Source organism: Actinophytocola sp. NPDC049390 (genome assembly GCF_044466355.1).
GTDB lineage: Bacteria > Actinomycetota > Actinomycetes > Mycobacteriales > Pseudonocardiaceae > Actinophytocola.
Genome location: NZ_JBITMQ010000018.1, coordinates 46444 through 160680 on the forward strand (window position 1 = coordinate 46444; position 114237 = coordinate 160680).

Annotated in this window: 108 protein-coding genes and 1 riboswitch (1 of these 109 only partly in view); of the genes, 35 read left to right on the forward strand and 73 right to left on the reverse strand. The window is 70.9% G+C overall.

Features of this window, described 5'->3' with window-relative positions:
* Nucleotides 1–440 precede the first annotated feature (440 nt).
* Entirely contained in the window at nt 441–1757 is a 1317-nt protein-coding gene (locus tag ACIBVP_RS38355) for an IS4 family transposase (protein ID WP_396111401.1), read from the forward strand.
* Nucleotides 1758–1780: 23 nt separating this feature from the next.
* Here the strand turns inward: ACIBVP_RS38355 and ACIBVP_RS38360 are convergent, their stop codons facing one another.
* On the reverse strand, nt 1781–3184 hold the full coding sequence (locus ACIBVP_RS38360) for an NAD(P)H-quinone dehydrogenase (RefSeq protein ID WP_396111553.1): 1404 nt from the start codon (nt 3182–3184) through the stop codon (nt 1781–1783).
* Between the two features lie 106 nt (nt 3185–3290).
* On the opposite strand from ACIBVP_RS38360, the gene ACIBVP_RS38365 reads away from it, so the two are divergent.
* The 5 genes from ACIBVP_RS38365 to ACIBVP_RS38385 all read left to right on the forward strand — a co-directional run bounded on the left by ACIBVP_RS38365 (nt 3291) and on the right by ACIBVP_RS38385 (nt 8089).
* Complete coding sequence (locus ACIBVP_RS38365; RefSeq protein WP_396111402.1) at nt 3291–3743, forward strand: gamma-glutamylcyclotransferase; 453 nt, start codon at nt 3291–3293, stop codon at nt 3741–3743.
* A 95-nt stretch (nt 3744–3838) separates the two neighbouring features.
* Nucleotides 3839–4924, forward strand: a complete 1086-nt coding sequence (locus ACIBVP_RS38370) for an efflux RND transporter periplasmic adaptor subunit (RefSeq protein WP_396111403.1) — start codon at nt 3839–3841, stop codon at nt 4922–4924.
* The gene (locus ACIBVP_RS38375; protein WP_396111404.1) at nt 4921–5592 is read left to right on the forward strand and encodes an ABC transporter ATP-binding protein; all 672 of its coding nucleotides are present in this window, start codon (nt 4921–4923) and stop codon (nt 5590–5592) included. The genes ACIBVP_RS38370 and ACIBVP_RS38375 overlap by 4 nt, the downstream gene beginning before the upstream one ends.
* A complete protein-coding gene (locus ACIBVP_RS38380; protein WP_396111405.1) occupies nt 5589–6791 on the forward strand; it encodes an ABC transporter permease in 1203 nt (400 codons plus the stop codon). Before ACIBVP_RS38375 ends, ACIBVP_RS38380 begins: the two co-directional genes overlap by 4 nt.
* Nucleotides 6791–8089, forward strand: coding sequence for an efflux RND transporter periplasmic adaptor subunit (locus ACIBVP_RS38385; RefSeq protein WP_396111406.1), 1299 nt, complete (start codon nt 6791–6793; stop codon nt 8087–8089). The genes ACIBVP_RS38380 and ACIBVP_RS38385 overlap by 1 nt, the downstream gene beginning before the upstream one ends.
* 53 nt (nt 8090–8142) lie before the next feature.
* On the opposite strand, the gene glpK is transcribed toward ACIBVP_RS38385, so the two are convergent.
* Nucleotides 8143–9657, reverse strand: a complete 1515-nt coding sequence (gene glpK / locus ACIBVP_RS38390; protein WP_396111408.1) for a glycerol kinase GlpK — start codon at nt 9655–9657, stop codon at nt 8143–8145.
* A 17-nt stretch (nt 9658–9674) separates the two neighbouring features.
* Complete coding sequence (locus ACIBVP_RS38395; protein WP_396111554.1) at nt 9675–10421, reverse strand: MIP/aquaporin family protein; 747 nt, start codon at nt 10419–10421, stop codon at nt 9675–9677.
* A 182-nt stretch (nt 10422–10603) separates the two neighbouring features.
* On the opposite strand from ACIBVP_RS38395, the gene glpD reads away from it, so the two are divergent.
* Entirely contained in the window at nt 10604–12328 is a 1725-nt protein-coding gene (gene glpD / locus ACIBVP_RS38400) for a glycerol-3-phosphate dehydrogenase (protein ID WP_396111409.1), read from the forward strand.
* 55 nt (nt 12329–12383) lie between these two features.
* Here glpD and ACIBVP_RS38405 read toward each other — a convergent pair whose 3' ends face one another.
* The gene (locus tag ACIBVP_RS38405; RefSeq protein WP_396111556.1) at nt 12384–13562 is read right to left on the reverse strand and encodes a hypothetical protein; all 1179 of its coding nucleotides are present in this window, start codon (nt 13560–13562) and stop codon (nt 12384–12386) included.
* A gap of 262 nt (nt 13563–13824) precedes the next feature.
* Here ACIBVP_RS38405 and ACIBVP_RS38410 point away from each other — a divergent pair, with 262 nt between their 5' ends.
* Nucleotides 13825–14925, forward strand: coding sequence for an adenosine deaminase (locus ACIBVP_RS38410; protein ID WP_396111410.1), 1101 nt, complete (start codon nt 13825–13827; stop codon nt 14923–14925).
* 47 nt (nt 14926–14972) lie between these two features.
* Here ACIBVP_RS38410 and ACIBVP_RS38415 read toward each other — a convergent pair whose 3' ends face one another.
* The 6 genes from ACIBVP_RS38415 to ACIBVP_RS38440 all read right to left on the reverse strand — a co-directional run bounded on the left by ACIBVP_RS38415 (nt 14973) and on the right by ACIBVP_RS38440 (nt 19674).
* Entirely contained in the window at nt 14973–16277 is a 1305-nt protein-coding gene (locus ACIBVP_RS38415) for a primosomal protein (RefSeq protein WP_396111411.1), read from the reverse strand.
* A gap of 78 nt (nt 16278–16355) precedes the next feature.
* Nucleotides 16356–16838 (reverse strand): YbaB/EbfC family nucleoid-associated protein, encoded by a 483-nt coding sequence (locus ACIBVP_RS38420; RefSeq protein WP_396111413.1) that lies wholly within the window; start codon nt 16836–16838, stop codon nt 16356–16358.
* Complete coding sequence (locus tag ACIBVP_RS38425; protein WP_396111414.1) at nt 16835–17236, reverse strand: YbaB/EbfC family nucleoid-associated protein; 402 nt, start codon at nt 17234–17236, stop codon at nt 16835–16837. Before ACIBVP_RS38425 ends, ACIBVP_RS38420 begins: the two co-directional genes overlap by 4 nt.
* A gap of 316 nt (nt 17237–17552) precedes the next feature.
* Nucleotides 17553–18236, reverse strand: a complete 684-nt coding sequence (locus ACIBVP_RS38430; protein WP_396111415.1) for a hypothetical protein — start codon at nt 18234–18236, stop codon at nt 17553–17555.
* Nucleotides 18233–19318, reverse strand: a complete 1086-nt coding sequence (locus ACIBVP_RS38435) for a C40 family peptidase (RefSeq protein ID WP_396111416.1) — start codon at nt 19316–19318, stop codon at nt 18233–18235. The genes ACIBVP_RS38430 and ACIBVP_RS38435 overlap by 4 nt, the downstream gene beginning before the upstream one ends.
* Nucleotides 19315–19674, reverse strand: a complete 360-nt coding sequence (locus ACIBVP_RS38440) for a hypothetical protein (protein WP_396111417.1) — start codon at nt 19672–19674, stop codon at nt 19315–19317. Before ACIBVP_RS38440 ends, ACIBVP_RS38435 begins: the two co-directional genes overlap by 4 nt.
* A 218-nt stretch (nt 19675–19892) precedes the next feature.
* Here ACIBVP_RS38440 and ACIBVP_RS38445 point away from each other — a divergent pair, with 218 nt between their 5' ends.
* The gene (locus ACIBVP_RS38445; RefSeq protein WP_396111418.1) at nt 19893–21389 is read left to right on the forward strand and encodes a vanadium-dependent haloperoxidase; all 1497 of its coding nucleotides are present in this window, start codon (nt 19893–19895) and stop codon (nt 21387–21389) included.
* Here the strand turns inward: ACIBVP_RS38445 and ACIBVP_RS38450 are convergent.
* The 4 genes from ACIBVP_RS38450 to ACIBVP_RS38465 all read right to left on the reverse strand — a co-directional run bounded on the left by ACIBVP_RS38450 (nt 21386) and on the right by ACIBVP_RS38465 (nt 25679).
* Nucleotides 21386–22252 carry an aldehyde dehydrogenase family protein gene (locus tag ACIBVP_RS38450; protein WP_396111419.1) on the reverse strand — a complete coding sequence of 289 codons (867 nt, stop codon included), beginning with the start codon at nt 22250–22252 and terminating at the stop codon, nt 21386–21388. The two genes, ACIBVP_RS38445 and ACIBVP_RS38450, sit on opposite strands and share 4 nt — an antisense overlap.
* On the reverse strand, nt 22245–23672 hold the full coding sequence (locus ACIBVP_RS38455; RefSeq protein WP_396111420.1) for an aldehyde dehydrogenase family protein: 1428 nt from the start codon (nt 23670–23672) through the stop codon (nt 22245–22247). The genes ACIBVP_RS38450 and ACIBVP_RS38455 overlap by 8 nt, the downstream gene beginning before the upstream one ends.
* A 1-nt stretch (nt 23673) precedes the next feature.
* The gene (deoC, locus tag ACIBVP_RS38460) at nt 23674–24642 is read right to left on the reverse strand and encodes a deoxyribose-phosphate aldolase (RefSeq protein WP_396111421.1); all 969 of its coding nucleotides are present in this window, start codon (nt 24640–24642) and stop codon (nt 23674–23676) included.
* Between the two features lie 386 nt (nt 24643–25028).
* Nucleotides 25029–25679, reverse strand: coding sequence for a DUF1707 domain-containing protein (locus ACIBVP_RS38465; RefSeq protein WP_396111422.1), 651 nt, complete (start codon nt 25677–25679; stop codon nt 25029–25031).
* 23 nt (nt 25680–25702) lie between these two features.
* On the opposite strand from ACIBVP_RS38465, the gene ACIBVP_RS38470 reads away from it, so the two are divergent.
* From ACIBVP_RS38470 to ACIBVP_RS38495, 6 genes are read left to right on the forward strand one after another with little or no spacing between them, the layout of a single operon-like run.
* Complete coding sequence (locus ACIBVP_RS38470; RefSeq protein ID WP_396111423.1) at nt 25703–26503, forward strand: methyltransferase domain-containing protein; 801 nt, start codon at nt 25703–25705, stop codon at nt 26501–26503.
* Nucleotides 26500–27036, forward strand: a complete 537-nt coding sequence (locus ACIBVP_RS38475; protein WP_396111424.1) for a hypothetical protein — start codon at nt 26500–26502, stop codon at nt 27034–27036. Before ACIBVP_RS38470 ends, ACIBVP_RS38475 begins: the two co-directional genes overlap by 4 nt.
* Nucleotides 27037–27055: 19 nt before the next feature.
* On the forward strand, nt 27056–27679 hold the full coding sequence (gene upp, locus ACIBVP_RS38480) for a uracil phosphoribosyltransferase (RefSeq protein WP_396111425.1): 624 nt from the start codon (nt 27056–27058) through the stop codon (nt 27677–27679).
* 34 nt (nt 27680–27713) lie between these two features.
* Complete coding sequence (locus ACIBVP_RS38485) at nt 27714–27920, forward strand: ribbon-helix-helix protein, CopG family (RefSeq protein ID WP_396111426.1); 207 nt, start codon at nt 27714–27716, stop codon at nt 27918–27920.
* Between the two features lie 31 nt (nt 27921–27951).
* Complete coding sequence (locus tag ACIBVP_RS38490; protein ID WP_396111428.1) at nt 27952–28341, forward strand: type II toxin-antitoxin system death-on-curing family toxin; 390 nt, start codon at nt 27952–27954, stop codon at nt 28339–28341.
* A gap of 40 nt (nt 28342–28381) precedes the next feature.
* Nucleotides 28382–28774 carry a MerR family transcriptional regulator gene (locus ACIBVP_RS38495; RefSeq protein WP_396111429.1) on the forward strand — a complete coding sequence of 131 codons (393 nt, stop codon included), beginning with the start codon at nt 28382–28384 and terminating at the stop codon, nt 28772–28774.
* Between the two features lie 4 nt (nt 28775–28778).
* Here the strand turns inward: ACIBVP_RS38495 and ACIBVP_RS38500 are convergent, their stop codons facing one another.
* Genes ACIBVP_RS38500 through ACIBVP_RS38515 form a run of 4 tightly spaced genes read right to left on the reverse strand, consistent with a single transcriptional unit; the run spans nt 28779 to nt 33512 of the window.
* On the reverse strand, nt 28779–29228 hold the full coding sequence (locus tag ACIBVP_RS38500; protein ID WP_396111430.1) for a flavodoxin family protein: 450 nt from the start codon (nt 29226–29228) through the stop codon (nt 28779–28781).
* Between the two features lie 9 nt (nt 29229–29237).
* On the reverse strand, nt 29238–30857 hold the full coding sequence (locus ACIBVP_RS38505; protein WP_396111431.1) for a phospho-sugar mutase: 1620 nt from the start codon (nt 30855–30857) through the stop codon (nt 29238–29240).
* Complete coding sequence (locus ACIBVP_RS38510; RefSeq protein WP_396111432.1) at nt 30854–31648, reverse strand: purine-nucleoside phosphorylase; 795 nt, start codon at nt 31646–31648, stop codon at nt 30854–30856. Before ACIBVP_RS38510 ends, ACIBVP_RS38505 begins: the two co-directional genes overlap by 4 nt.
* A gap of 19 nt (nt 31649–31667) precedes the next feature.
* The gene (locus ACIBVP_RS38515; protein ID WP_396111557.1) at nt 31668–33512 is read right to left on the reverse strand and encodes a serine/threonine-protein kinase; all 1845 of its coding nucleotides are present in this window, start codon (nt 33510–33512) and stop codon (nt 31668–31670) included.
* An 87-nt stretch (nt 33513–33599) separates the two neighbouring features.
* On the opposite strand from ACIBVP_RS38515, the gene ACIBVP_RS38520 reads away from it, so the two are divergent.
* The 6 genes from ACIBVP_RS38520 (at nt 33600) to ACIBVP_RS38545 (ending at nt 41009) form a co-directional block, all read left to right on the forward strand.
* Nucleotides 33600–35084 (forward strand): methylmalonyl-CoA mutase subunit beta, encoded by a 1485-nt coding sequence (locus ACIBVP_RS38520; protein WP_396111433.1) that lies wholly within the window; start codon nt 33600–33602, stop codon nt 35082–35084.
* A complete protein-coding gene (gene scpA, locus ACIBVP_RS38525) occupies nt 35081–37252 on the forward strand; it encodes a methylmalonyl-CoA mutase (protein WP_396111434.1) in 2172 nt (723 codons plus the stop codon). The genes ACIBVP_RS38520 and scpA overlap by 4 nt, the downstream gene beginning before the upstream one ends.
* Nucleotides 37236–38219 carry a methylmalonyl Co-A mutase-associated GTPase MeaB gene (gene meaB, locus ACIBVP_RS38530; protein WP_396111435.1) on the forward strand — a complete coding sequence of 328 codons (984 nt, stop codon included), beginning with the start codon at nt 37236–37238 and terminating at the stop codon, nt 38217–38219. The genes scpA and meaB overlap by 17 nt, the downstream gene beginning before the upstream one ends.
* A 65-nt stretch (nt 38220–38284) precedes the next feature.
* Nucleotides 38285–39169: a DUF6183 family protein gene (locus ACIBVP_RS38535; RefSeq protein ID WP_396111436.1), complete on the forward strand. Its 885-nt coding sequence runs from the start codon at nt 38285–38287 to the stop codon at nt 39167–39169.
* 64 nt (nt 39170–39233) lie between these two features.
* On the forward strand, nt 39234–39545 hold the full coding sequence (locus ACIBVP_RS38540) for a hypothetical protein (protein ID WP_396111437.1): 312 nt from the start codon (nt 39234–39236) through the stop codon (nt 39543–39545).
* A 171-nt stretch (nt 39546–39716) separates the two neighbouring features.
* Nucleotides 39717–41009: a M20 family metallopeptidase gene (locus ACIBVP_RS38545; protein ID WP_396111438.1), complete on the forward strand. Its 1293-nt coding sequence runs from the start codon at nt 39717–39719 to the stop codon at nt 41007–41009.
* A gap of 60 nt (nt 41010–41069) precedes the next feature.
* Here ACIBVP_RS38545 and ACIBVP_RS38550 read toward each other — a convergent pair whose 3' ends face one another.
* From ACIBVP_RS38550 to ACIBVP_RS38595, 10 genes are all read right to left on the reverse strand, one after another.
* Entirely contained in the window at nt 41070–42338 is a 1269-nt protein-coding gene (locus ACIBVP_RS38550; RefSeq protein WP_396111439.1) for a thymidine phosphorylase, read from the reverse strand.
* A gap of 4 nt (nt 42339–42342) precedes the next feature.
* The gene (locus ACIBVP_RS38555; RefSeq protein ID WP_396111441.1) at nt 42343–42732 is read right to left on the reverse strand and encodes a cytidine deaminase; all 390 of its coding nucleotides are present in this window, start codon (nt 42730–42732) and stop codon (nt 42343–42345) included.
* 1 nt (nt 42733) lies between these two features.
* Nucleotides 42734–44014: an ABC transporter permease gene (locus tag ACIBVP_RS38560; RefSeq protein ID WP_396111442.1), complete on the reverse strand. Its 1281-nt coding sequence runs from the start codon at nt 44012–44014 to the stop codon at nt 42734–42736.
* Nucleotides 44011–45102 carry an ABC transporter permease gene (locus tag ACIBVP_RS38565; RefSeq protein WP_396111558.1) on the reverse strand — a complete coding sequence of 364 codons (1092 nt, stop codon included), beginning with the start codon at nt 45100–45102 and terminating at the stop codon, nt 44011–44013. The genes ACIBVP_RS38560 and ACIBVP_RS38565 overlap by 4 nt, the downstream gene beginning before the upstream one ends.
* Entirely contained in the window at nt 45102–46691 is a 1590-nt protein-coding gene (locus ACIBVP_RS38570; protein WP_396111443.1) for an ABC transporter ATP-binding protein, read from the reverse strand. The genes ACIBVP_RS38565 and ACIBVP_RS38570 overlap by 1 nt, the downstream gene beginning before the upstream one ends.
* Nucleotides 46692–46774: 83 nt before the next feature.
* Nucleotides 46775–47923 carry a BMP family protein gene (locus ACIBVP_RS38575; protein ID WP_396111444.1) on the reverse strand — a complete coding sequence of 383 codons (1149 nt, stop codon included), beginning with the start codon at nt 47921–47923 and terminating at the stop codon, nt 46775–46777.
* 177 nt (nt 47924–48100) lie between these two features.
* Nucleotides 48101–48472 (reverse strand): hypothetical protein, encoded by a 372-nt coding sequence (locus tag ACIBVP_RS38580; RefSeq protein ID WP_396111445.1) that lies wholly within the window; start codon nt 48470–48472, stop codon nt 48101–48103.
* Entirely contained in the window at nt 48469–49464 is a 996-nt protein-coding gene (locus ACIBVP_RS38585; RefSeq protein ID WP_396111446.1) for a hypothetical protein, read from the reverse strand. Before ACIBVP_RS38585 ends, ACIBVP_RS38580 begins: the two co-directional genes overlap by 4 nt.
* On the reverse strand, nt 49461–50777 hold the full coding sequence (locus ACIBVP_RS38590; protein WP_396111447.1) for a hypothetical protein: 1317 nt from the start codon (nt 50775–50777) through the stop codon (nt 49461–49463). The genes ACIBVP_RS38585 and ACIBVP_RS38590 overlap by 4 nt, the downstream gene beginning before the upstream one ends.
* Nucleotides 50778–50941: 164 nt before the next feature.
* The gene (locus ACIBVP_RS38595; RefSeq protein ID WP_396111448.1) at nt 50942–52117 is read right to left on the reverse strand and encodes a saccharopine dehydrogenase family protein; all 1176 of its coding nucleotides are present in this window, start codon (nt 52115–52117) and stop codon (nt 50942–50944) included.
* 106 nt (nt 52118–52223) lie between these two features.
* Here ACIBVP_RS38595 and ACIBVP_RS38600 point away from each other — a divergent pair, with 106 nt between their 5' ends.
* Nucleotides 52224–52700 (forward strand): hypothetical protein, encoded by a 477-nt coding sequence (locus tag ACIBVP_RS38600; RefSeq protein ID WP_396111449.1) that lies wholly within the window; start codon nt 52224–52226, stop codon nt 52698–52700.
* Nucleotides 52701–52705: 5 nt separating this feature from the next.
* On the opposite strand, the gene ACIBVP_RS38605 is transcribed toward ACIBVP_RS38600, so the two are convergent.
* From ACIBVP_RS38605 to ACIBVP_RS38690, 18 genes are all read right to left on the reverse strand, one after another.
* Nucleotides 52706–53056 carry a hypothetical protein gene (locus ACIBVP_RS38605; protein ID WP_396111450.1) on the reverse strand — a complete coding sequence of 117 codons (351 nt, stop codon included), beginning with the start codon at nt 53054–53056 and terminating at the stop codon, nt 52706–52708.
* An 80-nt stretch (nt 53057–53136) separates the two neighbouring features.
* The gene (gene xylB, locus ACIBVP_RS38610) at nt 53137–54537 is read right to left on the reverse strand and encodes a xylulokinase (protein ID WP_396111451.1); all 1401 of its coding nucleotides are present in this window, start codon (nt 54535–54537) and stop codon (nt 53137–53139) included.
* 67 nt (nt 54538–54604) lie between these two features.
* Nucleotides 54605–55441: a sugar phosphate isomerase/epimerase family protein gene (locus ACIBVP_RS38615; RefSeq protein ID WP_396111452.1), complete on the reverse strand. Its 837-nt coding sequence runs from the start codon at nt 55439–55441 to the stop codon at nt 54605–54607.
* A 142-nt stretch (nt 55442–55583) separates the two neighbouring features.
* Nucleotides 55584–56588, reverse strand: a complete 1005-nt coding sequence (locus ACIBVP_RS38620; protein WP_396111453.1) for a sugar phosphate isomerase/epimerase family protein — start codon at nt 56586–56588, stop codon at nt 55584–55586.
* Entirely contained in the window at nt 56585–57973 is a 1389-nt protein-coding gene (locus ACIBVP_RS38625) for an alkaline phosphatase family protein (protein ID WP_396111454.1), read from the reverse strand. The genes ACIBVP_RS38620 and ACIBVP_RS38625 overlap by 4 nt, the downstream gene beginning before the upstream one ends.
* Nucleotides 57970–59106, reverse strand: coding sequence for a metabolite traffic protein EboE (gene eboE, locus ACIBVP_RS38630; RefSeq protein WP_396111455.1), 1137 nt, complete (start codon nt 59104–59106; stop codon nt 57970–57972). Before eboE ends, ACIBVP_RS38625 begins: the two co-directional genes overlap by 4 nt.
* A complete protein-coding gene (locus ACIBVP_RS38635) occupies nt 59103–59969 on the reverse strand; it encodes a TatD family hydrolase (RefSeq protein WP_396111456.1) in 867 nt (288 codons plus the stop codon). The genes eboE and ACIBVP_RS38635 overlap by 4 nt, the downstream gene beginning before the upstream one ends.
* Nucleotides 59966–61435 (reverse strand): EboA domain-containing protein, encoded by a 1470-nt coding sequence (locus tag ACIBVP_RS38640; protein WP_396111458.1) that lies wholly within the window; start codon nt 61433–61435, stop codon nt 59966–59968. The genes ACIBVP_RS38635 and ACIBVP_RS38640 overlap by 4 nt, the downstream gene beginning before the upstream one ends.
* Complete coding sequence (locus tag ACIBVP_RS38645; RefSeq protein ID WP_396111459.1) at nt 61432–62283, reverse strand: SCO3242 family prenyltransferase; 852 nt, start codon at nt 62281–62283, stop codon at nt 61432–61434. Before ACIBVP_RS38645 ends, ACIBVP_RS38640 begins: the two co-directional genes overlap by 4 nt.
* Nucleotides 62280–63584 carry an inositol-3-phosphate synthase gene (locus ACIBVP_RS38650; RefSeq protein ID WP_396111460.1) on the reverse strand — a complete coding sequence of 435 codons (1305 nt, stop codon included), beginning with the start codon at nt 63582–63584 and terminating at the stop codon, nt 62280–62282. The genes ACIBVP_RS38645 and ACIBVP_RS38650 overlap by 4 nt, the downstream gene beginning before the upstream one ends.
* Before the next feature lie 74 nt (nt 63585–63658).
* Nucleotides 63659–68182, reverse strand: coding sequence for a ThuA domain-containing protein (locus ACIBVP_RS38655; protein WP_396111461.1), 4524 nt, complete (start codon nt 68180–68182; stop codon nt 63659–63661).
* Between the two features lie 197 nt (nt 68183–68379).
* Nucleotides 68380–69537: a xylose isomerase gene (xylA, locus tag ACIBVP_RS38660; RefSeq protein ID WP_396111462.1), complete on the reverse strand. Its 1158-nt coding sequence runs from the start codon at nt 69535–69537 to the stop codon at nt 68380–68382.
* 2 nt (nt 69538–69539) lie between these two features.
* Nucleotides 69540–70691, reverse strand: a complete 1152-nt coding sequence (locus ACIBVP_RS38665; protein WP_396111463.1) for a Gfo/Idh/MocA family protein — start codon at nt 70689–70691, stop codon at nt 69540–69542.
* A 60-nt stretch (nt 70692–70751) separates the two neighbouring features.
* Nucleotides 70752–71804, reverse strand: coding sequence for a substrate-binding domain-containing protein (locus ACIBVP_RS38670; protein ID WP_396111464.1), 1053 nt, complete (start codon nt 71802–71804; stop codon nt 70752–70754).
* Between the two features lie 54 nt (nt 71805–71858).
* Nucleotides 71859–72890 carry an ABC transporter permease gene (locus tag ACIBVP_RS38675; protein WP_396111465.1) on the reverse strand — a complete coding sequence of 344 codons (1032 nt, stop codon included), beginning with the start codon at nt 72888–72890 and terminating at the stop codon, nt 71859–71861.
* A complete protein-coding gene (locus ACIBVP_RS38680; RefSeq protein WP_396111559.1) occupies nt 72887–74377 on the reverse strand; it encodes a sugar ABC transporter ATP-binding protein in 1491 nt (496 codons plus the stop codon). Before ACIBVP_RS38680 ends, ACIBVP_RS38675 begins: the two co-directional genes overlap by 4 nt.
* A gap of 53 nt (nt 74378–74430) precedes the next feature.
* Complete coding sequence (locus tag ACIBVP_RS38685; RefSeq protein WP_396111466.1) at nt 74431–75663, reverse strand: ROK family protein; 1233 nt, start codon at nt 75661–75663, stop codon at nt 74431–74433.
* A gap of 601 nt (nt 75664–76264) precedes the next feature.
* Nucleotides 76265–78832, reverse strand: coding sequence for a LuxR C-terminal-related transcriptional regulator (locus ACIBVP_RS38690; RefSeq protein ID WP_396111467.1), 2568 nt, complete (start codon nt 78830–78832; stop codon nt 76265–76267).
* Between the two features lie 84 nt (nt 78833–78916).
* Here ACIBVP_RS38690 and ACIBVP_RS38695 point away from each other — a divergent pair, with 84 nt between their 5' ends.
* A complete protein-coding gene (locus ACIBVP_RS38695) occupies nt 78917–79519 on the forward strand; it encodes a dihydrofolate reductase family protein (RefSeq protein ID WP_396111468.1) in 603 nt (200 codons plus the stop codon).
* On the opposite strand, the gene ACIBVP_RS38700 is transcribed toward ACIBVP_RS38695, so the two are convergent.
* A complete protein-coding gene (locus ACIBVP_RS38700) occupies nt 79516–80631 on the reverse strand; it encodes an ROK family protein (protein ID WP_396111560.1) in 1116 nt (371 codons plus the stop codon). The genes ACIBVP_RS38695 and ACIBVP_RS38700 overlap by 4 nt on opposite strands.
* Nucleotides 80632–80845: 214 nt before the next feature.
* Between ACIBVP_RS38700 and ACIBVP_RS38705 the strand changes: the two genes are divergently transcribed.
* Together ACIBVP_RS38705 and ACIBVP_RS38710 are read left to right on the forward strand one after the other, a co-directional pair.
* Nucleotides 80846–81028 (forward strand): YegP family protein, encoded by a 183-nt coding sequence (locus ACIBVP_RS38705; protein ID WP_396111469.1) that lies wholly within the window; start codon nt 80846–80848, stop codon nt 81026–81028.
* A gap of 115 nt (nt 81029–81143) precedes the next feature.
* A complete protein-coding gene (locus ACIBVP_RS38710) occupies nt 81144–82457 on the forward strand; it encodes a D-alanyl-D-alanine carboxypeptidase family protein (RefSeq protein WP_396111470.1) in 1314 nt (437 codons plus the stop codon).
* A gap of 4 nt (nt 82458–82461) precedes the next feature.
* Here ACIBVP_RS38710 and yhjD read toward each other — a convergent pair whose 3' ends face one another.
* The gene (gene yhjD, locus ACIBVP_RS38715; protein WP_396111471.1) at nt 82462–83484 is read right to left on the reverse strand and encodes an inner membrane protein YhjD; all 1023 of its coding nucleotides are present in this window, start codon (nt 83482–83484) and stop codon (nt 82462–82464) included.
* Nucleotides 83485–83525: 41 nt separating this feature from the next.
* Nucleotides 83526–84545: a tryptophan--tRNA ligase gene (gene trpS, locus ACIBVP_RS38720; protein ID WP_396111472.1), complete on the reverse strand. Its 1020-nt coding sequence runs from the start codon at nt 84543–84545 to the stop codon at nt 83526–83528.
* Nucleotides 84546–84709: 164 nt separating this feature from the next.
* Nucleotides 84710–84778: riboswitch (guanidine-III (ykkC-III) riboswitch) on the forward strand.
* Between the two features lie 7 nt (nt 84779–84785).
* Between trpS and ACIBVP_RS38725 the strand changes: the two genes are divergently transcribed.
* Nucleotides 84786–85100: a DMT family transporter gene (locus ACIBVP_RS38725; protein WP_396111473.1), complete on the forward strand. Its 315-nt coding sequence runs from the start codon at nt 84786–84788 to the stop codon at nt 85098–85100.
* A gap of 11 nt (nt 85101–85111) precedes the next feature.
* On the opposite strand, the gene ACIBVP_RS38730 is transcribed toward ACIBVP_RS38725, so the two are convergent.
* Nucleotides 85112–85408, reverse strand: coding sequence for a hypothetical protein (locus tag ACIBVP_RS38730; protein ID WP_396111474.1), 297 nt, complete (start codon nt 85406–85408; stop codon nt 85112–85114).
* 138 nt (nt 85409–85546) lie between these two features.
* On the reverse strand, nt 85547–86200 hold the full coding sequence (locus ACIBVP_RS38735; RefSeq protein ID WP_396111475.1) for an HD family hydrolase: 654 nt from the start codon (nt 86198–86200) through the stop codon (nt 85547–85549).
* A 56-nt stretch (nt 86201–86256) separates the two neighbouring features.
* Between ACIBVP_RS38735 and ACIBVP_RS38740 the strand changes: the two genes are divergently transcribed.
* Nucleotides 86257–86988, forward strand: coding sequence for an MBL fold metallo-hydrolase (locus tag ACIBVP_RS38740; RefSeq protein WP_396111476.1), 732 nt, complete (start codon nt 86257–86259; stop codon nt 86986–86988).
* Here ACIBVP_RS38740 and ACIBVP_RS38745 read toward each other — a convergent pair.
* From ACIBVP_RS38745 to ACIBVP_RS38755, 3 genes are all read right to left on the reverse strand, one after another.
* A complete protein-coding gene (locus ACIBVP_RS38745) occupies nt 86985–87320 on the reverse strand; it encodes an SH3 domain-containing protein (RefSeq protein WP_396111477.1) in 336 nt (111 codons plus the stop codon). The genes ACIBVP_RS38740 and ACIBVP_RS38745 overlap by 4 nt on opposite strands.
* Before the next feature lie 181 nt (nt 87321–87501).
* Nucleotides 87502–88722 (reverse strand): NADP-dependent isocitrate dehydrogenase, encoded by a 1221-nt coding sequence (locus ACIBVP_RS38750; RefSeq protein ID WP_396111478.1) that lies wholly within the window; start codon nt 88720–88722, stop codon nt 87502–87504.
* A gap of 111 nt (nt 88723–88833) precedes the next feature.
* On the reverse strand, nt 88834–89388 hold the full coding sequence (locus ACIBVP_RS38755; RefSeq protein ID WP_396111479.1) for a GNAT family N-acetyltransferase: 555 nt from the start codon (nt 89386–89388) through the stop codon (nt 88834–88836).
* Between the two features lie 98 nt (nt 89389–89486).
* Between ACIBVP_RS38755 and ACIBVP_RS38760 the strand changes: the two genes are divergently transcribed.
* Nucleotides 89487–90062: an HhH-GPD-type base excision DNA repair protein gene (locus ACIBVP_RS38760; RefSeq protein ID WP_396111480.1), complete on the forward strand. Its 576-nt coding sequence runs from the start codon at nt 89487–89489 to the stop codon at nt 90060–90062.
* Between the two features lie 73 nt (nt 90063–90135).
* Here ACIBVP_RS38760 and ACIBVP_RS38765 read toward each other — a convergent pair whose 3' ends face one another.
* Together ACIBVP_RS38765 and ACIBVP_RS38770 are read right to left on the reverse strand one after the other, a co-directional pair.
* Nucleotides 90136–90849, reverse strand: a complete 714-nt coding sequence (locus ACIBVP_RS38765) for a DUF6882 domain-containing protein (RefSeq protein WP_396111481.1) — start codon at nt 90847–90849, stop codon at nt 90136–90138.
* 67 nt (nt 90850–90916) lie between these two features.
* A complete protein-coding gene (locus ACIBVP_RS38770; RefSeq protein ID WP_396111482.1) occupies nt 90917–91774 on the reverse strand; it encodes an SAM-dependent methyltransferase in 858 nt (285 codons plus the stop codon).
* A 294-nt stretch (nt 91775–92068) separates the two neighbouring features.
* Here ACIBVP_RS38770 and ACIBVP_RS38775 point away from each other — a divergent pair, with 294 nt between their 5' ends.
* Complete coding sequence (locus ACIBVP_RS38775) at nt 92069–93742, forward strand: PstS family phosphate ABC transporter substrate-binding protein (RefSeq protein WP_396111483.1); 1674 nt, start codon at nt 92069–92071, stop codon at nt 93740–93742.
* On the opposite strand, the gene ACIBVP_RS38780 is transcribed toward ACIBVP_RS38775, so the two are convergent.
* The gene (locus ACIBVP_RS38780) at nt 93739–93948 is read right to left on the reverse strand and encodes a hypothetical protein (RefSeq protein WP_396111484.1); all 210 of its coding nucleotides are present in this window, start codon (nt 93946–93948) and stop codon (nt 93739–93741) included. The genes ACIBVP_RS38775 and ACIBVP_RS38780 overlap by 4 nt on opposite strands.
* A 44-nt stretch (nt 93949–93992) precedes the next feature.
* Nucleotides 93993–94649 carry a spermidine synthase gene (locus ACIBVP_RS38785; protein ID WP_396111485.1) on the reverse strand — a complete coding sequence of 219 codons (657 nt, stop codon included), beginning with the start codon at nt 94647–94649 and terminating at the stop codon, nt 93993–93995.
* A gap of 48 nt (nt 94650–94697) precedes the next feature.
* Here ACIBVP_RS38785 and ACIBVP_RS38790 point away from each other — a divergent pair, with 48 nt between their 5' ends.
* The gene (locus ACIBVP_RS38790; RefSeq protein ID WP_396111486.1) at nt 94698–94886 is read left to right on the forward strand and encodes a DUF1918 domain-containing protein; all 189 of its coding nucleotides are present in this window, start codon (nt 94698–94700) and stop codon (nt 94884–94886) included.
* 62 nt (nt 94887–94948) lie between these two features.
* Here the strand turns inward: ACIBVP_RS38790 and ACIBVP_RS38795 are convergent, their stop codons facing one another.
* Both ACIBVP_RS38795 and ACIBVP_RS38800 read right to left on the reverse strand, forming a co-directional pair.
* Nucleotides 94949–95350 (reverse strand): SsgA family sporulation/cell division regulator, encoded by a 402-nt coding sequence (locus ACIBVP_RS38795; RefSeq protein WP_396111487.1) that lies wholly within the window; start codon nt 95348–95350, stop codon nt 94949–94951.
* 150 nt (nt 95351–95500) lie between these two features.
* Nucleotides 95501–96484, reverse strand: a complete 984-nt coding sequence (locus ACIBVP_RS38800; RefSeq protein WP_396111489.1) for a malate dehydrogenase — start codon at nt 96482–96484, stop codon at nt 95501–95503.
* A gap of 180 nt (nt 96485–96664) precedes the next feature.
* On the opposite strand from ACIBVP_RS38800, the gene ACIBVP_RS38805 reads away from it, so the two are divergent.
* Both ACIBVP_RS38805 and ACIBVP_RS38810 read left to right on the forward strand, forming a co-directional pair.
* Nucleotides 96665–97177: a hypothetical protein gene (locus tag ACIBVP_RS38805; protein ID WP_396111490.1), complete on the forward strand. Its 513-nt coding sequence runs from the start codon at nt 96665–96667 to the stop codon at nt 97175–97177.
* Between the two features lie 43 nt (nt 97178–97220).
* The gene (locus tag ACIBVP_RS38810) at nt 97221–97631 is read left to right on the forward strand and encodes a RidA family protein (protein WP_396111491.1); all 411 of its coding nucleotides are present in this window, start codon (nt 97221–97223) and stop codon (nt 97629–97631) included.
* Here ACIBVP_RS38810 and ACIBVP_RS38815 read toward each other — a convergent pair.
* From ACIBVP_RS38815 to ACIBVP_RS38825, 3 genes are read right to left on the reverse strand one after another with little or no spacing between them, the layout of a single operon-like run.
* Nucleotides 97620–97916 (reverse strand): DUF3017 domain-containing protein, encoded by a 297-nt coding sequence (locus ACIBVP_RS38815; RefSeq protein ID WP_396111492.1) that lies wholly within the window; start codon nt 97914–97916, stop codon nt 97620–97622. The genes ACIBVP_RS38810 and ACIBVP_RS38815 overlap by 12 nt on opposite strands.
* Nucleotides 97913–98764: a bifunctional methylenetetrahydrofolate dehydrogenase/methenyltetrahydrofolate cyclohydrolase gene (locus tag ACIBVP_RS38820; RefSeq protein ID WP_396111493.1), complete on the reverse strand. Its 852-nt coding sequence runs from the start codon at nt 98762–98764 to the stop codon at nt 97913–97915. The genes ACIBVP_RS38815 and ACIBVP_RS38820 overlap by 4 nt, the downstream gene beginning before the upstream one ends.
* A gap of 44 nt (nt 98765–98808) precedes the next feature.
* The gene (locus tag ACIBVP_RS38825; protein ID WP_396111494.1) at nt 98809–99780 is read right to left on the reverse strand and encodes a DMT family transporter; all 972 of its coding nucleotides are present in this window, start codon (nt 99778–99780) and stop codon (nt 98809–98811) included.
* Nucleotides 99781–99878: 98 nt separating this feature from the next.
* Between ACIBVP_RS38825 and ACIBVP_RS38830 the strand changes: the two genes are divergently transcribed.
* Entirely contained in the window at nt 99879–102137 is a 2259-nt protein-coding gene (locus ACIBVP_RS38830; RefSeq protein WP_396111495.1) for a TNT domain-containing protein, read from the forward strand.
* Between the two features lie 39 nt (nt 102138–102176).
* On the opposite strand, the gene ACIBVP_RS38835 is transcribed toward ACIBVP_RS38830, so the two are convergent.
* The 8 genes from ACIBVP_RS38835 to ACIBVP_RS38870 all read right to left on the reverse strand — a co-directional run bounded on the left by ACIBVP_RS38835 (nt 102177) and on the right by ACIBVP_RS38870 (nt 110646).
* Nucleotides 102177–103121 carry a LysR family transcriptional regulator gene (locus tag ACIBVP_RS38835; protein WP_396111496.1) on the reverse strand — a complete coding sequence of 315 codons (945 nt, stop codon included), beginning with the start codon at nt 103119–103121 and terminating at the stop codon, nt 102177–102179.
* Nucleotides 103122–103178: 57 nt separating this feature from the next.
* On the reverse strand, nt 103179–103760 hold the full coding sequence (locus ACIBVP_RS38840) for a pentapeptide repeat-containing protein (protein WP_396111497.1): 582 nt from the start codon (nt 103758–103760) through the stop codon (nt 103179–103181).
* 69 nt (nt 103761–103829) lie between these two features.
* Nucleotides 103830–104252 carry a universal stress protein gene (locus ACIBVP_RS38845; protein WP_396111498.1) on the reverse strand — a complete coding sequence of 141 codons (423 nt, stop codon included), beginning with the start codon at nt 104250–104252 and terminating at the stop codon, nt 103830–103832.
* 23 nt (nt 104253–104275) lie between these two features.
* On the reverse strand, nt 104276–104797 hold the full coding sequence (locus tag ACIBVP_RS38850; RefSeq protein ID WP_396111499.1) for a GNAT family N-acetyltransferase: 522 nt from the start codon (nt 104795–104797) through the stop codon (nt 104276–104278).
* A gap of 6 nt (nt 104798–104803) precedes the next feature.
* Complete coding sequence (locus ACIBVP_RS38855) at nt 104804–108115, reverse strand: error-prone DNA polymerase (RefSeq protein ID WP_396111500.1); 3312 nt, start codon at nt 108113–108115, stop codon at nt 104804–104806.
* Nucleotides 108115–108312 (reverse strand): hypothetical protein, encoded by a 198-nt coding sequence (locus ACIBVP_RS38860; RefSeq protein WP_396111501.1) that lies wholly within the window; start codon nt 108310–108312, stop codon nt 108115–108117. Before ACIBVP_RS38860 ends, ACIBVP_RS38855 begins: the two co-directional genes overlap by 1 nt.
* Entirely contained in the window at nt 108312–109883 is a 1572-nt protein-coding gene (locus tag ACIBVP_RS38865; protein ID WP_396111502.1) for a DNA polymerase Y family protein, read from the reverse strand. Before ACIBVP_RS38865 ends, ACIBVP_RS38860 begins: the two co-directional genes overlap by 1 nt.
* Nucleotides 109884–109944: 61 nt before the next feature.
* Nucleotides 109945–110646, reverse strand: coding sequence for a hypothetical protein (locus ACIBVP_RS38870; protein WP_396111503.1), 702 nt, complete (start codon nt 110644–110646; stop codon nt 109945–109947).
* Between the two features lie 309 nt (nt 110647–110955).
* Here ACIBVP_RS38870 and ACIBVP_RS38875 point away from each other — a divergent pair, with 309 nt between their 5' ends.
* On the forward strand, nt 110956–112185 hold the full coding sequence (locus ACIBVP_RS38875; RefSeq protein ID WP_396111504.1) for a helix-turn-helix domain-containing protein: 1230 nt from the start codon (nt 110956–110958) through the stop codon (nt 112183–112185).
* A 22-nt stretch (nt 112186–112207) separates the two neighbouring features.
* Nucleotides 112208–112561, forward strand: a complete 354-nt coding sequence (locus ACIBVP_RS38880; protein ID WP_396111505.1) for a hypothetical protein — start codon at nt 112208–112210, stop codon at nt 112559–112561.
* A gap of 57 nt (nt 112562–112618) precedes the next feature.
* On the opposite strand, the gene ACIBVP_RS38885 is transcribed toward ACIBVP_RS38880, so the two are convergent.
* Together ACIBVP_RS38885 and ACIBVP_RS38890 are read right to left on the reverse strand one after the other, a co-directional pair.
* Nucleotides 112619–113518, reverse strand: a complete 900-nt coding sequence (locus ACIBVP_RS38885; RefSeq protein WP_396111506.1) for a hypothetical protein — start codon at nt 113516–113518, stop codon at nt 112619–112621.
* A 93-nt stretch (nt 113519–113611) separates the two neighbouring features.
* Nucleotides 113612–114237, reverse strand: partial view of a DUF6801 domain-containing protein gene (locus tag ACIBVP_RS38890; protein ID WP_396111507.1) — the final stretch only. It continues 772 nt past the right edge of the window; 626 of the gene's 1398 nt are visible here — the last part of the coding sequence; its start codon lies beyond the right edge, outside the window — the gene reads right to left on this strand; its stop codon occupies nt 113612–113614.

Sequence of the window (114237 nt, forward strand, 5' to 3'; positions counted from 1 at the left end):
GCGAGTCACGCTCAGGAACATGGCGAGTCGCGCTCTCCAACATGCCGAGATGCCGGTCCCGTGCCGATCTTGACCCGCCTGGACCCAGCGGTACGTACACGACACCGACAACTCGTTGTGTCTGGGGGCGCGACTCGCGGTGTCTGCGGACGTGACTCGCGTTGTCGGCGCGAGTCGCGTTCTCGGGCATGCCGAATTGTTGGTTTTGTGCTGGTTTTGTTTCGTTTGGGCCCGGCGGGATGTGCACGAAAACGACAACTCGTTGTGTCTGGGGGCGTGACTCGCGGGGTTAGTCCCAATGCCGGGAAGTTAGTGTGCGGGCGGGGTTGTCAACCCGCTGGGATGGGCAACGGGGTTCCTGTTAGATCAACGTCGACCAAGATCGATGACCTGTAGGAACCCCGTTGGAACACCAGTCTGTCATTACTCGTTGTGTCCGTGTGGCTCAGGGCCGTTTCGCGCCTGGTCACCTCGGTGAGCTGACCCGCGTCATCCCGTTCGAGATGGTCGACGAGGTACTCATGTCGACCAGGACAACTCAGCAACGTCTGCGGGAGTTGCCCTCGCGGGTGGTTGTGTATCTGCTCATCGCGGCTGGCTTGTTTGCTGAGCTGGGTTACTGCCAGGTGTGGGCGCGGCTGGTCGCGGGGCTGGACGGCCTCGCTGTGGCTACTCCGAGTTCGTCGGCGCTGGCCCAGGCCCGCCGCCGGATCGGAGTCGCTCCGCTGGCCGCGGTGTTCCGGCTGCTGGCTGGTCCCGCGGCTGGTGCGGCCCGGTGGCGGACATTGCTGGTCTGCGCGATCGACAGCACCACCCTGTTCGTCCCCGACAGCCCGGCCAACCTCACCCGGTTTCCTTATCAGGGCGGCGGGAACGGCCCGTCCGGGTATCCGATGCTGCGGCTGATGGCCGTGGTGGCGTGCGGCACCCGCACTGTCATCGACATCGCGTTCGGGTCGTGGCGGGTCGGCGAGACCAGCATGGCGCCACGCCTGTTCGGATGCCTGCGGCCGGGGATGCTGCTGCTGGCCGACCGAAACTTCGCCGTCGCCGACCTGATCACCCACATCTCCTCCACCGGAGCGGAGCTGCTCATCCGCGCCAAGAACGGCCGGGTCCTGCCCGTGATCGCGCGCCTGCCCGACGGATCGTGGCTGTCGAGACTGGGCGGGGTCGAGGTCCGGGTCATCGACGCCGAGATCACCGCCACGCTCGGCGGCCGCAAGCAGCACACCGGCCACTACCGGCTGGTCACCACCCTCACCGACCACCGCCGCTACCCGGCCTGCGAGATCGTCGCCCTCTACCACCAGCGCTGGGAGATCGAGACCACGTTCCTGGAGATGAAATCCACCCTGCTGGGCGGCCGAGTCCTGCGCGCCCGCACCCCGCAAGGGATCGAGCAGGAGATCTACGCCCTGCTGTCGGGCTATCAAGCACTGCGGCTGGCGATAGCCGACGCTCTGCTCGGGCACGAGGCCGCACCGGACCGGGCCGGGTTCACCATCGCGCTGAACGCGGCCCGTGACCAACTCGTCCTGGCCGCTGGAGTCATCACGGACACGGTCGTGGACCTGGCCGGAACGATCGGGCGAGCAGTCCAGGCCGCACTGCTCGCCCGCCGCCGCACCCGCGTCTGCCCACGAGTAGTCAAACGCGCTATCTCCAAACACCGAGCCAAAGGCCAGATCGACCGCACCAACTACCAAGCAAAGATCACCATCACGATCATCACCGAGTTGACACGCGCCCCATAAGCCCTAACTTCCCGGCATTGGGGTTAGTCCAGGTCGTCGTGGCGGATTAGGCGGCGGGCCGCTTCTGTGATCGAGCCTGACAGGGATGGGTAGACCGAGAAGGTGTGGGTCAGGTGTTCCACGGTCAGCTGGTTTTGGACGGCGAGTGCTATGGGGAGGATCAGTTCGCTTGCTGTGGGGGCTACTACTACGCCGCCTACCACTACTCCTGTCGCGGGGCGGCAGAAGAGCTTGACGAAGCCTCTGTGCAGGCCTTCCATTTTCGCGCGGGCGTTCGTCGCCAGCGGGAGCATGATCGTGCGGGCCGGGACCTCGCCGGAGTCGATCGACTGCTGGGAGATGCCGACCGTCGCGATCTCCGGGTGGGTGAACACGTTCGCCGCGACCGTCTTCAGCTTGATCGGGGCCACGCCCTCGCCCAGTGCGTGCCACATCGCGATCCGGCCCTGCATCGCCGCGACCGACGCGAGCATCAGCAGACCGGTGCAGTCGCCCGCCGCGTAGACGCCCGGCACCGACGTGCGCGACACGCGGTCCACCGACACGAACCCGCCGGGGCCGGTGGCGAGGCCCACCTTGTCCAGGCCGATGTCGTCGGTGTTCGGGATCGACCCGACGGTCATCAGCGCGTGTGACGCCTCGACCGTGCCGCCCGACTCCAGGTGCACGACGACGCCCTTGGCGGTCCGCTCCACCCGCGACGCGCGCGCGTGCTTGACCACCTCGGTGCCCCGCGCCGCGAACACGTCCTCGAGCACGGCCGCCGCGTCGGCGTCCTCGTGCGGCAGCACGCGGTCGCGGGACGAGATCAGCGTGACCCGCACCCCCATCTCGGTGTACGCGGACACGAACTCGGCGCCGGTGACCCCGGACCCGACCACGACGAGGTGTTCGGGCAGCTCCGGCAGGTCGTAGATCTGGCGCCAGTCGAGGATCCGCTCGCCGTCGGGCACGGCGCCGGGCAACACGCGCGGGGTCGCGCCGGTCGCGATGAGCACGACGTCCGCGTCCAGCACCTCCGACGTGCCGTCGTGCGCCTCGGCCACCACGCGGTGCGCGGCCATGCCGGGCTTGTCGTCGCAGAAGCGGGCGATGCCGTGGATGATCCGCACGCCCTCGCGCTGCACCCGGTTGCGCACGTCCGCGGACTGGGCCAGCGCGAGGCCCCGCACGCGGCTGTGCACGGCGGGCAGGTCGACCGGCGGCAGCTCGCTGTCGACGCGAATGCCCAGCTCATCGGCGTTGTGGAAGGCCGCGCGGGCACCCGCCGACGCGATGAACGTCTTCGACGGCACACAGTCGTACAGCACGCACGCGCCGCCGAGCCCGTCCCGTTCGACGATCGTGACGTCGGCGCCGTGCTGGGCGGCGACGAGCGCCGCCTCGTATCCCGCCGGGCCGCCACCCATGATCACGATCCGGGTCACCTGCAGCTCCCCTCTGCTCATGTGAGGCCTTTCGGGGACAAACGGTACGCGGCGCGACGCGGCGCGGTGACAGCGCATGATCCCAGGTATCGCTACGCTGTCGAGCGTGCCGCTCTACGCCGCGTACGGGTCCAACATGGATCCCGCCCAGATGATGGAGCGAGCGCCGCACTCCCCGATGGCGGGTACCGGCTGGCTCGTTGGTTGGCGCCTGACCTTCGGCGGGGAGGACCTCGGCTGGGAGGGTGCGCTCGCCACGATCGTCGAGGACCCGAAGTCGCAGGTGTTCGTGGTGCTCTACGACGTGACGCCCGAGGACGAGACGCGCCTCGACCGGTGGGAGGGCTCCGAGCTGGGCCTGCACTCGAAGATCAGACTTCGGGTGCAGACGCTCGAGGGGTCGGTGCTCGCCTGGCTGTACGTCCTGGACGCCTACGAGGGGGGTCTGCCGTCGGCGCGCTACCTGGGCGTGGTGTCCGACGCCGCCGAGTCGGCGGGCGCCCCGGCCGACTACGTGGCCGACCTGCGCACCAGACCGTGCCAGGGCATCGGCCCCTAGTGCCTCACATCTGATTCACAGCCTCGCCGAAGCGGCCGCACAGCCGCCGCCCCGAGGCTCTGCGACGAGTGCCGTCGAGAGCCGAGGAGCAACGGGTGAGGAAGAGGCTGCTTGTGCTGGCCGGCGTGGTCGTGGTGGCCGCGGGCGGCGGCGCGGCGTGGTGGTTGCTGAGACCGGCGGAGGCGACGACCTCGCCGGTCGTCGTGCCGGTCACCGTCGGCACGCAGCGGCAGACGGTGACCGCGTCCGGCACCGTGCAGCCCGCGGCGCGCGCCGACCTGAGCTTCGGTGTGACCGGCGAGGTCACCGAGGTGCTCGTCGAGGAAGGCGACACGGTCACGGCGGGACAGGCGCTCGCGAAGGTCGACGACACGCTGCTCCAGGCACAGCTCACGGCCGCGCAGGCACAGCTGGACGCGGCCGAGGACCAGGCCGCCGACTCGGACGACGCGTCCGCGGACGCCGCTGTGGTGTCCGCTGAGAGCGACGTGGCAGCGGCTCAGGATGCGGTGGCACAGGCGACGCTGACGGCTCCCATGGCGGGCACTGTGGCGGCTGTGGACCTGGCCGTCGGCGACCGCGTGGGGACCCCCCAGCAAGGCAGCGGTGCGGACACCCAGGCCCAGGTCACGGTGGTGTCCACGGGCACGTTCGTGGTCGAGGCGAACGTGAGCGCGGCCGACGCGGCCCGCGTCAAGCAGGGCCTGGCCGCCGAGGTCATGCCGGTCGACGCGGACGAGCCGGTCGAGGGCACAGTCCGCACCGTCGGCCTGGTCGCGGAGGCCGACGGCTCCGGCGCGGCGACGTTCCCGGTGACCGTCGACGTGACGGGCACGCGCGACGACCTGTACGCGGGCTCGTCGGCGACGGTCGTGGTCGTGGTGGCCGAACGCGAGAACGTGCTGACGGTGCCCGCGATGGCCCTGCACACCGAGGGCGGCACGACGTACGTGCACGAGGTCGTCGACGGCACGGCGGTGCGCACGGACGTCGAGGTCGGCGAGTCCTTCGGTGCGCGGACCGAGGTGACCGCCGGTCTCGCGGAAGGCGACCAGGTCGAGGTGCGGGCGACCGTCCAGAACCGCACGCCGGGCGGCGGCGGGAACACCGTCTTCCCGGGCGGCGGTGGCGGTGGCCCGATGATGGGCGGCCCCATGATCGTCCAGGGCGGCGGCCGGTGAACGCCATCATCGAGATGACGGACGTGCGCAAGGCCTACGCGACCGGCGCGGTCGAGGTGGAGGCGCTGCGCGGGGTGTCGCTGCGGATCGGGCAGGGCGAGTACGTGGCGGTCGCGGGCCCGTCCGGTTCCGGCAAGTCGACGCTCATGCACATCATCGGCTGCCTGGACGTGCCGACGTCCGGCGAGTACGTGCTGGCGGGCGGCGACGTGACCACGCTGGCGGAGTCGCACCTCGCCGACATCCGCAACCGCCGCATCGGGTTCGTGTTCCAGCAGTTCAACCTGCTGCCCAGCCTGTCGGCGTGCCGGAACGTGGAGCTGCCGCTCGCCTACGCGGGTGTCGCACCGGCGGAACGGAAACGCAGAGCGGTCGAGGCGTTGACGCGGGTGGGCCTGGCGGACCGCCTGGCCCACCGACCGGGTGAACTGTCCGGCGGGCAGCAACAGCGGGTGGCGGTGGCGCGGGCGCTGGTCACCGACCCGGCGCTGATCCTCGCCGACGAGCCGACCGGCAACCTCGACTCGGCGGCGTCGGCGGACGTGCTCGCCCTGTTCGACGAGCTGCACGCGGTGGGCCGCACGATCGTGCTGATCACGCACGAGGCGGACGTGGCACGGCGTGCGCAGCGGTCGGTGCTGATCCGGGACGGGCGGCTCGCGGCATGAACTGGCGGGACACCTTTGCCAGCGGCCTGGAGGCCATCCGCGCGCACCGGCTGCGGTCGGCGCTGACCATGCTGGGCATCGTCATCGGCATCTCGTCGGTGATCCTGACCGTGGGCCTCGGCCTCGGCGCGCAGGACCAGGTGCGGGCGCAGATCGACGCGCTGGGCAGCAACCTGCTGATCGTGTCGCCGGGCAGCAGCACGTCGTCGTCCGGGGTGCGCGGCGGTTTCGGCACGGCGTCGACGCTCACCACGTCGGACGCCGCGGCGCTGACCGATCCGACGGCGGCGCCGGACGTGGCCGCGGTGGCACCGGTGACCACGGCGCAGGCGGCGCTGGTCGCGGGCACGACGAACTGGACGTCCAGCCTGGTCGGCACCACCGAGTCGTGGCTGCCGGTGCGCAACCGGACGCTGTCGGCGGGCCGGTTCCTGACCGCGGCCGACGCCGACGTGGTCGTGCTCGGCCCGGACACGGCGAGCGAGCTGTTCGGCGGCCGGTCGGCGGTCGGGCAGCGGGTCACGGTGTCGGGCAGGCCGATGACGGTGGTGGGTGTGCTGGCGTCGACGGGCGGGGCGTCGAGCGCCGCCAGCGACGACGACGTGGCCGTGGTCCCGATGGAGACGGCGCGGGCGCTGGCGGGCACGCCGTCCTCGTCGGTGTCGACGATCTACGTGCAGGCGCGGTCGGAGGACGTGCTGTCGGCCGCGTACCAGGAGGTCGACGCGCTGCTCGCGAACCTGCACGGCGACACCGACTTCGCCATCACGTCGCAGGAGTCGCTGCTGGACACGGCGAACGCGACGAACAGGACGCTCACGATCCTGCTGGGTGGTGTCGCGGCGATCTCCTTGCTGGTGGGCGGGATCGGGGTCATGAACATCATGCTGGTGGCGGTCACCGAGCGGATCCGGGAGATCGGGCTGCGCAAGGCGCTGGGCGCCACCCCGTCGGCGATCCGGCGCCAGTTCCTGGTGGAGGCGGGCGTGCTGGGCACGTGCGGCGGGCTGCTCGGGGTGGCACTGGGCGTGGCGGGCGCGTTCTTGCTGCCGGGCGTGCTGGGGCAGCCGGTGAGCGTGTCGGTGCCCGCGATCGCCGCCGCCATCGGGGTGGCATTGGCGATCGGCATCGGCTTCGGCGTGTACCCGGCGTCCCGGGCGGCGCGCCTCACCCCCATCGACGCCCTGCGGAGCGAATGATGAAACGACTTGTGGTGGCCGCCGTCCTGGTGGCCGGGGCGGGGCTGGCGGTGGTGACGTTCGCAGACGCCTCCCCCTCACCCCGCTACCGGCTGGCGACGGCGACGGTCGGCGACGTCACCCAGACGGTGACGGTGAGCGGCACGATGGACCACGTGAACCGCGCGGACGTCACGTTCAGTAGCGACGGCACCGTGAAGACGCTGACCGTCTCCCCCGGCGACACGGTGACCGCCGGGCAGGAACTGGGCACGCTCGACACGGCGGACCTGCGGGCGGCGGTGGACCGGGCGGCCGCGGAGGTGACGGCGGCGGAAGCGGCGCTCGCCGAGGACGAAGCCGCCCAGGAGGAGGCGGCGGGCCGGTCGGACGAGCTGACGTCGCGCCAGGACCAGGTCCGCACCGCACAGTCCGCGGCGACACAGGCGCTGACGACGGCGGCGGAGTCGCTGGCGGCACAGGACAAGGCGTGCGCGGACCCGGCGTCGCGGCCGTGCACGGCCGCGGTCACGACGACGCGGGCGGCGCAGGAAGCGGTGCAACGCGCCCAAACCACGCTGCAGGCGGCGATCGACGCACTCGCGGGCTCGGTCCCGACACAACCGGAGTCAGCGGACGCGGTGGCGAAAGGCCAGGCGTCGGTCGACGAGGCGGCGGCGAAGCTGGTCGAGGCGGAGCAGGCGTTGGCGGGCGCGACGCTGACGACGCCGATCGCGGGCACGGTCGGTGCGGTGACGGCGGCGGCCGGGGACGTCGTCGCGGCGGGCTCGCCGGTGGTGACGGTGATCGGGAAGGGCGCGGCGGAGGTGACGGCGCTGGTCCCGTCGGCGCGGCTGTCGACACTGGCCGTGGGCCAGGAAGCGCAGGTGACACCGGTGGGCACGACGACGGCGGTGACCGGGTCGGTGACGAGGGTGGGCACGCTGCCGGACGCGTCGTCGGAGACGGTGACCTACCCGGTGACGATCACGGTCGCCGACCCGCCCGCGTCGATGGCGGCGGGCAGCACGGCGTCGGCGACGATCACGGTGGCGGCGGCGCGGGACGTGCTGACGGTGCCGACCTCGGCCGTGCGGCGGGGCGTGGTGACGGTGCTGTCGGGCGAGCAGGCGACGCCGACGCCGGTGACGGTCGGCGCGGTCGGCCCGGCGCGGACGGAGATCAGGGACGGCCTGGCGGAGGGCGACCAGGTGGTGCTGGCGGACCTGGACTCACCGCTGCCGACGAACGACCAGCAGCCGGGCCCGGCGGGCCTGACGGGCGGCGGCCCGGTACGCATGGCGCGCCCGGGCAACTGACCGTGCTGTGAAAGGCGCGTTCGCGGCGTAACGCGCCTTTCACGGCACGCCCGTCAGTCGTCCGCCTCCACCCAGTCGAAGGTCCTCGTCACGGCCTTCTTCCACTGGCCGAAGGTCTTCTCGCGGGCCGCGTCGTCCATCGACGGGGTCCACTCCTTGTCCTTCGCCCAGTTGTTGCGGATGTCGTCCTCGCCCGCCCAGAAGCCGACCGCGAGGCCCGCCGCGTACGCCGCGCCCAGCGCCGTCGTCTCCGCCACCACCGGGCGGATCACCGGCACGCCGAGGATGTCGGCCTGGAACTGCATCAGCAGCTCGTTGACGACCATGCCGCCGTCGACCTTCAGCGACTTCAGCGGCACGCCCGAGTCCGCGTTCATCGCGTCGATCACCTCACGCGACTGGAACGCCGTCGCCTCCAGCACCGCGCGCGCCAGGTGTCCCTTGTTGACGTACCGCGTCAGCCCCACGATCGCGCCGCGGGCGTCGGACCGCCAGTACGGCGCGAACAAACCGGAGAACGCGGGCACGAAGTAGCAGCCGCCGTTGTCGTCGACCGCCGACGCCATGTTCTCGATCTCCGGCGCCGACGCGATCATGCCCAGGTTGTCCCGCAGCCACTGCACGAGCGAGCCGGTCACCGCGATCGAGCCCTCGAGCGCGTACACCGGGTCGTTCGAGCCGATCTTGTAGCAGACCGTGGTCAGCAACCCGTTCTGCGACATCACCTTCTCCGTGCCGGTGTTCAGCAGCACGAAGTTGCCGGTGCCGTAGGTGTTCTTGGCCTCGCCCGGCGACAGGCACGCCTGCCCGAACGTCGCCGCCTGCTGGTCACCGAGGATGCCCGCGATCGGCACGCCGGCCAGCGCACCGCGCTCCCGGACCTTGCCGTACTCCTCCGACGACGACCTGATCTCCGGCAGCATCGACACCGGGATCTTCATGTCCGCCGCGATCGAGGGGTCCCACGCCAGAGTGGACAGATCCATCAGCAGCGTGCGGGACGCGTTGGTGGGATCGGTGACGTGGATGCCACCATCCGGGCCGCCGGTCATGTTCCACAGCAGCCACGTGTCCATGTTGCCGAACAGCAGGTCGCCCGCCTCGGCACGTTCCCGCGCGCCCTCGACGTTGTCGAGGATCCAGCGGACCTTCGGACCGGAGAAGTACGTCGCGAGCGGCAGCCCGGTCCTGTCCTTGTACCGGTCCTGCCCGCCGCCGAGCGCCTCCAGCTCACCGCAGATCCGGTCGGTCCTGGTGTCCTGCCAGACGATCGCGTTGTACACCGGCTTGCCGGTGGTGCGGTCCCACACCACAGCGGTCTCGCGCTGGTTGGTGATGCCGACCGCGGCGATGTCCCTGGCCGCCAGGTCCGCCTTCGCGAGCGCGCCCGCCGCCACCTCACGGGTGTTGCGCCAGACCTCCTCCGGGTCGTGCTCGACCCAGCCCGCCTTCGGGAAGATCTGCTCGTGCTCCTTCTGGTCGACCGACACGACCTCACCCGCATGGCTGAAGATCATGCAGCGGGTCGACGTGGTGCCCTGGTCGATCGCGGCAACGTACGTCGTCATTGGTCAAGCCTCTCTTGTCAGGAGCCGGTCGGCAGGATCTGGTACAGAAGACCCGCGAGGACACCACCGACGATCGGGCCGACGACGGGCACCCAGGAGTAGTTCCACTCGGGACTCCCCTTGCCCTTGATCGGCAGCACCGCGTAGGCGATGCGCGGCCCCAGGTCACGGGCCGGGTTGATGGCGTACCCGGTCGGGCCACCGAGCGACGCGCCGATCGAGATGACGACGAACGCGACGGCCGCGTAGCCGAGCGCGCCGTTGCCGAACACCGGCACACCGTCGGGGCCCACCGTCGCACCCGGGCTGAGCAGGATCCAGAAGATCAGCACGAAGGTGGCGATGAGCTCGGTGACGACGTTCCACGCGTAGTTCGGCACGGTCGGGCCGGTGCAGAAGATGCCGCGGGTGTTCTCGGGTTCGTCATGGGTGTCGAACTGCAGTTTGTAGGTGAGCCAGGCCAGCACGGCACCGAGGAAGGCACCGACCATCTGGCCGAGGAGGTAGGCGGGCACGTCGGCCCACTCGGTCTTGTCCGCGGCCGCGAGGCCCAGCGTCACCGCCGGGTTGATGTGCGCGCCGCTCGGATTCGCGATGCTCGCGCCGACGAACACCGCGAAACCCCAGCCGATGGCGATGAACAACCAACTGTCGCCGAAGCCGAGCGCCTTCTTGAGCACCCGGTTCGCGACCACACCCGCACCGAGCAGGATCAGTGTGGCGGTACCCAGCATTTCCCAGAGGAATATCTCGCCGAAGTTCAGATCCACGACCACTCCTTCACGCTGAAGTGGTAGGCGTCCGTCGGCCTGAAGGGTGGGGCGCCGGTGCCTACCCTGAGCGAGCCAGACGCTACGGCGCACAAGGTCAACTTGTCCAGATATCGGGACTCCGGTTAGGCCGGTAGCGTGGTTCTCGTCCGGAATGTAGAGGACGAGGAGGCGCGGTGGCAGCGGATACCACGGGCGGTCAGCTGGGCACAGCCGAGCGTGAGGAAGCCTGGCGGCGACTCGGTTCCGAGACGTTCGACCTGGTGGTCATCGGTGGCGGCGTGGTCGGCGCCGGCACGGCACTGGACGCCGCGACCCGTGGCCTGCGGGTCGCGCTGGTCGAGGCGCGGGACCTCGCCTCGGGCACCTCCAGCAGGTCGTCGAAACTCTTCCACGGCGGGTTGCGGTACCTGGAGCAACTCGAGTTCGGCCTGGTGCGCGAGGCGTTGCGCGAACGCGAACTGATGCTCACCCGATTGGCACCCCATCTGGTGAAACCGGTGAGCTTCCTGTACCCACTGACACGGCGCGGGTGGGAGCGCCCGTACACGGCGGCGGGCCTGTTCCTGTACGACACGATGGGCGGCGCGCGGTCCGTGCCGGGCCAGAAACACCTGACGCGCGCCGGTGCGCTGCGGTTGGTGCCCGCGCTGAAGCGGTCGGCGCTGATCGGCGGCATCCGGTACTACGACGCGCAGGCCGACGACGCCCGGCACACCATGACCGTCGCGCGGACCGCGGCGCACTACGGCGCCGTGATCCGCACATCCACGCAGGTCACCGGCTTCATCCGGGAGGCGGACCGGGTCTCGGGCGTGCGGATCCACGACGTGGAGGACGGCCGCACCCAGGAGGTCCAGGCCAACGCCGTGATCAACTGCACGGGCGTGTGGACCGACGAGCTGCAGCGGCTGTCGGGTTCGCGTGGCCGGTTCCGGGTGCGTGCGTCGAAGGGCGTGCACATCGTCGTGCCTCGCGACCGGATCGTGTCCGAGTCGGGCCTGATCCTGCGCACGGAGAAGTCGGTGCTGTTCGTCATTCCGTGGCGGAACCACTGGATCGTGGGAACCACCGACACGGACTGGAACCTCGACCTGGCCCACCCCGCGGCGACGAAGCACGACATCGACTACCTCCTCGAGCACGTGAACTCGGTGCTGGCGACACCGTTGACGCACGACGACATCGAGGGCGTCTACGCGGGTCTGCGGCCGCTGCTGGCCGGGGAGAGCGAGGAGACGTCGAAGCTGTCGCGTGAGCACGCGGTGGCGCGGGTGGCGCCGGGCCTGGTGGCGATCGCGGGCGGCAAGTACACGACGTACCGGGTGATGGCGGCGGACGCGGTGGACGTGGCGTCGCCGGACCTGCCGGGCAGGCTGCAGCCGTCGATCACGGACAAGGTGCCGCTGCTGGGCGCGGACGGGTACCACGCGCTGGTGAACCAGGTGGACCAGCTGGGTGCGCGGCACGGCCTGCACCCGTATCGCGTGCGGCACCTGCTCGACCGGTACGGGTCGCTGGTGCACGAGGTGCTGGGGCTGGCGGAAGGCCGGCCCGAGTTGCTGAAGCCGCTCGCGGCCGCGCCGGACTACCTGCAGGTGGAGATCGTCTACGCGGCGTCGCACGAGGGGGCGCTGCACGTGGAGGACACGCTCGCGCGGCGAACCCGCATCTCGATCGAGTACCCGCACCGGGGCGTGGACTGCGCGCAGCAGGTCGCGGAACTGATGGGCGGCGTCCTCGGCTGGACGGAGGAGACGACGAACCGCGAGGTCAAGATCTACAAGGCCCGGGTGGAAGCGGAACGCGACAGCCAGACCCAGCCGGACGACGAGGCCGCGGACGCCGTCCGAGCGGCGGCCCCGGAAGCCCGCCCGGAACTGACGACCCCGTTGCCCTGAAAAAACGCGTCCGGGACGCTCAAGGTCCCGGACGCGTTTTCACGGCGGTGTCAGGTCAGTTCGAGACCTCGGCCTCGTCGTGCTCTTCGGTGCGCGGCGGGTTCTTCTGCGTCTTCCCGTTGCGGCGCCGGGCGGTCTGGCGCGGCAGGGTGGCCGGCGGGCGCGGCGGCTGGGCGCCGCCACCCATCATCAGCTCCGCGAACGTGGCCATGGCCTCGTCGAGGTGGCCGCCGATCCGGCGCTCCGACTCCTCGTTGCTCTTCTTCACGAGCGACACGACCGACTCGGTGTCCGGCTGCTTGGCGACCGTGCCCTCGACCTTGGCGACGCTCTCGGCGAGCGTCCTGCCCATCTCGGCGATCTTGTCGGTGAAGCCGTCCTCGACCGCGTCGAGCCTGGTGGTCATGCTGTCCAGGCGGCCGGTCACCTGCTCCAGGCGCACCGCCAGCTCCTCGAGCCGCTCGGTGCCGTCGACCGTGGTCTTCGTGTCGTCGATGGAGTCCTGCAGCGCCTTGCGGGACGCCTCCACCTTCATCGACAGCGACGTCGACTTCTGGTCCACGTTCGCGTGCAGGCCCTCGGCGGCCTCGACCACCTTGCCCTGCACCGTCTCCGCCGCGTCGCGGACCGACTGGCGGACCGCGTCACGCGTCGAGTCGAGCTGGCCGCGCACGGCGCCGTCGACCTCGTCGACGCGGGCGCGCAGGGTCGACTCGGCGCCCTCGACACGCTCGCGCAGGTTGTGCTCGGCGGCGTCGATGCGCTCGCGGACCGGGCCGGTCACGGTGCCCGGCAGGGCGTCGAGCTTCGCGTCCTGCTTGTCGAGGTGCTTGTCGATGTTCGCGTCGAGCTCGTCGATGCGGCGGTGGATGTTCGCGAGCTTGTCCTCGAGCCCGTCCATCCGGCCCGCGACGCCCTCGAAGCGGCCCGCCACCCCGTCGAGCCTGCCGTCCAGCTGCGCGAACGGCGTGGCCAGCTTGTCCACGATGCCCTCGACGGCCCGGGTCAGCGCGGCGAGCGTGGCGTCCTGCGCCTCGAGCTTGGCCATCGCGTCCTCGACGCGGGAGGCCAGCGCCGTGACGTCGGTGCGATCGGGAATCTCGGACAGCCGCTTGCGCACCGCGCCGATGGACTCCAGCGGCGACAGCCGCGCGTGGATCTCGTCCAGCGTGTCGAAGATCTGCTGCTGTTCGCTCTCACGGATCTCGGCCGCGCGCACCAGCATGTTGCGCATCCGGTCGAACGACACCGTCGAGTTGTTGTTCTCGTTCACGGAGGTGACCTTCGTCGTGGGGAGGGGCAGGGCCGACGCTGGGGAGCCTAACCACTCCCAGAACGCGTCCATACACCACCCGTTAGTTCGTTGCAGGCCCGAACGCGACTGGGTTGGGCCATTCGGAGGACGGCCGTGACGCGAATGCCGCGGCCGAGCATGACCTTACGTGGTGCTTTGGTTACCCGATCGAATGACTCCACCCGCCGAGTACCGTTGCACCATGTCGAGCATGAACCCCGTTCCGGTGACCCCGGAGGCCGTCAGAACCGCGCCGAAAGTTCTTCTTCATGATCACCTGGACGGTGGTCTCCGGCCCGCCACGGTGATCGAGCTGGCCGACGCCAACGGTTACCGCGACCTGCCCACCAGCGACGTCGACGAACTCGGCCGCTGGTTCCGGGACTCGGCCGACTCGGGTTCGCTCGTCCGCTACCTGGAGACGTTCGCGCACACGTGCGGCGTCATGCAGACCACCGACGCGCTCGTCCGGGTGGCCGCGGAGTGCGCGGAGGACCTCGCCGCGGACGGTGTCGTGTACGCCGAGGTGCGTTACGCACCGGAGCTGTTCTGTGAGAACGGGCTCAATCTCGACACGATCGTGGAAGCCGTGCAGGAAGGCTTCCGCGTCGGCGCCGCCCGCGCCCTGGAGGCGGGCCGCCGGATCCGGATCGGCACGCTCCTGTGCGCCATGCGGCAGAACGCGCGGTCCCTGGAGATCGCCGAGCTGGCGGTCCGGCACCGCGACACCGGCGTGGTCGGCTTCGACATCGCGGGCCCGGAGGCCGGTTTCCCGCCCACGCGCAACCTGGACGCGTTCGAGTACCTGCGGCAGCAGAACGCGCACTTCACGATCCACGCGGGCGAGGCGTTCGGGCTGCCGTCGATCTGGGAGGCCATCCAGCACTGCGGCGCCGAGCGGCTCGGCCACGGCGTGCGGATCGTGGACGACATCAAGGTCGACGAGGACGGCACCGTGCAGCTGGGCAGGCTCGCGAGCTACGTCCGCGACCGGCGCATACCGCTCGAGATGTGCCCGTCGTCGAACGTGCAGACCGGTGCCGCGCCGTCGATCGCCGAGCACCCGATCGGGTTGCTCACCAGGCTGCGCTTCCGGGTGACGGTCAACACCGACAACCGGCTCATGTCCGGCTGCTCGATGTCGTCGGAGATGTCCGCGCTGGTGGACCAGTTCGGCTACGGCTGGGCCGACCTGCAGTGGTTCACGATCAACGCGATGAAGTCCGCGTTCATCGGGTTCGACGAGCGGCTCGGGATCATCAACGAGATCATCAAGCCGGGTTACGCCGCGCTGATGGGCTGACACCGAAAGGGCCCCGCCACTCGGGTGACGGGGCCCTTCGCGTGTGCTCACTGGATGTCGAGGCGTTCCTCGAATTCGCTCACCAGCTTGCGCCAGGCCTCGACCTCCGCGTCGAACGGCGCGCTGGGCGCGAGGCGCGTCGGGTCGGGCCGCAGCACGAACGAGACCAGCCAGCCGAGGCTCTCGGACTGGGCCAGCGCCTCGGACACGCTCTTGTCGCCCGCCCAGTCGGCGGCGTCGTTGAGCAACTCGACCGCGAGGTCCAGCTGGACCGGGTCGACCGCGTCGGGGCCCTCCTCGATGTCCTCGGCGAGACCGTTCAGCACGTAGGTGTTGTCGGTCTCGACCTCGACCTCGAGACTGCCGTCCGTCGCCCTGGTCGCGACGTCCTCCCACGTGGACACCTCGGCGAGGTCGTTGTCCTCGCTGCCGGACTGCGCGAGGTACTTGGCCAGCGCGCGCGGCGACTTCGTCACCGCGATCTTGCCCCTGGCGCCGAGGAAGATCGGTTCGTCGTCGAGGTAGCAGCGCAGCGTGTAGTACTCCGCCTCCGCTGTGATGATCTTGATGGGGTCGATGCCCACCTCGCCCCAGAACCCGACCGGCTCCGGCTCGGCGTCCTCTTCCTCGTCCTCGTCGTCGTCCTCTTCGTCCTCGTCGACGTCCGCGTCCTCAGCGTCCTCTTTGGACTCCTCGGCGACGTCGTCCGCGTCCTCAGCGTCCAGGGCGCTCTCCGCCTCGGCCGACTCGGCCTGGAACGCCGCCAGCTCGTCGGTGGTCTCGTCGAGCGTCGCCTTGTCGACGTCCGGGACCACGACGACCTCGTCGATCGCGTCCAGCACCTCGTCCCACCGCTCCGAGATGGTCTCCGCCAGGTCGGTCCAGAGCTTCTCGCCCTCGCGGCCGGTGAACGGGAACGTGCCCTGCTCGAGCACCGCGAAGCCGGCCGCCGAGTTCAGCACCTCGTGCACCTCGTCCAGCTCGCACACGTCGGCGAGCGACCGGACGATCGAGACGATGTCGGCCAGCTCGCCGATCGTCCACGCGTCCGGCTCCTCCGCCGCCAGCTCCGGCACACCGACGAGGTCGTAGGTGTGCGCCTCGTCCGGCAGCAGCTCCGGCACCGACAGCTCGGGCACGACGTCCCACGCCGGGTGGTCGGCGAGGTCGTGCTCGTCGGCGGTGCGGACGAACGCGGCGAGGTGGGCGGCGTCCGGGAACGCGTACAGGTCCTCCTCGTGGCCGAGGAAGGCCTCCCACTCCTCGCCGTCCTCCCGCCAGCGCGGCGCCCACAGTGTGACGACATCGCCCTGGGGCAGGCCGAGCTCGATCGAGACGATGTCCTGGGACATTGCTGGACCTCCAGGTCAGGCAATCCGTGGGGCACTCAGAACGACGGGAAGCCTACGTGGTCGGGGAAACAAGGTGGATCACCGGTCGGACCGTAGCGAGGATGGGTCGAACGAGTCGAGGTCATCGGACGAATCTTCCTCGGCGACCCGCTTGTCCCGCCGGGCCTGGAACTCCTCGGCCGTGATGCCGCCGTCGCCGGAGCGTCGCGCCGGGGCCGCCCGGCCGGACAGCTGCTCCAGCGCGTAGGTCAGGTTGTCACCGAGCAGCAGCGCGACCTTGTTGTAGCCGGACTGGGTCGCGTCGTCCATCGCGACGGCGGCGACCTTCACGATCAGCCGCGCAAGCCCGTCGGCGCCGTAGCGGGCGGCTTCCTGCGCCAACCACAACCGCTTCAGCCTGCCCCGGCCGTCGACCGTCACCTCGACGGTCCCGTTGCGGTCGTGAGCCGTGCCGGTGACCGTCGCCAGTATCTCGTCCACTTTGGACAGGGCTTCCTGGCGGGCCCGGCCGTCCTCGATCATCTGCCGCGTGGTGCGGTTGACCGGCTCGCGTTCGATCACCGACGGCCCCCGACGTGCTTGAGCGGGTCGTCGAAGTCGCCGTCCTCCTCGTCGTCCACCGGGACGTAACCCAGCGACTCCAGATGTTTCTCGCCGCGTTCGCCGAGCGCGGGCGCCAGCGTTTTGTACATGGTGCTGCCGGCACGGCGCGTTGCCCGGTCGGCGAGGGCGGTGATGTTGCGCGCCAACGTCTCCATGTCCCCCGACACGGCGGCGGGCGAGAGCTTCAGCCCGGTCAGCAGCCCGCCCGGCGCCACCTCGACCTCGATGCCACCGTCGGGCGAGGCGGCCTTGCCCGTGATCCGGCCGACGCGGGCGACCTGCGCCCGCGCCCGCTCGTCGGCCTGCGCGACCTTGCGGTCCAACGCCGCCATCTCGTGGTCGATGTCGATCTCCACGACCCCTCCTGATCCCCGGTACGGCACAAGTGTGCCCGAAAGGTCCGACACGCGCGCCTGTCCGGCACAAGTCGTGGCCGCGAACCCGCCGATCGTGACCCCGGCCCACCTCCCGGACACTCCACCCGGCACCCGAGAACCGCCCGTACCCCACCGAATCCCACCGAAACGCGCCGAAACACGCCGCAAACGCCCCGTACCCAACCCCCACCCGATCCCGGGGGCCACCCGCCATGCCAGTCTACCGGTGCCCACCGACAGGGACCCCGTTGTCGATCTTGACTGTGGATAACCGGGTGGGCTGTGGACAACTCGGTCAGTTCGGTGCGTGAACACCGCGTTCGGCCGCTGCTCGACGCAGCGCGCGGGTCAGTTCCTGCCACTGGCGTGCGCCGTGAGTCTTGCGGGCCGCGGTCGCGATGAGGCAGGCCCACCAGTCGGCGCGATGCGCCTCCGGTTCGCGACGGGCGAACCACGCGGCCCGCTCGGCAGCCGTGAGCGTGAGGAGGTGCCTCGCATACGAGGCGAAGCGCTTCTCCTGGCCCGGGAAGCTCCACCACGGCGAGCGGGGCGACATGCCGAACAGGCTCTCGACGGTCCGTGTTTCGCGGTGCGCGAGCACCTCCACGTGTGCGACGGACGAGCCGTAGGCGACGTAGTCGTCGGCGGCGCGGGGCCACGCCTCGAGCGGGGCACCGCGTTCCGTGACCGCTTCGCGCAGGTCGTCGACGTCGACGCGAGCCGGGAAATCGCCGTAGCGCGCGACCAGAGCGGGCTCGATCCCGTCGGCCAACCACACCAACCGGTGCGCCTGCACGCCGAAGTGCTGGACCTTCCATTCGTCGCCGTCTCCGCGCCACCCGAACTCGATCAGCCCGAACGACGAGAGCGGTGGTTCGAACGACCCGCCCAGGACCGCGTGCACCTCGTCCGGGGCGCTCGTGTGGTCCAGGCCCAGCACCGTGCCCGTGAGCACGAAGTCGGTGAAGAAGGCCGTCATCCGGTCGGGCGGTAGAAGCCCACGAACGGCATGCCCGCGTTGGTGGTGCGCAGTGGTCCGACCTGTACCGGGTCGCCGGCCTCAACGATCTGGCCGTTGCCGATGTACATGGCCACGTGGCCCTCCCAGCAGACCAGGTCGCCGGGGAGCAACTGGTCGGCCGACGGGACCTCGGCGCCGATGTCCTGTTCGCGGGACGTGCGCGGGATGTCCAGACCCCCCTCGCCGTACGCGTACTGGGTCAGGCCGCTGCAGTCGAGGCCGACGCCCGGGGCCGTGCCGCCCCACACGTACGGGACGCCGAGCTGGCCCAGTGCGGCACGGACGGCCTTCGCCGCCGTCTCGTTCGGGGCCATGACCGTGCTGCCGTCCGGCAGGTTCACCGCGACGCCCGTGCCCGGCTGGGGTGGGATCGCGACCGGGAGCCGTTTCTTGGTGACGACACCGCCGCCGCCTCCGTCACCCCCACCGCCGCCGCCTCCCCCGCCGCCGCTGTTGTACGCGGCGGGCGGCGCGCTGTTCTCGGCGTTGGACGGCGTCGTGGCGCCGCCGCCGTTGAGGCGGTCGACCACGCCCGTCAGCTGCGTCATGACGGCTTCGAGGTTCGTGCTGCTCTCGCCGCTGACCTGGGCGCCGAGGCGGATCAGCTCGGAGATCTTGGCCTGCGCACCGGCATGGTCACCGGCCGCGCGCAGAGCCGAAGCGGCCGACAGCAGCTCGGCCGCCTTGTCCATGAAGTTGTCGATGAGCTGCTGGTTGGTGTTCTGGCCGACCTTGAGGATGCCCGCCGCGTCACGCACCGCGGACTGGACCTCGGCGCTGTACTCGCTGATGTCCTTGGACGCGGTGCTCATCGTGCGGGCGTCGGCGGCCTGGCGGTCGGCGGAGCCGCCGGTCCAGCCGTACTGCAGCGTCTGGACCTGCGAACCCGCGTCCGAGTCGTAGGTGTACAGCGCGTTCTGGACGTTTCCGTGCGCCTGGCCGACGCTGTCGATCGCGCCGTCGTCCGTCGCGAGCTGGCGTTGCGCGTCGGCGGCGGGCTGGACCAGCGGGGTGACGAGCGGGACGGTCGTGGGACTCACGCGATCTCACCTGTCGCCCGTCGCATGCGCCGGCCCGACTCGTCCTCGATGTCGACGTAGTTCGTCCACGTCTGGCCGACCGCGTCCGCCATGTCGGTGGTGTTGCCCGACAGCCGGTTGACCCGGTCGAGCTGGTTGCGCGTGGCGTTGCGGATCGCGTCGGAGAGCCCCACCTCGTTGCCCACCCGCGAGAACGCGTTGCCGTCCAGCGACGTGTGCGCACCCAGGTTGTTGCCCGTGGCCCGGTTCAGGTCGTCGGCCAGCGGCCGGTAGCCCCTCGCGAACGCGGCGAAGGCATCCTCGTCCGCGTCGTAACCAGGTGGCGGCGGTGGCAGCGGCTCGTCGTGGTTCGTCATCTGTCCCCTCCTGGCGGGTCTGACGCACACCAGCCCCCGGCGGCTCCCGTCCGAGGGAAAGAGTAGGTCACATCAACCCTTCCGCGCAGGTGAACGGGCAGCACGAACGTACCTACCGGCCGTAACGAACCGCCCGAAGGTTCCGACATTCGGGCTACTGGGGTGTCCTGGCTCGGGGGGCCGGGGCTGTTGTGTTCGTTCTGGGGAGGACAACCGACATGAGTGATCGTCGTGCTGACGCGCGCGAACAGCGCCTCCGGGCCGCACGGACCGAGTTCGCGAGGACGGTGCCCGAGCACCGCAACAACGGCGAGGAGGCCGACTACGCGCCCCTCGCCAACTACAGCAAAGGCCTGCCGCACAACGAGTTCGGCGAAGCGGACCCGGCGGCCTACCGGCTGCTGCGGCGGGCCGTCGCGACCGGGCAGGAGGAGGACTACGAACGGATCCCGCTCGGCGGAGACCGCCTGCTCACCAATCCACGCGCGGGGCTGAGCTTCGACCTCGAAGGCCCGGACCCGCAGGCGCTCACCTTGGCGCCCGCGCCGCGGATCGACCAGCCGAGGAACTCGGCCGAGATGGCCGAGCTGTACTGGATGGCGCTGTGCCGCGACGTGCCGTTCACCCGTTTCGACGACGACCCGCTGATCGCCGAGGCGGCCGGCGACCTGTCGACCGCCTACACGGACCTCCGCGCGCCCCGGCAGGGCAGCGAGGTCACGCCCGGCACGCTGTTCCGCGGCGACACCCGTGGTGACCTCGTCGGCCCGTACCTGTCGCAGTTCCTGCTGAAGGACGTGCCGTACGGCACGCTGCTCGTCAGGCAACTGCAGGACACGCCGAGGAAGCGGGACTTCCTCACCGACTTCACCGAGTGGCTGAAGGTGCAGAACGGCGCGGACCGCAAGCCGACGCGGAACCGCAAGGAGCGCAGGTACATCCAGACGCCCCGCGACATGGCGCACTACGTGCACTTCGACGCGCTCTACCAGGCCTACCTGAACTCGTGCCTGATCCTGTTCGGGATGGACGCGCCGCTCGACGCGGGCAACCCGTACAACTTCTCGGCGAACCAGGCCGGGTTCGGCACGTTCGGCCCGCCGCACCTGCTGTCGCTGGTCACCGAGGTCGCCTCCCGGGCGCTCAAGGCCGTGTGGTTCCAGAAGTGGAACGTCCACCGCAGGCTGCGGCCCGAGGAGTTCGGCGGCAGGGTGCACACGCACCTGGCGGGCAGGCGCGACTACCCCATGATCGACCAGGAGATCCTCGACTCGCGGGCCGTCAAGTCGGTCCACGAGCGGCACGGCTCGTTCCTGCTGCCGCAGGCGTTCCCGGAGGGCAGCCCGACGCACCCCGCGTACGGGGCGGGCCACGCCACGGTCGCGGGTGCGTGCGTGACCGTGCTCAAGGCGTGGTTCGACGAGTCGACCCCGCTCACGGACCCGGTGGTGCCGGACGAATCCGGCACCACACTCGTGCCGTACAAGGGCCCGGACTCCGAACAGCTGACCGTCGGCGGCGAACTGAACAAGGTCGCCGCGAACATCGCCATCGGCCGGAGCCTGGCCGGTGTGCACTGGCGCTCGGACTACTCCGAGTCGGTCCGGCTCGGTGAGGAGATCGCGATCGGCATTCTCCGCGAGCTCAGGTGCACCAGCCACGAACGGTTCTCGTTCACGCTGAGCCGGTTCGACGGCACCGCCATCACCATCTAGACGCCCATCGGGTGCCAGACGGTCTTGGTCTCGAGGAACGCGCGCAGCCGGGCGATGTCCGGCTGCGCGCTCCAGTCGGGCTCGGTCGCCTTGGCACGCAGCACCCGCTTCACCGTGTCGGCGGCGGTCGCCTCCAGCTCGGTCCGCATCGACTCGGGCGCGCCGGTGAGGTCGAGCGCGTTGACGTCGGCGTGCGAGGCGAGCCACGGCGCCAGCTCCGCGGTCCGGCCCGTGACGATGTTGACGACCCCGCCCGGCACGTCGGAGGTGGCGAGCACCTCGGACAGGGTGATCGCGGGTAACGGCCGGTCCTGCGAGGCGACCACGACCGCGGTGTTGCCGGTGGCGATCACCGGCGCGACCACGCTCACGAGCCCGAGCAACGACGACGCCTGCGGCGCGAGCACGCCGACGACGCCGGTCGGCTCCGGCACGGAGAACGAGAAGTACGGCCCGGCGACGGGGTTCGACGCGCCGAGCACGGTCGCGATCTTGTCGGTCCAGCCCGCGTACCAGACCCACCTGTCGATCGCGGCGTCCACAATGGACTGCGCCTTCTTGCCGTTGACGCCCTCGCCCGCGCCGGCCTCCGCGATGAACTGCTCGCGCCGCCCCTCCAGCAGCTCGGCCACCCGGTACAGGACCTGGCCCCGGTTGTACGCGGTGGCCTTCGCCCAGCCGCCGAACGCCTTGCGCGCGGCGACGACCGCCTCGCGGACGTCCTTGCGGGAGCCCTGCGCCGCGTTGGCGAGGAAGGCGCCCTTGCTGTCCCGCACCGGGTAGGAGCGGCCCGACTCGGAACGCGGGAACGCGCCGCCGATGTAGAGCTTGTACGTCTTCGCGACGGAGAGACGGTCAGACATCGAGGTATGCCTCCAGTCCCGTGCGACCGCCCTCGCGGCCGAACCCGGACTCCTGGTAGCCGCCGAACGGCGCGGTCGGGTCGAAGCGGTTGAACGTGTTGGCCCACACCACACCGGCGCGAAGCTTGTTCGCCATCCAGAGGATGCGCGAGCCCTTGTCCGTCCAGATGCCCGCGGACAGGCCGTAGGGGGTGTTGTTGGCCTTGGCGACGGCCTCGTCGGGCGTGCGGAACGTGAGCACCGACAGCACCGGCCCGAAGATCTCCTCACGGGCGATGCGCATGGCCTGGCTGACGCCGGAGAACACCGTCGGCGCGAAGAAGAAACCCTTGTCCGGCAACGGACACGGGCTCACCCACTTCTCGGCGCCCTCCTCCTCGCCGGACTCGACCAGCGACGTGATCCTGGTGAGCTGGTCGCGCGAGTTGATGGCGCCCACGTCGGTGTTCTTGTCGAGCGGGTCGCCGATCCGCAGCGTCGAGATCCGCGCGTGCAGCTTCTCGAGCAGTTCGTCGGCGACGGACTCCTGCACCAGCAGCCGGGAACCCGCGCAGCAGACGTGGCCCTGGTTGAAGAAGATGCCGTTGACGATCCCCTCGACGGCCTGGTCGAGCGGCGCGTCGTCGAACACCACGTTGGCGGCCTTGCCACCCAGCTCCAACGTGAGCTTCTTGCCCTTGCCCGCGAGCGAACGCTGGATGAGCTTGCCGACATCGGTGGAGCCGGTGAACGCGACCTTGTCGACGCCCGCGTGGCTGACCACCTCGGCGCCGACGTCACCGGCGCCGGGCAGGATGTTGACCACGCCCGGCGGGAGCTCCGCCTGCTGGACGATCTCGGCGAGCACGAGCGCCGTCAGCGGGGTGGTCTCCGCAGGCTTGAGCACGACCGTGTTACCGCAGGCCAGCGCGGGCGCGATCTTCCACGCGGCCATCAGCAGCGGGAAGTTCCACGGGATGACCTGGCCCGCGACGCCCAGCGGCTTCGGGTCCGGCCCCAGGCCCGCGTACTCGAGCTTGTCGGCCCAGCCCGCGTGGTAGAAGAAGTGCGCGGACGCGGTCGGCACGTCGACGTCCCGCGACTCCCTGATCGGCTTGCCGTTGTCGAGGCTCTCCAGGACGGCCAGCTCACGCGCGCGTTCGGCGATCATGCGGGCGATCCGGTAGATGTACTTGGCGCGCTCGGCGCCCGGCATCTTGCCCCACACCCGGTCGTAGGCGCGGCGTGCGGCCTTGACGGCGCGGTCGACGTCGTTCTTGTCGGCCGTGCTGACCTCGGCCAGGACCTCCTCGGTGGCCGGGTTGAGCGTCTTCAGCGGCTCACCGGCGCCGTCGACGAACTCGCCGTCGACGAACATCCGGTAGCTGGGCTTGAGGTTCGCGATGTCCCTGTTCTCGGGAGCGGGGGCGTATTCCCACATGTCAGTCCACCGTCACGTAGTCAGGGCCGCTGTAGTGGCCTTCGAGCTGGGCGCGCCGCTGCATCAGCAGGTCGTTGAGCAGGCTGGAGGCGCCGAAGCGGAACAGCTTGGGAGAAAGCCACTCCGGCCCGGCGACCTCGTGCACGGCGACCAGGTAGCGGATGGCGTCCTTCGTGGTGCGGATACCGCCCGCCGGTTTCACGCCGCGGAGCTCACCGGTCTGGGTGTGCCAGTCGCGGACGGCCTGCAACATCACGTGCGTGACCGGCAACGTGGCCGCCGGGCTGACCTTGCCGGTCGAGGTCTTGATGAAGTCGCCGCCCGCGAGCAGCGCCAGCCACGACGCGCGGCGCACGTTGTCGTAGGTGGCGAGCTCACCGGTCTCGAGGATGACCTTGAGATGGGCGGTGCCGCAGGCCGCCTTGACGGCCACGATCTCGTCGAAGACGCGGCCGTAGTGCCCGGACAGGAACGCGCCCCGGTCGATCACCATGTCGACCTCGGTGGCACCGCTCTCGACCGCGAACCGGGTGTCGGCGAGCTTGATGTCCATGCTCGACCGGCCCGACGGGAAGGCGGTGGCCACGCTCGCGACCTCGATGCCCGTGCCGTCGGTCTCCTTCGCGGCGGTCGCCACCATGTCTGGGTAGACGCAGACGGCCGCGACCTTCGGCACGTCGGGGCGATCCGGGTCGGGACGGCGGGCCTTCGCGCACAGCGAACGGACCTTGCCCACGGTGTCGGCGCCTTCGAGCGTGGTCAGGTCGACCATGCCGATGGCGGTGTCGATGGCCTGCATCTTCGAGGCCTTCTTGATGCTGCGGGTCGCGAGCCCCGCCGCCCGTTGCTCGACGCCGACCTGGTCCACGCCGGGTAGCCCGTGGAGGAACCGTCGCAGGGACGTCTCGTCCCGGGTCGCGTCGACGAGCGCGGGCGGTAACCCGGTGCTCGCCGTTGAGGGTGCTGCCATGTGCCCGAGTCTAGGCGGCGCACCCGACCTCGACCGCCGGGTCGGACCGGGTTGTCCACAGGTGCGTCAGTTGTCCACAGGTGGCCGTTGCGGGCCCGGTTTTGTCGGTGGGTGCCGGTAGGCTGGCATGGCGGGTGGCCCCCGGGATCGGGTGGGGGTTGAGGTTACGTACTGGGGGCTTGTTTTCGCTGGTCAGCGGGGTTTTGGTGGCCTCTGCGTGGGGTGATGTCCTCGCCGGACGGGCTGCTCTCGGGGAGGGGCCTCACGATTCCAGCGTGCTGAGACTTGGCGAGGATGGGTCTGCCTGCTTTGTGGGCTGCGCCCGGCTTGTGCACGGGGTGGGCCCGCTTCGCGGGCCTCGGGCACTGCGCGCCCGGGCGGGGTGGTCACTCCTCGATCTGGCGCTTTTCCTTCTTGCGCTTCCTGCGCTTGACCTCGACGCCGCCCCAGAACGCCAGGCCGTTGACCTTCACGATCGGTGCGCCCGGTCTCGGCTGGCTCTGGTTCTCCACCTTGTTGTCGAAGGCGCCCATGAAACCGACGCCGTTGACCTGCACGACGATGTCGTCCGGCACGAAGATCTCGACGCCGCCCATCAGCGCGTACGCCTGGATCGTGGTTTCGGGGTCCTCGAAGCGGGCGTCGGTCAGGTCGATCTGCACGCCGCCCCAGAACGCGAACGACGTGAAGGTCGGTGGCACCGTCCACATGCCCTTGCGCACGGCGCCGGACATGACCGCGACCGCCGCGCTCGACGTGCCTCGGCCGCCGATCCTGGCGGACGCCACCGGTGCGGGCGACGCTGCGGCGGGCACCGGCAGCTGCGGCGCCTGGCCACCGACCGGCAGGTCGCGCACGAGCGGTTCGAGGTCGCGGAAGACCTTCGCCGCGTAGACCTTGTCGAGCCGCTCCTCGAGTTCCTCGACCGTCAGCCTGCCCTCGGCCATGGCATCGTTGAGCACCTGCGCGACGTGCTCGCGGTCGGCGTTCGACACCCGCATCTCGCGCGGGTCTGGCACGGCTGGCGGTTCACTCACGCGGGTGAGGTTATCGTGCGCTCATGCCCGACGGTGCCCGGCGCGGCCTATTCCACGCCGACGAGATCTCGCCCGCTGACCTCGCGAAGCAGATCGCCACACTGGACCAGCAGTCCGGGCTGCCCGGCATTCCGCGGCTGCGGGCTTGGACGATCGCGGCGCTCGGTCTGCGGTCCGGTGAGAAGGTGCTCGACATCGGTTCCGGTACCGGTGAACTGGCCCGCCTGCTCGCCGAAACCGTCGGTGCGGACGGGGAAGTGACCGGCATCGACCCGAATCCCGGCATGCGCGCGGAAGCGGAGCGGCGGGCGCCCCGTGCGACGTTCGTCGACGGCAACGCCTACGCACTGCCGTTCGACGACGGGTCTCTGGACGCCGTCACCTGCGAGCGCGTGTTCCAGCACCTCGACCACCCCGAGAAGGTGACCGCGGAGATCGCGCGGGTACTGCGGCCCGGCGGGCGCGTCGTGGTCACCGACGTCGACTGGGCTACGGCGATCCTCCATCCCGGTGAGCCCGACATCGTGCGTGTGATGACGGAGTCGATGCGCTGCGGTGTGGTGAACCCGTTCGCCGCGCGCGGACTGCCCGGCCAGCTCGCCGGCGCGGGCCTCACCGTGGACGACACCGGCTCGCAGGCGCTCATCCAGTCCCCCGACGCGGCGACCGGGCCGATGGTGCGGATGCTCTGCCGGATGGCCGTCGACCGTGGCGTGATCGGCGCCGAGGACTGCGAGCGGTTCCTCGCCGACCTGGCGGCAGGCGCGGAGAACGGGAACTTCCACATGTCGGTGACCATGTTCGCAGTCCTGGCACACCGATGAGCGCCGTCATCCTGAGCGGGGCCAACCCCGGTGTGCGGCTCACCGACGGCGGCGTTGTCACGGCGTTCGCGTCCGTGTGGGCCGTGGACTGGTCGATCCGCGGCGCTGGCACGGCGCTGGTCCTGTGGCACGACGACGAGGTGCGCGCCGTGGGCGGCGACCCCGGTCTGGCGGAGTGGCTCGCGCGGTACTTCGTGCGGCACTTCCCCGAGGTCGACGGGCTGCCGTGGCCCGCACCGGCGGTGGCGACGGCACCGGTGACCGTCCACCTGGACCTGGCGACCGGCCTGGTCGCCCGTGGCGGCGGCATCGAGGTGACCATGTCGGACGTGCTCGGGCGGCGCACGTTCGCCACCGACGGCTTCGTGCTCGACGGCGTTCCACACTCTCTGCAACTGCTGCTGGCGCCGGTCGCGGACGCGTCGATCACCGTCGACGGGCAGCGCGTGCCGGGGCAGGTCACCGTCGGCGGCACCGAGCACCGGCCGTCGTCCTCGGCTTTTCTCGCCACGGCGGAGGTCTGGTCGGTCTGAGCGGCTACCGTGTCGCCCCATGAATGTGCTGACCGTCGATCACCCGCTCGCCAAGTCGCGGTTGACCGTCATGCGGGACGCCCGCACGGACAACGCCGTGTTCCGCGCCGCCCTGCACGAGCTGACCGTCATGCTGATCTACGAGGCGCTGCGGGACGCGCCGGTGCGGACGGAGCGCATCCACACGCCGGTCGCCCGTACCGAGGGCTACTGGCTCGCGAACCCGCCGCTCCTGGTGCCGGTGCTGCGGGCCGGTCTCGGCATGGCCGACCAGGCGCACAAGCTGATCCCCGAGGCGCAGATGGGGTTCGTCGGCCTGGCACGCAACGAGGAGACGCTCGAGCCGACCCCGTACATGGAGTCGCTGCCCGCGGACCTCGCCGGCCGCCCGGTGTTCGTGCTCGACCCGATGCTCGCGACCGGCGGCTCGATGGAGTACACGATCCGGCTGCTGACCGACCGCGGCGCCACCGACGTCACGGCCGTGTGCGCGCTGGCCGCGCCGGAGGGCATCAAGCACCTGTCCGAGGCGAAGCTGCCGGTCCGGCTGGTCACGGCGAGTATCGACGAGCGGCTCAACGACTCCGGCTACATCGTGCCGGGGCTCGGGGACGCCGGGGACCGGCAGTACGGCGCGGTCTAGGACGATTTGGTATCACGGTGGTACCGTCGAAAGCATGGCGATGACTCTGCGGCTGACGGACGAGGAGAACGCCCACCTCGCCCAGCTGGCCGAAGCCGAGGGGCGGTCGAAGCAGGAGATACTGCGGCTGGCGCTCGCCGACCGCTGGGCTCGCCTGCAGAAGGAACAGCAGTTGGGTGAGGTTCTGAGTCGCGTGCTACCGCGCTACAAGGGCCTGCTGGAGCGCATCGGAACCACCTAAAATTGTCGGTGGTGTCTGACATGATCCTGGCGTGATCATGTACTTGGACGCCAGTGACCTGCTCGTGCTGGCCGCTGCCGTCACCGGTGGTGATCTGGTCGTGCGTGACCTCGGACTGCTCGACGCCGCCGCGCACCGCCCCCGTGCCACCGTGCTGGGGGTGCAGGCGTACGAGACGTTGTGGCTCAAGGCAGCCGCCCTGCTCGACTCGATCGTGTGCACTCGTCCGCTGGTCGAGGGCAACTGGCGCCTCGGCTGGGTCGCGGCGGTGACCCTCTGCGACATGAACGGCTGGTGGATCGACGCGGACGAGGACGAGGCGCTCGACCTGGTCCGTGAGGTCGGCCGCGGGAACGTCGGCGTCGCGGACATGGCGCAGCGCCTCGAGGAGTGGGCTCACCCGAAGGAGAGCGACTTATGAGCTTGACCTGGAGTGCACTCCAGCTCTTACGGTCGAAGCCGTGACTTATGCGATCGCCGAGGCGGCCCACCGCAGTGGGTTGTCGATCGACACACTCCGTTACTACGAGCGCATCCAGCTGATCGAACCGCCCGCCCGTGACTCCGGCGGCCGCCGCGCCTACACCGACGACGACCTGGTGTGGCTGGGATTCCTGACGAAGCTGCGCATGACCGGCATGCCGATCAGGATGATGCGCGAGTACGCCAAGCTGCGGCACCAGGGCGTGTCCAGCGCGGGGCGGCGCAAGCAGATCCTGGTCGAGCAGCGGACCGAGGTGCTCAGCCGGATCGCCGAGCTGAACTCGTGCCTGGACGTGCTGAACTACAAGATCGCCAACTACGAGAACTGCGAGCGCGCGGTCGTGACCGAACCGCAGGCGGCATCGGCCTAGCCGGTCACGTCAGGCCTGCCGCGACCGTGGCACCCAGTTCCCAGCACGCCTCCAGGTCGGCCTTGCTCGGCTCGCCGGTGACGCTGACGACCGGCGCGACCTTCTCCCAGCCGAGCCCGGTGGTGACCGACTCGATGCCGCGGACGGCGCCGGTCGTGTCGTTGTTGCCGTGCACGTAGAGGCCGAAGGGGCGGCCGCGGCTGGCGTCGAGGATCGGGTAGTAGGCGAGGTCGAAGAACACCTTGAGGGCGCCGGACATCATGCCGAGGTTCGCGGGTGTGCCGAGGAGGTAGCCGTCGGCCTCGAGCGCGTCGGTGACGGTCGCCGCGAGCGCGGGCCTGCGGACGACCTCGACGCCCTCGATCTCGTCGGTCGTCGCCCCGGCCACCACCGCCTCGAACATGGCCTGCACCGACGGCGACGGCGTGTGGTGGACGATCAACAACCTGGCCATGACGGCAACCTACGCCTTCAGCAGGGCCGTCACCTCGTCGCGCAGTGTGGCCAGCCTGGTGGTCGCCTGGGTGCGGGCGTCCGCGAGTGAGCCGGTCACCGGGGTGACGACCTCCAGGTACGCCTTCACCTTCGGCTCCGTGCCCGACGGGCGGACCACCACGCGCAGGCCCTCACCACGGAGGCGGACGATGTCGGGGGCCGGGCCGTCCTCGTGCACCGCCACGCCGCACAGCCGTTCCGGTGGCGTCGAACGCAGGCCCGCCACAAGCCGCGGCATCGCCGAGATGTCCGCGAACCGCAACGAGATCTGGTCCGTCAGGTGTACCCCGTGGGCCGTGTAGAGGTCGTCCAGGACGTCCAGCAGTGTCCGGCCAGAAGCCTTCAGAGTGGCGGCCATGTCGCAGGCCACTACCGCTGCCGAGATGCCGTCCTTGTCACGTACGTGGTCCGGGTCCACGGCCAGACCCAGCGCCTCTTCGTACGCGAACACCAGCCCGTCGCCCGCGCGCATCAGCCATTTGAAGCCGGTGAGGGTCTCCGCGTGCCTCGCACCGTGGGCCGCCGCCACGTGGGACAGCATCGACGACGACACGATCGTCGAGGCCACCAACGGGTCTGGGCGGTCCACTGTAGACAACACGTGGGCGCCGAGCAGGACGCCGGTCTCGTCGCCGCGCAGCATGCGCCAGCCGTCCTTGTCGCGGACACCCAGGGCACAGCGGTCCGCGTCCGGGTCCAGCGCGATCGCCAGGTCGGCGTCCACTTCGGACGCGAAGGCCAGCAGGAGGTCCGCGGCGCCGGGCTCCTCCGGGTTGGGGAACGTGACCGTCGGGAAGTCGGGGTCCGGCGCGGCCTGCGGTTCGACCAGCCGCACGTCCGGGAAACCCGCTTCCCGCAACGCCTCCAGCGCGGTCTCGCCGCCCACGCCGTGCATCGGGGTCAGGACCACGCGCAGGTCGCGGAACAGGCCTCGGGGCAGCGTGGCGATCCGGGCGACGTAGCCGGAGACGTCGGCGAGGGGCACGGCGCCGGGAGCGGTCGGCACGGACACCGCCGGGGGCGCGTCGCGGATGCCCGTCTCGATCAGCGAGTCGTCCGGCGGCACGATCTGCGCGCCGTCGTCCGTGTAGACCTTGTAGCCGTTGTCGGCGGGCGGGTTGTGCGACGCGGTGATCTGGATCCCCGCGACCGCACCGAGAGAACGGACGTGGAACGCCGTCATGGGCGTCGGCAGCGGGCCGGGCATCGTGCGCACCACGAACCCCGCCGCCGTGAGCACCGACGCCGCCGCCTCCGCGAACTCCGCCGAGCCGTGCCGGGCGTCGCGGCCGACGATCACCGTGCCGCCCGTGTGCCCCTTGTGCGTCAACCACGCGGCGACGCCGTACGTGGCGCGCAGGACGACCGCCTTGTTCATGCCGTTGGAACCCGCACGCACCGGACCGCGCAGACCCGCGGTGCCGAACGCGAGGGTGCCGTTCATGCGGTCCGCCAGCTCGTCGACCGCCGACTGGTCACCGCCCATCGCGCGGGCGGCGACCTGCTGCAGTTCCGCGCGGGTCGCGGGGTCGGGGTCGTCGGCGATCCAGTGGAACGCGCGGTCGCGCAGCTCCGACCGCAGACTCATGAACGCTCCACCAGCGACTTCAGCAGCGCACCCATCCGGGTGGCCGACGCGCGACCCGCCTCGAGGACCTCCTCGTGGTTCAGCGGTTCGCCCGTCACCCCCGCGGCGAGGTTCGTCACCAGCGACAGCCCGAACACCTCGACGCCGGCGGCGCGCGCGGCGATGGCCTCCAGGACGGTCGACATGCCGACCAGGTCCGCACCCATCGTGCGCAGCATGCGGATCTCGGCGGGTGTCTCGAAGTGCGGGCCGGGCAGGCCCGCGTACACGCCCTCGACGAGCGTGGGGTCGATCTCCCGCGCGATCGCGCGCAGGCGCGGCGAGTACAGGTCGGTCAGGTCCACGAACTGGGCGCCGGCCAGCGGCGACATGGCCGTCAGGTTCAGGTGGTCGCTGATCAGGACCGGCTGGCCGATCTCGACGCCGTCCCGCAGGCAGCCCGCCGCGTTGGTGAGGATCACCGTGCGGCACCCCGCCGCGGCGGCGGTGCGCACGCCGTGCGCCACGGGGCCGACGCCGCGGCCCTCGTACAGGTGGGTGCGGCCGAGCAGGATCAGCACGCGCTTGTCGCCGACACGCAGCGAGCGGAGCGTGCCACCGTGGCCGAGCACGGTCGGGGCGGCGAAGCCGGGCAGGTCGCCGATGGAGATCTCGGCGTCGGGGGCGCCGAGCACGTCGGCGGCGGGTCGCCAGCCGGAGCCGAGCACGACCGCGACGTCATGGGTGTCGACGCCGGTGAGCTTGGCGAGCGCCGCGGCTGCGTCGGCGGAGTGGTCCTGGATGTCGGTCACCCGGGGAGGATACGACCACTCAGCCGGTGACCTGGAAGTCCCTGGCGATGCGGTCGAACAGCTCGCGACCGGAGTCCTCCTGCTCGACCGGGACGGTCATCGACACGACCCACAGGTCACCGGCGTAGGGCAACAGGTGCGCGAAGGTGCTGCGGTTGAGGTCCTGGGCGTTCTGGTCGCCGGGTGCCAGGTCCTTGGCGCTGGTGATGGTGCGGTAGTGCAGTGCCTGCGCCATCTCGGGCGAACGGCCGAGGCCGGGGATCTCCTGCATGTCGACCGGTTCGATGAGGATGTCCGGGGCGCTGTCGACCAGGTGGTCGACGTACTCGGGGATCACGTGGTCGGGGTAGAAGCCGACGATGCGCTCGACGGTCAGCAGCTCGGCGCCGTTGGGTGACACGTAGTAGAAGCGGGTGCTGCTGGGCAGGTCGTCGCCGCTGACCTCCTCGGTGAACTCGACCCAGTTGCTGGGCACGGGGAGCTGGAACCCGCCGCCCTGCGCGGGCGTGGTGCTGGCGGCGTTGCCGGTCCTGACCTTGAGCGCGCCCGCGTCGTCCTCGGCGGGGACGGTGACCGGAGGGCTGGTGGTGCGGGTGGGCGGCATGATCGACTCGCCGCCGACGTAACGGGAGAGCGCGAAGCCGCCTGCCGCGGCGCCGAAGAAGAACAGGACGGAGAAGAACGCGACGAGCGCGGTGGCGACGGCGCCGCGTTCGCGGGGGACGCGTTCTCGGACGGTGACGTCGAAGGGCAGCGGTCCGGGCGCCGCGGCGAGCGAGGGTGTGGCCGCGGTGTCGGTGTCGGTCTCGACGTCGGCCCCGGCGAGAGCGGCCTCCGCGCCCCCGTCGTCGGCCTCGCGCGCGTTGCCCAACCCCCACCCGTTCCCAGGGGCGTCCCGCCGTGCCAGTCTACCAGCGGGGGGTGACGATTCCTCGTTGTTACCGGCCGGTTGTGGATTACTCACCGGTTGTGGATTGTCGGCCGCCTCCTTGAGGGCGGCCAGGTCCTCGTCGGTCAGCAGCGGGGTGCTCGGCGGCGGCAGGAGCGGGTGCAGGCGGTTGCGCATCTCCCGCAGCGAGATCCGCTCCTCCGGTTCCTTCACCATCAGCGCGGCCACGATCTCGCCGAGCGGCCCCTCGGCCGACGGGCGGGGCACGTCGCCGTGCACGACCTGGTTGACGGTCTCCAACACGGCCCCGTCCGCGTCGTACGGGGGCCTGCCCTCGATCACCGCGAACAGCGTCGCGCCCAGGCCCCACAGGTCGGCGGCGGGCGTCACCTCACGGCCCGCGGCGACCTCCGGGGAGATGTACGCCGGTGAGCCGAGCATGATGCCCGTGCTCGTGAGCGTCGCCTCCGAGACGTTGCGGGCGATGCCGAAGTCGGTCAGCTTCACCTGGCCGTCCACGCCGATGAGCACGTTGCCCGGCTTGACGTCGCGGTGCGTGATGCCCGCCTGGTGCGCGGCGGCGAGCCCGGCCGCCACCGCGTCCGCGATCGCCGCGGCCTTCTGTTCGGGCAGCGGGCCCAGGACGTTGATCAACGTCGCGAGGCTGTGCGCGAGCAGGTACTCGGTCACGACGAACGGCTCGCCGCCCTCGCGGGCCACGTCGTGCAGCGTGATGACGTTCGGGTGCGACAGCGCCGCGATCGCACGCGCTTCCCGCAGCGTGCGTTCGCGCAGCTCGGCGGCCTGCTCGTCGGGCACACCGGGCGGGAGGAGGACCTCCTTCACCGACACGGTGCGGTGGAGGAACTCGTCGTACGCCTCCCACACGGTGCCCATGGCGCCCTGGCCGAGCTGCCGGCGCAACCGGTAGCGCCCGGCGACGACCCGCTCCCCAGTGCTGGACACGCACGACATTGTGCCCGCCATCACCAGCTCCCCGGCGATCAGCCTCACACTCGCGCGCCATGGCGCTCACCTGACTGGTCAGTAACATTGATGGGTATGACCTCGGCGGACCAGCTGCGGCTGGCATCGGAGTTCGACACGGCGACCAAGGACCGGTGGCGGGCCATGGTCGACAAGGTTTTGCGCAGGTCAGGCGTGGACGTCGACAGCCACGACGGCGCCGTCGAGGACCTGCTCGCGAGCCCCACCTACGACGGCTTCGCGATCCAGCCCCTCTACACCGCGGACGACACGGCCCCCGACGCCGGGTTCCCCGGGCTCCCCCCGTTCACCAGAGGCAGCAGTCCCGTCGGACCGGTCCGCGGCGCGGTCGCCATCGGCTGGGACGTCCGCCAGCGCCACGCCCACCCGGACGTCGACACCACCCGCCGCGCGGTGCTCGCCGACCTGGAGAACGGTGTCGCGTCGCTGTGGCTCGTCGTCGGCGAGGCCGGGCTGCCCGTCGACGCCCTGCCGGACGTGCTCGCCGACGTGTACGTCGACCTCGCCCCGGTCACCCTCGACGCGGGCGCCGACTTCGTGGCCGCCGCCGACGCGCTCCTGGCCGTGCACGGAGACAAGACGACTGAAAAGGGCGTGCGGCCGGGCGAGGTGCTCGGCAACCTCGGCGCCGACCCGATCGGCCACCGCGCCCGCACCGGCACCCCCGCCGACCTCGACGCCGCCGCCGCGCTCGCGACACGAGTCGCCGAGCGGTACGTGAACCTGCGGTCAGTGGTCGTCGACGCCTTGCCGTACCACGAAGCGGGCTCCTCCGACGGCCAGGAGCTGGGCTACGCGCTCGCGACCGCCGTCGCCTACCTACGGGCGCTGACCGACGCTGGGCTGCCCGTCGACCGGGCCGTGCGGCAGCTGGAGTTCCGGTTCGCCGCCACCGCCGACCAGTTCGGCACGATCGCGAAGCTGCGGGCCGCGCGCCGGATGTGGGCGCGGGTCGCGGAGGTCTGCGGCGCGCCGCAGGCCGCCGTGCCGATTCACGCGGTGACCTCGTCGACGATGATGACCCGCCGCGACCCGTGGAACAACATGCTGCGCACGACCCTCGCCTGCTTCGCCGCCGGTGTCGGCGGCGCGGACGCGGTCACCGTGCAGCCCTTCGACGCGGCCATCGGCCTGCCGGACGCGTTCGCGCGCCGCATCGCCCGCAACACCCAGTCGATCCTGCTGGAGGAGTCGCGGGCCGCCGGGGTGATCGACCCGGCGGGTGGCTCCTGGTACGTCGAGCGGCACACCGACGAGCTGGCGCACGCGGGCTGGTCCGTCTTCCAGGAGGTCGAGAAGGCGGGCGGTATCGCCGCGGCCCTCGACTCCGGCCTGGTCGAGGAGCGGATCGCGGCCGTCCGCGCGGCCAGGACCGCGCGGCTCGACGCGGGTGACGAGGCGATCACCGGCGTGACCGTCTTCCCGAACAAGGACGAGAAACCGCTGCTCCGCGAACCGGAACCCGCCGTCCCCTCCGGAGGCCTGCCGAGGGTGCGGTACGCGGAACCGTTCGAGGCGGCACTGGAGGCGAAGCCGTGACCATCCCCGACTTCTCCGAGATCGCTCTGGGCGAGCCGGACACCGGTGCCGCCGCCGACTGGCAGGCGGCCGTGCAGGACGCCACCGGCAAGGGCACGGACGCACTGGTGTGGGAGACGCCGGAAGGCATCGGCGTGAAGCCCCTGTACACCCGTGAAGACACCGACGGGCTCGACTTCTTGTCGACCTACCCGGGCATCGTGCCGTACCTGCGCGGGCCGTACCCGACGATGTACGTCAACCAGCCGTGGACCATCCGCCAGTACGCCGGGTTCTCCACCGCCGAGGAGTCGAACGCGTTCTACCGCCGCAACATCGCGGCCGGTCAGAAGGGCCTGTCCGTCGCGTTCGACCTGGCCACGCACCGCGGCTACGACTCCGACCACCCGCGCGTCGCCGGTGACGTCGGCATGGCGGGCGTCGCGATCGACTCCATCTACGACATGCGGCAGCTGTTCGACGGCATCCCGCTCGACAAGATGTCCGTGTCGATGACCATGAACGGCGCCGTGCTGCCGATCCTCGCGCTCTACGTGGTCGCGGCGGAGGAACAGGGCGTGGCGCAGGAACAGCTCACGGGGACCATCCAGAACGACATCCTCAAGGAGTTCATGGTTCGCAACACCTACATCTACCCGCCGCAGCCGTCGATGCGGATCATCTCCGACATCTTCGCGCACACGTCGGCGCACATGCCGAAGTTCAACTCGATCTCGATCTCCGGCTACCACATGCAGGAGGCGGGCGCGACGGCCGACCTGGAGCTGGCGTACACGCTGGCCGACGGCGTCGAGTACATCCGCGCGGGCGTCGACGCGGGGCTGTCCGTGGACGCGTTCGCGCCGCGCCTGTCGTTCTTCTGGGCCATCGGCATGAACTTCTTCATGGAGGTCGCCAAGCTGCGGGCCGCGCGGCTGCTGTGGGCGAAGCTCGTGAAGCAGTTCGAGCCGACGTCCGACAAGTCGCTGTCGCTGCGCACGCACTGCCAGACCTCCGGCTGGTCGCTGACCGCGCAGGACGTCTACAACAACGTGATCCGCACGTGCGTCGAGGCTATGGCCGCGACACAGGGCCACACGCAGTCGCTGCACACCAACGCGCTCGACGAGGCGCTCGCCCTGCCGACCGACTTCTCCGCCCGCATCGCGCGGAACACGCAGTTGTTGCTGCAGAAGGAGTCCGGTACCACCCGTGTCATCGACCCGTGGGGCGGCAGCGCGTTCGTCGAACGGCTCACCCACGAACTGGCCATCAAGGCGTGGGGCCACATCCAGGAGGTCGAGTCCGCGGGCGGCATGGCACGCGCGATCGACGCGGGCATCCCGAAGCTGCGCATCGAGGAGGCGGCCGCGCGGACGCAGGCACGCATCGACTCCGGCCGCCAGCCGGTGATCGGGGTGAACAAGTACCGCGTCGACGTCGACGAGCACATCGACGTGCTGAAGGTGGACAACGCGCAGGTCCGCGCGCAGCAGATCGAGAAGCTGCGGCGGCTGCGGGAGGAACGCGACCAGTCCGCTGTGGACCGTGCGCTGGACGCGCTGACGGCGGCCGCCGACCGCGACGGCAACCTGCTCGCGCTCGCCATCGACGCGGCGCGCGCGAAGGCGACCGTCGGCGAGATCTCCGAGGCGCTCGGCAAGGTGTGGGGACGGCACTCGGCGCAGATCCGTACGATCTCCGGCGTCTACTCCGAGGAGGTCGGCGCTGTGTCCAATGTGGAGGAAGCGCGCCGCGTCGTGGACGAGTTCGCCGAGGCGGAGGGCCGCCGCCCGCGCATCCTCGTAGCGAAGATGGGGCAGGACGGCCACGACCGCGGCCAGAAGGTGATCGCGACCGCGTTCGCCGACCTCGGCTTCGACGTCGACGTGGGCCCGCTGTTCCAGACCCCCGCGGAGGTGGCGCGCCAGGCCGTCGAGGCGGACGTGCACATCGTGGGCGTCAACTCGCTCGCCGCGGGCCACCTGACGCTGGTGCCCGCGCTGCGCGACGAGCTGGCGGCGCTGGGCCGCGACGACATCATCATCGTCGTCGGGGGTGTGATCCCGCCGCAGGACCACGACGAGCTGTACTCGTCCGGCGCGACCGCGATCTTCGGGCCCGGCACGGTGATCGCCGAGGCGGCCACCGACCTGCTGCGGAAGCTCATCGATGCCGCGGGACATTGACGTAGCGGCCTACGCCAAGGGTGTGCTCGCGGGTGACCGCGGCACGCTGTCCAGGGCGATCACGCTGGTCGAGTCGCGGCGGCCCGACCACCGGGCCCTGGCTCAGCGGCTGCTGGTCGAGCTGCTGCCGCACTCCGGTGGCGCGCACCGGGTCGGCATCACCGGGGTGCCGGGGGCGGGCAAGTCGACGTTCATCGACGCGCTCGGCACCCGGCTGACCGGCGCCGGTCACCGGGTCGCGGTGCTGGCGGTGGACCCGTCGTCGACCCGCACCGGCGGCTCGATCCTGGGCGACAAGACCCGGATGGCGCGGCTGTCGGCCGATCCGTCGGCGTTCATCCGCCCGTCGCCGACGTCCGGCACGCTCGGCGGGGTCACCCGGGCGACCCGCGAGACGATCGTGCTGATGGAGGCCGCCGGCCACGACGTGGTGCTCGTGGAGACCGTCGGGGTCGGCCAGTCGGAGATCTCGGTCGCCAACATGGTCGACTGCTTCCTGCTGCTCACCCTCGCACGCACCGGCGACCAGCTACAGGGCATCAAGAAGGGTGTTCTGGAGCTGGCGGACGTGATCGCGGTGAACAAGGCCGACGGCGACCACGAGATGCCCGCACGCAAGGCGGCACGCGAGCTGTCGGGAGCGCTGCGGCTGCTGCAGGCGTCGCCGGACGGGTGGACCCCGCCCGTGCTGACGTGCAGCGGCATGACCGGCGCCGGGCTCGACACCCTGTGGGAGCAGGTGAAACGCCACCACGCCACGTTGTCGGAGTCGGGCGCGCTGGAGGAGAAGCGCAAGCGGCAGCAGGTCGACTGGACGTGGACGATGGTGAAGGACACCCTGCTGACCCGGCTGTCCGAACACCCGGGCGTGCGTGCGCTCGCGCCGTCGCTGGAACAGCAGGTCGCCGACGGCACGCTCACCCCCACGCTCGCCGCCGAACGCATCCTGAAGGAGCTCGCGAACTGACCTCGCTCGAGACTCTGCTGTCCGACCTGCGCGGGAGGGCCGACGCCCGGTCGTACTACGCCGAGGTGGACGGCTGGGTCGACGAGGTGGCGCGCCTGGAGGAGCTGGGGCACGCGTTGCTCGCCGAGTTCCCGCACCTGACCGGCCTTTTCGACCGCGTGGAGCAGCTGCTGGCCGGCACTCCGGGCGCCGACCGGGCAGCGGCGGTGGTCCGCCTGGCCCGTGCGCTGCCGCCGAAACGGGTGCGGCGGACGGCGGCGCTGCTCGCGGCCGGACAGCCCGCTCGGGCGCTGCTGGCGATGGACCTGCCGCTGGAGCTGGGCGCGTGCGTGGTGCACGAGCTGGTCCTGCGCGGTGAGCCGGTGCCCGCCGGGTGGCGGTCACGGCTGGCCGGGCACCCGCTCGGCGCGTTGCCGCTCGAACCGCTGCCCGGGGAACGGGCGGCGCCGCGTGCGCGGACAGCGCTGATCACGGCGGCCGGTGTGGTGCCGTCCGCGACCCGCAGGACCACGCCCGGAGACGCCACGGCGGCCGTCACCACCTGGCTGACCGAGTCGAACGGGCGCGCCGAGGCGGCGGTGTTCACGCTGGGCGCACCGCTGGCGGCGGCCGACGTCGGCATCCGGACGGTCGAGTCGCTCGGGCTGGAGTGCCTCGCGGGCAACGGGCTCGCGTTGCGGGCCGCGACTCTGTCCGGCGTGGTGCCGCTGCTGTTCGGCGCGGCCGCGAACGGCGGTGCGTACGACCACGGGCAGGGCGGCGCGTACGGCAGGCTCGCGGCGTGGCGATCGGTGAAAGCGCTGGCAGACGGGGTTGCCGAGGGCTGTGCGTGGTGGACGTTCGATGCCGCGAACGACTGGTTCCGGCGACGGGAGTGGGACCTCGGCGTGCTGTGCCTGCGGGCTGGTGGGCGTGGTCTCGCGGTGCTCGCCGCGACCGACGAGGACTGACGATCCGGCATCTGTACCCACACGGCCGCTGATCGACTGTGCACCTTGTCGATAGGCTTGCCACATGCGCAGCGCCGTTCGACTACTCGTCGTGACCCTCGTGGGGCTCGTTGTGGCGCTGCTTCCGGTGCACGCGGTCGCGGACTCCTACCCCTCCGACCGCGAGTACGGGCTCGTCGCCGGGCAACAGCCGACGCCGCCCCCGACCGGGCCGTCCACCGCGCCGAGCGCGCCGACCGTGGAGCTCGACCCCGCCGAGACGGAGGCGGACCGGGCGGAGTCGCGACGCAAGATCGTCATGGGCGTGGCGTCGGTAGTGCTGATCGGTGCCGTGATCTGGGGCCGCAGCATCCGGCGGAAGAAAGCCAAGAAGTAGCGTCGGCCGCTGGCCGACTGTGATCGTTTAGCGAGGCTGAAGCCGCCGCACCGTTCGGCGCTTCGGTGGTACCGGCAATCGGTAGACCAGGAAACCTCGTGCGATCCACCACCGCGGATGGTGCAGGATTGACCACATCATGAATCACTCACGGGACCTTGGGAGGATCGCGTGACAGTGCTCGACTCGCGATCCGACATGCCCAGGGACGGCGGCCCAGCGGCTGCCGCGAACGGGGCCGGCGTGCTGATCACCGGCGAGGGCGTCAGTATGCCCAGTGTGGATGACATCGGAGCCGGACGAGGGCCGGCATGGCTCGACGACTGGCTGACGCTGAACGCGCCGGACGTACTCGCCTGGTACCGGCACATCCACGCCAACCCCGAACTGTCCAGGCGCGAGTACACCACGACCGAGATGGTCGCGGGCCTGCTGTCCTCGGCCGGTCTCCAGCCGAAGGTCTTCGACAGCGGCACCGGCCTGATCTGCGACATCGGTGAGGGTGACCGCTGCGTCGCCCTCCGCGCCGACATGGACGCGCTGCCGCTCACCGAGCTCACCGGCCTGCCGTTCGCGTCGACCGTGCCCGGCGCCGCACACGCCTGCGGCCACGACGGGCACACGTCCATGCTGCTCGGCGCCGGTCTCGCCCTCGCGTCCGCCCCCGAACTGCCCGGCCGCGTCCGACTCGTGTTCCAGCACGCCGAGGAGGTCATGCCCGGCGGTGCGCTCGACGTCATCGCCGCCGGTGGCCTCGAAGGCGTGGACGCGATCTTCGGCCTGCACTGCGACCCCCGGCTGCGCGTCGGCAGCGTCGGCACCCGGGTCGGCGCCATCACCTCGGCCACCGACCTGCTCGAGCTGCGCCTGACGTCGCCGGGTGGCCACACGTCCCGCCCGCACCTGACGGCGGACCTCGTGCACGCGCTCGGCACCGTGATCACCGGGCTGCCCGCGCTGCTGTCCCGCCGCATCGACCCCCGCTCGGGGACGGTGCTGGTGTGGGGTGCCGTCCACGCTGGTGAGGCGCCCAACGCCGTGCCGCAGGACGGTGTGCTGCGCGGCACGCTGCGCACCGGTGACCACGAGGTGTGGGCCGACCTGGAACCGCTGGTGGCGGGCCTGGTGCAGTCGCTGCTGGCGCCCACCGGGGTCGGCTTCGAGCTGGAGCACCGGCGTGGCGTGCCACCGGTCGTGAACGACGTCGAGTCCGAGGCCGTGCTCCGGGCCGGGGTCGAGGCCGCGCTGGGTGAGCAGGCCGTCACCGGGACGAAGCAGTCGTCCGGTGGCGAGGACTTCGGGTGGTACCTCGAGAACGTGCCCGGGTCGTTCGCCCGGCTCGGCGTCTGGTCCGGTGAGGGCACGCAGCCCGACCTGCACCAGCCGACGTTCAAGCTGGACGAGCGCGCCCTGCTGGTCGGGGTCCGCGTGCTGACGCACACCGCCCTGGCCGCCCTGGCCTGACCGAACGCACTGAAGGACCCCTTCGTCACGTTCAGCGTGAGGAAGGGGTCCTTCAGTGCGTCAGCCGCGGATCGTCTCCAGCACCAGCGACGTTCGAGCCACCGGCTCGTCGCCGATCTCGTACGCGCCGTCCAACGACGCCAGCGCACCGTCCACCGCGTCCGGGGTGTCCGTGTGCAGCTCCAGCAGCGGCTCGCCCGCCGTCACGCGGTCGCCCGGTTTCGCGTGGCAGACGATGCCCGCCGCCGCCTGGACCGGGTCTTCCTTCCGCGCCCGCCCCGCGCCGAGGCGCCACGCCGCCACCCCGACGCCCAGCGCGTCGAGCCTGGTCAGGACCCCGTCCCGGGGCGCGGTGACCACGTGCACGTGCTTCGGCGCCGGCAGGTCGGCTGACGGGTCACCGCCCTGGGCCGCGATCATCCGCTCCCACGTCTCGTAGGCGGCCCCCGACGCCAGCACCCGCGCCGGGTCCGCAGACACCCCGGCCAGCGACAGCATCTCCGACGCCAGCGCGACCGTCAGCTCCACCAGGTCCGACGGCCCGCCGCCGCGCAGCACCTCGACGGCCTCCGCGACCTCGACCGCGTTGCCGACCGCGCGGCCGAGCGGCACCGACATGTCCGTCAGCAGCGCCGACACCTTCTGCCCGTGGGCGGTCCCGATCGCCACCAGGGCCGACGCCAGCTCACGCGCGTCGTCGAGCGACCGCATGAACGCGCCCGAGCCGACCTTTACGTCCAGCACCAGCGCGCCGGCGCCCTCCGCGATCTTCTTCGACATGATCGACGACGCGATCAGCGGCACGCACTCGACCGTCCCCGTCACGTCCCGCAGCGCGTACAGCTTGCGGTCCGCCGGGGCCAGGCCCTCCGTGGGCGCGCAGACGACCGCGCCGACCGACGACAGCTGCGCCCGGATCTCCTCGGTGGACAGCTGCGCCCGCCAGCCCGGGATCGACTCCAGCTTGTCCAGCGTGCCGCCCGTGTGCCCGAGGCCCCGGCCCGACAGCTGCGGCACCGCGACCCCGCAGGTCGCGACCAGCGGGGCCAGCGGCAACGTGATCTTGTCGCCGACACCGCCGGTCGAGTGCTTGTCGACCGTCGGAACCGGCCACGACAACCGCTCACCCGAGTCGATCATCGCCTGGGTCCAGCGGGACGTCTCCTCGAACGTCATGCCGTTCAGGAACACCGCCATGGCCAGTGCCGACATCTGCTCGTCGGCGACCTCGCCCCTGGTGTACGCGTCGATCACCCAGTCGATCTGGGCGTCCGACAGGACACCGCCGTCGCGCTTGGTCCTGATGACGTCGACTGCCGTGTGGTTCACCGTGTCACGGTAGATCAGCCGGCCCGAACGCGTGCGGCAGCACCGACGACATCGGCAGCGGGCCGTCCGGGGTGTCCATGAGGCAGTCCGGGCCGCCGAACTCGTACAGGATCTGCCTGCACCGGCCGCACGGCATCAGCAGGTCACCCGTACCGGAACGGCACGCCACCGCGACGAACCGGCCGCCGCCGGTCAGCCGCAGCTGCCCGGCCATCGTGCACTCGGCGCACAGGCCGACGCCGTAGGAGGCGTTCTCGACGTTGCAGCCGGTCACGACCCGGCCGTCGTCGCACACCGCCGCCGCGCCGACCTGCAGGCCGGAGTACGGGCAGTACGCGGCCTGTGCCGCCGCCACGGCGGCGGCCCGCAACGTCTCCCAGTCGATCCCGGTCACGTCAGTCCCCCTCGCCGCGCCGATAAGGAACACCATCGGCGGCAGGTGGCCGCAGTCGTTGCGCGGCCAGGGCCAGCACCACCAGCGTGATGATGTGCGGTGTGTACGGCAGGAACTCCGTCGGCAGCTCGTCCGTCGCGTAGTACAGCGCGTACACGCCCACCGCGCCCACGGCGGCGAGGCCCGCCGTCGTCCACTTGCGGCGGAACAGCTGCCAGATCACCAGCAGCCCGGCGCAGATCACCGCCGCGTACAGCAGCGCGTGCACCGTCTCCGGCCCCGACGACAGCCGCAGGCCGTCCGCGTAGCCGAACAGGCCCGCGCCGGCGAGCGTGCCACCCGGCCGCCAGTTGCCGAAGATCATCGCGGCGAGGCCGATGAAGCCGCGGTTCGCGGTCTGGCCCTCCGAGTAGATCGACGGGCTCGAGCCGAGCACCAGCGCGGCACCACCGATGCCCGCCAGCGCTCCCGAGGCGATGACCGCGATGTACTTGTGCAGGTAGACGTTCACCCCGAGCGACTCGGCGGCCACCGGGTTCTCGCCGCACGACCGCAGCCGCAGGCCGAACCGGCTGTGCCACAGCACCAGGTAGGTCGCGAACACCAGCAGGATCCCGATGATCAGCATCGGCGACACGCGCGTCACCAGTCCGCGCAGCAGACCCGCGACGTCGGAGATCACCGCGCGCTGCTCCGCCTCCAGCTCGCCGAGCCAGTCGGACAGGCCCGGGGCGGAGAACGTGTCGAACCGCTCGATCGGCGGCGAGTCACGCGGGTTGTCCGACAGCGGCTGGAAGATCAGCGTCGACAGGTACTTCGCGACCCCGGCGCCGAGCAGGTTGATCGCCACACCGGACACGATGTGGTTGACGCCGAACGACACCGTCGCGATCGCGTGCAGCGCGCCACCGAGCGCGCCGAAGAACGCCCCGAACAGCACCGACCCGTACGGGCCGAGCCCCAGGACACCGGCCCACGCCGCGCCCCAGGTGCCGAGGATCATCATGCCCTCGAGACCGATGTTGATCATGCCGGAGCGTTCGGCCCAGATGCCGCCGAGACCGCACAGGAGGATCGGGAGCCCCAGCGTGACCGTGTTCTGCATCGTCGACGACGACGTCAGCGCGGGCTCGCCGGTCAGGTAGGAGGTGGTGGCGAGCACGCCGACCACCGCGACGACGCCGAGCGCGAAGATCGCCCACCCGGGCAGCACCCGCTTGCGCGGGGGCGGCGTCATCGTCATGCCCGCGGGCGTCGAGGGCTGCACTTCGACCATACTCATTTCGCAGCGCCCTCCTCGGTCGGCGCGATCGCGGCACCCGTGGCCTGGCCGACGCGCCGCTGCTCGGCGGCCAGCTCCATGCGCTTCACGATCTCGTACGCGACCACCACGGACAGCACGATCGTGCCCTGCATGATCGTCGCGATCTCCCTCGGCACCCCGACGTTGTCGAGCGCGCCCTTCGCCTTCTCCAGGAACGCCCACAGCAGCGAGCCGAACGCGATGCCCACCGGGTGGTTGCGCCCGAGCAGCGCGATGCCGATGCCCGCGAAGCCGTAGCCGGACGCGAAGTTCAGCGTGTAGGCGTGGTCGCGGCCCAGGATCTCGGGCATGCCGACCAGACCCGCGACGGCACCCGACACCAGCAGCGACACCACGATCATCTTCTTGGCGTTCACGCCACCGGCCGCGGCGGCGGTCGGCGAGAGACCGGACGCCTTCAGCTCGAAGCCGAACCGGGTCCGGTTCATCACCACGCCGTAGACGGCGGCCGCCGCGCCCGCGAGCAGCACCAGCCCGAAGATCGTGCCGCGATCCCCCAGGTCGATGCCGGGCACCTGGCCGGACTCGGCGATCGGCTCGGTCGACACGTTGTTGCCGACCAGGATGCCGAACTGGTCGCGGCGGATCAGGTACGCGGCCAGACCGAACGCGATCGCGTTCATCATGATCGTGGAGAGCACCTCGTGCACGCCGCGCGTGACCTTCAGGATCGCGGGCAGTGCCGCCCATGCGGCGCCCGCGACGGCCGCGACCAGCAGGATCATCAGCCAGTGCAGCACCGGCGGCAACACGAGCGCGCCACCGACGATCGCCGCGACCAGCGCACCGACCCGGTACTGGCCCTCGATACCGATGTTCAGCAGGTTCATGTGGAACCCGATGGCGGCGGCCAGTGCGGCCAGCATGTAGATGGCCGTCGAGTTGACGATGTTGACCGCGACCTGGCCCTTCCCGACGTGGCCGATCATCACGCCGAGCGCCTCCGCCGGGTTCGCCCCCGAGGCGAGCAGCGCGACCGCGCAGAGCACCGCGGAGAAGACGACGGCGAGGACGGGCGCCAGCAGCGACGAACGCAGCCGGGCGATCATGGGTTACCTCCAGTCTCCGTCACCAGCACGCCCGAGGAGTCCACGACACCGGCGCCGGTCATGGCGGACCCGAGGTCCTCCGGCGTGACGGTCGCGGGGTCGGCGTCGGCGACGAACTTGCCGCGCAGCATGACCTTGATCGAGTCGGACAGACCGATCAGCTCGTCGAGGTCGGCCGACACGAGCAGCACGGCGAGGCCCGCGGCGCGGGCGTTGCGGATGTGGTCCCAGATCGCGGCCTGCGCGCCGACGTCGACGCCGCGGGTCGGGTGGGAGGCGATCAGCAGCACCGGGTCGCCGGACAGCTCACGGCCGATCACGAGCTTCTGCTGGTTGCCACCGGACAGCGAGGCCGCGGTGACCTCGATGCTGGGGGTGCGGACGTCGAAGTCCTCGACGATCCGCTTCGTGTCCCGGCGGGCGCCCGTGATGTCGAGGAACGCGCCGTTCGACGTGGGCTTGCGGGTCTGGTAGCCGAGGATGCGGTTCTTCCACAGCGGCTCGGTGAGCAGCAGGCCGTGGCGGGTGCGGTCCTCGGGGATGTAGCCGATGCCCGCTTCACGGCGGGCCAGCGTGCCGGCACGGGTGAGGTTCCTGCCGTTCAGTGACACCCGGCCGGACGCGGCCTTGCGGATGCCCATGAGGGCCTCCACCAGCTCGGTCTGGCCGTTGCCCTCGACGCCCGCGATGCCGAGCACCTCGCCGGAGCGGACCACGAGGTCCAGGTTGTCGAGGATGCGGCGGCCGTCCGGGGTCTCCAGCACGAGGCCGTCGACCCGCAGGACCTCCTTGTCGGTGACCGTGGAGGTCCGGGTCTCGGGGCTCGGCAGCTCGGAGCCGACCATCATCTCGGCGAGCTGGCGGGAGCTGACCGTCTTCGGGTCGACCGTGCCGACGGTGGTGCCGCGGCGGATCACCGTGATCGAGTCGGCGATCGCGCGGACCTCGTCGAGCTTGTGGGAGATGAAGAGGAACGTGTAGCCGTCCGCCTGCATGGTCCGCAGCGTGTCGAACAGCTCGTCGACCTCCTGGGGGACGAGCACGGCGGTCGGCTCGTCGAGGATGACGATCCGCGCGCCGCGGTAGAGCACCTTGAGGATCTCCACGCGCTGCCGGTCGGCCACGCCGAGCCGCTCGACCAGCGTCGACGGGTCCTGTTCGAGGCCGACCGAGCCGGCCAGCTCACGCACCCGCGCCCGCGCGCGCCTGCCGATCCCGAACATGTTCTCGGCGCCGAGCACCACGTTCTCGAGCACGGTCAGGTTGTCGGCCAGCATGAAGTGCTGGTGCACCATCCCGATGCCCGCCGCGATCGCGTCCGACGGGGACTTGAAGCGGACCTGCTCGCCGTTCACCTCGATGGTGCCCTCGTCCGGGGGCTGCATCCCGTACAGGATCTTCATCAGGGTGGACTTGCCCGCGCCGTTCTCGCCGCACAGGGCGTGCACTTCGCCCGCTCTCACGGTCAGGCTGACGTCGCTGTTGGCGACGACACCCGGGAAGCGCTTGGTGATGCCGGCGAGCACGACGGCGGGCACGGGTCGCGCGTCCGTGTCGGTCGCCGCGTCGACCTCGGTGTCGGTCATGGAGACCCTTCCTCACAGGAAAGACCCGTGGGTGCGCGGCTGGTTCGCCACACACCCACGGGCGTCACACGTTCAGGGCTTTCTCAGGGGGTGTCCTTGACCTTGATCTTGCCCTCGATGATCTGCTGCTTGTACGCCTCGACCCACTCCTTGGTGTCGGCGTCGATCTTGCCGCCCGACTCGGAGTAGCCGACGCCGTCCACCTTCAGGTCGAAGACCTGCGGCAGGCCGGCGAGGTCGTTCGCGGCGACCGCGGAGATGTAGTCGAACACCGCGACGTCGACCCGCTTGAGCATGGACGTGATGATCACGTCCTTGTACTCGGCGACCGTCTTCTGGTTGTACTGGTCGGAGTCGACGCCGATGGCCATCACGTTGGCCTCCTTGGCGGCGGCGAACACGCCCTTACCGGAGGCGCCCGCGGCGTGGTACACGACGTCCGCACCCTGGTCGATCAGGCCCTTCGCGGCGACCTGGCCCTTGGGCGGGTCGGCGAAGCCGGTGAGGTCACCCGCCTCGGTGATGTACTTGGAGACGACCTCGGCGTCCGGCGACACGGTCTTCACACCCTGCTCGAAGCCGGCCTGGAACTTCTGGATCAGCGGCACGTTCACGCCACCGACGAAGCCGATCGTGCAGCTCTCGCTCTTCAGCGCGGCGATGACGCCGACGAGGAACGAGCCCTCGTGCTCCGCGAAGCCCAGGAACGTGACGTTCTTCGGCGCGTTCTCGACGAAGCCGTCGACCACGGCGAACTGGGTGTTCGGGAACTCCTTGGCGATCTTGGCGGTGGCGTCCGAGTACGCGAAGCCCACACTCACGATCGGGTTGTGCTTCTCCTGCGCCAGCTGGCGCAGACGCGTCAGCTTGGCGTCCTCGCTCTCCTGGTCGGTGGCGGTCAGCTCCTTGGTGTTCTCCTTCTTGACGCCGATGTCGGCGATGGCCTTGTCCAGGCCTGCCGCAGCCGAGTCGTTGAAGGACGCGTCACCACGGCCGCCGATGTCGAAGGCCAGACCGACCTTGAGCGCGCTGCCGTCCACCTCTGCCGCGGCGTCGGTTGTGGACGTCCCTCCGGACGCCGCCGCCGGCTTGTCCACGGTCTTGCAGCCCGCGGCGCTGTTGTCGCCGCCCGCTGGGCTGTTCGAGGATCCCGAATCCTTCGCACATCCGACCACGGACAGCACGCTGGTCAGCGCGATCGCGGTGACCGCGACTCCCCGCTTGAAGCGCAAGGCTTTCTCCCTCCGCCTTCTTCTTGACACGCCCGGCCAAGCGCCGAACGCCGACTTATTGGCGAGACCGTACTCTGCGGTCGCGGAAGTGCTACCGCCGCGTAGGACCGCGTGACCCAATCGTTCTTCGAGCGCGCGCAGACTAGTACCGAAAGTGATCGCGCGCGTGCGGTGAGGTCATTTGTGACGCTTTTGTTTCTTGATCCGTGGGCCCGTTCGCCCGATTCGGGCATAGGCCTCGGCCACTGCGACGAGGCCTTCTTCCGCTATCCGCATGGCCAGCAGAAAGTCCTCTTCGGTCTTCGCACGAGCAAGCGTCGCACCTGTTGTGTTGTACCGCTCGTAGGCCGTTCGCAGCAACGCCATCGCCTGCTCGTCCTCAAGCTCTTCCACGCCGTCCTCGACGTAGTGGCCGAGCTGGTGGTAGCGCGAACGAGCGGCCACGGCCTCGTCGTTGCTGCGCAGCCGGTGGTCCCGGCCGGACAGCACCGGGATGAGCGCACCCGCCGCCACGACCACCACGGCGATGCCGATCCACACCCAGATCACGAGACCGTCTCCTTCTCCAGCTCAGCGAGCCGCTTGTCGACCGCGATCAGCTTCGAGCGGGTGTTCGCCGCCTCGAACTCGCCCAGGACCAGCACGTACTCGCCCGCGAGGTCAGCCTGCCTGCGTGCCTGCGCGGCGTTCTCGGGCGGCGGCGGGTGCAGCACGACGTCGGCGAGCCGGTTCATGCGGGCACTCGCCGCCTCGGTCCTCGTGCGCAGGTCGGCGCCCTGGGTGGCCCGCCGCGTGACGCCCCTCGCGACCAGGCGGAGGGCGACGAACAGGGCGACCGTGCCCGCCAGGATGCCCGCGAGCGACAGGATGATCTGCCACGTCTGCAGCGTGTCCGGCGACGGTGGCGGCGGCACCACCACCGCCCGGCGCGGCGTCCCTCCGGGATAGTCCTTCGCGGCCTGCTCGTCGAACGCGAAGACGAACTCCTCGATCTGCGGGAACAGGTCGTCCTCGGTCACCCGGTAGCGCCAGCCGATCTCGGCCCGCGCGATCAGTACGAAGTCGTAGTTGTCCGGCTCCACCGGGTTCTGCGGATTCGAGAACTCCGGGCCGACGCAGAAGTCCGGGCCGTAGTCGCCGTGGTATTCACGTCCGTAAAGAATGACGAGCGAGGTCGTGACGACGTCCGCGACCTGCTCGCACAGATCGGGCCCGTGGTCGTCGAAAGGGTCCCAGGTGGACTGCGTGTTCGCGCCGAGCAGCACGACCACGATGGGCCGGTCGCCGATGAGGTCCTTCGTGCGGGCCACGTCGACCTTGCCCGGCGAGTCCGGCGCCGCGTGGACCGAGGTGGTGCGCAGGCCCTCGACGATCGTCTGGACCTGGTCGGACACCGGCGCCGGTTCCTTCGTCGGCCTGCCGAACGTGCCGTAGCCGATGAGGACCGCCACCGCGAGCGCCACGACGAGCCAGCGCGGCAGCCCGAACCAGTGGTCCTTCCGCAGCTGGACCTCCAGGCGCTTCCTGGTGCTCGCCCTCACGCCGACACCTCCACGGCGAGCCCTTCCTCGGCGATGGCGGTGACCTCGGCCATCGCCTCGGCGGTGAGTGCCTCGTCGTAGAGGTGCCGTGCGGTCGCATGCCGTTCCGCGGCGGCCGCGTTGGGCGTCTCGCCGCGTTCCTCCTCGGCGAGCAGCCGCGCGCCCAGCGCACCGATCTTCGCCATGGCCCGCGCGCTCTCCCTGCGCATCGCCCGCCGTTCGACGTCGGCCCGGTCCGCCCGGGCCCGGCGCCACGAGTAGAGGCCGGCGCCGCCGAGGACCAGCGCGGAGCCGAGCAGCACCCACGGCGTGAAGGTGTTGATGGTCTGCCGCACGTCGTAGGGCTGGGGCCGGGGTTGCGGTGGTGGCTGCGGACGCCCGTACGCGGTGTTCCTGAGCAGCGACTGGAGCCGTTCGAGAACGGTGCCGACGCGGTCCTGCATGAGGCTGCCCTGCCGGAAGCTCCCGATCTCGAAGCGACCGTAGGCGTAGTCACGGGCGGAGTCGGCCTTGGCCTGTTCGCGTGCCGCGACGTCGAGCCATCGGCCGGTGGCGACCATGATGACGTCGTCGGGGAACCGTTTGAGCAGCTCAGGCGCGTAGTCGACGATCGGCTCGCCGCGGGCGGGCGCGGGGAACGCGGCGATGCGGACGTCGATGCCGTACTTCTTCGCGACCTGCGCCATGCGGGGGTCGATCGGGTCGTCCCGGCCGGGTGCGTTGTGGACGCGGTCGGCGCGGAGCCGTGCCGCGAGGTCGTCGACCTGCGCCGTGGTGGGCCGCACGGGCGCGGTGAGCGGGACGTCGAAGTCCGCCGCCGTGTCCTCGTCGTCGGCGTAGCGCGCCGCGTAGACCACCGGGATCGTGACGTCGAGGTAGGCGGTGATCTGCCGCAGTTCCGGGATGTTCGCGGCGGTCGCCATGATGCCGGCGTCGCCGTGGAGGGACACGCTGATGCCCTCGACAAGAATCAGGTTCCTGTGGTTCTTCTCGGCCCACTCCCGCAGCGGCCGGCTCACTTCCTCGTCGTGGGCGTCGCCGTCCGCGTAGTTGTTCCCCGCCTCGATGCGGCCCGTGTAGGGGGCGACGACGAGCCAGGTGTCGTCGCCCAGCGCGGACCGCACCAGGTCCTCGTCGAAGGTGGCGACAGCGCCGGGAGCACGGTGGATCCGCTGGTCGGCCAGCTCGCGGATGGCCTGTTGAACGTCCAGCTTGGGCGGTCGCTCCTGGGGCTGGGCCACTGCCTGCGGTGCCACCCCCGCCGCGACGCCACCGGCGAGGAGCAGGCCGGCGAGCGCTTTCAACACACGCACGCCCGGCAGCCTCTCACGCCCCCTACCACCCACGACCGACAGTTCGCCGAATCACACCCGGCCATCCGGCCGAGTTGTCCACAGCCGGCCGACTTGTCCACAGATCCGCGTCGGCCCCCGGCGCCCGTCGGCGTTCCGGGGCACGATCGACGGCATGCAGCGACTCACTCCACCACCCGGAACGCCAACCCGGCACGCACCAGTCGGCGGATCAGCTTGTCCCCCATCGCGACAGCCGTCGTCACCTGACCCGAGGTCTTCGGCAGGTCGTCGAAGGCGAGGCAGAGCGCCGACTCCGCCAGCATCTTGGCGGTCTCCCCGTAGCCGGGGTCACCCCCGGACACCTCGGTGACCACCCGGCGGCCACCGCCCGTGCCGACGAACCGCGCCCGGAACCAGGCCTTGTCGCGGCGTTCCCGCGTCGGCCCGTCCCCGGACGCCATGCGCGACAGCATCCAGTCGCGGGTCGGCGGCACCTGCGCGAGCACGACCGCGGCCCCGACGGCGCCGACGATCCCGGCGGCGACGGGCAGCTTCTTGACCGCGAGGTAGTGCCCGTAGCGGAACGCGGGCCCGTACCGGTCGAGCACGCGAGCGGACCGCAGCACGACCTGCGGGTCGATGGTGGGCGCGGGAAGCACCCACGACTCGACGTCCTTCTCGAACCGGGGCCGTCCCTTGGCGCCACGGACGACCCGGCCGTCCTCGGGCCGCCCCTCCACCTGACGCCGCCTGCGGGCGATGGCGGACATCTGCCGCAACCGGGAGAACGCGGTGATCGCGGAGTGGTAGGTCCCGGCGGAGAAGGACGCGGAAGCGGACACGTATCCCTGGACGTCCAGAGGCACCCCCTCGGGCAGCTGTTCGACGGTGAACAACACCCCGAGGTCGTAAGGAATGGAGTCGAACCCGGCGGAGTGCACGATCCGCGCTCCACTCGCGACAGCGGCGTCGTGGTGGTCGAGGTACATCCGGTCGACGAACTCGGGCTCACCGGTCAGGTCGAGGTAGTCGGTTCCGGTCTCCGCACAGACAGCGACAAGTGGTTCCCCGTAACGCAAGTAAGGCCCGACGGTGGTGACGACCACCCGGGTCCGCATGACAACGGCCCGCAGGGATTCACGGTCGGTCACGTCCGCGACGAGCAAGTCGAGATCACCACACGAGGGGTTGATTTCGGCGAGCCGCTCCCGAAGTGCCAAGAGCTTCTCCCGCGACCGACCGGCGATCGCCCACCGACATCCGTTGGGCGCATGCGCCGCCAGGTACTCGGCCGTGAGGCCCCCGGTGAACCCGGTGGCACCGAAGAGCACGACGTCGAACTCCCGACCCACTGACATGCGCAAACACCCTCCGCGAGCCCATGAACCTACCGACCAGTAACCACCCTACCGACACAAATGTGAAGCCGCCCAGCGCGGCCACCCCGAAGTTAGGATCCGATCCGTGGCCTTCTTCAACACATCCCAAGAGCTGACTCGCAGATGCGAACAGAACAAGAACGACATCGAGGAGATCTACAAGCAGGGCAAGAAAACCGATGCCGGCGTCGAGCGGCTGACAACGGAGGTCGGCAACCTTTCGACCCGAGTCGGCCGTGTCGAAACCAACGTCGACAACCTGACAACCGAAGTCGGCAACCTCACGACCCGAGTCGACGAACGCTTCAACCGTCTGGAGCGGATTCTCACCCAGTCACCTGCGGTCAGCCTGTCGTCGCCCCTCGACTTCCTGCCCCCCGAGCACGAGCAGTCGCTCAGGCTCCTCGAGTCGAAAATGAACCTCTACAGCCGCCACACGCGGGACCACAGCGAGGAACTCGAGCGCCTCAGGCAACTGGTCGCCGCACACGACGTGCGGTTCGACACGATCGACAGTCAGATGTCCGAAGTGCTCAGCATCCTGCGCAGCCAGTCCACGTAGGCCGGTCAGGTCCAGAAGACAGCGATACCCACGTTCACGACGACGAGTCCGACCAGCGACGGCGGCAACCACTTCGGGGCGGGCACTCGGCGGATCACGTACACGAGGGCCAGCACGCCGATCACCAGCAGGATCAGCGTCTTGATGCCGAGCTTCATCCCGTTGTAGTCCTGGTCCGTGGTCGGCGCCAGGAGTTGCAGGGCCAGCCCGGTGATCAGCTGGAGCGCGGCGACGTGCAGCCAGCCCTGGCTCAGCGGCGCATCCGCGGGCTGCCTGCGCTGAACCAGGAACATCCCCACCAGCAGCGCCATGCCGAGCAGGTGCAGGAACACCAGAAGGAGGCGGACGAACTCCACGAGAACTACTCCCTTGGGTCTGCCAGGCCGCGGGTCAGCCCGTTGGTACCAGCAGTTCTAGCAGGCGCGATATGTCCGACTCAGGCCGGGCCGCGATCCACGATCTTTTCCCGGGCCTCCGCGTAGCGCTCGCGTAGGCCGGGAGTGACATCACCGTCGACGCGTTGCGTCGCGCCCAGCCGCCAGTTGGGTGGGGCGTTGCCGCCCGCGAGAGCCCACGCGGCCTGGCGGGCGGCGCCGTCGGCCACGTACTCGCCGGGCTCCGGGACCAGCACCGGGCGGCCGAGGACGGTGGGGGCGATGCGGCGGACGGCCGCCGACCGCGCGCCACCACCGACCAACAGCACCCGGTCGGTGCGGACGCCTTGTGCCACAAGGGCGTCCAATGCGTCCGCCAGGCCGCACAGCATGCCCTCGACGGCCGCGCGAGCCTGGTGGGCCGGGGTCGCGTTCGCCAGGCGCAGGCCGTGGATCGCGCCCGTGGCTTCCGGCAGGTTGGGGGTGCGCTCGCCCTCCAGGTACGGGACGAGGGTGAGGCCGTCGGCTCCCGGTGGGCCGGACAGCGCGAGCTCGGCGAACCGGTCGTGGTCGACGCCCAGCATGCGGGCCACCGCGTCCAGTACGCGGGCCGCGTTCAGGGTGCACACAAGCGGGAGGAAGCGGCCGGTGGCGTCGGCGAACCCGGCCACCAGTCCGGCGGCGTCGGCGCACGGCTTGTCGGCGACCGCGAACGCGGTGCCGGACGTGCCGATGGAGACGACCACGTCACCCGGTTCGGCGCCCACGCCGAGCGCGGCGGCCATGTTGTCGCCGGTGCCCGCACCCAGCAGGGCACCGGCCGGGGTGCGGCCCGCGTCGTCGGACGGGCCGAGCACCTTCGGCAAGGCAGGCACCTTGCCCAACGCCAACTCGAGGAGGTCGGTGCGATATGTGTTGGTAGCGGCGGAGAAGTACGCGGTGCCGGACGCGTCGCCGCGGTCGGTGGTCAGGCGGTCGAGGCCGCCGCCGGACAGGCGCCACGTCAGGTAGTCGTGTGGCAGGCACACGGCCGCGGTGCGGGCCACCGCGTCGGGTTCGTGGTCGCGGAGCCAGCGGAGCTTGCTCGCGGTCATCGACGCGACCGGCACGACGCCGACCGCGTCAGCCCACGCGGCGGGGCCGCCCAGCTCGTCGACGAGATCGGTCGCGGCCCGGGCGGAACGGGTGTCGTTCCACAGCAGCGCAGGCCGGACGACCTCGCCGGTCTCGGTCAGGCAGACCATGCCGTGCTGCTGGCCGGCGACCGACACGGCGGCGACATCGTCGATGCCGCCCGCCTGGTCGATCGCCGACCGCAGCGCGGTCCACCACGCCGCCGGGGCCACCTCGGTCCCGTCGGGATGCGGGGCGGAACCACTGCGCACGAGGGCGCCGGACTCCGCGTCACGCACAACCACCTTGCAGGACTGGGTCGACGAGTCGACCCCGACCACCAGCGGCATGGTCAACACCTCCGAGATCGAGTCTATGCGGGTTCGGCCACCACGCGGACCGGCCGAACGCCGCGTCCTAGAACCGCAGGTTGGCGAGGTAGTCGTAGCCCGTCTCGGCGCACTTGAGCGCGTCCACCGGCTGGTCGTTCTCGACGATGTACTCCTCGACCTCCAGCGGCCGGGTCGCACGGAAGATCCGCCGGAAGTCGATGGTGCCCTCGCCGAGGTCGGCGAAGCCGCCGTCCGGCGCGCGGTCCTTCACGTGGTACTGCTTGACGCGGCCCGCGATCTTGTAGAACTCGTGCACCGGGTCCGCGCCGGCGACCACGACCCAGTACAGGTCCATCTCGAGGCTGACGTTCCGCCGGGAGGTCCGGCCGGTCAGCACGTCGTACGGCCGCACGCCGTCGATGGCCTGGAACTCGTGGTTGTGGTTGTGGTAGCCGAACCCGATGCCCGCGCGCCGGTACGCCTTGCCCGCGGCCTCGAGCCGGTCGGCGAACGCCTCCCACTCGGCGATGGTGCCGAAGTTCGCCCACGCGACGTTGCTGCGCAGGTTGCCGAGGATCTTCGCGTCCGCGATGGCCTGGTCGATGTCACCGTCGATGCCGACGTGCGTGGAGGTCGCCCTGATGCGGCGGGCGTCCAGGAGCTGCCGGAACTCGGTGGCGCTGCGCCCGTAGGTACCGGCGAGCTCCACCTTGCGGTACCCGATGTCGGCCAGCGCGTCGAGCGTGCCCTCGAGATCGGTTTCGAGGATCGACCGCAGGGTGTACAGCTGGATGCTGATCTTGTCCTTCGGCACGCGCAGGCCCCGGTGCCCGCCCCGCCCGGCCTCCTCGGCCGACGCGATGCCGGGCAGAGCCCCGGCAGCGCCGACCGCGAGAGCGGCACCGGCGGCACCACGAAGCATGGACCTTCTCGAAATAGCCACGACAGATCCCTCCATTGGGACGGGGTGGAGATGGGGTGAATCACGAACCGGTTCGTGACCGGACGGACCGGGGGCCGAATCCGTGGTGGGGCAACCGATCGCCGCCCCACCACGGACCGCGTCAGTCCTTTGTGGAGAACGCCGCGTCGAAGGCCGCGTCCGGCTTGTCGAACAGGTGGGCCCGGATGAACGTGACCGCTTCCTCCGCGCCGCGGAGGCGGTCCATGCCCGCGTCCTCCCATTCGACGGAGATCGGGCCCTGGTAGCCGATCGCGTTCAGGGCTCGGAACGACTCCTCCCACGGGACGTCGCCGTGGCCGGTGGACACGAAGTCCCAGCCGCGGCGCGGGTCCGCCCACGCGAGGTGGCTGCCCATGCGGCCGTTGCGGCCGTCGAACCGCTTCTTCGTGTCCTTGCAGTCCACGTGGTAGATGCGGTCCGCGAAGTCGAGGATGAAGCCCACCGGGTCCAGGTCCTGCCAGATGAAGTGGCTCGGGTCCCAGTTCAGGCCGAACGCCTCGCGGTTGCCGACGGCGTCGAGGGTCTTCTTCGTGGTCCAGTAGTCGTACGCGATCTCCGACGGGTGGACCTCGTGCGCGAAGCGGACACCGACCTCGTCGAACACGTCCAGGATCGGGTTCCAGCGCCGCGCGAAGTCGGCGTAGCCGTCGTCGATGACCTCCTGGGACACCGGCGGGAACATGGCCACGTACTTCCAGATCTTGGAGCCCGTGAAGCCCACCACCGTGTTCACGCCCAGCTTGGCCGCGGCGCGGGCGGTGTCCTTCATCTCCTCGGCGGCGCGCTGGCGCACACCCTCGGGTTCGCCGTCGCCCCAGATGCGGGCCGGGAGGATGTTCTTGTGGCGCTCGTCGATCGGGTCGTCGCAGACCGCCTGGCCGACCAGGTGGTTCGAGATCGTCCAGACCTTCAGGCCGTGGGAAGCCAGCTGCTCCAGCTTCTTCTGGACGTAGTCGTCCTCCGCGAGCGCGCGGTCGACCTCGAAGTGGTCACCGGAACACGCGATCTCCAGCCCGTCATAACCCCACTGCGCGGCGAGCTTGCACACCTCCTCGAAAGGAAGGTCGGCCCACTGGCCGGTGAACAACGTGACTGGTCGACTCATCGTCGGACTCCCTCCGGAATTCCCTGCAACTGCAACAAAAGATCACGTACGCCGGTGGCGGACACCGCGGCTCCCGGCTCCGCGTCCGGCACCGAGCACAGCAGGACCGGGCCGTCGTCGGCGGAGTCGGGCAACCTGCCGTGCGAGCCGCGGACCGGGGCCGGGTCGAGCGGCACCACCTGCATCGCGTACCGCAGGCCCGCCTTCTTCTTCACCAGGTTCAGCCCCGCCTTGGCCTTCGCCAGCTTGTCCGCCGGGTTGAAGAACAGCTCGGCCGGGTCGTAGCCGGGCTTGCGGTGGATCTCCACGCCGCGCGCGAAGTCCGGCGCGCGGTCGTCGTCGAGCCAGTAGTAGTAGGTGAACCACGCGTCCGGGTCCGCCACGACGACCAGCTCCCCCGAGCGCTCGTGGTCGATGCCGTACTTGGCCTGCTCCGCGCGGTCCAGCACCTCGTCGACCCCGGCGAGCCGCGAGAGCATGTCCTTGACGCGCGGGAGGTCCGCCGAGTCGCCGACGTACACGTGTGCGACCTGGTGGTCGGCCACCGCGAACGCGCGCGACACCCACGGGTCCAGGTACTCCATGCCGTCCTGCGTGTACACCTCGAGCAGGCCCTCGCGGCGCAGCAGCCGGTTGATGTCCACCGGCCTGCGCACGTTCGTGATGCCGTACTCCGACAGCGCCACCACGGTCGCGCCTGCGTTGCGGGCGTCGTCCAGCAGCGGCTTCAGCGCCGCGTCGATCTCGCGGGCGGCCCGGGTGGCCTGCGGTGCGTCCGGGCCGAAGCGCTGCAGGTCGTAGTCCAGGTGCGGCACGTACACCAGCAGCATGTCCGGGTGGTGCTCACGCAGGATCTTCCTGGACGCGCCGATGATCCACTCGCTCGACGCCAGCGACGCCGTCGGACCCCAGTACTGGAACAGCGGGAACTCGCCCAGCGCACCGACCAACTCGTCGTGCAGGGCGGGCGGGCGCACGTACGCGTCGGGCGACTTGCGGCCGTCCGCGTGGTAGATCGGCCGCGGTGTCACGGTGATGTCGGTCGTCGCGCCCATCGCGTACCACCAGCACACGTTCGCGACCTGGAAGTCCTGCTTCGCCGCGCGGGCGGTCTCCCACACCTTCTCGCCCAGCACCAGCTTGTTGTGCTGGCGCCACAGGTGCACCTCGCCGACGTCGCGGAAGTACCAGCCGTTGCCGACGATCCCGTGGTCGCGCGGCATGGCGCCGGTCAGGAACGTCGACTGCGCGCTGCACGTGACCGCGGGCAGCACCGTGCCCAGCTCGGCCTGCCACCCGGTGTGCGCGAGCGCCCGCAGGTTGGGCATGTGCCGCAACAGCTTCGGCGTCAGCCCGACCACGTCGACCACAACGAGCTGTGTCATCGAACTCCTCCCGGTTCCAGCAGGTTCGCCACGGCCCAGCGCAGCTCCGCGGCGATGCCCCTGATCAGTGCCGTGTCACCGCCGTTGCCCGCGGTCTCGGGCAGCACGCTCCACGTGTAGGTCTCCACCTCGACGTGCGGCAGCACACCGTCCACAGTAGACGCCAAGGTGGTGACCGCGGTGCGCAGCACGTCCGTCGTCGCCGACAGCGGTGCGGCGGGCCGGGCGTGCAGCGGCACGTGGAAGTGCACGCGCCACGGGTTGCGGCCGGGCAGCTCGGTCATCGCCTGCGGCAGGTCGTCCGCCGCCAGCACCTCCCCGGTCGACGTGCGTTCCCGCACCTGGTGCAGGTAGCGCGGCTCGGTGAAGTCGGCGAGCGCGAGCCGGGCCGGGCCGGTGTCGGGGTTCTCGACCTGCAGCGCCGCGGAGGCCTGCACCTTCACGACCTCGAGACCAGAGCGGTAGATCTCGGCGACCGTGTCGGCCGGGTCGGCGAACGACACCGCGAGGTGGCAGGTGTCCAGGCACAACCCGATGTAGCGCGGGTCGACACGGGGCGCGAGCCACGCCACGGCGTCGGCGACGGTGTCGAGCACGCAGCCCGGCTCCGGCTCGACCGCGAGCCGGATGGGTCTGCCGCGTTCGGCGGCCATCCGGTCGAGCGTCGCGGTCAGCGACGTCAGCGCGGCGGTGGCGACCTCGTCGTCGGACGTCGACCACGGCGTGCGCCACGCGAGCGGCAGCGTCGAGATCGAGCCGTATGTCGCGGAATCGGGCAACAGGTCGGCCAGCACGGTGGCGCAGTCGACCGTGTACCGCAGCCGCGCCTCGTCGGTCCACTCCGGACGGTAGACGGAGTGTTTGACCACGTCGTCGTGGAAACCGCCGTACGGGAAGGCGTTGAGCGTGTACACCTCCAGCCCGCGCGCGTCCAGTTCCGCACGCAACTTCGTCCGCAGCGACGGGTCGGCCGCCAGTTCCCCGGCCAGTGCGGCGGGCAGCCACAGGCCGAGGCCGAGCACGTCGACGCCGACGAGGCGCCGGACGGGCTCGGCGTAGCGGTCGAGCTGCGCCAGCACACCGGCGAGGTCCTCGGCCGGGTGCACGTTGGTGCAGTAGGACAGCGGGGTCATGTGTTGCCGCCGCCGCGAAGTACCGAGTTGCCGGCGAACGTTTCAGCCGACGGCGAGAACCCGGGCAGTTCGTCGAGCACGAGCCGGTCGGACTGGCCGTAGAACTCGACGGGGTTCTGCCACAGCACCTTGTCGACGTCGGCTTCGGTGAACCCGGCGTCGAGCATGGCGAGCCCGGTCTTGTAGGTCTTGAGCGGGTCGGACCGGCCCCAGTCGGCGGCCGAGTTCACGATCATGCGCTCGGTGCCGTACTGCCGCAGGATCGCGACCATGCGCTTCTCGTCCATCTTGGTGTCCGGGTAGATGGAGAAGCCCATCCAGCAGCCGGACTCGTGGACGACCCCGACGGTCGGCTCGTTGAGGTGGTCGACGAGCACGTGACCGGGTTCGATGCCGGACTCCTTGACGACGTCCAGCGTCCGGCGCGTCCCGGCGAGCTTGTCCCGGTGCGGGGTGTGGACGAGCGCGGGCAGCTCGTGCTCGATCGCGAGGGCGAGCTGCCGGGAGAACACCTCGTCCTCCTCGGGCGTCATGGAGTCGTAGCCGACCTCGCCGACCGCGACCACACCGTCCTTCGCGAGGTAACGCGGCAGCACGTCGAGCACCTCGCGGCAGCGCGGGTCGTTGGCCTCCTTGGGGTTCAGCGCGATCGTGCAGTGGTGGCGGATGCCGAACTGCGCGGCACGGAACCGCTCCCAGCCGATCAGTGAGTCGAAGTAGTCGGTGTACGACGCGACGCTGGTGCGGGGCTGTCCGAGCCAGAACGCGGGCTCGACCAGTGCGCGGACGCCGGCGTCGAACATGGCCTCGTAGTCGTCGGTGGTCCGCGAGGTCATGTGGATGTGCGGGTCGAAGATCCTCACGGGCGTGCCTCCAGCAGTGTGACGGCGTCGGCGGGGACCTCGCGGCCCGCCGCCCTGCGTTCCTCGGCGTAGTCGCCGACCATGCGCAACAGCTCGGTGTCGGTGCGGCCGTCCAGTTCGGACACGGCGGCGAGCGGCACGCCGACGAACAGGCACTTCAGCACGCCGTGCCGCCAGCTGTGCGCGTCGAGGTGCTTGCCCGCGAAGTCGCCCATCGCGGCGGCGACGAGCCGGATGTCGTTGGCGCGCAACGCGTCCTTGACGAGTTCGAGCCCGGTCGCCACGGTCGCCTCCGGCAGTGAGGCGAGGCCGCGGAGCACGCCGCGGCGCTCGGCGTCGTCGCCGTACCGGTAGAGCTGCGTGATCTCCTCACCGAGCTTGCCCGCGTCGAGCACGTCGGCGAGCACGGCCAGCAGGCACATGCGCGCGAGGTCGTCGACGGTGCCGTGCACGAGGCCCTGCGGGTCGGTCTCGGGACGCAGCGGCGCGCGGCCGACCTTGCGGCCGACGGCCGGGAACAACGCGGCGATCGCCGCCGGGTCACGGCGTATCTTCTGCTCGGCCTCGACGAGCCAGGGATGGTCCACCTTGCTCACCCACTCCGGATCGGGGTCATCGCGGTTCTTCTCCGGCGCCGGCGCGTCCTGCAGTGCTGTCTGCAACGCGACGAGCGCGCGGGTGGCCACGATCGGCGCCGCGTGGCTGTGCCGTGGCAGCTCGACCGCCGCGACGCCGGTGTAGCCGATCTCGGACAGCGCGGCCAGGGTGGCGCGCAGGTCGAGTTCGCCCTCGCCGAACTCGAGGTGCTCGTGCACGCCGGGGCGCATGTCGTCGAGCTGGACGTTCACGAGCAGGTCGCCCGCGCGCCGGATGCACGTCGGCGCGTCGACGGGCTCGACGGCGACGCAGTGGCCGACGTCGAGCGTGATGCCGAGCAGCCGCGGTGCGCCCAGTTCCTCGCGGAGGCGCAGCGCGTCGGACAGGTGCTCGACGAACATGCCGGGCTCGGGTTCCAGGCCGAGCGGAACGTCCAGTTCGGACGCGGCGTCGAGCACCTGGCTGACCCCGACCCGCATGCGCCGCCACGCCGTCTCCGGGTCCACCGTGGCCGGGCGGATGCCGGACCAGAACGACACGGCGTCGGAGCCGAGCCCGGCGGCGATGCGCAGCGCGCGGACGAGGAAGTCGACGCGCCGCTCGGTGTCCTCGGACACGAGCGTCGGGTGGTGCTTGCGGCTGGGGTCGAGCAGGTAGCGGGCGCCGGTCTCGACGACGCTGGCGAGGCCGAGCCGGTCGAGCAGGTTCGCCACGTGGTCGACCTGTTTGGCGAGGTCCTCGCCGTACGGGTCGAGGTGGTGGTGGTCGAGCGTGAGCGCGACCGAGGTGTAGCCGAGGTCGGCGATGATCCGCAACGCGTCGTCGAGCCGGTGGTTCGCGAAGCCGTTCGTCCCGTACCCGAGCTTCATGTCGGGCTCACCTTCTTCGCGAGCCTGCGTGCGACGGGCAGCGCGGCGGCGACCGCGACCGCGCCGAGGAGCGACCCGCGGCGGGCGGCGAGCGCGGCCTGCAGCGGGACCATGCCGTGGATGCCCGCCATGGTGGCGGCCTTGACGGTCGGCGCGGACGGGTCCTGGGTCGCGCCGTACTGGGCGCGGCCGACGAGCCCGGAGTAGGCGCCGGAGAACGCGAGCGCGGCGAGCCGGTCACGCCAGGTGCGGGCACCGATGATCGAGGTGGCGGCGGTGGCGACGGTCCCGGCGAACGCGGCGCGCGCGGTCCTGGGGGAGGCCCCGTGCACCTCGCCGCGGGACAGGGCGGTGACGCCGTAGGTGTGGCCGCCGACGGCCATCGCGCTGGGCAGGGCCGCGCGCGCACCGGACGCGCCGGCGCCCATGAGGACGTCGAGCGCGCGGCACGCGGCCATGCCGGCGGGGCCGGCGGGCGTCTTCTTGAGGTAGGTGTCGTACGCCCAGACCGCCGCCGCGAGGGGCACGGCGACCGTGAGGGTGTCGCGGCCGCCGGCGGCGCGGGCCAGGCCCAGGCCCGCGGCGGTGAGCCCGCCGGCGACCGCGAGTGCTTGGTCGGGGCTGACGCGCCCCGACGGGATGGGCCGTTCGGGTCGCTCGACGGCGTCGAGCTTGCGATCGGCCCAGTCGTTGAGCGCCATCCCGGCCCAGTAGAAGGATGCCGATGACAGCGGGAGAAGCAAGCGCCTGCCGCGAAGTGGCCTGCCCGCCGCGGCCGCCCCGGCGACGGTGTCGCCGATGACGGTCAACGCGGCGGGAGCCCTGACAAGCTGCAGAAACGCCTTCACGACGCGGCTCCGTCGGCACTGCTGCCGTCGCTCGCGCGCGCGTTACCCGACCCCCACCCGTTCCCGGGGGCGTCCCGCCTTGCCATCTTATCGGTGGGGGGTGACTGGTCCGGGTTGTTACCCGTCGGTTGTGGATAGGTGGGCTCGTTGTGGACAAGTGTCCGCGTCCACTCGGTCAGCATGTCGGTCTGCTGCGCGAAGCGGTGTTCTTCGGTGGCGACCGGGTCCTTGAAGAAGAACGCGAGCGAGGCGAGCGGGCCCGACTGGCCCGCGGCGTGTGCGGCGGCCGTCAGGCGCGTCAGGTCCAGCACCAGCGGCGCGGCCAGCGACGAGTCCAGGCCCGTCCACGTGAACTGCAGGTTCATCCGGGCGCCGAGGAAGCCCTCGAACGACACGTGGTCCCACGCCGTCTTCTGTTCGCCCAGGTCCGGCACGTTGTCGATGTGCAGCGGCGCCGTCACGCCCTCGCCGAGCAGGGACGCCAGGCCGCGGGCCTTCGACTCCAGCTTGCCCGCCGCCTGCACCGGGTCGGCCAGGTTGGCGCCGTCGCCGCCGCCCAGCAGGTTCGTGCCCGCCCACGACCGGACCCGCAGCGCACGCGCGGTGAACATCGGGGCGAGCACCGTCCGCAGCAGGGTCTCGCCGGTCTTGCCGTCCGAGCCCGCGTACGGCAGGCCCAGCGACACGGCCAGGTCGTGCAGCACCGGCAGCCGCACGCCCGGGGACGGGGTGAAGTCGACAAAGGGACAACCGGCCCGCAGTGCCGCGTAGGCCGTCAGCGAGCTGGGCGGGAGCACCGACCTCGCCGGGTCGGCGAGCGCGGCCTCCAGCAGGTCCAGCGAGGAGTGCTCGGGAACCGCGGGCACCGGCGGCTCCGTCGACGACACGTTCACCACGATCACGCGGTCGAGGCCGTGCGTGGCCCGGAACGCCGTGATGTCCGCCACCAGCCGCGCCACCGCGTCGGCCTGCGCGCCCGTGTGCGTCGCCGGGTGGTAGCCGTCGCGGATGCGGGCGTCCACCGCGCGCAGGCCCGTCGCCGTGGCGGCCAGTACGCGGTGCGGGATGAGGCCCGCGTCGGCCAGCTGCTCGGCACGCTTCTCCAGTGGGGTGTGGACGACGTCGTGGCCACCGACCACGATGTCCTCCCACGCCGCCAACGGCACGCCCGCGAACTCGGGGCGCTCCGTCACGCAGCCGACCGGCTCGACGAGCCGCGCCCGTAACGCGAGCAGACCCACCACGGCCGTCGTGGCCACGGAGCCCCGCGCCCCGACCAGCCACAAACCCGTTCCCGCCATCCCGCAATTCCTTCCTCGAACAAAAGGTGACTCCGGTGGGCCCGCGGTGCGACACCGCGGACCCACCGGCTGCTTCACCTGGTCATCGCCTGGGGCAGCGCACTCGTCCCCTCGATGTCGTCGATGACCGCTTCGGCGTCACGCTCCAGGACCGCGCGCACATCCTCGTCACCGACGAGCGTCTCGTCGGTGGCCAGCTGCACGAACGTGCCCAGGTAACGCACCGCTCTGGTGTCGTTCCCGTTCGCCTCCGCCTTGGCGGCCTTGGCGTGCAGGCTCTTCAGCTGCTGGTACGCCGACTGCGACAACCGGTTGGTCGCCCGGAAGCGGTCCAGCAGCTGCCTGATGTCCCGCAGGGACGTGGTCGTCGCGAAGGTCAGCGACTGGGACGTCACGTTCCCCGCGGTGTCGGTCGCGGAGACCGTGAACCCGTGCGTGCCCAGCGGCAACTGGTACAGCGCGAGCACCCGCCCCGATGTGATCGGCGCACCGTCCAGCGCCCCTGTCACCGAGGCGACCCCGGACGTGGCGTCCTCCGCGTGCCACGACAGCACCACGTCGGAGGCGTCGCCGTAGATGTACCCGTCGGCCACGCCGGCCACCATGAGCGTCGGCTTCGTGGCGTCGATCTTGATGGTCGCCGCCTTCGACGGCTCGGAGTTACCGGCCCGGTCCACCGCGTGGTACAGCAGCGTGTGCTCACCGTCACCGGTCACGTCGACCGTGCCGGTGTAGCGGGTCCACTCGCCACCGTCCAGCTTGTACTCGATGAACTCGACACCCAGGCCCTCGTCCTCGGCGGTCAGCGACACCGGGACGGTGCCCGGGTGCCAGCCGGTCGACGCGGGCGGCGCGAAGGTCGCGGTCGTGACCGGCGCGGTCTCGTCCACGAGTTCCTTGATCTGGATGTTCCGGAACCAGACGTCGTCGCCGTTGCCGTGGTTCTGGATGCCGACGAACCCCTGCGTGAGGTCACGGGCCGGGTCGGTGCTGGTGAAGTCGTTGATCAGCACCCCGTTGAGGAAGACCTTGATGGTCTGCCCCACGACCTGGATCTCGTAGGCGTTCCACTCACCCGGCGGGTTGAGCGCGCCGTCACGGGCCGCGATGTCCGCCGACTGGAACGAGTAGATCGAACCGGTCGTCTTCTCCGGCGCGTCCGTGGCGTCGATCTGGATCTCGTAGCCCTGGTTGACCGCGACCCACGGGTCGTCGCCCGGCTCCGGGTAGCCCACGAAGATGCCGGAGTTGTCGTCCCCGGCCATCTTCCAGTCCAGCTTCAGGCTGTAGGCGTTGAACTCCTCTTCGAAGGAGAGCAGGCCCATGCCGCCGGTGGACAGGATCGTGCAGTCCTCCTGCTGGACGAACTCGCCGGGACCGGACATCTTCCAGTTCCCGAGGCTCGCCGCCGTGCCGTCGTAGAGGGCGCGGTAGCCCGCCTCCGGCGTGAACGGCGTGCACTCCCGCGGGTCGGCCGGGCCGGCCACGCCGTCACCCTGCACCTGGATGTTGTCCACGTCGAACCCGCCGGAGAACACCAGGTACAGCGGGCCGGTGCCACCCGGGTCGGTGATCGGCGCGGGCGGGATGTCCACGTAGTTGTCCCAGCCGCCGGTGTTGGCCACCTGCACGGTCTGCACCACCGGACCGTCCACCGCGTTCTTGCGGACGGTGATCGTGCCGCCGGAACCACCCGAGGACACCCGGTAGCCGATCGCGTCGACGCCGGTCAGGTTGATCGGGTCGAAGGAGATCCAGTCACCGTTGTCGATGTAGCCGACGCGCTTGCCGCCGCTCGCACCCGCCGCGTTGACGATCTGCGTGCCGTTGTTCTCGGTGAAGAACTCGGCCTGCTTCAGCTTCGGCTGCAACACGATCTCGTCCGAGCCGGTCAGCGCCGGGGCGTTCGGCGCACCCGTGTCGGTGTAGCTCGCGTTGATCACGCCGAACACGTCGGCGTCCAGGCCGTGGCCCTCGTCGGCGGGCGTGGTGATCTCACCCTCGCAACCCGTGGCCCGCGACAGCGGGTGCCCGTGGTTGTCGTGGCCGAGGATGTACTCCACGGTCACCTTCGAGCAGTCGATCGACGCGTCCTCCGGGTCGGTGACGGTGACCTTGAACGGCACGGTGTCGCCGTAGCCGAAGAAGCCGCCGTTCACCGGCAGGTCGAGCTTCACGGTGGGGGCGGTGTTGCCCGCCGTGACCACGACGCTCGCCGCGCCGGTCAGCCCGGTCTCGTCGGTCACCGCCAGGTGCGCGGTGTACTGGCCCGGCGTTTCGTAGGTGTGCGAGACCGGTGTCTCCTCGGTGGAGTCGGTCGTGCCGTCCCCGTCGAAGTCCCACGCGTAGGTCAGGTCACCGCCGTCCTCGTCGGCCGTGCCCGTCGGGTCGAACCGCACGGTCAGCGGCGCCGGGCCGGACGTTTTGTCCGCCGCCAGCTCCACCACCGGGGTCCGGTTGCCCTTGGTGTAGTCGATCCGGTAGACCGCCGAGTCCGGCGCGCCGCCGAAGTAGCCGCTGCCGTAGTCCAGCACGTACAGCGAACCGTCCGGGCCGAACTCGATGTTCATCGGGCGGGTCAGCGCCATCGAGTCGAAGAACGGCTCGATCGCGCCGCGCTCGCCGTTCGCGCCGACCTCGATCGTCTTGATCCAGCCGCGGTCCCACTCGTAGGCGAAGTTCTTGCCGTCGTAGAACTCGGGGAACTTCGTCGGCGAGTCCAGCGCCGGGTCGTACCGGTACACCGGGCCGCCCATGGGCGACTCGCCACCGGTGCCGAACTCCGGCACGGAACCGCCGTCGTACGGGATCCACGCCGGCTGCACCGGCGGCAGGTCCACGAGACCGGTGTTGTTCGGGGACTCGTTCTTCGGCGCCGCGCAGTCGAACGCCGACCCCGACGTGCCGGTGGCGAAGTCGTAGTCGATGAACGGCTGGTTGTCGCCGACGCAGTACGGCCACCCGTAGTTGCCCGGCTCCTTGATCAGGTTGAACTCGACGGTGCCCGCCGGGCCACGCGCGGGGTTCGCCGAACCGGCGTCCGGACCGTAGTCACCGAGGTAGATCCAGCCCGTCTCCCTGTCCACGGCGAACCGGAACGGGTTGCGGAACCCCATCGCGTAGATCTCCGGGCGGGTCTTCTCGGTGCCCGGCGCGAACAGGTTCCCGTCGGGGACGGTGTACGAGCCGTCGGCCTGGACGGTGATCCGGACGATCTTGCCGCGCAGGTCGTTCGTGTTCGCCGCCGACCGCTGGCCGTCGAACGCCGGGTTGCGCGTGCTCCGCTCGTCGATCGGCGAGTAGCCGTCCGAGGCGAACGGGTTGGTGTCGTCGCCGGTGGACAGCAGCAGGTTGCCCGCCCCGTCGAAGTCGATCTCGCCACCGGCGTGGCAGCAGATGCCGCGGTCCGCGGGGACCTGCAGGATCTGCTGCTCGCTCGCGAGGTCGAGCTTGCCGTCCTCGCCCAGCTTGAAGCGGGACAGCTGGTTGTGGCCCTTGAACGGCTCGAAGTCCGCCGCGGTCCCGTTCTCCGGCGCGTCACCGGCCGGGGTGTCGAGCGGGGGCGCGTAGTACAGGTACACCCACCGGTTGGTGGCGAAGTCCGGGTCGATGGCGACGCCCTGCAGGCCGTCCTCGTCGTGGTTGTACACGGGGATCTGGCCGGCGAGGGTGGTCGTGGCCTCCGGCGTGGTCAGCCAGACGCGGCCGTCGCGGGAGGTGTGGATCACCTTGCGGTCGGGCAGCACGGCGAGCGCGATCGGCTCACCCGTGCTCGGCTCGCCCTTGGCGAGGGTGATCTGGTCGAAGTCGCCGTCGACCGGTGGCTCGGTCGGTCCGCCGTCGGCGGGGGCGCAGTCGGCGGCTTCCAGACCGGCCGCGTACCTGATGCCGCCCGCCAGCGAGGCGAGGAACTCGGGCTCCGCGTAGGACGCCTGCGTGTGGCCCATGCCGGTGTACCAGGAGCGGCCCTGCTCCTGCGCGTGGCACCACATGATCGGGTGGTCGTCGCCCATGGCGCCGCTGCCCGGGTCGTAGCTCGACTCGTCCAGTGTGGCCAGGACCCTGACGTTCGCCCGCGGGTTGGAGCGGTAGTTGTACCACTCGTCGGTGCGGGTCCACTGGTACGGCAACGGCGCGGACGAGGGGTGGTCCCGCGCGGTGACGTCCACCGTGGCTTCCTGGATCGCCGGGTGCGACTGGAAGTACGCGCCCACGAGCGAGCCGTACCAGGGCCAGTCGTACTCGGTGTCGGCGGCCGCGTGGACGCCCGCGTACCCGCCGCCGCCGTTGACGTAGTTCTCGAACGCGGTCTGCTGGTCGGCGTTCAGCACGTCACCGGTCGTGGAAAGGAACACGACGGCGGCGAATCGCGACAGGTTGTCGGCCGTGAACGCGGTGGCGTCCTCGGTCGCCTCGACGGCGAACCCCTCGCTCTCGCCGAGCGTCTTGATGGCGGCGATACCCGCGGGAATGGAGTCGTGGCGGAAGCCCGCGGTCTTGGAGAACACCAGGACGGTGGCATCGGCCTCGGCCGACGAGGCGCTCACCGGCTGCGCGGAGGCGACACCGACTCCCGTCAGCAAAGCCAGTCCGGCCACGGCGAAACGCGATGCGCCGCGTAGTCCCCGCCTCACCCCTGGTGGTTTGACCGCATTCTTACTCTTACTGATCCCTCGCACTGGTAACTTCTCCTTGTTCTCACCGAATGGGGACCGCGAGAAGGGTTTTGAACTCCTTTCCGTGTTGCGGCGTCGCCTGACGTGCCGGTCGGGCGACGCCGCTTTTCCGTACGGACTTAACGAGTGCCGAATAGGTGCTCGAGTGCGAGCTGGTCCAATTTCTCCACGCCCGCACCGCGAGCGGCGGCCGCGTCGATGTCGAGCTCCTCCGCGCGCAGGTCCGCGAGGCTCTCCCCGGCGCCGAGCGTGGGCTCCGACAGCTGGTCCACCCTGGCCGCCGCACGCGCCTCCGCGACCTCCGGGTCGGCGCGGAACGCCCGCGCCTTCTCCGCGAAGATCAGGTAGTTGCGCATGCAGCCCTTCGCCGACTCCCAGACACCGGCCTCGTCCTCGATCCGGCCGGGCTTGAAGTCGAAGTGGCGCGGGCCGTCGTAGCCGCCGTGCTCCAGCAGGTCGACCAGCAGGAACGCCGACTTCACGTCACCGTTGCCGAACCGCAGGTCCTGGTCGTAACGCGGACCGTTCTGCCCGTTCAGGTCGATGTGGAACAGCTTGCCGTGCCACAGCGCCTGCGCGTAGCCCTGGACCACCGACATGCCCGCCATCTGCTCGTGCCCGACCTCGGGGTTGAGGCCGACGCGGTCCGGTTCCTCCAGCTCGGAGATGAACGCGATCGCGTGCCCGATCGTCGGCAGGAAGATGTCGCCGCGCGGCTCGTTGGGCTTGGGCTCCAGCGCGAACCGGATGTCGTAGCCCTGCTCCCGCACGTACGCGCACAGGATGTCCAGCGACTCCTTGTACCGGTCCAACGCGGCGCGGGTGTCCTTCGCGACCCCGGACTCGGCGCCTTCGCGGCCGCCCCAGAGCACGTAGGTCTTCGCACCGAGCTCCGCGGCCAGGTCCAGGTTGCGCAGGACCTTCTTCAGCGCGAACCGCCGGATGTCCCGGTCGTTCGCGGTGAGCCCGCCCTCCTTGAACACCGGGTGGGCGAACAGGTTGGTCGTCGCCATCGGCACGACCAGGCCGGTGGCGTCGAGCGCCTTGCGGAAGCTCGCGATCCGCGACTCCCGGTCGGACTCCGACGACCCGAACGGGATCAGGTCGTCGTCGTGGAACGTGACGCCGTACGCGCCGAGTTCCGCGAGCTTCTCCACCGCGTACGCCGGGTCCATCGGTGCGCGGGTCGCGACACCGAACGGGTCAACCCCCTGCCACCCGATCGTCCACAACCCGAAGCTGAACTTGTGCTCCGGACGCGGTGTGTAATCACTCATACCTACTGGACCTCCGTCCATGCCGAACCGTTCTCGGCACTGCGCTCGACAGCACCGAGCACCCGCTGCACTTGGAGCCCGTCCGCGAAGGACGGTGCCGGGTCGATCCCCGTGTGGATCGCGCGCACGAAGTCCACGACCTCGTGGGTGAAGGTGTGCTCGTACCCGAGCAGGTGGCCCGGCGGCCACCAGGCACCGACGTACGGGTGCGTCGGCTCGGTCACGAGGATGCGGCGGAAGCCGCCCTCGTCGTCCGCGTTCGCGCCGTCGAAGAAGTACAGCTCGTTCATGGACTCGAACTCGAAGCGCAGCGAGCCGAGCGAGCCGTTGATCTCGACGGACATGCCGTTCTTGCGGCCCAGCGCGAACCGGGTGGCCTCGTAGGTGGCGAGGGCGCCACTGGCGAACCGTCCGAAGAAGACCGCCGCGTCGTCGACGGTCACGTCGTCGATCTTCTCGCCGGACTCGTCGGGGCGCTTCGCGACGAAGGTGTTGGTGAGCGCGGAAACCCCGGTCAGCAGCTCGCCGACGAGGTACTGCGTGGCGTCGACGATGTGCGCGCCGAGGTCGCCGAGCGCGCCGGAGCCCGCGGACTCCTTGCGCAGCCGCCACGTCATCGGCGCGTTCTCGTCGGACAGCCAGTCCTGCAGGTACAGCGCGCGGACGTGCCGGATCTCGCCGAGCCGACCGGCCTCGATCAGCTTGCGCGCGTAGGCGATGGCGGGCACGCGGCGGTAGTTGAAGGCCACCATGGAGCGCACCCCCCGCTCCTTGGCCGCCTCAGCCGCCGCCGTCATCGCCTCCGCCTCCTCGACGGTGTTGGCGAGCGGCTTCTCGCACAGCACGTGCTTGCCCGCCTCGAGCGCCGCCACGGCGATCTCGCAGTGCGAGTCGCCCGGCGTGCAGATGTCCACGATCTGCACGTCGGGCGAGTTGACCAGCTCACGCCAGTCGGTCTGCACGCTGGCGAACCCGAACTTCGCCGCGGCCGCCTTGGTGCGCGCGAGGTCACGCCCACCGAGCACGGCGAGTTCCGGTGTCACCGGCAGGTCGAAGAACCGGTGCGCGGTCCGCCACGCATGGGAGTGCACCGCACCCATGAACGCGTGGCCGACCATGCCGACCCCGATCCGTCCCCCGCTGCCCTCTGTCATCTCACCCTCCGTCTTTCTTCTTCACCAAGAAGTTCGCCAACACACCCGCTTCCGGCACGATCAGGAGAAGCCGACGTCCATGTAGTCGTCGACGTTCTCCTTCGTGACCACGGCCGAGTAGGTCGTGATCGACGAGGGGATCTCGTGCTCGGCGAGGTCACCCATGCCCTTCGACTGGCCGAGCAGGCGGGCCAGCGACACGGCGGAGGACGCCATCGACGGGTTGTAGAGGACGGTCGCCTTCAGGACGTTGTTGTCCGCCTTGATGTGGTCCATCGCGGCCTTCGAACCCGCGCCGCCGACCATGATGAACTCGGTGCGGTTGGCCGCGGTGATCGCCGCCAGCACGCCGACGCCCTGGTCGTCGTCGTGGTTCCACAGCGCGTCGAGCTTGCTGGCGCCCTGCAGCAGGTTCGCGGTCTGCCGCTCACCGGACTCCACCGTGAACTCGGCCGCGACCCGCGGCCCGACCTGCAGACCGGCCTTGGCGAGCGCGTCCTTGAAGCCCTTGCTGCGTTCCTGGGTCAGCGGCAGCGAGTCGATGCCCGCCACCTCGCCGATGACCGGGTTCGAGACGCCCTTGGCCTTCATCTGCTCGGCGATGTAGTTGCCGGCGTTGACACCCATCCGGTAGTTGTCGCCACCGATCCAGGTGCGGTACGCGAGCGGCGTGTCGAAGATGCGGTCCAGGTTGATCACCGGGATGCCCGCGTCCATCGCCGCCTGGCCGGTCGCGGTGAGCGCCTTGCCGTCGAACGGCAGGATCACGAGCACGTCGACCTTGTCGTTGATCAGCGTCTCGACCTGTGCGATCTGCTGGTTGACGTCGTTCGTGCCCTCGGTGGCGTTGAACGTGACGTCCTCGAACGCCTCGGCCTGCGCCTGCGCGTTCTTGGTGATGGCCGCGATCCAGCCGTGGTCCGCCGCCGGCGCGGAGAAGCCGATGGTGACCTGCTTGCCCTTCGCGGCGTTGTCACCACCGCCCTGCGCGACCTGCTGCGGCTGGTCGGCACCGGACTCGTTGGAGGTGCAGCCGACGAGCACGGCGCTCGCGCCGAGCGCGCCAGCACCGAAGAGGAACCGGCGGCGGGCCAGTGACGGGTCCATGGACATGGGTACTCCCTTGTACTGAAGGTCTTACTGTGTCGGGGTTTTCGGTTGCAGGCTCTATGTTCGTGCTGACTTGCGGGTGCGCGCGGACGCGGTCTGCAGCAGCACCGCGGCCACGATGATCACGCCCTTGGCGATGTTCTGGGTGGCGGTGTCGAGGTTGTTCTGCGTGAAGATGCTGTTCACCACGGTGAAGATCAGCACGCCGATGAGGGTGCCGATCAGCGTGCCGCGCCCACCGGTGAGCAGCGTGCCGCCGATGACGACCGCCGCGATGGCGTCCAGCTCGTAGAACATGCCGTTGGTCGAGGCACCCGATGTGGTGCGGGCGACGACCATGATCGCGGCGATGCCGCAGCACAGGCCGGCGATGCCGTAGACCATCGCCGTGTGCAGCTTGACGTTGATGCCGGCGAGCCGGGCGGCTTCCGCGTTGCCGCCGACCGCGAACGTGCGACGGCCGAACGTGGTGCGGTTGAGCACCACCCAGCCGACGGCGAACACCAGCGCGAGCATCCAGATCAGCACCGGGATGCCGAGGATGTCGCCGCGGAAGAACTCGAGGAAGCCCTGCTCGGACACGGTCTGCGTCTGCCTGCCGGACAGGCGTTCGGCGAGACCGCGCGCGGACGCGTACATGGCGAGCGTGGCGATGAACGGCACGACCTTGCCGTACGCGATCAGCATGCCGTTGACGAGACCGGCGCCGAGACCGACGGCCAGCGCGCAGATCACCATCACGAACGGGCCGTACGCCTGTGTGGCGACCGTGGTCATCCACACGCTGGCGAGCGCCACCATCGAGCCGACCGACAGGTCGATGCCGCCCGCGATGATCACGAACGTCATGCCGACGCTGACCACGCCGATCGCGGCGGCGAGCCGCAGCATGATGGAGATGTTGCTCTCGCCGAGGAACGACTCCGGGTTGAGGGCGTAGCCGACCGCGCACAGCGCGACGAGCACGCCGATGAGGATGGTCAGCCGGATGTCCATCCGCAGCCCGCTCGGCGTGCGCACACCCTTCGTCGGTCCCGTCTGGACCGGTTCCTCCACTGTGGACGGAGTCTTCTCACTCACGTCGCTCATGCCATGACCTCGCTGCCTTCCATCACCATGTCCAAAATGGCCGCCTCCGTCAGCTCGCCGGCGGGTGCCTCGGTGAGCACCCGCCCCTCCCTCATCACGAGCACCCGGTCGGACAGCCCGAGCACCTCGGGCACCTCGCTGGAGACGAGCAGCACCGCGACACCTGTCGCGGCCAGCTCGTGGATCAGCCGGTAGAGCTCGGCCCGCGCCCCGACGTCCACGCCGCGGGTCGGCTCGTCCAGCAACAGCACCTTCGTGTCCCGCACCAGCCACCGGGCGACGACCGCCTTCTGCTGGTTGCCGCCCGACAGCGTGCGCACCTCGCGGCGCGGGTCCGCGGGCCGCAGGTCCAGCCGCTCGAGCGTCGCCCGCGAGTCGCGGAGTTCCCTGCCGCGGTCGGTGAACCCGAGCCTGCTGTACGCGGGCAGGCTCGCGAGCGTCACGTTGTTCGCGACCGACTGGTCGAGCAGCAGGCCCTGGCTCTTGCGTTCCTCCGGCGCGAGCCCGATCCCGGCGGCGACCGCGGCGATCACACTGCCGGGTTTGAGCCGCTTCCCGTTCACCCACACGGAACCGGCGTCGGCCTTACGTGCGCCGTAGACGGTCTCGAGCACCTCGCTGCGCCCGGCGCCGACCAGGCCCGCGATGCCGACGATCTCACCGGCCCGCACGGTGAAGCTGACGTCGGAGAACTCGCTGCCACGCGTCAGGTTCTCGACCCGCAGCACCTCGTTGTCCTCGTCCACAGTGGACACGTCGCGGTGCGGGAAGACGGTCTCGACCTGCTTGCCGGACATCAGGTTGACCAGCTCGGAGGTCGGGGTGTCGGCGGGCAGGTTCGACCCGACGGTGCGGCCGTCCTTCAGCACGGTGACCCGGTCGCCGATGCGGCGGATCTCCTCGAGGCGGTGGGAGATGTAGACGACCGCGACCCCGTCGTCGGTCAGGTCCTCGACGACCCGGAACAGGTTGTCGACCTCGTCGGCGGCGAGCGCGGCGGTCGGCTCGTCCATCACGATCAGCCGGGCGTCGTGCACGAGCGCGCGTGCCATCGACACCAGCTGCTGGCCCGCCGCGGACAGCAGCCCGACCTCGCGGCTCGGCGGGATCTCCGGGTGCCCGAGGCGGGCCATCAGCTCGCGGGCCTTGTTGCGGGCGGCGCGGCGGTTGCTGAACCCGAACGTGGCGGGCTCGTGGCCGAGGAAGATGTTCTCCGCGACCGAGAGCCCCTCGACGAGGTCCAGCTCCTGGTACATGGTCGCGACACCCAGCTTGAGCGCGGCGACCGGCGAGCCGAGCGTCGCGGGCGCACCGCGCCAGGTGATCACGCCTTCGTCCGGCTGGTGCGCCCCCGCGAGCACCTTGATCAGCGTCGACTTGCCCGCACCGTTCTGCCCGAGCAGGCAGTGCACCTCGCCGGCGCGGACCTCCAGGTCCACCCCGTCGAGGGCACGCACACCCGGGAAGGTCTTCACGATGCCGGACATGGCCAACAGCACCTCAGCGGGATCGCTCACAGCGCCCGTTCCTTCGCTCTCGCTCACGCCGGCGCCTCCTCTGGTTCCTCGGCGGTCTGGATGACGGGCACGACCGTCGGGTCGTCGAGCACCCGGCGCAACGACGCCAGCGCGCCGCCGGTGGTCGCCGCGGTGAAGCCCAACCGCGAGCCGACCACCCTGGCGCCGCCCGCGCCGGGTGCGAGAACGTGGGCCACGACCTGGTTGCGGATCGGCTCGACGAGCCACTCCGGCAGCGCGGCGAAGTACCCGCCGAGCACGACGACGGCCGGGTTGAGCAGGTTCACCAGGAACGAGACGCCCAGCCCCAGGGCGGTGCCGATCTGGTGGAGCGCGTCGAGCGTGCGCCGGTCGTGCTGTTCCGCGCGGGCGCGGACCATCCGCATCCGCTGGTCGAGGTCGAGGCCGGGGTCGCGGATCGGGTCGTCGGGGTCGGCGCAGGCGTGCAGCAGCGCCCCGAGCCCGACCTGCGTCTCCCAGCAGCCGCGGCGCCCGCAGGAGCAGTAGGGCCCGAGCGGGTCCATGGCCATGTGCCCGATCTCGCCCGCGAACCCGATCGACCCGCGCACGAGGCGGCCGCCCGCGATGACGCCGCCGCCGATGCCGAAGTCACCGGTGAGGTAGACGAGGTCGGCGACATCGGAGTCGGCCTGCTCGGCGAGCGCCCCGAGGTTCGCGTCGTTGTCGACGACGATCCGGTCGAGCGCGAGCCCGGTACGCGCGGCGAGCCCGTCGGCGACGGCCACGTCCCGCCAGCGCAGCCGCGGCGAGAAGGTGACGGTGCCCGCGGCGGTGTCGACCAGGCCGGGCACGGACACCGTGACACCGACGGCGTTCTTGAGCTCCGCCATGGCCTCGGCAGCGAGTTGCGCGAGCTGATCCAGGGTCTTCTCGGGCCCCATGCCCGGGACGTCCGCCGTGACCCGTCGCTGGAACAGGACCTGCCCGCCGAGATCGGTGACGAACGCGCCGACGTGCCCGACGTGCACGTCGAGCCCGACACCGCACACGCTGTCGGGCCGCAGGTCGACGAGCTGCCCGGGTCTGCCCTGGCCGCCGGCGGAGATCCCGGCGTCGTGCACGAGTCCGCGCGCCTCGAGGTCGGTGACGAGGCTGGAGACGGTGGCCTTGGAGAGCCCGGAGCGCACGGCCAACTGCGCGCGGGACAGCGCGCCGTGCTCGCGGAGGGTACGCACGAGCAGCGCGAGGTTCCCTCGGCGCAGACCGGCCTGGTCTGCCGGGCGGCTCTGGCCCACCGGCGCTCCACTTCGTTGAGGGCCCGATCGAAGACCGGTGCTCTAACTCACAATGCAGGGTGTCTTAGGGTCCTCGTGTCTCGCAATACCCCGTTTGGCGCAACATCTGGATCGATCTTTCGTTTGTTCTGAGCAAAAGTCCTGTCAAACCGGCTGGAAGTCAACCCGTCGGGCGCGAAGCGTGAAAGAGAACACAGAGTCCTGTGACCGGACCCGCACGGGGAGTTGTCCACAGGGCGGCGGGTTGTCCACAGCCGACCGCTGTCGGCCCGGTTCTGTCGGTGGGTACCGGTAGGCTGGCATGGCGGGTGGCCCCCGGGATCGGGTGGGGGTTGAGGTTACGCACTGGGGGCTTGTTTTCGCTGGTCAGCGGGAGTTTTGGTGGCCTCTGCGTGGGGTGGTGTCCTCGCCGGACGGGCTGCTCTCGGGGAGGGGGCCTCACGATTCCGGCGTGCTGAGATTTGGCGAGGATGGGTCTACCTGCACGCCGTCTTTGTGGGCTGCGCCTGGCTTGTGCACGGGGCTGGGGCCCGCTCCGCGGGCGGGGCTGTCGCGGCGCTGGGTGCTCGGGGCGGAGGCTCGACGTCTGGAAGGCGGGATGTCAGCGACGTCCCGGGTCGCCCTCTGTTGATGTGCGGGCCAGTTCTGTTCTGTTGGCCACGCCCAGCTTGGCGTAGGCGCGGGCCAGGTGGGTCTTCACCGTGCCCCGTCCGATGAACAGCTCCGCCGCGATCTGCGGGTTGCTCAGGCCGCGCACCGCCAGTTCCGCCACCGAGCGTTCCGCCGGGGTGAGGCTCGCCCATCCGGTCACCGGGCGGGACGCCAGCCGCCGGACGCGCAGTACGCGGTCCACCGCCTGGTCCAGCGTGAGTGCGCGGCCTCGCTCCAGTCCCAACTCGACCTGTGGACGTCCGGCCTCGTAGCCGGTCTCGTCGCGGGCTCGGGCCGCCGCGCCGAACAGCAGGCCCGACCGGTCCGGTGTGCCTGCCAGGGTTGCCAGTGCTTCCAGGCTGTCGACGCAGCCGAGGACCAGGCCGTGTCCGTGGCGGACGCGTAGTGCGTCGCGGTGCAGGTCCGCTGCTGCCACCGGGTCGGTCGGGGCCAGCTGTTCCGCTCGTTCCGCCAGCGCCGCCGACCTCAGCAACGGCATGCCCGCCAGCGTCGGTGACGCCGACGCCTCCTCCAGGCGTTGCCGCGCGCCCTCCTCGTCACCCGCGGTGCGCAGTGCCGCCGCGTGGGTCAGCAGCAGGTCCGGGGTGAACGCGTGCCGCTCGCGTTCGCACCAGTCCAGTGCCGTCGCCACCGCGCCGCGCCACAGTGCCACCTGTGCTCTCGTCGCGAACCAGCCCGGGACGTACGGTGGCGTCGACGCCTCGTCGATCACCCGTTGCAGCTCGTCCAGGATCGTTTCCGCTTCCGATGGGCGGCCGCGTAGCGCCGTGACCCGTGCCAGGGTCCACGCCGCTGTGCCGAAGCGGACGAAGTCGTGCAGGGGTGCGGCCGCTTCCCTGGCTCGGTGCGCGGTCTCCTCCGCCGCTGCCAGGTCACCTGTGTTGGCTTGGCCGATCGCCAGCGCGGCCAGGCCCGTCGTCGCTATTCCCCGGTCGCCCCTGCTCAGGAGGGCCGGTGCCGATCGCTCCAGCCACTGGCGTGCGCTCGTGTGGTTGTCGGCCAGCTGGTCGATGAGGCCCACCAGCACCCCGGCCGCGTCCCGGCTGAACGGGTCCTCGGTCGCCTCGTCGTGGGTTCGCACGGCCAGTGCGCGCGCCGCGTCGAGGTCCTCGTGGAGCAGGCCGATCGCGGTCAGTTGCTGTGCCAGCAACCTCGTGCCGGTGTCCTCGCTCAGCGCCGCCGCCCTCGCCGCCGCCGCGAAGGTGTCCGCGTCCGGGCCCACGACCTCGCCCACCAGCGCCAACGACACCAGGACCCTGGCCTGCAGCGCGTCGTCGTCGCCCGGGTCCAGTGCCGCGGCCCGACGAAGGAGCTCCCGGCCCGCCCTGTCGCCGGTCAGGTGCCACCACCACGCCGCCGCCACGCACAGCCGGCGGCCCAGGTCGACGTCACCGCCGGCGAGGCACCACTCGGCCGCGGACCGCAGGTCGGCGCGGAACTCGTGGACCCGCTCACGCCAGCGGTCCTTGTCCGCCGCCGCCAGCGGTTCCAGCGCCCCCAACAGGTCCAGGTGGACCTGTGCGTGCCGGTGCCTGGCCTCCGTTTCCTCCCCGGCCGCGCGGAGGCGGGCCCGTGCGTACTCCGACACCACCGTCAGCATGCGGTACCGCGCTCGCGGGCCCGACACGTCGCAGACGACCAGTGACTTGTCGACAAGTCCACGCAGCGCGGTGAGCATCCCGTCGCCCATCGCCCGTACCGCGTCCGCGCCGAACTGCTGGAACGGGGCGAGCCTGCGCAGCAGCACCCGCTCGTCCTCGGTGAGCAGCCGGTGGCTCCAGTCCATCGAGTCGGCCAGGCTGCGTTGCCGGAACGGGGCCTGCCGCCCGCCGCCGTCCAGCAGTGGGTGGTCGGCGCCCTCGTGCAGCATCTCCGCGATCTCCCGCAGCGACAGCGTGCCCGCCCATGACGCGGTCAGCTCCAGCGCCAGCGGCAACCGGTCCAGGCGGTCGCAGATCCGGCGGGCCGCCGCGCGTGCCTCGTGGTCGTCCGACGTGGCACCGGCACGTGCGAGCAGCAGGTCGATCGCCTCGGGCAGCACCATCGGCGTCAGCCGCCAGACGCGTTCACCCGCGATCCCGAGCGGTTCGCGGCTCGTCGCGAGGACCGTCAGCTCCGGGCAGCGGCTCAGCGCGACCCCCGCGAACGCGGCCGCGCCCGCCCGCACCTGCTCGCAGTTGTCGAGCACGACCATGGCCGGGCCGTCGGCCAGCGTGGCGACCAGCGCCGCCGGGTCCGCGTGCGGCACCGGCACCGCGAGTGCCTCGGCCACCCGCGCCACGACCTGGTCGTCGTGGGTCTCCTCGGACAGGTCGACCCAGATCGCCTCGTCCCCCGACACCGCCCGCGCGGCCCGGACGGCGAGCCTCGTCTTGCCGCAGCCGCCCGGTCCGGCCACCGTCACCAGCCGGTGCTCGCGCAGCGCCTGCGTGACCGACGCGAGTTCCGCCGCCCTGCCGACGAACGTCGACAGGTCCCCCGGAAGGCGGCTCACCATGGCTCCGGAGTCTGCCACCCGGTGCGCGAAACATCTGCCACCTGGCAGACGCATGGGCCCGGCGCCGCGACCACCATTCATGTCATGACAGAGACGAACGACAAGCGCACCGTCGTAGCGAGCTTCAGCGTTTCCCTCGACGGATACGTGACCGGCCCCGGCGGCCCGACCGACATGAGCTGGGTCGCCAAGCACGCGGTCAGCGACCAGGCCAGGGAAATGATGACCAGCTTCGTCAACCACGGCACCACCGCGCTGCTCGGGCGGCGCAACTACGAGGGCTTCCGCGGCTACTGGCCCGTGGTCGGCCAGGACGAGAACGCCGACCCCCGCGACCGGGCCTACGGGCAGTGGCTGGACACGGTGGAGAAGGTCGTGTTCTCCACGACCCTCACCGAGACGGACTGGACCGGTGCCCGGATCGTCGACGCCGACCCGGCCGAGGTCGTCAAGGAGCTGCGCGAGCAGGACGGCGGGGACATCATCGTCCAGAACAGCCTGAGCCTGGTCCGCGCGCTGCTCGCCGCCGACGAGGTCGACCGGATCAGCATGGTCCTGTGCCCGGAACTGTCCGGTGGCGGCGTCCGCCTGTTCGAGGACGGCTTCGCGTCGACGTCCTGGAGCCTCACCGACGTGACGACCACCGACACCGGCGCGGTGGTGCTGGTCTACGACCGGCTTCGCTAGTTCATGGGGGCGAACGCGCGGTCGGTTGCCGACCAGGCCGCGCCCGTCACGCCCGCCAGGTCACCCAGTTCCGACAGCACGATCGGCAGGTTGCCCGTGGCCAGCGGCAGCGAGCGGCGGTACACCGAGCTGCGGACCTCCGCCAGCAGCGGGTGCCCGAGGCGGGACACGCCGCCGCCGATCACGACCATCCCCGGGTTGAGGAAGCTGACCAGCGACGCGACCACGTGCCCGAGGCGCCTGCCGCCCTCGCGCACGAGGTTCGCGGCCGCGAAGTCACCGGCCACCGCGGCGTCGCCGACGTCCTGGGCGTTGAGCCTGCCGTGGTCGGTCAGCTTCTCGGCGAGCATCGTCGAGCGGCCGGAGCGGGCCAGGGTCAGCGCGTCGCGGGCGAGCGCGGCGCCACCGAAGTACGCCTCGAGGCAGCCGACCTCACCGCACGCGCAGGCCGGGCCGTAGTCGTCGAGCCGGATGTGCCCGATGTCGCCCGCTGTGCCGGCGACGCCCCGGTACACCTTGCCGCCGAGCACGATCCCGCAGCCGATGCCGGTGCCGACCTTGACGAAGATGAGGTCGTCGAGCGAGCGGGCCACACCGGCGTGCCGCTCGCCGAGGGCCATGACGTTCACGTCGTTGTCGACCGTGACGGGGCAGCCCCACTTGCCCGCCAGCTCGTCCCGCACGGGGTAGCGGTCCCAGCCGGGCATGATCGGCGGCGCGACCGGCATGCCGTCGCGGAAGCTCACCGGGCCCGGCAGGCCGATGCCCGCGCCCATGAGCCGGCCCGGCGTCTTCTGGAGCACGCGTTCGGCGAGGTCGACCACGCGGCCGAGCACGGGTGTGGGGCCCTGGCGGACGTCGCACTCCTCGCTCTGGCTCGCGAGCACCTCGCAGCGGGCGTCGGTGATGGCGACGTTGACCGAGGTCGCGCCGACGTCGGCGGCGACGAACCGGAGGTCGTCGGCGAGGTGGACGAGCGTGGACCGCCGCCCGCCGCGGCTCGCGGCGGGCCCGCCGATCTCGACGAGACCCGTGTCCACCAGGCGCGACAGCTCGCCCGTCAGCTTCGCGCGGGGCAGGTCGAGCCGCTCGCCGAGCGCGACGCGCGACATGGGGCCCTCGTCGCGCAGTAGGGCGAGCAGCCTTGACTGCTGTCGCGAGGACACCCTCGCCTGCTGTCCGGGGCTCGGCGCGTTCACCTGTCCAATCTATCCCCAAACCGGCGCTCGGCGGACGTAAACTGCGGCGCCCGCGTCCCCGCGATCCCCACCGCATTTCCACCGTGGCCGCGGCGAACACACACGTCAGAGCTGACTGGAGCACCACATGGCCGCGAAGTTCGAGATCTACACGGACGCGAAGGGCGAGTACCGGTTCCGTCTGAAGGCGGGCAACGGCGAGATCGTCGCCACCGGCGAGAGCTACACGACGAAGTCGGGTGTCATCAACGGCGTCGACGCCGTCAAGCGGGCCGCCGCCGAGGCCGAGGTCGACGACCAGACTTCGTGATTTCGGTTTTCACCCGAAAAGGGGCTTTGCCGGCTCCGCGCTAGCAAAGCCCTTTTCCCGGCCTTCGCAGAGGGTCGGCGCGGGTGCACGACGCGTACGTCCTAGGCTTCCCTCCGTGCGCCACGCAGCCATCAGGTTCGTTCCGGCTCTCGTCCTGTCGCTGTGCGCCCTGGTCATCACCACAATCGTCGCCGCTCCCGGCGCCGCGGCCGCACGCTCCGCGGGCCAGGCGGAGCCGACGACCGGTGAGAACGACACCACGCAGGGCGCGTGCCAGAACCGCCAGCTCCCGCCTCCGCCCGTCGACACGTCGGAGGAGCCGAAGCCCGGCGAGCCGAGCCCGGAACCACTCCCCGTGCCCGAAGACCCGGTCGGGGGAACACGCATGGGTGAGTGCGGCCTCGTGCAGCCAGAGGGCAGTGAGGCCCCGCCGACCGTCACCGCGGCCACGTGGGCGATCTCCGACCTCGACTCCGGCGCCGTCCTCGCCGCGAAGGACCCGCACGCCCGCGAGCGGCCCGCGTCGCTGATCAAGGTGCTGCTGGCGATCGTGGTGATCCGCGAGCTGCGCCCGGAGACGGTCGTCACCGGCACGCAGGAGGACGCGAACCAGGAAGGCACGCGGGTCGGCATCGGCCCCGGTGGCGAGTACACGGTCGAACTGCTGCTGGATGCGCTGGTGATGCGTTCCGGCAACGACGCGGCGTACGCGCTGGCCAGGGCGCTCGGCGGCACCGAGGCGGCGCTCGAGAAGATGAACGCGCTGGCCAAGGAGCTCGGCGCGCTGGACACCCGCGCGGCGACCCCGTCGGGGCTCGACGGACCGGGCATGATGACCTCCGCCTACGACCAGAGCCTGATCTTCCGCGCCGCCATGCAGCACGAGGAGTTCGCGAAGGCCGCCAAGACCCCGCGAATCGACTTCCCCGGGTACGGCGGACGGCCCGGTTTCCAGGTCAACAACGACAACCGGCTGCTCGGTGAGTACGAGGGCTTCCTCGGCGGCAAGACCGGGTTCACCGACGACGCCCGGCACACCTACGTCGGCGCCGCGGAACGCGACGGCAGGCGGCTGGCGGTGGTGCTGTTACGCGGGGAGCGGGAGCAGGAGCCGCTCGCGCAGCAGGGTGCCGCACTGCTGGACTACGGCTTCGCGCTGGCCGCCGCGGATGCCGAGCCGGTCGGTGAGCTGGTGACGCAGTCCCCGGACGTGCAGCCGAAGCCGAACCCGAACCAGCGGTCCGAGCCGACCGAGTCCGGGTCGGCGGACAAGCCCGCCGAGAACAAGTCCACGGAGGCGGAGACCGACCGGTCCGCGTTCGGGAACGTCGGCCTGCCGTTGGTGATCCTGGCCGGGTTGGCGGTGCTGGTGACGTTGGCCATGTGGCTGCGGCGCCGCAGGGCCCGCGCGGCGCGCGCCGCCCGCTGAGGACCTACTCCGTCGGGCGCTTTCGCTTGCGCAGCAACAGGCCCAGCATCGTGCCCACGCCGACCAGGCTCATCGCGCTCCGCGCGTCCGGACCCTTGCGGACGACCATGCGCGGGCTGATCACGGCGGGCGGGGGCGGCGCCGGTGGCTCCTTCACGATGTTCTCGCGTGCCGTCGCGGTCCACGCGGTGATGAACAGCAGGAAGCGGGACACGAAGTTCGCGAACAGCAGGAGACCGAGGATCGGGCCGAACAGGGAGCCCGCCGGGGACGCCGTGACGGTCGCCAGGTAGATCGTGAAGACCTGTTTGAGGATCTCGAAACCGACCGCGGCCGCGATGGCGCCGCGGATCGCGGACCGCGCGCTGACGCGTTCGCGTGGCAGGCGGGAGAGGACCCACAGGAACACCAACCAGTTCGCGGCGAGCGACAGGACGATGGTCGCGAGCCGCAGGAGGAACAGCGCCCACGCGTCGTCCTCCAGGCCGACGAGGCCCAGCAGCCACGAGCCGAGTCCACCGCCCGCGGCGGACAGCCCGAACGAGACAGCCAGTGCGAGACCGAGACCGAGCAGCGCCAGCAGGTCCTTGACCATTGTGGACAGGAAGGGCCGCTGCTTGTTCTCCTGACCCCACTGTGCGGTCAGCGCGTCCCGCAGGTTCGACATCCAGCCGAGACCCGAGTACACCGCCGCGAGCAGACCGATCACACCGACCGTGCCACGGGACTCGATGGCCTTGTCGACGACGTCGTTGATCGTCTCGCCCAGGCCGGACGGCACCGCGTCGGCGATCCCGGCACGCATCTCCGCCAGCAGGGCGTCGTTGCCCACGAGCACGAAACCGGCGACGGCGAACGCGATCATGATGAGCGGGAACAACGACAACACGCTGAAGTACGTGATCGCGGCGGCGTAGTGGTTGCCGTACCGCTCCGTGTACGACGCGCCCGCACGCACGAGGTGGTCGAGCCACGGCCGCTTCCTGCGCTGCCGGGTCAGGAAGGATTCTTTGTCCGCCACAGACAAACGCTAGCCCTCCCGGGCCGCGTTCGCAGAACGAACACCCTTTATGCGGGCGCCAGGAAACCCAGCTTGTCGTAGGTCCGTGCCAGCGTCCGCGACGCCACCTCACGGGCCCGCTCCGCGCCCCGCGACAGGATCTTGTCCAGCTCCGCCGTGTCATCCAGGTAGGACTTCACCCGAGCCTGCACCGGGGTCACGAACTCCACCAGCGCCTCGGCGACGTCCTTCTTCAGGTCGCCGTAGCCCTTGCCCGCGTAGTCGTCCTGCAGGTCGGTCGCGGACCGGCCGGTGAACGCCGACAGGATCACGAGCAGGTTGGACACGCCCGGCTTGCGCTCCGGGTCGTAGACGATCTCCCGCTCGGTGTCGGTGACCGCGGACCGGATCTTCTTCGCGGACACCTTCGGGTCGTCGAGCAGTTCGACGATGCCGCTCGGCGAGGACGCGGACTTGCTCATCTTCGCGCCGGGGTCCTGCAGGTCGTAGATCTTGGCCGCGTCCTTGAGGATGAAGGGCTCCGGCAGCGTGAACGTCCTGCCGAACCGGGTGTTGAAGCGCTGCGCGAGGTCGCGGGTCAGCTCCAGGTGCTGGCGCTGGTCCTCACCGACCGGTACGTGGTTCGCCTGGTAGCACAGGATGTCCGCGGCCTGCAGCGACGGATACCCGAACAGGCCGAGCGTGATCCGGTCCTGTGCCTGCTTCGCGGACTTGTCCTTGAACTGCGTCATGCGGCTCGCCTCGCCGAACCCGGTGAGGCACTGCATGACCCAGCCGAGCTGCGCGTGCTCCGGCACGTGGCTCTGGACGAACAGCGCGCCGCGGTCGGGGTCGATGCCGAGCGCCAGCAGCTGCGCCGCGGACACACGGGTGCGTTTGCGCAGCAGCTTGGGGTCGTGCTCGACGGTGATCGCGTGCAGGTCGACCACGCAGTAGAACGTCTCGTGCGTCTCCTGGAGCGCCACCCACTGGCGCACCGCGCCGAGGTAGTTGCCGAGGTGGAACGAGTCCGCCGTCGGCTGGATCCCGGACAGGACTCGGGGGCGACGCTCTTGCGTTTCCTGCACGGCGCGATTCTCCCAGAACGGGGCGGGCGTGGCCGCCGGCCCCCTCGAACCACGCTACGGCATGCCACCGACAGTTCCGCGGGTGTGCCGCGGGCCTGTCCACAGGGGTGGTGAAGCCGCTCTCCATCGGCGGTGGGCCGGGCGTGTGTGGGGTAGCGTCGGGGCCGGTGCCGCGATCAGGCGGCACCCCGGACGAGCGCGTGTCGTACCCGGCCAGGCAAAGACGACGCGCAACCGACCATGAACTGGATCATTCTCGTCGTCTCCGGCCTGTTCGAGACCGTCTGGGCGATCGCCCTCGGCAAGAGCGCCGGGTTCACCAAGCTCGTCCCGTCACTGGTGTTCTTCGGTGCGCTCGTGCTCAGCATGGGCGGGCTGGCCTACGCCATGCGCACCATCCCGATCGGCACCGGCTACGCGGTGTGGGTGGGCATCGGCGCGGTCGGTACCGCGGTGTTCGGGATGCTGTTCCTGAACGAGCCCGCCACGGTCGCCCGCCTGCTCTGCCTGCTGCTGATCATCGTCGGGGTCGTCGGCCTCAAGCTCGCCCACTAGCCCCCGAGGCGTCAGGCGGCCGCCTGGTCGGTCGGGTCGGCGTCGGCTATCGGGGCGGACGGCGCGGCGGCCGCGGCCACGACACGGCGCCGGTGCCGCACCAGGCCGGTCACCAGGCCGCCCAGGCCCACCACGATGGCCGCGATGCCGACCGGGCCGATGGGGAACTGCATGTTCGACGCGGCGACGCCGTCAGCCGTGCTCGCACTCGCCACCGCCGCACCGGTCACCATGGCGACCGGCACCAGGGCCAGGACCACACTCACCCGAACCAGCTCGACCATCGTCGAGACAACTCGGTTGCGCACTGGTGCGCCTCCTGCGCTCGTCACCTTTTTGGGAACCCCCGTTTGGGGGGCCGCAGATCGGGAACCCCTACACACGGTGGTGTCGAGTTAGCCCAATCGGTACGTCGCGGGAGAGTAGACCCCTCGTCGTGTGGACGATCACGCGGGTCTGGCGCCGCCCTGCTGACCTGCGGCGACCCAACCGTTGCGCTCCGCACCGGCGATGAGGGCCGTCATCGCCTCGCCCAGTGCGTTGGACGCCTGACCGATGTGCGCGGTTCTCTCCCGGACCGTGTCGGCCGTCACGCCCGGCGTCAGCCACGTGCCGCCGCCCGCCATCCAGTTGAGCAGGTTCGGCTCCAGCCGGTCGATGGCCTTGGCGAACCGCGCCTCCGGGGTCTCGCGCGCCTCGAACTCGTCCCACAACGCCCGGAACTCGCGGGCCTGGTCCTCCGGCAGCAGCCCGAACAGCTTGTCCGCCGCCGCCAGCTCCCGTTCGACCTGGTCGGTGCGCAGCTCGTCGTTGTAGATCGGGGTGTCCCCGGCGTAGATCTCGACGAGGTCGTGCACGACGACCAGCCGGATCGTGTGGCCGACGTCGATCGGCTCGTCGGCGTACTCGGCGAGCACCGGCACCATCAGCGCCAGGTGCCAGGAGTGCTCGGCGTCGTTCTCCCGCCGGTCGGCGGCCGCCAGCGTCGACGCCCGCAGCACCGTCTTGAGCCGGTCCACCTCGATCAGGAAGGCCAGCTGCTGCCCGAGCCGCCCGTCGATGGGCAGCGGCCTGCGGTCGGTGAGCAAGGGTTCGTCCACGCCGCGACCCTGTCATCCGGCCGGAAGCGCGGGCAACCCGGTTACGCTGCGGCGTCGTGAAGATCACCGTTCTCGGCAGCTGCGCCGCCTGGCCGGAACCCGGACGGGCGTGCGCCGGGTTCCTCGTCGAGCACGCGGGGTTCCGGCTCGTGCTCGACCTCGGGTTCGGGACCCTGCCGCGACTGCTCGCGCTGTGCCCGCACGGGGACGTGGACGCGGTCGTCGTGACCCACCAGCACAGCGACCACTGCGTCGATCTCAACGGGCTCCTGCGGGTCCGCCACTACGGCGAACGGACCTTCGACCGCATCCCGCTGTACTGCCCGCCCGGCGTGGCCGAGCTGGTCGACGGTCTCGAACCCGAGCCGCGGCTCGCCGAGCTGTTCGACGTGCACGAGCTGCCCGCCACCCACGATCTGGGCCCGTTCGCGCTGACGAGCGTCGAGCTGCCGCACCACGTGACCAACGCGGGCGTGCGGTTGCGGGCCGGGGGCAGGACGGTCGCCTACACGGGCGACACGGGACCGTCGGAGCGGCTCGCGGAGCTGGGCCGGGACGTCGACCTCTACATCGTGGACGCGACGCTGCAGCACCAGCCGGACGGCCCGCGCAACGTGCTGTCCGCCGCCGAGGCCGGGTACTGGGCCGCACAGGCGCGGGCGCGGCGGCTCCTGCTCACCCACTTCTGGCCCGGCAACGACCGGGACGTGTCGCTCCGCCAGGCCGCCGAGCACTTCTCGGGTGACCTGCTGGCTGCCGACGAGGGCCTGGTCGTCGATCTCGACTAGCAGGTGGTGCCCGCCAGCGGGCGCACGTACTCCTCGGACACCCAGCGGCCCTCGCCCAGCTTGCGGAAGCCGTTCCTGACCTCCGTGGAGGCGTCGACCTCCTCGCCCTGCGCGAGCTCGTCCACCACGTTCGCCGGGTCGATGGCCGGCGCCGACCGGACCCGCAGGCCGTCGGTGGTGGACTCCACCCGGCAGGCCACCGTCTCGCTGGAGGCGGGCGCCTCCTGTTGCTGCTCACGACGCTGGTCGGCGCCCTGCACGTACAGCAGCCCGACCCCGGCGAGCAGCACGAGCGCGATCAACGTCCGCTTGCCACTCCACTTGATCTTCACCGGCATGCTCCTCAACGCGCGGAGACTTCTCGACCTGTATAGCTCAGCGCCCTCAAGATGCACATGACCGGCAGGACGAACCACTCTGCCGAAGCAGCGACGGGGCGACCACCAGCACGCTCCGTGAACGGAAAAGCCACGCCCCCGTGAGGACGTGGCTTTTCCGGCGTCGCGGGAAGGATCAGGCGGAGGCCATCCTCTTCTGCAGGTTCTCGTCCAGCGTCGCGAGGAACTCCTCGGTGGTCTGGAACTCCTGGTCCTTGCCGATCAGCAGCGCCAGGTCCTTGGTCATCCGGCCGCTCTCGACGGTCTCGATGATGACCTTCTCCAGGGTCTCGGCGAAGCCGATGACCTCGGGCGTGCCGTCCTGCTTGCCGCGTGCCTCGAGGCCGCGCGTCCAGGCGAAGATCGACGCGATCGGGTTGGTCGACGTCGGCTTGCCCGCCTGGTGCTGGCGGTAGTGCCTGGTCACCGTGCCGTGGGCGGCCTCGGCCTCGACCTTGCCGTCCGGCGTCATCAGCACCGACGTCATCAGGCCGAGCGAGCCGAAGCCCTGCGCGACCGTGTCGGACTGGACGTCACCGTCGTAGTTCTTGCACGCCCAGACGTAGCCGCCCTCCCACTTGAGCGCGGCGGCGACCATGTCGTCGATGAGCCGGTGCTCGTAGGTGAGGCCCTTGGCGTCGAACTCCGACTTGAACTCGGCGTCGAAGATCTCGGCGAACACGTCCTTGAACATGCCGTCGTAGGCCTTGAGGATCGTGTTCTTGGTCGACATGTAGACCGGGTACTGGCGCTCGAGGCCGTAGCGGAACGAGGCGCGCGCGAAGTCCTCGATGGACTTGCGGTGGTTGTACATCGACAGGGCGACGCCGCCGCCCTCCGGGTAGTTCGCGACCTCGAACTCCATCGGCTCACTGCCGTCGGCCGGGGTGTAGGTCACGGTCAGCGTGCCGGGGCCGGGCACCTTGAAGTCGGTGGCTTTGTACTGGTCACCGTGGGCGTGACGGCCGACGATGATCGGCTTGGTCCAGCCCGGCACCAGCCGCGGGATGTTGGAGATGACGATCGGCTCACGGAAGATCACGCCGCCGAGGATGTTGCGGATGGTGCCGTTCGGGCTCCGCCACATCTTCTTCAGGCCGAACTCCTCGACCCGGGCCTCGTCGGGCGTGATGGTGGCGCACTTCACACCGACACCGTGCTTGGCGATCGCGTTCGCGGCGTCGACCGTGACCTGGTCGTCGGTCGCGTCCCGGTGCTCGATGCCCAGGTCGTAGTACTCCAGGTTGATGTCCAGGTACGGGTGGATCAGCTTGTCCTTGATGAACTGCCAGATGATGCGGGTCATCTCGTCGCCGTCGAGCTCGACGACCGTGCCCTGGACCTTGATCTTGGCCATGTGCCGGGATGCTCCTCTCGCGTCTTCGGTGCGCGCGTGCGGTACCTTCAGCCCCCGCAAACGGTACACGCGTACTGCTAGCCACGCTCACGCGAGGCCCACGACCCCGGCTCACTTCCGGGCTTGCCACTCCTCCGCCAACATGGCGTACACGACCTCGTCGGTCCACTCGCCCTTCACGATCTCGTTCTTCACGAAGTGCGCCTCCCGGCGCATGCCGAGCCGCTCCATGAGCTTCGCGGACGCGGCGTTGCGGGCGTCGGCGCGGCCGATGATCCGGTGCAGTCCGAGCCGTTCGAACCCCATCCGCAGGACCTCGACCGCCGCCTCGCGGGCGTAGCCGTGGCCGTGGTGGCGCGGGTCGAAGATGAACCCCAGCTCACCGCTGCCGTACTCGGCCGACAGCCAGCGCAGGTTCACCTCGCCGACCAGTTCACCGTCGTGCTCGACGGCGAAGACGACGCCGTCGCCTTCCTTCTCGATCGTCGGGTGGTCGATGCGGAACTTCAGCGACTGCGCGGACTCCTCGCGGGTCCGCGCCTCCCACAACAGGAAACGCGCCACCTCGGGCAGGCTGTGGTACGCGTGCAGGGTGTCGAGATCGGACTCGGTGAACCGGCGGAGGACGAGGCGGGCGGTCTTGATCGGGTAATCGGGCCTGAGCACACCGCCAAGCTACGCGAACCGGCGCGCGGGAACCGACAGCACCGGACGGGGGCCGTGGCTACCCTCCGCGAGGCAGGCCGACGTGCCATGATGACGCCATGGCGCTCTGGCTGACCACTGACTCCGAGGCGAACGAACTGCTCGACCGCGAGCCGTTGGCGCTCCTCATCGGCATGCTGCTGGACCAGCAGATCACGATCGAAACGGCGTTCGCGGGCCCGAAGAAGATCCTCGACCGCATCGGCTCGCTCGACGCGCGCACGATCGCCGAGTACGACCCGGAGAAGTTCGCCGCGCTGTGCTCCACGCCGCCCGCGATCCACCGCTTCCCCGGCTCCATGGCCAAGCGGATCCAGGCGCTGTGCCAGGGCCTGGTCGACGAGTACGACGGCGACGCCGAGGCCCTGTGGACGGCGGGCAAGCCCAACGGCGCCGAGGTGCTCAAGCGGCTGAAGGCGCTGCCCGGCTACGGCGACGTCAAGGCGCAGATCTTCCTTGCGCTGCTTGGCAAGCAGCGCGGCCTGAAGGCGACCGGCTGGCAGAAGGCCGCCGGCGAGTTCGGCAAGAAGGGCACGCACCTGTCGGTCGCGGACATCACCGACCAGGCGAGCCTGCTCGAGGTGCGCGCGTACAAGAAGCAGATGAAGGCGGCCGCGAAGGCGGCGAAGGCCTAGGGCCTGCCACGGAAAGCGCTCACCGACACCGCGCGCTCGGTGTCGGTGAGCGGCTCACCGCGGAGGTACGTCGCTACCGCGGCTGAGCGCCGGGGCCCATCGTGAACTTCATGTTCGACACCCGGTGGTACTCGTCGAACTCGACGGTCGCCGTGAAGGCGGGGCCCTCGATGAGCATCTGGGTTTCGTTCTCCTGCAGGCGCAGGCCGCGGTTCCGTGCGTAGGACCGGACGGCGCGGCGGTGCTCGTGGAAGCGCAGCTCCATCAGGCCCTGCTGCAGCACGCGGGTCACCCTGGGGCCCTCCGGTGCGGGCAGCAGGAAGTCGGGGTGCTCGATCAGCATGCCGACACGGGTGCCGCCGCCCACGGGGCCCTGGTAGCCGGACCACCGCTGGGAAACGGCTTTGGCGGCCTCCATCATCAGGGACGCGACCTGCGCGGGGTCGGTCGGTGAGCCGGGGAGGTCGTCGAACGGGACCTCCGGCTCGGACAGCTGCGGGATGCCGTGCTGCTTCCCGAAGTCACGCAGTGACTCGGCCAGCCAGATGACCTCCTGCCGGTAGCCCGTGGGGTTCGCCCACGACCACAGCCACGAGCGCGGGCCGGGCGCGGCGCTGCCGAGCAGGTGCATGGCGGTCGCGGTCACCGGGTGGTCACCGGTGAAGGCGAACCTCGGCGCGGCGAGGTCGACCTCCCACGAGTGCTCGCCGATGACCTCCGAGAGGTGGAGCTGGTGTTCGAACGACAGCAGCGCGGCGTCGTCCTGAAGATCGAGAAAGGTAGGCACGACGGCGACGGTACCGGTTGGCGATGCCCTGAAAGGCGCTTTCAGGGCATCGAACCGGAGACGGGGGTCAGGGTTTGCGGCCCACCGCCGCCGCGCTGCACTCCTCGACCTGGCTCAGCGGGCGCAGGCGCGGGCCGTCCGGCCACCACAGGTCCGACAGCTCGATGTCGCCGGGCTTGCCGGGGCCCGGCGGGATGATCTCCAGGCCGGGCAGGAACTCCCGCAGCTGCTCCTTCGTGCGGAACTTGCCGGACCCCATGGGGCTGTGGATGAACACGTCCTCCATGCGGCGCGCCAGCTCGCTGTGGCCGGGTGTCTGCGGGTCGAGGAAGTGCGAGATCGCGACGAACGAACCCGACGGCAGCGCGTCGACGTACTCCTTCATCAGCTCGCCGCCGTTGTCGGCCGTGTAGTGGTGCAGCGTGCCCACGTGCAGCAACGCGATCGGCTTGGTGAAGTCGAGGTACTTGCGCACCGTCGGGTTCTGCAGCACGTCCTGCGGTTCGAAGATGTCCGCCGCGACGAAGTGGGTGAAGTCGTTGTCCTCCAGGAGCGCCTCGCCGTGCGCGATGACGACCGGGTCGTTGTCGACGTAGACGACACGGGCCTCGGGGTCGATGCGCTGGGCGATCTGGTGCGTGTTCTCGGCGGTGGGCAGGCCGGAACCGCAGTCGAGGAACTGGCGGATGCCGCCCTGGTCGGTGAGGAAGCGGACCGCCCTCGTCAGGAAGTTCCGGTTCGACCACGCGAGGTCCTGGGCCTCCGGCGCCACCTTCTGCACCTTGTGGAAAACCTCGCGGTCGATCGCGTAGTTGTCCTTGCCCCCCAGGAACGCGTCGTAGACGCGGGCGATGCTCGCCCTGGTCGGGTCCACCCCGACCGGAACCATGCTCGGCGCGTCGTACTTGGACGCCGTCTCGGACATCGCAAACCTCACAGACAGACTGGGTCGGGAACCAACTCAGCGTAGCGACGCCGACCAGGTCGGTAAACGCTGGAATCGATCTTGAAAACCCCGTGTGAATGCCCGTGCATCTGCACCTGCGCTGGTGAGAAAGTTGCGCTGACCACTGATTTTCCCTGTGCGGCACCGGAAAAGTCACCCGTTCGGTCTAGCGAGATCACACGGGCGACCTACAGCTGAACGGATCGTGAACTCCGGATCGTTCCACGTCCGGCCCGCGGGCGCCGACCCTAACCTCGGCACGGGAGGGCTGTAGTGGGTATCGCCGAACTCATCCGGACCGTCGCCGAACTGCTGCTGTCGGGTGAGGGGACCTGGTTTCTCGCGCTGGCGGCCGTCAGCCTGATCGCGGCACCGGTGGTGCAGCGCTGGATCTCGGGGCGCAAACGCCTCTACTACCGCGTGCAGAGCGACTCCAAGATCGGTCTCGACGTGCCGCTGCACGACGCCGACGACGGCGACGGGCACGCCGACGAGGAGCTGATCGCGGTCGCGAAGGTGGTCGGCAGGCTGAGCTTCGTGGTGATCCGCATTCGCAACACCGGCGGCGACGTCGAGCTGCGCGACCTCGGCGAACCCGTCGAGTTCACCTTCCGGGGCCGGGTCATCTGGAACGCGCGCGTCTCCGATCCCAGCGTGCCGAAGCACCGCGAGGAACTGGTCGACGCCCTGGAGTTCTTCTCCGACGACGAACCCGCCGCGCACGTCTCCGTGCCGCTGCCCAAGGTCCGCAACGAACTGCTCACGCGCTGGCGTGAGCTGCTCCGCACCACACCGCCCGCCGACAACAGACCCCCGCCGCCGCCACCACCGGTGTGGCACGGCATCCGGCTCAAGCGCACGCTCTCCCTCGCCGCCAAGGAGAAGTTCAAGATCGTGGTGGTGTTGCGCGAACCGGACTCGAACACGTCCACCGACCGCACCAAGGGCGTCGACGGGCCGACCGGGCAGCGCAGGATCCGGGACGAGCGCACGGTCCGCCGTGCCCGCTGGCCACTGGTGACGGCCGGCGTGGGGGTGCTGCTCGCCGGTGCGCTCGTGGCCGCGAACGTGCTGCCGGACGCGGCGAAGGCGGCCGACCCGGCCGTCGAGTGCGTGCGCGGCGAGGTCGACGTCGTCGGCTCCAGCGCGTTCGCGCCGGTGATGACGACGGTCGCCGGCCGGTACTCCCGCGCGTGCGACGGCGCGACCGTGCGGGTCACCGCGACCGGCAGCATCACCGGGGTCCGGCAGCTGGCCGGACTCGCGCCCGCGCGCCGCGCCACGATGGCGGCCATGTCCGACGGCGAGGTCGGCGAGGCGACCGGTGACCTGGTGGCGCAGCCGGTCGCGGTCGTCGTGTACACGTTGGTGGCCAACGACTCCGTGGGCATCGACGGGCTGACCGTCGCGCAGGTGCGGGACATCTACGCGGGCCGCTACCGCGACTGGGCGCGGCTGCGGCAGGGCCCGTCGCTGCCGATCCGGATCGTGGGCCGCGGCCAGGAGTCGGGCTCGCGGCGCACGTTCGAGCAGACGGTGCTGGCCACGACGTCGGAGGGCGGCCTGACGTCCGACTCGTGCGAGACGGCGGACCGCGTCCCGGACGCGCCGGTGATCCGCTGCGAACGCGGCACGGAGGCGCAGCAGATCGACGAGATCGCCTCGACGCCGGGCGCCATCGGGTATGTGGACCTGCCGTCGGCGCGGCCCGGCCTCACGACGCTGTCACTGGACGGCGAGCGGCCGTCGGTCAGCGGCATCTCCTCGGGCTATCCGTTCTGGGCCGTCGAGTACCTCTACACGAAGGGGATCCCGCCGACCGGCAGCCTGCTCGCGACGTTCGTGGACCACCTGCGCGGCCCGGCGTCGGGCGCGGCGCTGACCGACGCCGGCTACACCCCGTGCACCGGTAGGGACGGCCAGCTGCACCTGCTGTGCCAGAGCTAGAACCGACGCCACGCGGTGGTCGCACAGAGCACGGTCACCAGCGCCAGCACTGAGGCGAACAGCGCGGGCCACAGGACGTCCATAGTGAGGGCGAGCAGCACGTTCACGACCGTCGCCGCCAGGTACAGCGCGGCCAGGAGCAGTGGCGCGGCGGCCGGGTGCCGCACCCACGACGGTGCGGTTCGGCGCGGTCTGCGTCGAAGCATCGCACCTCCAGGACGTCACCCCGGAGATCGCGCCACGCCGGGCGTCAGTTACCGCGTTCCGATCTCGATCTGATCACCAGGAACACCAGATCGGGCTCACCTCGGGGCACGGGGATCTCCAGCGTCTCCACCGGGCCCCAGCGCTCCGCGAGCGCGGCGACGAAGGCGGGCGCGCGGCCCGCGCTCCACACGGCCAGCGCCCCGCCCGGCCCGAGCGCGTCGTCGAGCATCGCGAGGCCCGCCGGGCCGTACAGCGACGCGTTGCCCTCGTCGACTGTCCACTCCGGACCATTGTCGATGTCCAGGCACAGCGCGCCGAACCGGCCCGCGGACGGCAGCCACGCCAGCAGGTCCGCGCGCACCACCCGCACCCGGGGGTCGGCGAGCGCCGCCGCGTTGCCCAGCTCGGCCCGGTTCCAGTCGATCACCGCCTGCTCGCGTTCGACGACGACCACGGCGCCGACGGCCGGGTGGGCCAGCGCCTCGCGGAGCGAGAAGCCGACGCCGAGCCCGCCGATCAGCACGGCCGCGCCTGGTGGCATGCGGTCGGCGGCGGCGCGGACCATGAGCCGCTCCGACTCGCCGTTGCGGGTGTCCATCAGGAACACCCCGTTCGCGATGATCTCGTGGTGCGGGCCCACCCGCCGCAGCACCAGCTCCCCGCACACCCCGTCGACCCGCGCCAGCACCTCGGACACCACACCAACAGACTAGAAGCGAACCCGGCCGAACGGATTTACCCTGGGGTCATGCATGCCGCAACCGGCGACCGGCTGCACGTGCACGGTCGCACAGTAGGTAACCCGGACCAGATCGCTGAGATCATCGAGGTACGCGGGAAGGACGGCGAGCCGCCCTACGTGGTCCGCTACCCGGACGGGCACGAGGGCCTCGTGTTCCCGGGCCCCGACTGCGTGGTGGAGAAGGAGACGACGTGAGCGGTGCCCCGGGGTCGTCCAGGACACCCGGGGGCATCGCCCACGCTGTTGCCCGCGCCCGGTCAGACCCTCGTGAGCTCGTCGATCAGCGCCTCGACGTCGAAGTGCTCGCTCTCGCTGCCGAGCGGGACCAGCGCCTCGGTCGCGTCGAGGAAGTCGGCGACCGCCGCGTGGTCCACCTCGAGCAGGGCGTAGCCCTCCGGCGACTCGATCTCGACGACGAGCATGTTCAGCCCACGATCCTCGAGCGGGCTGAACCGGACGTCACCGAGCCCGGCGGACTCGGTCAGCCCCGCCTCGAGCAGATCGCGGGAGAACACCCACTCGACCCACCGGTCCCGTTCCGTCTGGAACGCGGCGACCACCGTGTACGGGTGGTCGGCGCGATAGGACCAGCGGGAACGGACCGGCGTGGCGCCGTCGTACAGCGCGACGAGCTCGACGTGAATGGCTTCCGTGGTCATCTCTGGCCCTCCTCCTCGATCCGCCACTGGGTGTGGGTCGGTCGAGGATGAGATGCAAGGGAGTGCCGGATCTGACGAACGAAGCCCGATGTTCACGCCATCAGGTATGACCTGCCCCACACGTGTAACGCGTGACCTGGGGCTTTACCGTCAGATGAGGCCGAGACCGCGCACGGCGTCGCGCTCCTCGGACAGCTCGCGCACCGACGCGTCGATCCGCTCGCGGGAGAAGTCGTCGATCTCCAGACCCTGGATGATCTCCCACTTGCCGTCGGCGCAGCGGACCGGGAACGACGAGATCAGGCCCTCCGGCACGCCGTAGGAACCGTCGGAGACCACCGCCATGGAGGTCCAGTCGGTGCCGTTCACCCAGTCGTGGACGTGGTCGATCGCGGCGTTCGCGGCGGAGGCTGCCGACGACGCGCCCCTGGCCTCGATGATCGCGGCACCGCGCTTGGCGACGGTCGGGATGAAGGTGTCCTTCAGCCACTCGTCGTCGTTCACGGCGGCCGCGGCGGTCCTGCCGCCCACCTCGGCGTGGTACAGGTCGGGGTACTGGGTCGCGGAGTGGTTGCCCCAGATCGTCATCTTCGAGATCTCGGTGACCGAGACGCCCAGCTTGGCGGCGAGCTGCGACAGCGCGCGGTTGTGGTCGAGGCGGGTCATGGCGGTGAACCGCTCGGCGGGCACGTCCGGCGCGTGCTGCTGGGCGATCAGCGAGTTGGTGTTGGCCGGGTTGCCGACCACGAGGATCTTCACGTCCTCGGCGGCGCCGGCGTTGATGGCCTCACCCTGCGGCTTGAAGATGCCGCCGTTGGCCTCGAGCAGGTCGCCGCGCTCCATGCCCTTCGTGCGGGGCCGGGCGCCGACGAGCAGGGCGACGTTGACGCCGTCGAAGGCACGCTTCGGGTCGTCGGTGATGTCGATGCCCTCGAGCAGGGGGAAGGCGCAGTCGTCGAGCTCCATGGCGGTGCCCTCGGCGGCCTTCAGCGCCGGGGTGATCTCCAGCAGTGACAGCCGGACGGGCGTGTCGGGCCCGAGGAGCTGCCCGGAGGCGATGCGGAACAGCAGTGCGTAACCGATCTGGCCGGCGGCACCGGTGACGGTGACCTTGACGGCAGCCTTGCTTGCCACGGGGAAGATCCTCCCGAATACGAAGAGAAAAACCGGTGCGGCGAGGCTATCAAGGTGCGGCGTTTCAGCGGGTCACGCGGGTACCGGGGGCGGAGAAATATCACTTGATGGATTTAGTGCCGGTGACCTGTTGTTGCCGTGCGCGGGTCGGGCCGGTACGTGGCTCGCCATGCTTTTCCCATGCGTGGATGGGTGGCCGTCGCGGCCGGGGTGATGGTGCTGCTGGCTGGCTGCGTGTCGCGGACGGCGGAGCCGACGGCGGCAGTCCCGACGACGACAACCACGACAACCAGCCCGACGGCCCGCACGCCCGATCCGAAGATCGGCACCGAGATGGCCTCGATCCTCTCGGATGGCGATGCCGGGCGGTTCAACGAACGCATCTGCCCTGGCACCCCGCGCATCAAGCCGGTGTCGGCGATCGGCGCCGACTACGCGCACACGCTGGCGGCCGGAGTCGAGAGCCGGTACCTCCCCGGCGTAGGCGACAGGGTCGTCGCGCGGCTCAGCGTCCGCGCCGGGCTGGACCTCGTGCTCGTTCTGGGGCTGAACTACAACACCCACGAATGGTGCACGTACTCGTTCACGTGGTGCCCGATCGGGGCCACCGGGCTACCCCCGTTCGCGGCCGTGAGGGACTCCGAGTACCCCGCGTCCGAGGAGTTCACCCGGTCGATCCTCTGCGGTGGCTGACTCACGTGTCGTGCGGGCCGCGCCCGCTCATACGATCTCGGCCATGGCCGACATCGAGTTCTCCACGCCGTCGACGCTCCCCCAGCCCAACGGGTACAGCCACGTGGCCACCGTCGGTCCGGGCAGTCGGCTGGTCTGGACGTCCGGTCAGGTCCCCGTCGCCGCGGACGGCACCGCGGCGCCCGCCGGGGACTGGGCGGCCCAGACCCGCCAGGCGATGCACAACGTCGGCGCCGCACTCGCCGCCGCCGGCGCGACCTGGCATGACGTCGTCAAGCTCACGTTCTACGTCGTCGACACCTCGGAACTGGCGACCGTGCGGGCGGTGCGGGACGAGTTCGTCGACGTCGAACGGCCGCCGACCAGTTCACTCGTCCAGGTGGCCGGCTTGTTCCGGCCGGACCTGCTGATCGAGATCGAGGCGGTCGCGGCGATCGCCGACTCACGTGTCTAGCGGGCCGCCCTCGATGGTCATCGCCACGAAGATCATGCAGGCGCCGAACGCCGAGTAGGTCAGGCAGTCGACGGCGCGGCCGCGGATCATGATCAGGCCCGCCTGATCGTCGGACAGCAGGGCGCGCAGGCCCGCGGCCAGGAACAGGGCGAGGCCGATCAGGACGGTGCCCTGCCGCCAGTGGTACAGGATGATCCGGAACAGGCCGAACGCCACCACCGCCATCACCAGCCCGAACGGCAGGTGCGCCAGTACCGGGTGCCTGCGGCGGTGGGGGGTGGTCATGCCGACGCCCGCTCCGCCGCCAGGACCGTGTTCGTCAGCAGCATGGCGATCGTCATCGGGCCGACGCCGCCCGGCATGGGGGCCAGCCAGCCCGCGACGTGGCGCACGTCCGGGTGGACGTCGCCGACCAGGCCCTCGTCGGTGCGGGTGATGCCGACGTCCAGGACCGCGGCGCCCGGCTTCACCATGTCCGGCGTGATCAGGGCCGGGTTGCCGGCGGCCGCGACCACGATGTCGGCGCGGCGGACCTCGGCGGCCAGATCCTTCGTGCCGGTGTGGCACAGGGTCACGGTCGCGTTCTCCGAGCGGCGGGTCAGCAGTAGGCCCAGGGGACGGCCGACCGTCACACCCCTGCCGACGACCGTCACGTTCGCGCCCGCGACCGGCACGTCGTAGCGCTTCAGCAGCTCGATGATGCCGACCGGCGTGCACGGCAGCGGGCCCGTCTCACCGAGCACGAGCTTGCCGAGGTTCATGGGGTGCAGGCCGTCGGAGTCCTTGGCCGGGTCGACGCGCTCCAGGGCGGCGCCCGCGTCGAGGTGGCCGGGCAGCGGCAGCTGGATCAGGTAGCCGGTGCACGCGGGATCGGCGTTCAGCTCGTCGATGACCTCGTGCAACCGCTCCTGCGTGATGTTCGCGGGCAGGTCGCGGCGGATCGAGTTGATGCCGACCTTGGCGCACGCGTTGTGCTTGCCGCGGACGTACGAGTGCGAGCCGGGGTCGTCGCCGACCAGCACGGTGCCGAGACCGGGCACGACGCCCCGGGCGGCCAGTGCCCGCACGCGCACGCGCAGGTCCTCGAAAATCGCGTTACGGGTGGCCTTGCCGTCCAGGATCGTCGCGGTCACGCCGTACATACTCTCACCGAGCGGAGCCCGCGGGGCGAGCAGTGTCATCGCGGTCGGACGCGGATGGCGGCGATGCCGACCGCGACCATCGTGAGGGTGATGCCGACGCCCCTGGTCGCCGACAACTCCACGCCCTCCGCCGGGACGAACAGGTCCAGCAGCACGGCGCCCACCAGCTGACCGGCGACGGACGCCAGGCCGAGCAGCAGCACGCCCGTCACCCGGACGGCTGTCACCGCGGTCATGATCGCGACGATGCCCAACGTGCCGCCGGTGTAGAGCCACCACTGGCTCGGCATCGAGTCCGGCAGGCCGCGGACCAGCACGTCGACCACGGCGGCGACGAGCAGCGCACACGTGCCGACGAGGAAGTTCACGACGGTCGGCACGACCACGTTGTCGGCCGCGACCCGCACCTGGCCGTTCACCGCCGACTGCCACGCGAGGCCAAGACCTGCTACTGCCGGTAGCACGGCCCACCAAAGTCCACCCGGATCGGTGACCAAGCCGTGGTCGGAGACCGAAACGATCACGGCGATCACAGCGAGTGACGCGCCAATGGCTCTGGGGAGTGTGATGGGCTGGGGGCCGCCCGGTCCGAGCCCGGCGCGGTCGACGGGCAGACTGGACACCACCTGACCTGCGACGACGGCCACCGTGAAGACGGCGACACCGAGGATCGAGACCGTCAGACCCTGGGTCGTCACGAGGAACGCGCCACAGGTACCGCCGAGCAGCTGCCACGGGCGTAGTGCCATCGTCCGCACCGATTCGACCAAACGCCCCACCCCGGCGCGCGCGGCTGGCAAGATCGGCAAGGCCGCGAGCAGCAGGACAGACCCGACGGAGAAGGAGATCAGAGCAGCGAGAACGCCGTCGTTCAGCTGATGACCGAGCTGGCCGTTTATCCGGCCCTGCACCGCGAGCCCCACCCCGCCGAGAGCGGCCAGCGCGGCCCCCGCCGCGCGGACACGGGCGGTTGGGTGGTGAGCTGAGGAGACAGCGGACGTCGTCACGTGTCGTCATCCTCGCTCACGCGACCTTGCGAGTGCGAAGAGGGCCAGGTAGAGAAGCAGGCTGTGACGCCGACCGAAGGACAAGGGAAGATGTCACCGTGGCACAACCGACCCAGCTAACCCCGACTGAGCAGGACGCCCTGGTCAAACAGATCGGGCTGGCGATGCTGCGCGTCGCCCCCGAGGACTGGGAGCAGCTCACCGTCGACTACCGCGCGGTCGGCCGCTACGCCGAGTCGACCGGCCAGGTCGCCTACTCCGACGGCGGCACCGAGCCGTGGACCATGCCCGCCGACCTGCAGGGCCTGTTCGCCCGCCTGCGGGCCGGGATGTACCGGGAGGGCCGCGGCACCTGGTTCAACGCGCGCTACAAGCTCGACCACCCGTCGAGCTACAACCTGGAGTACGACCGCGACGAGCCCACGTGGGAGCTGCCGCCCCCGCCGCAGGCCTACCCGGACGACATGCGGCTGTTCCCCCGCACGGAAGACAACGTGCCGGAGTGGCTGCGCCGCAGGCTCGCCCAGGCGCCGCCGCCACCAGGACCGCCGCCGGGCGCGCCCATGCCCGACCGGGCGCCCGGCCCGCCGCGGTTCCGGGTCGCGCGGATCTTCGACGGCCCCGGTGAGGACGGCCGTCCGTCGGTGAACCGGCCCCAGGTCGACGAGATGGACATCCAGGACATCCTCGACTACCTGGACAACGGCCCCCTGGTCGGTCCGGCTCGCGGGTACGACGTCGACCGGCTCGACCCGAACGGCCAGCAGTCCGTGCCGGTGGCGTTCCACACGGACGGCACGTGGATCTGGCCCGCGGCCGTGAACTACTACCTCCGCGAGCACGACATCGCGCCGGAGCCGGACCTGGTGGAGCACATCCGCCGGATGCGGTTCCAGCTCCCGCAGGTCGACGACGCGACCCGCGCGGCGGCGCAGCAGTTCCTCGGACCGCCGCCGCCCGGCCCCGGCCCGCGTCCCGGTCCGCCTCCTGGCGCGGCGCCCGGACCGGCACCTGGACCGGCACCGACGCGCGCCATGCCAGTGCCCGCACCGGCGCCGGCACCGAAGGCGCCCCCGATGACGCCGCCGCGTGCCGCGCTGCCGTCGCAGGGGCCCGCCGCGGCGGAACTCGACCACCTGCGTGCCCGGCTCGAGGACATGGACGTGCCGGAGACGGCGTACCGGATCGGCCCGCCCGCCGGCCGCGGCTGGACGATGGAGCAGACGGACGAGGGCTGGCGCGTCGGCTGGCACGACCAGGACTGGGTCGCGCCCGCGATGTTCGAGGACGTCGCGGACGCGTCGGCGTTCCTGCTGGGCAAGCTGCTGCTGGACACCGACCGGTGGGCGGCGGGCCCGAAGAACCCGGAGCTGCCGCCGATGCCGGTGGCGGTGCCCGCACCGCCACCGGCGCCGCCTGCCGCACCGCCCGCGGAGGACCACGGCTTCGAGCCGATGTCGGCGCCGATCGAGGGCTTCGCCCCGACCGGTCCCGGCCGCGACTTCGGCGCCGCGGGTACCGGGCGGGAAGGCTTCGCCACCGCCGGCCGCGACGACTTCGGCGGCCGGGACACGTTCACCCCGGCGGCCTCCCCTGCCGACGAGTTCGGCGGTGGCCGGGACAGCTTCACCCCGCCCGCGGGCGGCCGCGACGAGTTCGGCCGGGAGGCCTACACGCCACCCGGCAACGACTTCGGTGCCGACCGGGAGGACGTCGGTACCGGCCGGGGCGCCGAGCCCCGTGACGAGTTCGGGACGAGGATCGTCAGCCCGCCGCCCGGCACGCCCGGCTTCACGCCGCCGTCTCCCGGTGGTCCGGTCGGGCCGCCGCCGGGGACGCCCGGGTTCACCCCGCCGCCGGGGACCCCACCCCGCGGCGAGCCCGCGCACACGATGGCGATGGAGCCGCCGTCACGGGCGGAGCCGCCGTCACCGCCACGTGGGGAGCCCGCGACCACCATCGCCCGTCCGGCGAACGGTGCCGCCGCGGCGCCGCCCGGGGCGGAGTGGCCGATCGCGCCGCTGCCCGGTGAGCCGCCGCTGACGCTGTTCCGCGGCAAACGGATGATCGAGCTGGAGCCCGGCACGGAGATCGACCGGTTCGGCGACGACGACGGCAACCTCGTGTACGCCGCGGGCACGCCGTTCGCGGAGCGGTCGCTGGTGCCGGAGTGGATCGACCGGCCGTACCACGTGTACCGCGTGCGCCAGCCGGTGCAGGTGCTGACCGGCGCCGCGATCCCGTGGTTCGACCAGCCGGGCGGTGGCACGGCGTTCCTGCTGCCGGACGCGATCGGTGACCTGGTGGCGCACGGCCACCTCGTCGAGGTCGAGGGCGCGGACGCGCCCCGCGTGTAAGGGTTTCCGAGAGGGTGGCGGGCCTGGCCCGCCACCCTTTCACGTCTCCAGGCGGCCGTGCCGGGCGAGCCAGCGGGCGTACGCCTCCTGCCGCGCCGGGGCCTTGTGCCAGTAGCAGTCGGTGGCGCGGGCCAGCAGCTCACGCGTGTCGGCGTCGGTCAGCGGGCCCTGTTCGGACCACACGATGAGGTGCCGGGTGCGGAGTGGCGCCCCCACCAGCGGGCGTGTGGCGATGCCCGGGCGGGCGCGGCTCGCGGCCTGCAGCAGCATCACGCCGTTGCCCATGGCCGCGAGTTCGGCGGCGATCTCCAGGTCCAGGCTCTGCAGCTCCGGCATGGGCACGTCGTGGCGCAGGCACACGTCCCGCACGTAGCCCGCGAACCAGTCGTCGGTGATCGCGGCGGTGTACCACCGCTTCCCCGCGACCTCCCGCAGCGGAATCTCCTCGTACCCGGCCGCCGGCGAGTCGGTCGCGACACCGACGAACAGCGGTTCGGTCGCCACCGCCGCCTTCACCAGGGTCGCGGACAGCGGGATCTCGTGGCCCGGTGCCTCCTGGCACACGACGAGTTCGAGACGTCCGTCCGCGAGCAGCTCCAGCTGGCGGTCGCGGTCGCCGGTGACCGTGAGGTCCACGGTGGCGGCCGGGACGACCTCGGGGACGAGCGTGGTCATCTCCGACGTGATCGTGCCCGGCGTCGCCGCCACCCTGATGACGGCCGGCGGGCCGGTGCGCTGCCTGCGGACGCTGCGGTCCAGCTCGTGCACGGTCGCCAGCACCGCCTTGGCGTGCGCCAGCACGACGTCACCGAGGGCCGTCGGGTGACAGCCCTCGCGGTCGCGGCGGAACAGCGGGCCGCCGACCCGGCGCTCGACGCGTTGCAGCTGCGCGGTCAGCGCGGGCTGCGACACGCCAAGGGCGGCCGCCGCCTTCGTGATGCTGCCGGCCCGCGCGATCGCCTGGACCAGCTTGAAGTGTCGCACCTCGAGGTCCACCTACAGATAGAGGGGCGCGGGCCCGGCACGTGACGGCTGCGCCGGTCATTCACCCACTTGGAGGCCGTGAGCGGCGGCGAACGCGATGGCCGTGTCGATGTCCACGCGGGTGCCTGCGAGGGTGGCCTGCCGCAGACCGTTCGCGTCGAGCTGGGCGCCGCGCAGGTCCGCGCCGCCGAACCGCGTCTCCGCGAGGCGGGCGCCTCGCAGGTCGGCGCCGGTCAGGTCGCAGTCGCGCAGGTCGGCGCCGGTCAGGTTCGCCTCGCGGAGACGCAGCCCCGACAGGGTGGTCTTGCGCAGGTTCGCACCCGCGAGGCTCGCGAGCGTGAGGTCGGTGTCGCTGATCTTCACCGGCCGGAACCGGCATTCGAAGAAGTTCGTGCCGAGGAACGTGCAGCCCGCGAACTCGCTGTGCATCAGGTTCGTCCGCTCGAACGTGCACGACCGGAACGCCGACGTCGTGTGCTTCGACTCGCCGAGGTCGGCGCGGCTGAAGTCGCAGTGGTCGAACGTGCAGCCCTGCGTGACGAGGCCACGCAGGTCGGCGTCGACGAAGTCGACGTGCGCGAACCGCCTGCCCTCCCAGCTCTGGTTCGACAGGTCGGCGTCGCGGAAGTCCTCGGTCATACCCGCAGACTAAGTGGTCAGAATCGGAAGTCCTTCGGGGTCTCGGCGGAGGACTTCCAATTCTGACCACTAAGGAACGACCACGACAGGTCTGCGTGCTTCGGTGATGAGGTACTTCGCGACACCGCCGCCGCCGCGGCCGACGACCACGCAGTCCGCGTGCACCTCCTCCGCGACCTTCTCCAGGCCGTGGCCGGGGTCGCCGCGGTGGTGGACCAGCTCCCAGCGCACGCCGGCGCTGCCCAGGTAGTCGTTGATCGTGCGGCGCAGCTCGTCGACCAGTTCGCCCGCGGCCTCGGCGGCGGTGGCCATGCCGAACGGCGACCAGTAGGCGGGGCTGGTCAGCGGTTCCACGTAGACGAACACGAGGCGTGCCCGCTCACGCCGGGCCAGGCCGCTCGCCCAGGCGGCGGCGTGCAGCGCCGCCGGCGTCCCGTCGACGCCGACGACGATCACCGCAAGCCCGTCCTTGCCGGCCTCGTAGTCGTGCACCTCCGGATCCTATGGCCGCGACCTCACGAGGTGAACCCGTTGTCCCGCACGGTGATCGGCCGTCGCAGGTTGACCATCCCGGACGGGAACCCGTCGTACGGCTCGACGTCGGTGTAGCCGAGCCGGCGGTAGTACTCGACGACGGCGGTGCGCTCTGGCTCGACGCTCACCACGACGCGGGTGAAGTAGTTCCGTGCCGCGTGCTGGTGGGCGCACGCCATCAGCAGCCGCCCGATGCCGCCGCGGTGGGCCGGGCGCACGTACAGCCGTTTCACCTCAGCTGTGCCCAACCCGCGCGACACGAGGCCCACGCAACCCGCGGGCTTGCCCGCGCGGTAGGCCACCCACAGGCCGCCGGGCGGGCGGTAGACCTGCGCGAGTTCGCGCAGTTCCCGGCGCAGCGCCGGCGGGAGGTCGTCGACGGTGGCCGGTTCGCGCCACCCCGTCTCGACGCGGGTGACGGCCAGGTACTCGAAGACGAGGTCCGCCGCCGCCTTGACCGTGGCAGGTGTGGCGAACGCGTTCACGATTCCGACCAGCGCCATCGATCGTCAGCGGAAGTCCCGTGAGCGGCTGGGGATGCGCAGGTCCAGGTGCTCCAGGTGGTCGGCCTGCAGGCTGGTGACGCCCTCCGCGTTCTCCACCACGCCGCGCACCAGCAGGGCCGAGGAGTTCCGCGCCGTCCTGCGGTAGCGGGTCCACAGGCCCTGTGTGCACACGACGTTCACCATGCCGGTCTCGTCTTCCAGGTTGAGGAACGTGACGCCGCCCGCCGTGGCCGGGCGTTGGCGGTGGGTCACCGCGCCGCCGACCAGTACTCGGGTGCCGCTCTTGACGTCCGGCAACGCGGCCACCGGCAGCGCGCCCTGGCCGGTGAGCCACTTGCGGACGAACTGCGTCGGGAAGCTGTCCGGTGACAGGCCCGTCGCCCACACGTCCGCCACCGCGGTCTCGATGCCGTCCATGCCCGGCAACGGCGGGGCTTCCGCGCCGACCGTGGTGCCCGGTAAGCGGTCGGGGCGTTCGCCCGACACCGCGCCCGCTGCCCACAGCGCCTCGCGGCGGGCCAGGTCGAAGCCGCTGAACGCGCCGGCCGTGGCCAGGGCCTCCAGCTGGGCTCTGGTCAGCTGGGTTCGCCGTGCCAGGTCGGCCATGTCGCGGTACGGGCCGCGCTGTTCCCGCTCCGCCACGATCCTCTCCGCCAGGTCCTGGCCGATGGTGCGGACCGTGCCGAGTCCTGTGCGGACGGTCTGCTCGCCCGCCTCGTCCGGTTCCAGGGTCGCGTGCGGGTCGCTCCTGTTGATGTGCGGGCCCTGGACCGTGACACCGTGGCGGCGTGCGTCCGCGACCAGCGACTGCGGGCTGTAGAAGCCCATCGGCTGGGCCTTCAGCAGCGCCGCGCAGAACGCCGCCGGGTAGTACAGCTTGAACCACGCGCTCGCGAACACCAGGTACGCGAAGCTCAGCGCGTGGCTCTCCGGGAAACCGAAGTTCGCGAACGCCATCAGCTTCTCGTAGATCCGGCCCGCCAGCTCCTCGTCGATGCCGTGCCCGGCCGCACCCTCGTAGAACCGTTCCCGCAGGCGTTCCATGCGTCTCGTCGACCGCTTGGCGCCCATGGCCCTGCGCAGCTCGTCGGCCTCCGCGGCGCTGAAGTCGGCGACGTCCACCGCCATCTGCATCAGCTGTTCCTGGAACAGCGGCACACCCTTGGTCTTGCGGAGCGCGTTCTCCAGCAGCGGGTGGTCGTAGGTGATCGGCTCCTTCCCGTTGGCCCTGCGGATGTACGGGTGGACCGAGCCGCCCTGGATCGGGCCGGGGCGGATCAGCGCCACCTCCACCACGAGGTCGTAGAACTCCTTCGGTTTCAGGCGCGGCAGGGTCGCCATCTGCGCCCGGCTCTCCACCTGGAACACGCCGACCGAGTCGGCCTTCCGCAGCATCGCGTAGACCTTCTCGTCCGCCAGGTCCAGCTTGTCGATGTCCACCTCGACGCCGTGGTGCTCGGCGACGAACTCGACCATGTACCGCAACGCGGACAGCATGCCGAGGCCGAGCAGGTCGAACTTCACGAGACCGATCGCCGCGCAGTCGTCCTTGTCCCACTGCAGGACCGTGCGCTTGTCCATGCGTGCCCGCTCCACCGGGCACACCTCGCTGACCGGGCGGTCGCAGATCACCATGCCGCCCGAGTGGATGCCCAGGTGCCGCGGGAAGTCCTCCAGCTGACCGGCCAGCTCCAGCACCGTCACCGGCACGTCGTGGTCGTTCTCGCCGACGGTCTCCTTCACCGGCGCCCACCGGTCGATCTGCTTGCTCCACGCGTCCTGCTGGCCCGGCGAGTACCCGAGCGCCTTCGCCATGTCACGCACCGCGGACTTCGCCCGGTACGCGATCACGTTCGCCACCTGCGCCGCGTGCCGCCGGTCGTAGCGCTCGTACACGTACTGGATCGCCTCTTCGCGGCGGTCGGACTCGATGTCCAGGTCGATGTCCGGTGGGCCGTCGCGGGCCGGGGCCAGGAACCGTTCGAACAGCAGGTCCCAGCGGACCGCGTCGACCTTCGTGATGCCCAGCGCGTAGCAGACCGCCGAGTTGGCCGCGGAACCCCGGCCCTGGCAGTAGATCCCCCTGCTCCGGCAGAAGTCCACGATGTCGGCGACGATCAGGAAGTAGCCGGGGAAACCCAGATCCTCGATCACCGCCAGCTCGTGGTCCAGCTGCGCGTACGCCTTCTGCGCCTGCTCGCGGGTGCCGTACCGGACGAGCGCGCCCGCGAACGTCTTGTCCCGCAACAGTTCGATCTCGCTGCGACCGTCCGATTCGAACGGCGGCAGGTTCGGCGCCACCAGCCGGAGGTCGAACGACAGCTGCAGCCCCAGCGCCGCGGAACGCTGCACCACACCGGGGTAGCGGGCGAACCGCCGTTTCATCTCCTCGCCGGAACGCAGGTAGGCGGTCGGCGCGGGCGGCAGCCAGCCGTCCATGTCGTCCAGGCTCCGTCTGGCCCGCACCGCGGCCATCGCCGCCGCCAGCTCGCCGCGGTGCGGTTGCGCGTAGTGCACGGCGTTCGTCGCGACCACCGGCAACCGCAGCTCGAGCGCCATCTCGGCGAGCAGGTCGTTGTGCCGGGTGTCGAGCGGCAGGCCGTGGTCGATCAGCTCGACGTAGGTGTGGTCGCGGCCGAACGTGTCCGCCAGCCGGTACAGCTGCGTGAACGCCGCGTCCGGCCCGCGTTCGGTCAGGGCGCGCCGCACGGACGCCTTGCGGCAGCCGGTGAGCACCACGACGTCGCCGCGGGTCTGGTCGACGACGTCGTCGAAGTCGTAGACGGGGCGGCCCTTCTCGCTCTCGTCGGCGAGCTGGCCGTCGGTGATCGCACGGCACAACCTGCCGTAGCCGGGCACGCCGGTCGCCAGCAGCAGCAGGTGGTCGCCCTCCGGGTCGGCGACCCCGTTCTGCGGCTGGGTGAGGCCCAGGCTCAGCTCGGTGCCGAACACCGTGCGGACCCCCAGCTCCCGCGCCGCCTCGGCGAACCGGACCACGCCGTACATGCCGTCGTGGTCGGTGATCGCGATGGCGTCCAGGCCGAGCAGCGCCGCGGACTCCACCAGCTCCTCCGGGTGGCTCGCCCCGTCGAGGAAGCTGAAGTTGGAGTGGCAGTGCAGCTCCGCGTACGGGACGCGGACGTCGCTGCCCGCGAGGTCGGTGACGCTGGGCGGGCCAACGCCCGCGGGCGCGGTGTAGCGCTCGCGTTTGTGTGTCCACGCGGGACTGTCGCCGCCGTCGCCCTGGGGTTGCGGACGTCCGGAGAGGATCCGTTCGACTTCCGACCACCGCACCGGCGGGTTGTTCCACCCCATCAGCGCACTCTGACGTTCTCCGTGCTGCGGCGCGGAAAAGGGATGACCAGGTCGAGGCCGTCCATCTCGTCGGCCAGACCGTCGGACAGGGTCGTGCGCGCCGGGTACCCCGCCATGCACACGGGGTTCGGGTGTCCGGTGACGAACGTTCGGCAGCTCGCGTTGGCGAACGGGCATGCCGGGCAGGGCTTGGGCATCAGTCGTAGATTCCTTCCACTGTCCACCGCTCCTCGGAAAGGACCAGGAGCAGCGCGGTCTGGGTGTCGTCTTCGTCGAGCAGGACCTGCAGGCGGGCGCGCCGGCACGGGTTGATCCACCAGCGCGCGTCGGTGGCCCACGGCCCGGCCCACGCGTGCACGCGGCGCGGCCGGCCGCCGTCGACCGAGACCTGGCACGGCCGGCCGGTCAGCTCGTGGCGCGCGCTGATGTCGACCGGGCGGCCCTGTTCGTCGAACACCTTGGCGGGCAAGGGTTTCGCGAGGACCGTGGCTGGTGACGGGGTGGGCAGGCGGCCCGGCCACGGCGCGTCCGGGGCGCGGCGCGGGGCCCGTTCGTCGCCCCACGGGATCAGCCGCACCTGCTCGCCGGGGTCGCGGCCGCCGCCGAGCACCGGGGTGACCACGGCCTCCGGGCCGAGGAGACCCTGCACGTGGACCATGGCGCGGCCCGCGCGTTCGTCGGCCTCCGCGCGGCCCGCGCCGCGCCACAGGTCGAGCTGCAGCGCGGTGCCGTCCACGACCTCCACCGGTTCGAGGCGCAGCCGGACCACGCCCGCGGACGGCCGCCCGTTCGCGCCGGTCAGCCAGCCGTCGAGCTGCCAGCGGACGCGGTCGGCGATGCCGCCCGGGGTCAGCGGTTCCGCGCACCGCCACACCCGCTCGTGCTCTTCGCCGTTGGCGGTCAACGCGTGGATGCCGAGGCGGGTGCAGGCGAGGCCGTGCGCGGCGAGACCGCTGTGCAGCTTCTCCGCGAGGGTGCGGCCGACGAACGCGGCCGCGTCCACCCGCTCCACCGGCGGGTCGAGCGCCTCGGCGACCACCAGGTCGGGCGGTGGCCTGCGGCGGGACGGCGGCCGTTCCTCCGCGCCGCGGGCCAGCCGGTGCGCCAGCACCGCGTCGGCGCCGAAACGGGCGGAGACGTCCTTCTCCGGCACCGCCGCGAACGCGCCCAGCGTGCGCAGGCCGAGGCGCCGCAACAGGTCGACGAGGTCGGACCGGTGGTGGCCCTCGGCGGGCCGGTGCAGCTCCCGGACGCTCAGCGGCGCCAGGAACTCCGGGCTCGTGCCCGGCGGGACCAGCAGCCCGCGCCGGGCGGCGAGGACGGCCGCGAACAACCCGTCGGCCACGCCGATCTCGCACTCCGCGCCCGTGCGCTCGGCGACCTGGTCGATCAGGCGTTCCGCGGCGCGTTCCTCGCCGCCGAAGTAGCCGGCGGGGCCGCGGGCAGGGACCGCGACCACGCCAGGTCTGATGATCTCGACGCCGACCGCCAGCTCCTCGACGGCCGCGGCGACGGGTTCGAACAGCCGCGCGTCCCGCACCGGGTCGTCGTCGAAGACGACCAGCTCGGGGCAGCGGCCCTGCGCGTCACGGCGGCGCATGCCCCTGCGGACCCCCTCGGCGCGCGCGAGCGCGGAACAGGCCACGACGAGGTTGGCCGACACCACCGCCACCGGCTGGTGCGGGGTCAGCCTGGCCGCCGCCGACGCGGCCGTCACCGGCCAGTCAGGGCACCACACGACGAGCATCCGTTCCACGCGGTCGAACATACGTTCGAACGATCAGGTCGTCAAGCGGAATGGGAAAGTCCTTGCACCCCAAGGGGAATCCCTAGGAAACGGCCACGTCCACACGGCGCCGTCCACTGTCGAACGGGAGGTACCGCGCCACCGGCGCGACGACACCGTTCTCCGCCGGGAGGAGCGCCTCCGCCCGCACGGGACGGGCGGCCGCACCCCGCCCCCGCGCGGCGATGACGGTTTCGCGCGCCTCGAGGAAGCCGTGGCCGTCGCCGATGCCCGCCCACCGGACACGGGACGGCGTCAGCTCCAGGTCCGCGCCGGGCCACGAGCCGACCGAGACGAGCACGGCCCCGCGATGACGAGCCCGCGCGGACAGCCGGCGGAGGTGGGAGTCGCCCAGACGGGCGGGGTCCACCGCGACGAGGTCCATGCCGTCGAGCAACGCCGCCACGACCGCGGGCAACTGCGCGCCGGGATGCCGGACCAGGGCGAGCCGGTCGACCGCGACGCCGAGCTCCGCCGCCGCGCGCAGGCCGAGATCGGGCAGGCCGACCAGCGCCGCCCACGAACCCGTGTCCGTCGGTGGCGCCAGCAACGCGAACAGGAGCGACGTCGAGCCGCGGACGGACACCGTGACACCCCGCCGCAGTCCGCCCCACGGGAACAGGTCGGCGAGGGCCGGGTGCACGGGTAGCATCCGAGCCCGGTCGTCCGGGGCGGACGCGAGGTCGCTGGCCACTCCCACCGCACCAGAAGCGGCCAGCGACGACGCTGCACCCAACGCCGGCATTCGCACACACCTCACTCCCCCGCCAGGCGCTGCGGGGAAGGCAGCGAACTCGAACGCCTGTTCGATAGTAGCACGGGTCCGGCGTCGAACGCGAGCCCATCCACCGTGTCGCCACTTCGGCTCCGGAAAACAAACCGCGGGTCCCGCGAAAGTGCGGATTTGTCAACGAGCTACAACCAATTGCCGTGAACTTGTCACCGGGCGGACAAACCGTCGGTTTGTTCCGTGCTCCTGTGACATCTCGGAGCCGGGGTTCGATACACGTAGTGCCACCGTTCGACGGCGCGCGGTGGTGATTGGGGGCAGCACATGACGGTCGAGTTCCAGCTCGACAACGCCCTGCCCCGGCCGCTCGCCGAGGTTCTGCGGCCGGAGCTGGCTAGCCTTGCCACGGAGGTCATCGACGAGATACGCGCCAAAATCCCCAACTACGCGCGACCGCTCGACGGCCCGTACGGCAAGTCCATCCAGGCAGGCGTGCACTACGCGCTGACCTTGTTCATCGAACAGATCGCGAATCCCGACGCGTCCGCGCACAAATGCTACGAGGTCCACCAGAAACTCGGCCAGAACGAGATGCGTGAAGGCCGCAGCCTCGACGACCTGCAGGCCGCGTACCGCATCGGCGCACGCGTGTCGTGGCGGCGGGTGATGCGGATCGGCAAGCGGAACGGGCTGTCGTCCGCGGTGATGTCGCAGCTCGCCGACTCCGTGTTCGCCTACATGGACAAGCTCGCGTCGGTCGCGCTCGACGGGTACCTCGAGGCCAAGGCCACCTCGGCGGGCGCGCTGGAGACGTGGCGGCGCCGGCTCCTCGGCATGGTCCTGCAGACCCCGCCCGCGCCGCCCGCCGCGATCGCTGAGCTGGCGCAGCTGATCGGGTGGAGCGTGCCGGAGAAGGCGTCGCCGATCGCCGTCCACACACTGCCCGGCACCGGCCACAACCAGCGCAAACCCACCCTGGAAGCGGACGTGCTCGCCGACCTCGACGGCATCGAGCCGCGACTGCTGGTGCCCGGCGAGGTGACCGACGCGCGGCTCGCGGTGATCCGGGCCGCGCTGCCGCAGTGCCGCCTCGCCATCGGCCCGGCCGTGCGGCTGGACTCGGTCGCGTACGCGTTGCGGTGGGCGCGCAAGGCGTTGACGCTCGCGCAGCAGGGGGTGCTGCCGGACCGGCAGGTGATCCGCTGCGAACAGCACCTGTCGACGGTGCTCGTGCATTCCGACGACCGGCTGCTCACCACCCTGCGGGACCGGCTGCTGGCGCCGTTGCGCGGGCTGACCACCAAGCAGCGGGAACGCATGCTGGAGACGTTGCGGGCGTGGCTGGACGTGCAGGGCAGCGTGCCGGACATGGCGGCGCTGCTGGACGTGCACCCGCAGACCGTGCGCTACCGGATGCGGCAGCTGGAGCAGGCTCTCGGCGCGCTGCTGCACGACCCGCACCAGCGGTTCGAACTGGAACTGGTACTGCGCGCCACCCCACCACGGCGCCGCGACCACGAGGTGGTACTCCCGGCACAGCGCGACCGCCGCTAGTGCTGTGTGCATGATGGTGCCCGTGACCACCGACGAGGAGCGCGAATCGCTGGCACAGGAGTTGCTCCGGCTGAGCCTTCCTGAGCTGGTGGACGTACTTCGCCGTGTGCTGCCCGTGCACGCGGAGCAGGACGGCACGGTGCCCACCACGCTGGCCCTCGCCAAGATCTTCCGGCTACCAGGCCAAGACGGGGCCACGACCGAGCCGCTCATCGAGGCGGTCGCCTGGCCGGACCGGCACCACTACGACGGTGGCTTCGGGCCGGAGCCTGCCAACCACGAGCAGGGCACCTGCCCCGGCTGCGGCCTCGAAGTGGCCGCCACGGCCAAGCGGGCCTTCTGCCCTCTGTGCGGAACGCTCTGCTGGCTCACCTGACGCGAGAAGGACCTCTTCCTCACAGTTGGGTGCGAGGAAGAGGTCCTTCAGCGTGGGTCAGACGACGACGGCCGCGTGCCAGCGGTCCGACAGTTGCTGGCCCTGTGTCGGGGCGAAGTTGCGCGGGGTCTGGAAGCCGCCCAGGTTGGTGACCGGGTCGTTCAGGACCAGGCTGTTCTCGCCGGACGGCGACGGCAGGCCCTGCTTGAGGTTCACCGCGCCGGACAGCAGGCCGAACAGGCCGCAGCCGGTGGCGCCGGGCACCGCGAACGTGGTGTCGGCCTGGGAGGCACCGGACAGCGACAGGTAGCCCATCTCACCGGTCGGGTTCGCGGTGCCGTCCGCGTCGAAGCGCACGAAGCGGGGCGCCGGGCGGGCGGTGTTCGCGGGCTTCAGCAGGATCGGGTTGCTGTTCGAACCGATGTGGCAGTTCGGGTCCAGGAACGGGTTGCTGAGCTTGATCTTCACCGGCAGGGTCACGATCGGCGTGCCGCTGCCCGCGCCGGCGGCGAGGTTGAAGTCCCTCGGCGCACCCGCGGACTGGATGGTCGCGGTGACCCGGTTGAGCGGGCTGTTCTCCACGCGCTCGCAGATGTCGGAGATGACCGGGATGTCGCTCGGGCACATCAGGCCGAGCAGGCCGCCGGGGATCTCGACCGGGGCGCCGATGACCGCGCCGCCCGTCGGGGCCACGACCGAGTACACGCCGCCCTGGTTGAGCACGCCCGCCTGCAGGTCGGTGGCGCCGGTGGTCAGCGTGGTCTCGCCGATCGTGAACGTGCCGGTGGTGGCGCTGGACGACAGGCACAGCGCCGCCACGGTCGCCCCGTCGGCGGCGAGCATGGCGGGGTCGTCGACCGGGCACCGGCTCAGCGGGGCCCACGCGCCCGCGAGCGTGTCGGCCGACGCGGACGTGCCGACCGAGAGCAACGACGCGGCGACCGCCGCGACGGCCACGATAACCGTTCTTCGTATTCGGGACACAGGTCACCTCTCACAGGGGGAACAGCAGATTTCTCCGTCACGCTGGAAAAGCAGGAAAAACGTGGCTCATGGCGCCGGGTACTTCGGGTCCACCGGTTCCGCGGGCGGGCAGCCGCTGTTGTTGCCGGTGACCGCACAGACCGGGCCCTGATAGAGCCGGACATGGTTGCCCGGCCCCGAGATCAGGCCGGTGAGAATGGGGTCGAGGTCCTCGGTGACCCCGCAGCCGCTGAACGGCGGGATCGTCACGGTGCCCATCAGCGGGCCGCCCTTGGTGATCGAGTACTTGTCCGGTCCGCTGTAGGACGCGGTGAACACGGCGTCGATGGGCACCGCGGACCGGCAGTCGGGCCCGACCGGCACGGGAACGCCGTTGACGCGCGCCTCGATGATCTGGGCGGACAGCTTCACGTTGACCTTGGTCAGACCCTCGTACTCACCGGGCCGCCCGGGGATCGGGGTCAGCTTCGACCACTGGTGGACGTCCGCGAGCCCGATCTGGGTCAACTGCATGGTGCCGGTGGCCGGCACGAAACCGAACGCGAAGAACGACCCCGTCGCGGGCGGGTACTTCGGCTCGCCGTCCAGCTCGGGCAGCACGAGCGCGTCCTGGCACCCCACCGGCGGCTTCTCCGGGCACCTGTTGATCATGAGGTTCGTCGCCGCGATGTTGATCGTGCCCGTCGGCTGGT

Bases quoted from the DNA above. Each gene is read 5' to 3' on its own strand.
- ACIBVP_RS38475 (WP_396111424.1), top strand. From the start codon at position 26,500: ATGAGCGCCGTCATCCTGAGCGGGGCCAACCCCGGTGTGCGGCTCACC.
- ACIBVP_RS38520 (WP_396111433.1), top strand. From the start codon at position 33,600: ATGACCTCGGCGGACCAGCTGCGGCTGGCATCGGAGTTCGACACGGCG.
- ACIBVP_RS38690 (WP_396111467.1), bottom strand. From the start codon at position 78,832: ATGGTGAGCCGCCTTCCGGGGGACCTGTCGACGTTCGTCGGCAGGGCG.
- ACIBVP_RS38675 (WP_396111465.1), bottom strand. From the start codon at position 72,890: ATGAGCGACGTGAGTGAGAAGACTCCGTCCACAGTGGAGGAACCGGTC.
- ACIBVP_RS38485 (WP_396111426.1), top strand. From the start codon at position 27,714: ATGGCGATGACTCTGCGGCTGACGGACGAGGAGAACGCCCACCTCGCC.
- ACIBVP_RS38505 (WP_396111431.1), bottom strand. From the start codon at position 30,857: ATGAGTCTGCGGTCGGAGCTGCGCGACCGCGCGTTCCACTGGATCGCC.
- ACIBVP_RS38760 (WP_396111480.1), top strand. From the start codon at position 89,487: ATGGCGCTCTGGCTGACCACTGACTCCGAGGCGAACGAACTGCTCGAC.
- ACIBVP_RS38385 (WP_396111406.1), top strand. From the start codon at position 6,791: ATGAAACGACTTGTGGTGGCCGCCGTCCTGGTGGCCGGGGCGGGGCTG.
- meaB (WP_396111435.1), top strand. From the start codon at position 37,236: ATGCCGCGGGACATTGACGTAGCGGCCTACGCCAAGGGTGTGCTCGCG.
- ACIBVP_RS38695 (WP_396111468.1), top strand. From the start codon at position 78,917: ATGACAGAGACGAACGACAAGCGCACCGTCGTAGCGAGCTTCAGCGTT.
- ACIBVP_RS38620 (WP_396111453.1), bottom strand. From the start codon at position 56,588: ATGAGTCGACCAGTCACGTTGTTCACCGGCCAGTGGGCCGACCTTCCT.
- glpK (WP_396111408.1), bottom strand. From the start codon at position 9,657: ATGACGACGTACGTTGCCGCGATCGACCAGGGCACCACGTCGACCCGC.
- ACIBVP_RS38870 (WP_396111503.1), bottom strand. From the start codon at position 110,646: ATGCCGGCGTTGGGTGCAGCGTCGTCGCTGGCCGCTTCTGGTGCGGTG.
- ACIBVP_RS38430 (WP_396111415.1), bottom strand. From the start codon at position 18,236: ATGACGGCCTTCTTCACCGACTTCGTGCTCACGGGCACGGTGCTGGGC.
- ACIBVP_RS38415 (WP_396111411.1), bottom strand. From the start codon at position 16,277: ATGTCCCAGGACATCGTCTCGATCGAGCTCGGCCTGCCCCAGGGCGAT.
- ACIBVP_RS38440 (WP_396111417.1), bottom strand. From the start codon at position 19,674: ATGACGAACCACGACGAGCCGCTGCCACCGCCGCCACCTGGTTACGAC.
- ACIBVP_RS38615 (WP_396111452.1), bottom strand. From the start codon at position 55,441: ATGCTTCGTGGTGCCGCCGGTGCCGCTCTCGCGGTCGGCGCTGCCGGG.
- ACIBVP_RS38665 (WP_396111463.1), bottom strand. From the start codon at position 70,691: ATGACAGAGGGCAGCGGGGGACGGATCGGGGTCGGCATGGTCGGCCAC.
- ACIBVP_RS38470 (WP_396111423.1), top strand. From the start codon at position 25,703: ATGCCCGACGGTGCCCGGCGCGGCCTATTCCACGCCGACGAGATCTCG.
- ACIBVP_RS38625 (WP_396111454.1), bottom strand. From the start codon at position 57,973: ATGACACAGCTCGTTGTGGTCGACGTGGTCGGGCTGACGCCGAAGCTG.
- ACIBVP_RS38405 (WP_396111556.1), bottom strand. From the start codon at position 13,562: ATGCGCAACATGCTGGTGCGCGCGGCCGAGATCCGTGAGAGCGAACAG.
- ACIBVP_RS38875 (WP_396111504.1), top strand. From the start codon at position 110,956: ATGACGGTCGAGTTCCAGCTCGACAACGCCCTGCCCCGGCCGCTCGCC.
- ACIBVP_RS38860 (WP_396111501.1), bottom strand. From the start codon at position 108,312: ATGCCCAAGCCCTGCCCGGCATGCCCGTTCGCCAACGCGAGCTGCCGA.
- ACIBVP_RS38380 (WP_396111405.1), top strand. From the start codon at position 5,589: ATGAACTGGCGGGACACCTTTGCCAGCGGCCTGGAGGCCATCCGCGCG.
- ACIBVP_RS38650 (WP_396111460.1), bottom strand. From the start codon at position 63,584: ATGGCGGGAACGGGTTTGTGGCTGGTCGGGGCGCGGGGCTCCGTGGCC.
- ACIBVP_RS38815 (WP_396111492.1), bottom strand. From the start codon at position 97,916: ATGACCACCCCCCACCGCCGCAGGCACCCGGTACTGGCGCACCTGCCG.
- ACIBVP_RS38700 (WP_396111560.1), bottom strand. From the start codon at position 80,631: ATGTCGCGCGTCGCGCTCGGCGAGCGGCTCGACCTGCCCCGCGCGAAG.
- ACIBVP_RS38865 (WP_396111502.1), bottom strand. From the start codon at position 109,883: ATGTTCGACCGCGTGGAACGGATGCTCGTCGTGTGGTGCCCTGACTGG.
- ACIBVP_RS38810 (WP_396111491.1), top strand. From the start codon at position 97,221: ATGGCCGACATCGAGTTCTCCACGCCGTCGACGCTCCCCCAGCCCAAC.
- ACIBVP_RS38750 (WP_396111478.1), bottom strand. From the start codon at position 88,722: ATGGCCAAGATCAAGGTCCAGGGCACGGTCGTCGAGCTCGACGGCGAC.
- upp (WP_396111425.1), top strand. From the start codon at position 27,056: ATGAATGTGCTGACCGTCGATCACCCGCTCGCCAAGTCGCGGTTGACC.
- ACIBVP_RS38780 (WP_396111484.1), bottom strand. From the start codon at position 93,948: ATGCTTCGACGCAGACCGCGCCGAACCGCACCGTCGTGGGTGCGGCAC.
- ACIBVP_RS38500 (WP_396111430.1), bottom strand. From the start codon at position 29,228: ATGGCCAGGTTGTTGATCGTCCACCACACGCCGTCGCCGTCGGTGCAG.
- ACIBVP_RS38805 (WP_396111490.1), top strand. From the start codon at position 96,665: ATGCGTGGATGGGTGGCCGTCGCGGCCGGGGTGATGGTGCTGCTGGCT.
- ACIBVP_RS38640 (WP_396111458.1), bottom strand. From the start codon at position 61,435: ATGAAGCTCGGGTACGGGACGAACGGCTTCGCGAACCACCGGCTCGAC.
- xylA (WP_396111462.1), bottom strand. From the start codon at position 69,537: ATGAGTGATTACACACCGCGTCCGGAGCACAAGTTCAGCTTCGGGTTG.
- ACIBVP_RS38680 (WP_396111559.1), bottom strand. From the start codon at position 74,377: ATGTCCGGCATCGTGAAGACCTTCCCGGGTGTGCGTGCCCTCGACGGG.
- ACIBVP_RS38670 (WP_396111464.1), bottom strand. From the start codon at position 71,804: ATGTCCATGGACCCGTCACTGGCCCGCCGCCGGTTCCTCTTCGGTGCT.
- ACIBVP_RS38455 (WP_396111420.1), bottom strand. From the start codon at position 23,672: ATGTGGGAATACGCCCCCGCTCCCGAGAACAGGGACATCGCGAACCTC.
- ACIBVP_RS38595 (WP_396111448.1), bottom strand. From the start codon at position 52,117: ATGTCAGTGGGTCGGGAGTTCGACGTCGTGCTCTTCGGTGCCACCGGG.
- ACIBVP_RS38515 (WP_396111557.1), bottom strand. From the start codon at position 33,512: ATGTCGTGCGTGTCCAGCACTGGGGAGCGGGTCGTCGCCGGGCGCTAC.
- ACIBVP_RS38770 (WP_396111482.1), bottom strand. From the start codon at position 91,774: ATGTCCGAGACGGCGTCCAAGTACGACGCGCCGAGCATGGTTCCGGTC.
- deoC (WP_396111421.1), bottom strand. From the start codon at position 24,642: ATGGCAGCACCCTCAACGGCGAGCACCGGGTTACCGCCCGCGCTCGTC.
- ACIBVP_RS38725 (WP_396111473.1), top strand. From the start codon at position 84,786: ATGAACTGGATCATTCTCGTCGTCTCCGGCCTGTTCGAGACCGTCTGG.
- ACIBVP_RS38790 (WP_396111486.1), top strand. From the start codon at position 94,698: ATGCATGCCGCAACCGGCGACCGGCTGCACGTGCACGGTCGCACAGTA.
- ACIBVP_RS38705 (WP_396111469.1), top strand. From the start codon at position 80,846: ATGGCCGCGAAGTTCGAGATCTACACGGACGCGAAGGGCGAGTACCGG.
- ACIBVP_RS38840 (WP_396111497.1), bottom strand. From the start codon at position 103,760: ATGACCGAGGACTTCCGCGACGCCGACCTGTCGAACCAGAGCTGGGAG.
- ACIBVP_RS38795 (WP_396111487.1), bottom strand. From the start codon at position 95,350: ATGACCACGGAAGCCATTCACGTCGAGCTCGTCGCGCTGTACGACGGC.
- ACIBVP_RS38855 (WP_396111500.1), bottom strand. From the start codon at position 108,115: ATGGGGTGGAACAACCCGCCGGTGCGGTGGTCGGAAGTCGAACGGATC.
- eboE (WP_396111455.1), bottom strand. From the start codon at position 59,106: ATGACCCCGCTGTCCTACTGCACCAACGTGCACCCGGCCGAGGACCTC.
- ACIBVP_RS38540 (WP_396111437.1), top strand. From the start codon at position 39,234: ATGCGCAGCGCCGTTCGACTACTCGTCGTGACCCTCGTGGGGCTCGTT.
- ACIBVP_RS38445 (WP_396111418.1), top strand. From the start codon at position 19,893: ATGAGTGATCGTCGTGCTGACGCGCGCGAACAGCGCCTCCGGGCCGCA.
- ACIBVP_RS38410 (WP_396111410.1), top strand. From the start codon at position 13,825: ATGTCGAGCATGAACCCCGTTCCGGTGACCCCGGAGGCCGTCAGAACC.
- xylB (WP_396111451.1), bottom strand. From the start codon at position 54,537: ATGCCGCTGGTGGTCGGGGTCGACTCGTCGACCCAGTCCTGCAAGGTG.
- ACIBVP_RS38560 (WP_396111442.1), bottom strand. From the start codon at position 44,014: ATGAGTATGGTCGAAGTGCAGCCCTCGACGCCCGCGGGCATGACGATG.
- ACIBVP_RS38850 (WP_396111499.1), bottom strand. From the start codon at position 104,797: ATGGCGCTGGTCGGAATCGTGAACGCGTTCGCCACACCTGCCACGGTC.
- ACIBVP_RS38570 (WP_396111443.1), bottom strand. From the start codon at position 46,691: ATGACCGACACCGAGGTCGACGCGGCGACCGACACGGACGCGCGACCC.
- ACIBVP_RS38450 (WP_396111419.1), bottom strand. From the start codon at position 22,252: ATGTCTGACCGTCTCTCCGTCGCGAAGACGTACAAGCTCTACATCGGC.